This window comes from Betaproteobacteria bacterium (assembly GCA_016720925.1).
Lineage (GTDB): Bacteria > Pseudomonadota > Gammaproteobacteria > Burkholderiales > Usitatibacteraceae > UKL13-2.
The window spans coordinates 57,672-173,014 of the sequence record JADKJR010000008.1; the positions used below are offsets into that span (position 1 = coordinate 57,672).

Annotated in this window: 106 protein-coding genes and 6 pseudogenes (2 of these 112 cut by a window edge); 54 read left to right on the forward strand and 58 right to left on the reverse strand. The window is 56.6% G+C overall.

Annotation, left to right across the window (positions count from 1 at the left end):
- A protein-coding gene (locus tag IPP88_13250) for a ThiF family adenylyltransferase (protein ID MBL0123643.1) crosses the window boundary here: on the forward strand, positions 1 to 710 show its 3' portion. Its footprint begins 925 nt before the window's first position; only the last 710 of its 1,635 coding nucleotides appear in the window; its start codon lies beyond the left edge, outside the window; it ends in the stop codon at positions 708 to 710.
- Positions 711 to 802: 92 nt separating this feature from the next.
- Positions 803 to 1,264 carry a Mov34/MPN/PAD-1 family protein gene (locus IPP88_13255; GenBank protein MBL0123644.1) on the forward strand — a complete coding sequence of 154 codons (462 nt, stop codon included), beginning with the start codon at positions 803 to 805 and terminating at the stop codon, positions 1,262 to 1,264.
- A gap of 46 nt (positions 1,265 to 1,310) precedes the next feature.
- On the opposite strand, the pseudogene IPP88_13260 reads toward IPP88_13255, so the two are convergent.
- From IPP88_13260 to IPP88_13295, 8 genes and pseudogenes are all read right to left on the reverse strand, one after another.
- Positions 1,311 to 4,030 (reverse strand): annotated as a pseudogene (locus tag IPP88_13260) (DEAD/DEAH box helicase family protein).
- Positions 4,031 to 4,044: 14 nt separating this feature from the next.
- Positions 4,045 to 5,765, reverse strand: a pseudogene (locus IPP88_13265) (site-specific DNA-methyltransferase).
- A 14-nt stretch (positions 5,766 to 5,779) separates the two neighbouring features.
- Positions 5,780 to 6,733, reverse strand: coding sequence for a S8 family serine peptidase (locus IPP88_13270; GenBank protein MBL0123645.1), 954 nt, complete (start codon positions 6,731 to 6,733; stop codon positions 5,780 to 5,782).
- Positions 6,682 to 8,091 carry a S8 family peptidase gene (locus IPP88_13275; protein MBL0123646.1) on the reverse strand — a complete coding sequence of 470 codons (1,410 nt, stop codon included), beginning with the start codon at positions 8,089 to 8,091 and terminating at the stop codon, positions 6,682 to 6,684. Before IPP88_13275 ends, IPP88_13270 begins: the two co-directional genes overlap by 52 nt.
- Before the next feature lie 6 nt (positions 8,092 to 8,097).
- Positions 8,098 to 9,099: an ATP-binding protein gene (locus tag IPP88_13280; protein MBL0123647.1), complete on the reverse strand. Its 1,002-nt coding sequence runs from the start codon at positions 9,097 to 9,099 to the stop codon at positions 8,098 to 8,100.
- Positions 9,100 to 9,183: 84 nt separating this feature from the next.
- A pseudogene (locus IPP88_13285) lies at positions 9,184 to 10,463 on the reverse strand (DUF2130 domain-containing protein).
- 63 nt (positions 10,464 to 10,526) lie between these two features.
- Complete coding sequence (dinD, locus tag IPP88_13290) at positions 10,527 to 11,330, reverse strand: DNA damage-inducible protein D (protein MBL0123648.1); 804 nt, start codon at positions 11,328 to 11,330, stop codon at positions 10,527 to 10,529.
- 23 nt (positions 11,331 to 11,353) lie between these two features.
- Positions 11,354 to 14,221, reverse strand: a pseudogene (locus IPP88_13295) (DEAD/DEAH box helicase family protein).
- Positions 14,222 to 14,614: 393 nt separating this feature from the next.
- Here IPP88_13295 and IPP88_13300 point away from each other — a divergent pair.
- On the forward strand, positions 14,615 to 15,517 hold the full coding sequence (locus IPP88_13300) for a restriction endonuclease (GenBank protein ID MBL0123649.1): 903 nt from the start codon (positions 14,615 to 14,617) through the stop codon (positions 15,515 to 15,517).
- A gap of 230 nt (positions 15,518 to 15,747) precedes the next feature.
- A complete protein-coding gene (locus tag IPP88_13305; GenBank protein MBL0123650.1) occupies positions 15,748 to 16,395 on the forward strand; it encodes a type IV toxin-antitoxin system AbiEi family antitoxin domain-containing protein in 648 nt (215 codons plus the stop codon).
- A 44-nt stretch (positions 16,396 to 16,439) separates the two neighbouring features.
- On the opposite strand, the gene IPP88_13310 is transcribed toward IPP88_13305, so the two are convergent.
- From IPP88_13310 to IPP88_13320, 3 genes are read right to left on the reverse strand one after another with little or no spacing between them, the layout of a single operon-like run.
- Positions 16,440 to 16,628, reverse strand: coding sequence for a hypothetical protein (locus tag IPP88_13310; protein MBL0123651.1), 189 nt, complete (start codon positions 16,626 to 16,628; stop codon positions 16,440 to 16,442).
- 25 nt (positions 16,629 to 16,653) lie between these two features.
- Positions 16,654 to 17,607, reverse strand: coding sequence for a hypothetical protein (locus IPP88_13315; GenBank protein ID MBL0123652.1), 954 nt, complete (start codon positions 17,605 to 17,607; stop codon positions 16,654 to 16,656).
- Positions 17,604 to 17,864 carry a hypothetical protein gene (locus IPP88_13320; protein ID MBL0123653.1) on the reverse strand — a complete coding sequence of 87 codons (261 nt, stop codon included), beginning with the start codon at positions 17,862 to 17,864 and terminating at the stop codon, positions 17,604 to 17,606. Before IPP88_13320 ends, IPP88_13315 begins: the two co-directional genes overlap by 4 nt.
- Before the next feature lie 825 nt (positions 17,865 to 18,689).
- Between IPP88_13320 and IPP88_13325 the strand changes: the two genes are divergently transcribed.
- Positions 18,690 to 19,310, forward strand: coding sequence for a hypothetical protein (locus tag IPP88_13325; protein MBL0123654.1), 621 nt, complete (start codon positions 18,690 to 18,692; stop codon positions 19,308 to 19,310).
- Positions 19,311 to 20,360 (forward strand): nucleotidyl transferase AbiEii/AbiGii toxin family protein, encoded by a 1,050-nt coding sequence (locus tag IPP88_13330; protein ID MBL0123655.1) that lies wholly within the window; start codon positions 19,311 to 19,313, stop codon positions 20,358 to 20,360.
- A gap of 11 nt (positions 20,361 to 20,371) precedes the next feature.
- On the opposite strand, the gene IPP88_13335 is transcribed toward IPP88_13330, so the two are convergent.
- The 8 genes from IPP88_13335 to IPP88_13370 form a co-directional block, all read right to left on the reverse strand.
- Positions 20,372 to 20,719, reverse strand: a complete 348-nt coding sequence (locus tag IPP88_13335; GenBank protein ID MBL0123656.1) for a hypothetical protein — start codon at positions 20,717 to 20,719, stop codon at positions 20,372 to 20,374.
- A 643-nt stretch (positions 20,720 to 21,362) separates the two neighbouring features.
- Complete coding sequence (locus tag IPP88_13340; GenBank protein MBL0123657.1) at positions 21,363 to 22,289, reverse strand: replication initiator protein A; 927 nt, start codon at positions 22,287 to 22,289, stop codon at positions 21,363 to 21,365.
- A 95-nt stretch (positions 22,290 to 22,384) separates the two neighbouring features.
- A complete protein-coding gene (locus IPP88_13345; protein ID MBL0123658.1) occupies positions 22,385 to 22,624 on the reverse strand; it encodes a DUF3717 domain-containing protein in 240 nt (79 codons plus the stop codon).
- A gap of 27 nt (positions 22,625 to 22,651) precedes the next feature.
- Positions 22,652 to 22,891 (reverse strand): hypothetical protein, encoded by a 240-nt coding sequence (locus tag IPP88_13350; GenBank protein ID MBL0123659.1) that lies wholly within the window; start codon positions 22,889 to 22,891, stop codon positions 22,652 to 22,654.
- Between the two features lie 78 nt (positions 22,892 to 22,969).
- Positions 22,970 to 23,362, reverse strand: a complete 393-nt coding sequence (ssb, locus tag IPP88_13355) for a single-stranded DNA-binding protein (protein ID MBL0123660.1) — start codon at positions 23,360 to 23,362, stop codon at positions 22,970 to 22,972.
- A 2-nt stretch (positions 23,363 to 23,364) separates the two neighbouring features.
- Complete coding sequence (locus IPP88_13360) at positions 23,365 to 23,853, reverse strand: hypothetical protein (protein MBL0123661.1); 489 nt, start codon at positions 23,851 to 23,853, stop codon at positions 23,365 to 23,367.
- An 8-nt stretch (positions 23,854 to 23,861) separates the two neighbouring features.
- Positions 23,862 to 24,692: a DUF1738 domain-containing protein gene (locus IPP88_13365; protein ID MBL0123662.1), complete on the reverse strand. Its 831-nt coding sequence runs from the start codon at positions 24,690 to 24,692 to the stop codon at positions 23,862 to 23,864.
- A 156-nt stretch (positions 24,693 to 24,848) separates the two neighbouring features.
- Positions 24,849 to 25,136 carry a hypothetical protein gene (locus tag IPP88_13370; protein MBL0123663.1) on the reverse strand — a complete coding sequence of 96 codons (288 nt, stop codon included), beginning with the start codon at positions 25,134 to 25,136 and terminating at the stop codon, positions 24,849 to 24,851.
- Positions 25,137 to 26,545: 1,409 nt separating this feature from the next.
- Here IPP88_13370 and IPP88_13375 point away from each other — a divergent pair.
- From IPP88_13375 to IPP88_13385, 3 genes are all read left to right on the forward strand, one after another.
- Complete coding sequence (locus tag IPP88_13375; protein MBL0123664.1) at positions 26,546 to 26,704, forward strand: hypothetical protein; 159 nt, start codon at positions 26,546 to 26,548, stop codon at positions 26,702 to 26,704.
- Between the two features lie 114 nt (positions 26,705 to 26,818).
- Positions 26,819 to 27,307, forward strand: coding sequence for a hypothetical protein (locus IPP88_13380; GenBank protein MBL0123665.1), 489 nt, complete (start codon positions 26,819 to 26,821; stop codon positions 27,305 to 27,307).
- A gap of 225 nt (positions 27,308 to 27,532) precedes the next feature.
- Entirely contained in the window at positions 27,533 to 27,739 is a 207-nt protein-coding gene (locus IPP88_13385) for a hypothetical protein (protein MBL0123666.1), read from the forward strand.
- A gap of 252 nt (positions 27,740 to 27,991) precedes the next feature.
- On the opposite strand, the gene IPP88_13390 is transcribed toward IPP88_13385, so the two are convergent.
- From IPP88_13390 to IPP88_13435, 10 genes are all read right to left on the reverse strand, one after another.
- Positions 27,992 to 28,687 carry a hypothetical protein gene (locus tag IPP88_13390; GenBank protein MBL0123667.1) on the reverse strand — a complete coding sequence of 232 codons (696 nt, stop codon included), beginning with the start codon at positions 28,685 to 28,687 and terminating at the stop codon, positions 27,992 to 27,994.
- Positions 28,688 to 29,048: 361 nt separating this feature from the next.
- On the reverse strand, positions 29,049 to 29,360 hold the full coding sequence (locus IPP88_13395) for a hypothetical protein (protein ID MBL0123668.1): 312 nt from the start codon (positions 29,358 to 29,360) through the stop codon (positions 29,049 to 29,051).
- 864 nt (positions 29,361 to 30,224) lie between these two features.
- Entirely contained in the window at positions 30,225 to 30,881 is a 657-nt protein-coding gene (locus tag IPP88_13400) for a glutathione S-transferase family protein (protein MBL0123669.1), read from the reverse strand.
- Between the two features lie 49 nt (positions 30,882 to 30,930).
- Positions 30,931 to 31,593 carry a hypothetical protein gene (locus tag IPP88_13405; protein ID MBL0123670.1) on the reverse strand — a complete coding sequence of 221 codons (663 nt, stop codon included), beginning with the start codon at positions 31,591 to 31,593 and terminating at the stop codon, positions 30,931 to 30,933.
- A gap of 228 nt (positions 31,594 to 31,821) precedes the next feature.
- Complete coding sequence (locus IPP88_13410; protein ID MBL0123671.1) at positions 31,822 to 33,333, reverse strand: FAD-binding protein; 1,512 nt, start codon at positions 33,331 to 33,333, stop codon at positions 31,822 to 31,824.
- A gap of 441 nt (positions 33,334 to 33,774) precedes the next feature.
- On the reverse strand, positions 33,775 to 34,767 hold the full coding sequence (locus IPP88_13415; protein MBL0123672.1) for a hydroxymethylglutaryl-CoA lyase: 993 nt from the start codon (positions 34,765 to 34,767) through the stop codon (positions 33,775 to 33,777).
- 307 nt (positions 34,768 to 35,074) lie between these two features.
- Positions 35,075 to 36,079 (reverse strand): NADP-dependent oxidoreductase, encoded by a 1,005-nt coding sequence (locus tag IPP88_13420; GenBank protein MBL0123673.1) that lies wholly within the window; start codon positions 36,077 to 36,079, stop codon positions 35,075 to 35,077.
- Between the two features lie 63 nt (positions 36,080 to 36,142).
- Positions 36,143 to 37,039, reverse strand: coding sequence for a hypothetical protein (locus IPP88_13425; protein MBL0123674.1), 897 nt, complete (start codon positions 37,037 to 37,039; stop codon positions 36,143 to 36,145).
- Positions 37,036 to 38,604 carry an FAD-binding oxidoreductase gene (locus IPP88_13430; protein MBL0123675.1) on the reverse strand — a complete coding sequence of 523 codons (1,569 nt, stop codon included), beginning with the start codon at positions 38,602 to 38,604 and terminating at the stop codon, positions 37,036 to 37,038. Before IPP88_13430 ends, IPP88_13425 begins: the two co-directional genes overlap by 4 nt.
- Positions 38,592 to 40,232 (reverse strand): alpha/beta hydrolase, encoded by a 1,641-nt coding sequence (locus IPP88_13435; GenBank protein ID MBL0123676.1) that lies wholly within the window; start codon positions 40,230 to 40,232, stop codon positions 38,592 to 38,594. Before IPP88_13435 ends, IPP88_13430 begins: the two co-directional genes overlap by 13 nt.
- A 1,046-nt stretch (positions 40,233 to 41,278) precedes the next feature.
- Here IPP88_13435 and IPP88_13440 point away from each other — a divergent pair.
- From IPP88_13440 to IPP88_13455, 4 genes are all read left to right on the forward strand, one after another.
- On the forward strand, positions 41,279 to 41,776 hold the full coding sequence (locus tag IPP88_13440; protein MBL0123677.1) for a VOC family protein: 498 nt from the start codon (positions 41,279 to 41,281) through the stop codon (positions 41,774 to 41,776).
- A complete protein-coding gene (locus IPP88_13445) occupies positions 41,772 to 42,509 on the forward strand; it encodes a hypothetical protein (protein MBL0123678.1) in 738 nt (245 codons plus the stop codon). Before IPP88_13440 ends, IPP88_13445 begins: the two co-directional genes overlap by 5 nt.
- Positions 42,506 to 43,180, forward strand: a complete 675-nt coding sequence (locus tag IPP88_13450; protein ID MBL0123679.1) for a hypothetical protein — start codon at positions 42,506 to 42,508, stop codon at positions 43,178 to 43,180. Before IPP88_13445 ends, IPP88_13450 begins: the two co-directional genes overlap by 4 nt.
- A 260-nt stretch (positions 43,181 to 43,440) precedes the next feature.
- Positions 43,441 to 44,829: an MFS transporter gene (locus IPP88_13455; protein MBL0123680.1), complete on the forward strand. Its 1,389-nt coding sequence runs from the start codon at positions 43,441 to 43,443 to the stop codon at positions 44,827 to 44,829.
- Between the two features lie 501 nt (positions 44,830 to 45,330).
- Here IPP88_13455 and IPP88_13460 read toward each other — a convergent pair.
- From IPP88_13460 to prpR, 9 genes are all read right to left on the reverse strand, one after another.
- On the reverse strand, positions 45,331 to 46,368 hold the full coding sequence (locus tag IPP88_13460; protein ID MBL0123681.1) for a TonB-dependent receptor: 1,038 nt from the start codon (positions 46,366 to 46,368) through the stop codon (positions 45,331 to 45,333).
- Complete coding sequence (locus IPP88_13465; GenBank protein MBL0123682.1) at positions 46,325 to 47,497, reverse strand: TonB-dependent receptor; 1,173 nt, start codon at positions 47,495 to 47,497, stop codon at positions 46,325 to 46,327. Before IPP88_13465 ends, IPP88_13460 begins: the two co-directional genes overlap by 44 nt.
- A gap of 371 nt (positions 47,498 to 47,868) precedes the next feature.
- Positions 47,869 to 48,042 carry a hypothetical protein gene (locus IPP88_13470; protein MBL0123683.1) on the reverse strand — a complete coding sequence of 58 codons (174 nt, stop codon included), beginning with the start codon at positions 48,040 to 48,042 and terminating at the stop codon, positions 47,869 to 47,871.
- Positions 48,043 to 48,156: 114 nt separating this feature from the next.
- Positions 48,157 to 49,359: a hypothetical protein gene (locus IPP88_13475; GenBank protein ID MBL0123684.1), complete on the reverse strand. Its 1,203-nt coding sequence runs from the start codon at positions 49,357 to 49,359 to the stop codon at positions 48,157 to 48,159.
- A gap of 354 nt (positions 49,360 to 49,713) precedes the next feature.
- Positions 49,714 to 52,170, reverse strand: coding sequence for a TonB-dependent receptor plug domain-containing protein (locus tag IPP88_13480; GenBank protein MBL0123685.1), 2,457 nt, complete (start codon positions 52,168 to 52,170; stop codon positions 49,714 to 49,716).
- Between the two features lie 336 nt (positions 52,171 to 52,506).
- Positions 52,507 to 52,800, reverse strand: a complete 294-nt coding sequence (locus IPP88_13485) for an IS110 family transposase (protein ID MBL0123686.1) — start codon at positions 52,798 to 52,800, stop codon at positions 52,507 to 52,509.
- A gap of 260 nt (positions 52,801 to 53,060) precedes the next feature.
- Positions 53,061 to 53,237, reverse strand: a complete 177-nt coding sequence (locus IPP88_13490; GenBank protein MBL0123687.1) for a transposase — start codon at positions 53,235 to 53,237, stop codon at positions 53,061 to 53,063.
- Positions 53,227 to 53,475: a hypothetical protein gene (locus IPP88_13495; GenBank protein ID MBL0123688.1), complete on the reverse strand. Its 249-nt coding sequence runs from the start codon at positions 53,473 to 53,475 to the stop codon at positions 53,227 to 53,229. The genes IPP88_13490 and IPP88_13495 overlap by 11 nt, the downstream gene beginning before the upstream one ends.
- 206 nt (positions 53,476 to 53,681) lie before the next feature.
- A complete protein-coding gene (gene prpR, locus IPP88_13500; protein MBL0123689.1) occupies positions 53,682 to 55,622 on the reverse strand; it encodes a propionate catabolism operon regulatory protein PrpR in 1,941 nt (646 codons plus the stop codon).
- Positions 55,623 to 56,626: 1,004 nt separating this feature from the next.
- Here prpR and IPP88_13505 point away from each other — a divergent pair.
- From IPP88_13505 to IPP88_13640, 28 genes and pseudogenes are all read left to right on the forward strand, one after another.
- Positions 56,627 to 57,553, forward strand: a complete 927-nt coding sequence (locus tag IPP88_13505) for a hydroxymethylglutaryl-CoA lyase (protein MBL0123690.1) — start codon at positions 56,627 to 56,629, stop codon at positions 57,551 to 57,553.
- An 18-nt stretch (positions 57,554 to 57,571) separates the two neighbouring features.
- Complete coding sequence (locus tag IPP88_13510; protein MBL0123691.1) at positions 57,572 to 58,183, forward strand: isochorismatase family protein; 612 nt, start codon at positions 57,572 to 57,574, stop codon at positions 58,181 to 58,183.
- A gap of 487 nt (positions 58,184 to 58,670) precedes the next feature.
- Positions 58,671 to 59,738 (forward strand): HlyD family secretion protein, encoded by a 1,068-nt coding sequence (locus IPP88_13515; protein MBL0123692.1) that lies wholly within the window; start codon positions 58,671 to 58,673, stop codon positions 59,736 to 59,738.
- Positions 59,739 to 59,812: 74 nt separating this feature from the next.
- Entirely contained in the window at positions 59,813 to 61,324 is a 1,512-nt protein-coding gene (locus IPP88_13520; GenBank protein ID MBL0123693.1) for a DHA2 family efflux MFS transporter permease subunit, read from the forward strand.
- 486 nt (positions 61,325 to 61,810) lie between these two features.
- Complete coding sequence (locus tag IPP88_13525) at positions 61,811 to 63,394, forward strand: FAD-binding oxidoreductase (protein ID MBL0123694.1); 1,584 nt, start codon at positions 61,811 to 61,813, stop codon at positions 63,392 to 63,394.
- The gene (locus IPP88_13530) at positions 63,391 to 64,035 is read left to right on the forward strand and encodes an SDR family oxidoreductase (GenBank protein MBL0123695.1); all 645 of its coding nucleotides are present in this window, start codon (positions 63,391 to 63,393) and stop codon (positions 64,033 to 64,035) included. Before IPP88_13525 ends, IPP88_13530 begins: the two co-directional genes overlap by 4 nt.
- Positions 63,984 to 64,187: an SDR family oxidoreductase gene (locus IPP88_13535; protein MBL0123696.1), complete on the forward strand. Its 204-nt coding sequence runs from the start codon at positions 63,984 to 63,986 to the stop codon at positions 64,185 to 64,187. Before IPP88_13530 ends, IPP88_13535 begins: the two co-directional genes overlap by 52 nt.
- Before the next feature lie 36 nt (positions 64,188 to 64,223).
- Positions 64,224 to 65,651 carry an FAD-dependent oxidoreductase gene (locus tag IPP88_13540; protein MBL0123697.1) on the forward strand — a complete coding sequence of 476 codons (1,428 nt, stop codon included), beginning with the start codon at positions 64,224 to 64,226 and terminating at the stop codon, positions 65,649 to 65,651.
- Positions 65,648 to 66,055: a c-type cytochrome gene (locus IPP88_13545; protein ID MBL0123698.1), complete on the forward strand. Its 408-nt coding sequence runs from the start codon at positions 65,648 to 65,650 to the stop codon at positions 66,053 to 66,055. Before IPP88_13540 ends, IPP88_13545 begins: the two co-directional genes overlap by 4 nt.
- Before the next feature lie 40 nt (positions 66,056 to 66,095).
- Complete coding sequence (locus IPP88_13550) at positions 66,096 to 67,067, forward strand: VOC family protein (GenBank protein ID MBL0123699.1); 972 nt, start codon at positions 66,096 to 66,098, stop codon at positions 67,065 to 67,067.
- A 255-nt stretch (positions 67,068 to 67,322) separates the two neighbouring features.
- Positions 67,323 to 68,201, forward strand: a complete 879-nt coding sequence (locus IPP88_13555) for a DUF1838 family protein (GenBank protein MBL0123700.1) — start codon at positions 67,323 to 67,325, stop codon at positions 68,199 to 68,201.
- A gap of 86 nt (positions 68,202 to 68,287) precedes the next feature.
- Complete coding sequence (locus tag IPP88_13560; GenBank protein MBL0123701.1) at positions 68,288 to 69,793, forward strand: FAD-binding protein; 1,506 nt, start codon at positions 68,288 to 68,290, stop codon at positions 69,791 to 69,793.
- A gap of 12 nt (positions 69,794 to 69,805) precedes the next feature.
- Positions 69,806 to 70,030, forward strand: a complete 225-nt coding sequence (locus tag IPP88_13565; GenBank protein MBL0123702.1) for a hypothetical protein — start codon at positions 69,806 to 69,808, stop codon at positions 70,028 to 70,030.
- Between the two features lie 290 nt (positions 70,031 to 70,320).
- Positions 70,321 to 71,520, forward strand: coding sequence for a CoA transferase (locus IPP88_13570; protein MBL0123703.1), 1,200 nt, complete (start codon positions 70,321 to 70,323; stop codon positions 71,518 to 71,520).
- 84 nt (positions 71,521 to 71,604) lie between these two features.
- A pseudogene (locus tag IPP88_13575) lies at positions 71,605 to 73,676 on the forward strand (hydantoinase/oxoprolinase family protein).
- Between the two features lie 23 nt (positions 73,677 to 73,699).
- Positions 73,700 to 75,586: a hydantoinase B/oxoprolinase family protein gene (locus tag IPP88_13580; GenBank protein ID MBL0123704.1), complete on the forward strand. Its 1,887-nt coding sequence runs from the start codon at positions 73,700 to 73,702 to the stop codon at positions 75,584 to 75,586.
- Between the two features lie 30 nt (positions 75,587 to 75,616).
- Entirely contained in the window at positions 75,617 to 77,215 is a 1,599-nt protein-coding gene (locus IPP88_13585) for an AMP-binding protein (protein MBL0123705.1), read from the forward strand.
- 57 nt (positions 77,216 to 77,272) lie between these two features.
- Complete coding sequence (locus tag IPP88_13590; GenBank protein ID MBL0123706.1) at positions 77,273 to 77,539, forward strand: hypothetical protein; 267 nt, start codon at positions 77,273 to 77,275, stop codon at positions 77,537 to 77,539.
- Positions 77,540 to 77,580: 41 nt separating this feature from the next.
- A complete protein-coding gene (locus IPP88_13595) occupies positions 77,581 to 78,576 on the forward strand; it encodes a DUF4437 domain-containing protein (GenBank protein MBL0123707.1) in 996 nt (331 codons plus the stop codon).
- A 108-nt stretch (positions 78,577 to 78,684) separates the two neighbouring features.
- The gene (locus tag IPP88_13600) at positions 78,685 to 79,356 is read left to right on the forward strand and encodes a hypothetical protein (GenBank protein ID MBL0123708.1); all 672 of its coding nucleotides are present in this window, start codon (positions 78,685 to 78,687) and stop codon (positions 79,354 to 79,356) included.
- 459 nt (positions 79,357 to 79,815) lie between these two features.
- Positions 79,816 to 80,535 (forward strand): hypothetical protein, encoded by a 720-nt coding sequence (locus IPP88_13605; protein MBL0123709.1) that lies wholly within the window; start codon positions 79,816 to 79,818, stop codon positions 80,533 to 80,535.
- 9 nt (positions 80,536 to 80,544) lie between these two features.
- The gene (locus tag IPP88_13610) at positions 80,545 to 80,703 is read left to right on the forward strand and encodes a hypothetical protein (protein MBL0123710.1); all 159 of its coding nucleotides are present in this window, start codon (positions 80,545 to 80,547) and stop codon (positions 80,701 to 80,703) included.
- Positions 80,704 to 80,716: 13 nt separating this feature from the next.
- Positions 80,717 to 81,802: a nitrilase gene (locus IPP88_13615; GenBank protein MBL0123711.1), complete on the forward strand. Its 1,086-nt coding sequence runs from the start codon at positions 80,717 to 80,719 to the stop codon at positions 81,800 to 81,802.
- A complete protein-coding gene (locus IPP88_13620) occupies positions 81,795 to 83,240 on the forward strand; it encodes an aldehyde dehydrogenase family protein (GenBank protein ID MBL0123712.1) in 1,446 nt (481 codons plus the stop codon). The genes IPP88_13615 and IPP88_13620 overlap by 8 nt, the downstream gene beginning before the upstream one ends.
- Positions 83,241 to 83,278: 38 nt before the next feature.
- The gene (locus IPP88_13625) at positions 83,279 to 83,959 is read left to right on the forward strand and encodes an isochorismatase family protein (GenBank protein MBL0123713.1); all 681 of its coding nucleotides are present in this window, start codon (positions 83,279 to 83,281) and stop codon (positions 83,957 to 83,959) included.
- Between the two features lie 19 nt (positions 83,960 to 83,978).
- Entirely contained in the window at positions 83,979 to 84,908 is a 930-nt protein-coding gene (locus IPP88_13630; GenBank protein MBL0123714.1) for a polysaccharide deacetylase family protein, read from the forward strand.
- A 2-nt stretch (positions 84,909 to 84,910) separates the two neighbouring features.
- A complete protein-coding gene (locus IPP88_13635) occupies positions 84,911 to 85,834 on the forward strand; it encodes a polysaccharide deacetylase family protein (GenBank protein ID MBL0123715.1) in 924 nt (307 codons plus the stop codon).
- 176 nt (positions 85,835 to 86,010) lie between these two features.
- Positions 86,011 to 86,148 (forward strand): hypothetical protein, encoded by a 138-nt coding sequence (locus IPP88_13640; protein ID MBL0123716.1) that lies wholly within the window; start codon positions 86,011 to 86,013, stop codon positions 86,146 to 86,148.
- A gap of 9 nt (positions 86,149 to 86,157) precedes the next feature.
- Here the strand turns inward: IPP88_13640 and IPP88_13645 are convergent, their stop codons facing one another.
- The 8 genes from IPP88_13645 to IPP88_13680 form a co-directional block, all read right to left on the reverse strand.
- On the reverse strand, positions 86,158 to 86,757 hold the full coding sequence (locus IPP88_13645) for a plasmid pRiA4b ORF-3 family protein (GenBank protein ID MBL0123717.1): 600 nt from the start codon (positions 86,755 to 86,757) through the stop codon (positions 86,158 to 86,160).
- Between the two features lie 53 nt (positions 86,758 to 86,810).
- Positions 86,811 to 87,149 carry a hypothetical protein gene (locus IPP88_13650; protein ID MBL0123718.1) on the reverse strand — a complete coding sequence of 113 codons (339 nt, stop codon included), beginning with the start codon at positions 87,147 to 87,149 and terminating at the stop codon, positions 86,811 to 86,813.
- Positions 87,101 to 88,681: an IS66 family transposase gene (locus tag IPP88_13655; GenBank protein MBL0123719.1), complete on the reverse strand. Its 1,581-nt coding sequence runs from the start codon at positions 88,679 to 88,681 to the stop codon at positions 87,101 to 87,103. The genes IPP88_13650 and IPP88_13655 overlap by 49 nt, the downstream gene beginning before the upstream one ends.
- 65 nt (positions 88,682 to 88,746) lie before the next feature.
- Complete coding sequence (gene tnpB / locus IPP88_13660) at positions 88,747 to 89,094, reverse strand: IS66 family insertion sequence element accessory protein TnpB (protein ID MBL0123720.1); 348 nt, start codon at positions 89,092 to 89,094, stop codon at positions 88,747 to 88,749.
- On the reverse strand, positions 89,091 to 89,489 hold the full coding sequence (locus tag IPP88_13665; GenBank protein MBL0123721.1) for a transposase: 399 nt from the start codon (positions 89,487 to 89,489) through the stop codon (positions 89,091 to 89,093). Before IPP88_13665 ends, tnpB begins: the two co-directional genes overlap by 4 nt.
- A 357-nt stretch (positions 89,490 to 89,846) precedes the next feature.
- The gene (locus tag IPP88_13670) at positions 89,847 to 90,725 is read right to left on the reverse strand and encodes an oxidoreductase (GenBank protein ID MBL0123722.1); all 879 of its coding nucleotides are present in this window, start codon (positions 90,723 to 90,725) and stop codon (positions 89,847 to 89,849) included.
- Positions 90,725 to 93,682 (reverse strand): molybdopterin-dependent oxidoreductase, encoded by a 2,958-nt coding sequence (locus IPP88_13675; GenBank protein MBL0123723.1) that lies wholly within the window; start codon positions 93,680 to 93,682, stop codon positions 90,725 to 90,727. Before IPP88_13675 ends, IPP88_13670 begins: the two co-directional genes overlap by 1 nt.
- Before the next feature lie 681 nt (positions 93,683 to 94,363).
- Positions 94,364 to 95,047 carry a hypothetical protein gene (locus IPP88_13680; protein ID MBL0123724.1) on the reverse strand — a complete coding sequence of 228 codons (684 nt, stop codon included), beginning with the start codon at positions 95,045 to 95,047 and terminating at the stop codon, positions 94,364 to 94,366.
- Positions 95,048 to 95,600: 553 nt separating this feature from the next.
- On the opposite strand from IPP88_13680, the gene IPP88_13685 reads away from it, so the two are divergent.
- Complete coding sequence (locus tag IPP88_13685; GenBank protein MBL0123725.1) at positions 95,601 to 95,957, forward strand: PaaI family thioesterase; 357 nt, start codon at positions 95,601 to 95,603, stop codon at positions 95,955 to 95,957.
- Between the two features lie 66 nt (positions 95,958 to 96,023).
- Here IPP88_13685 and IPP88_13690 read toward each other — a convergent pair whose 3' ends face one another.
- The 7 genes from IPP88_13690 to IPP88_13720 form a co-directional block, all read right to left on the reverse strand.
- Positions 96,024 to 96,617, reverse strand: coding sequence for a VOC family protein (locus IPP88_13690; protein ID MBL0123726.1), 594 nt, complete (start codon positions 96,615 to 96,617; stop codon positions 96,024 to 96,026).
- Between the two features lie 184 nt (positions 96,618 to 96,801).
- Positions 96,802 to 98,076: an MFS transporter gene (locus IPP88_13695; GenBank protein ID MBL0123727.1), complete on the reverse strand. Its 1,275-nt coding sequence runs from the start codon at positions 98,074 to 98,076 to the stop codon at positions 96,802 to 96,804.
- A gap of 41 nt (positions 98,077 to 98,117) precedes the next feature.
- The gene (locus tag IPP88_13700; GenBank protein MBL0123728.1) at positions 98,118 to 98,525 is read right to left on the reverse strand and encodes a VOC family protein; all 408 of its coding nucleotides are present in this window, start codon (positions 98,523 to 98,525) and stop codon (positions 98,118 to 98,120) included.
- Positions 98,526 to 98,557: 32 nt separating this feature from the next.
- Complete coding sequence (locus tag IPP88_13705) at positions 98,558 to 99,640, reverse strand: NADP-dependent oxidoreductase (GenBank protein ID MBL0123729.1); 1,083 nt, start codon at positions 99,638 to 99,640, stop codon at positions 98,558 to 98,560.
- Complete coding sequence (locus IPP88_13710; GenBank protein MBL0123730.1) at positions 99,637 to 99,906, reverse strand: hypothetical protein; 270 nt, start codon at positions 99,904 to 99,906, stop codon at positions 99,637 to 99,639. The genes IPP88_13705 and IPP88_13710 overlap by 4 nt, the downstream gene beginning before the upstream one ends.
- Positions 99,907 to 99,963: 57 nt before the next feature.
- Positions 99,964 to 100,101 (reverse strand): VOC family protein, encoded by a 138-nt coding sequence (locus IPP88_13715; GenBank protein ID MBL0123731.1) that lies wholly within the window; start codon positions 100,099 to 100,101, stop codon positions 99,964 to 99,966.
- The gene (locus IPP88_13720) at positions 100,094 to 100,399 is read right to left on the reverse strand and encodes a DUF1330 domain-containing protein (GenBank protein ID MBL0123732.1); all 306 of its coding nucleotides are present in this window, start codon (positions 100,397 to 100,399) and stop codon (positions 100,094 to 100,096) included. Before IPP88_13720 ends, IPP88_13715 begins: the two co-directional genes overlap by 8 nt.
- A 152-nt stretch (positions 100,400 to 100,551) precedes the next feature.
- Between IPP88_13720 and IPP88_13725 the strand changes: the two genes are divergently transcribed.
- The 3 genes and pseudogenes from IPP88_13725 to IPP88_13735 all read left to right on the forward strand — a co-directional run bounded on the left by IPP88_13725 (position 100,552) and on the right by IPP88_13735 (position 102,442).
- The gene (locus IPP88_13725; GenBank protein MBL0123733.1) at positions 100,552 to 100,794 is read left to right on the forward strand and encodes a hypothetical protein; all 243 of its coding nucleotides are present in this window, start codon (positions 100,552 to 100,554) and stop codon (positions 100,792 to 100,794) included.
- A 4-nt stretch (positions 100,795 to 100,798) separates the two neighbouring features.
- Positions 100,799 to 101,677: pseudogene (locus IPP88_13730) on the forward strand (IS630 family transposase).
- Between the two features lie 183 nt (positions 101,678 to 101,860).
- A complete protein-coding gene (locus IPP88_13735; GenBank protein MBL0123734.1) occupies positions 101,861 to 102,442 on the forward strand; it encodes a pyridoxamine 5'-phosphate oxidase family protein in 582 nt (193 codons plus the stop codon).
- A gap of 127 nt (positions 102,443 to 102,569) precedes the next feature.
- Here the strand turns inward: IPP88_13735 and IPP88_13740 are convergent, their stop codons facing one another.
- From IPP88_13740 to IPP88_13750, 3 genes are all read right to left on the reverse strand, one after another.
- Positions 102,570 to 103,427 (reverse strand): amidohydrolase, encoded by an 858-nt coding sequence (locus IPP88_13740; GenBank protein MBL0123735.1) that lies wholly within the window; start codon positions 103,425 to 103,427, stop codon positions 102,570 to 102,572.
- Positions 103,428 to 103,652: 225 nt separating this feature from the next.
- On the reverse strand, positions 103,653 to 104,132 hold the full coding sequence (locus tag IPP88_13745) for a hypothetical protein (GenBank protein MBL0123736.1): 480 nt from the start codon (positions 104,130 to 104,132) through the stop codon (positions 103,653 to 103,655).
- The gene (locus tag IPP88_13750; protein ID MBL0123737.1) at positions 104,126 to 104,419 is read right to left on the reverse strand and encodes a hypothetical protein; all 294 of its coding nucleotides are present in this window, start codon (positions 104,417 to 104,419) and stop codon (positions 104,126 to 104,128) included. The genes IPP88_13745 and IPP88_13750 overlap by 7 nt, the downstream gene beginning before the upstream one ends.
- 281 nt (positions 104,420 to 104,700) lie before the next feature.
- On the opposite strand from IPP88_13750, the gene IPP88_13755 reads away from it, so the two are divergent.
- Genes IPP88_13755 through IPP88_13795 form a run of 9 tightly spaced genes read left to right on the forward strand, consistent with a single transcriptional unit; the run spans position 104,701 to position 113,044 of the window.
- Positions 104,701 to 105,897, forward strand: coding sequence for a CoA transferase (locus tag IPP88_13755; protein ID MBL0123738.1), 1,197 nt, complete (start codon positions 104,701 to 104,703; stop codon positions 105,895 to 105,897).
- The gene (leuC, locus tag IPP88_13760; GenBank protein ID MBL0123739.1) at positions 105,894 to 107,318 is read left to right on the forward strand and encodes a 3-isopropylmalate dehydratase large subunit; all 1,425 of its coding nucleotides are present in this window, start codon (positions 105,894 to 105,896) and stop codon (positions 107,316 to 107,318) included. Before IPP88_13755 ends, leuC (IPP88_13760) begins: the two co-directional genes overlap by 4 nt.
- A complete protein-coding gene (gene leuD, locus IPP88_13765; GenBank protein MBL0123740.1) occupies positions 107,311 to 107,955 on the forward strand; it encodes a 3-isopropylmalate dehydratase small subunit in 645 nt (214 codons plus the stop codon). The genes leuC (IPP88_13760) and leuD (IPP88_13765) overlap by 8 nt, the downstream gene beginning before the upstream one ends.
- A complete protein-coding gene (gene leuC / locus IPP88_13770; protein MBL0123741.1) occupies positions 107,952 to 109,364 on the forward strand; it encodes a 3-isopropylmalate dehydratase large subunit in 1,413 nt (470 codons plus the stop codon). Before leuD (IPP88_13765) ends, leuC (IPP88_13770) begins: the two co-directional genes overlap by 4 nt.
- Entirely contained in the window at positions 109,361 to 110,002 is a 642-nt protein-coding gene (leuD, locus tag IPP88_13775; GenBank protein MBL0123742.1) for a 3-isopropylmalate dehydratase small subunit, read from the forward strand. Before leuC (IPP88_13770) ends, leuD (IPP88_13775) begins: the two co-directional genes overlap by 4 nt.
- Positions 110,003 to 110,060: 58 nt before the next feature.
- Complete coding sequence (locus tag IPP88_13780; protein ID MBL0123743.1) at positions 110,061 to 110,885, forward strand: nickel transporter; 825 nt, start codon at positions 110,061 to 110,063, stop codon at positions 110,883 to 110,885.
- 54 nt (positions 110,886 to 110,939) lie between these two features.
- A complete protein-coding gene (locus IPP88_13785) occupies positions 110,940 to 111,140 on the forward strand; it encodes a hypothetical protein (protein ID MBL0123744.1) in 201 nt (66 codons plus the stop codon).
- On the forward strand, positions 111,137 to 112,756 hold the full coding sequence (locus tag IPP88_13790) for an FAD-binding oxidoreductase (protein MBL0123745.1): 1,620 nt from the start codon (positions 111,137 to 111,139) through the stop codon (positions 112,754 to 112,756). Before IPP88_13785 ends, IPP88_13790 begins: the two co-directional genes overlap by 4 nt.
- Positions 112,757 to 112,759: 3 nt before the next feature.
- Positions 112,760 to 113,044 carry a hypothetical protein gene (locus tag IPP88_13795; protein ID MBL0123746.1) on the forward strand — a complete coding sequence of 95 codons (285 nt, stop codon included), beginning with the start codon at positions 112,760 to 112,762 and terminating at the stop codon, positions 113,042 to 113,044.
- A gap of 6 nt (positions 113,045 to 113,050) precedes the next feature.
- On the opposite strand, the gene IPP88_13800 is transcribed toward IPP88_13795, so the two are convergent.
- Positions 113,051 to 113,248: a hypothetical protein gene (locus tag IPP88_13800; GenBank protein MBL0123747.1), complete on the reverse strand. Its 198-nt coding sequence runs from the start codon at positions 113,246 to 113,248 to the stop codon at positions 113,051 to 113,053.
- A 54-nt stretch (positions 113,249 to 113,302) separates the two neighbouring features.
- Positions 113,303 to 115,343: the 3' portion of a conjugal transfer protein TraG N-terminal domain-containing protein gene (locus IPP88_13805; GenBank protein ID MBL0123748.1), read on the reverse strand. Its footprint extends 884 nt past the window's final position; the window shows 2,041 of its 2,925 coding nt (coding positions 885-2,925); its start codon lies beyond the right edge, outside the window; the stop codon is at positions 113,303 to 113,305.

A 115,343-nucleotide genomic window follows, 5' to 3' on the forward strand; every position in this document is an offset into this window, starting at 1 on the left:
GCCTCGGGGCGCTTGGCGCACTCAGCGCTATAGAACTCGCTCGGTCTGGCGTGCGCGAGCTCCGCATGGTGGACCATGATTTCGTTGAAGCAGGCACCACATGCCGGTGGCCGCTAGGGCTAACTGCTGCAGGCAAAATAAAGTCAGATGTTGTACAGAAATTTGTTTCCGCGAACTATCCTTACACTCAGGTTATCGCCTTCAATGGGTTAGTGGGTGGAGCGTTGCCTGGTTTTAAATATACCGATCGGGCCAACCTTGAAACGCTTCTTGACGTAGACCTGGTGTATGACGCAACAGCGGAAACTGGGTTGCAGTACTTCCTGAGTCGCTGCGCCTTCGAAAGTAAAATTCCATATCTTTCGGTATCAACCACCTCCGGCGCATGGGGCGGACTGCTTACGCGTATCCGGCCGGGAAAAACGGCAGGGTGCTGGACTTGTCTGCAGCATGCCTTCAACTTGAGTCAGATTCCAACACCGGCGGATGACCTAACGGGAAGTGTTCAAGTTCAAGGATGCAAGCCCCACTTTCACCGGCTCTGGTGTGGACGTCGCATCGATTGCCCTTGCGGGCGTGCGATTCGCGATATCCACACTGCTGGACGGCAAAGGGGCTTATCCATCGGTTCCATGGGACGTGCAAGTCTTGAATTTCCGGGACAACAGCGGCCAAATGATCGCGCCTCAGACGTTGACCTTTCCACTTGAGCGCCACCCCGATTGCAAGAATGATATCGCGCACGCCTAAAGTCTGGCTTCACGGCCAGGCGCATGAATCGCTACAAAAGGAAGCTACGAGCATGCTGCCACTGGAAACTGGCGGCAGCGTGTTGGGTTATTGGGCGCCACGGACGCGTGAGGTTGTGATCGTGTCTATAACAGGACCGGGGCCTGGCGCGCGGCATGAAAAAAATAGCTTTGCACCTGACTATGCGTTTCAGGATTATGAGATTGCGCAAGCGTATGAAAATTCCGGGCGAACGATAACGTATCTCGGGGACTGGCACACTCATCCTGGTGGGGGCACGGGTATGAGTGAACTAGACAGAAGAACGTTAACGCGAATTGCAAAGTCCAAAGCGGCACGAGCCACCACACCAATTATGGCCATTCTTGCTGGACCTCCCTGGGCGGTAGCCGTTTGGCATTACGAGCCGCCAGATATTCTGGCAGGCCGGTTTTGCGCCTCCATTTACCGACTTGAACTTGTCGAGAGCGATATGAATTTGGCGCATATCAAAGATGATTTCCAGAAGCATTAGGCTACGTATTGTGTGCATCCCGCCACGCTGCCGCAACAATCGCGCTTTATCTTTTTACCTCAAACCGCAAATAGTCCATCAGCCGCTTCGACTCAGCAATCTCATCATGCGGCAGAAGCAAGTATTTCCACCGCTTCGTGCCAACCTCCGCTGCGTAGTCCGAGGCGTGTTTGCACCAGCGCGCTGCGGCATCCGCCTTGGCCAGGACCTCTTGCGAGTTGACGTCGGTGCGCGCCTTGGTTTCCACCATGAAGACGATCGAATCCGTTTCCGCAACAAAGTCCGGCACGTATTCCGGCTGTTCGCTGCCGAGTTTGTAATAAATCTGAAACTGCGCCTTCGCCGGCTTGAACCACTTCAACGAATCGCGCTCCAGGATGATGCAAAAACGGCGTTCGGTATCTGAATCGAACTTCTGTAGCGGATAGAGACATCGCTCGAATCCGCCAAACAGCATCTGCTTGATGCGGCTGGTCTCGACGACTGTTTCCCGGAAGTGATGTGCCGTCTGGCCTGCTGTGGCGGTGTAGTTGCAAGGTTTCAGTTCGGTAAAACCACGACTGACCCGCACATCATACGAGGTCGCCTTATCCCAGAAATGCACCATCATCTGCGCGCGGATTTCTCGCGCAGTCACTTTCCGTTCCCGATCGAGCACGTTGCGCGCTTCGTCTTCCGACAGGTAGCTGAGCAGATGCCGCACCATCTGCCCCGCAAGGTCATAGAGTAGGTTGGCGTGTACGAAATAATCGATGTCATCGAAGTCCACCAGGGCATGGACTATGTAGTCCTCAAGCCGCGCTTCTTTCGAACCGCCTTCCGAGGCCAGGGTGAATTGCTCGTTGGTACGCAGCATTTGGCCGACGATCTCGCGCTCGCCCGGCTGCAGATGCAATTGGCTAACGTCCAGATCAAACGGATGAAAACCCGTGGTGACATCGCCTGTCGGTACCACCGCGATACGGGGAATATCGATGGTCTGCTGCACGACGATCTCGGTGGTTTTCGCGACCACAGCGGCCAGATCGATCTTGACCTCGTCCGCGATCAAGGTGCCCTGCAATGGTTTCAGCCGCTCTGTGACCTCGGCAAGAATCTGTCGCTGCACCTCCGGACTGAGCAGCGCGCTACTGGTTGGCACGAGATCGCGCTTGACCTCGTACGTGCTGATAACGTCCATTACGACACGCGCTGCATTGCGTTCCGAATCGGTCGTAAACACTGGCGCGATTGACTCTCCTCGCCCGCCTGCGGGAGAGGGGCCGGGGAGAGGGCGGTGTTCGCATCACTCAACCCCAACCGCGTCATCGCCCCCGAGCCCACTTGCACACTGACCTTATTGTCATCTGCGCTCGGCGCATCCAGGATGACCTGCTTCAACCGAATCGGCGAATCGGAGCGGTTCGCTTCGTCGATGATCTCCTGAAACTTGTCGTGCGCGACGATGTTCAACCGATCCACGGCCGCCACACCCGTACGCTTTCCATACGGCAACCGCAAACCACGCCCGATCGATTGCTCGATCAGCGTGCGCGCATTGGCGGCACGCAGCGGCACGATGGTGTAGAGGTTGGTCACGTCCCAGCCTTCTTTCAGCATGTTGACATGAATGACGATCTCGGTCGGCTCATCCACACTTTCCACGGCCAGCAAACGCGTGATCATTTCCTCTTCTTCCGCGCCGGTACGACTCGAATCCACCTGGATCGCCTTGCCGCCGTAGCGGCCTTCGAAAAGTTTTTCTTCCAACAACTCCTTCAACGCCGCCGCGTGCGTGGTATCGCGGGCAATCACAAGCATGAACGGTTTGACCACATTGACCCCGTTCTCGCGAGCGTAAGTCACCAGCTCCACTTTCGTGGTCTCGTGCAAGCGAATACCATCCTCCAGCTTGGTCTTCTCAATCTCCTCGGGCGTGTGGGCCTTGGCGTCGAAGTTGCGCTGTGTGACCACGGCAGGCTCCTTGACGAAGCCATCCTCCATCGCCCGCGCCAGCGGGTAGTCGATCACCACGTTCTTGAAAGGTACGGTCTTGCCGCTGCCCGCTTCCACAAACGGCGTGGCGGTGAGTTCCAGACCAAACAGCGGTTTCAAATCATTGATCGACCGCACGCCGGCACTGGCGCGATAACGGTGCGACTCATCCATGAGCAGCACGAGGTCGGGCAGATTCGCCAGATGATTGAAGTAGCTATCGCCCAGCACCTCCTTCATCCGTTTGATGCGCGGTTCCTTGCCGCCGCGCACCTCGGAGTTGATCTTCGAGATGTTGAAGATGTTGATGCGCACGTCGTGCGCAAAGCCCCTCGGTTGATTGTCGACTGCAGCACCGGACTGGTCGTAGTTGTCGCCGGTGATGATCAGCGGCGGCTGCTGGGCAAACTCGGCAATGCCTTTGAACACGTACTTCGGCGTATTGGGCGTGAAGTCGGCGATCAGCTTGTTGTAGATCGTCAGATTAGGCGCAAGAACGAAAAAGTTGTTTATGCCGTGCGCCAAATGCAGGTAGGAGATGAACGCCCCCATCAGGCGGGTCTTTCCCACACCGGTCGCCAGGGCAAATCACAGCGATGGAAACTCCCGCTCGAAGTCCTCCAGCATCGGAAAGTCCGCCTTCAGGCTGGCCAAGACGGCAGACACATCGCGCTCGTGACCCAGCAGTTCAGGCGCCGCGTCGAGCGCCCGCACCAGACGAGAGAGAGATTCCGCCTGTGGCGGACGAAGAGACAATCGCCCGCTGACGTGATTGAAGACTCGTGCGTTCAGGACGGGTGTATCCACTATTCGTCCTCCCCAAACAGCCCGCCCTGTCCGGGAACCACTTTCTTGCCCTTCATCTTTCTAGCTCCCTCGCCCGCTTGCGGGAGAGGGTTGGGGTGAGGGCCAGGTGAAGAGGGCGCTGCCATCGGCAAATTCGCCACATTCAAGCTGTAATCGTCATGCCCCCATTCGCACCGCGCCAACACCATCTTCGGTATTTTCTTCAACGTCAGATTCGGCCAGCGCTCCGATGCTTTTGCAGCTGCCACCGTGGAAGGCCGCACAACAAACCAGCAGACTTTGCTCACCACCCACCTCGTCCGACAACGCCTGCAACTGTTCGGCTGAAGATTCTGCGTGGTGACATAAATAAAATCGCGCTCACTGGAATGCCCGTGCTGCCACCATTGCGTTTCCGACGGTGCGTAGGTGAAGCCTTCGAGCTTGCACAGCGCCTCGGTGAGGTGCGCGGCGTTGTACTCGGGGTTGATAACCGGGTTCCCCCAGCGGTCATTGACGATCAGGCTGGGCGCGAGCTTGTAGTACCGGAAGCCGCCGCCGCCTTGCCAGTTCACTGCTTTCGTTATGCCGCCCTTGTCCTCGCCGTCGATGACTTTTTTTAGACGAGGAATGATATGCGTGTGGCAATGCTCACCTAGCTCCACCATGATCCACCGTCGGCCCATTTTGTGACCGACTGCGCCAGTGGTGCCGGATCCGCCGAAGGAATCGAGCACGAGGTCGTTGCGGTTAGTACCGATTTCAAGGACACGCTGGATCAAGCCCTCTGGTTTGGGCGTTACGAAATCATCAGCCAGCGATGAGCTACCCAGCACGGCTCGTACCTCTTTTCTTGCCGCATCGGTATGGCTCGCGTATTCATGGGACCAGAGCGTTTGCGGAACCACGCCTTGATTACGTAGCAAATGTTTATATCGCTTGAACGACGGCGTTTTGCCGAGACCGTCCCCAAACCAAATGGAAACCTTCACCCGTGCCGAAGGTGTTCATCTTTGGAATACGCCCAAACGCGCGTTTTACTTGGCAAAATCTCGTCGCCAGTATTGGGCTGGCTAATTGCGTAATACAGGTTGGGACGTTCTTCAAACGATTTGCTACAGGTGTAATCACTGTTACGGAAAACTCCCTTTTCGTCCTCGAACTTGTATTGACGATCCTTTTCTTCAGTCCTGGGGATCAAATTTCTCTGCCACTTCTCGCTCTTACGGTAAACCAGCAGATGGTCGTGCATCGGCGCAATAGATTTATGGTCGTTAGCGACGGCATATTTTTTCTGCCAAACCACGTTTGCGACAAAGTGCACACGCCCAAATACCTCATCACACAACACCTTGAGGTAATGCGCCTCGTTGTCATCAATCGTGATCCAGAGAGAACCATCATCCGACAGCAAGTGCCGGATAATTTCCAGCCGATCCCGCATCAATCCCAACCAAATCGAATGCTCCAGCCCGTCGTCGTAATGGGTGAAGGCGCTGCCTGTGTTGTAAGGCGGGTCAATGAAAGCGCATTTCACCTTGCCTGAAAACTCCGCCTCCAGCGCCTTGAGCGCTAACAGGTTGTCGCCGAAGATGAGTCGGTTGTCGAAGATGTCGGCATCCGAAACCCGATGCTTGGCGTGATAGGACTTCTCTGGGTCTTCCAGCAAAATGCGCGGCTCCAGCCGCGGGCGTTTTTCCTTGCCGATCCACGTAAGCTCGAGCTTTTGTTTGTTGGTCATCAATTACACGCTACTTAGACCCGGACACGCGCGCGTTCGCGCGCCTGCAACTGTGCACGTATCTGTGTATAGAGTCGCGCCTCTTCGTTTTCGCGGTCGCTCATACGGATCACCAACGCATAAGGTTCTTCTTCCAGCACAAACGGCGGGACGCCCCATGCAAAATCGTTTCGGGTCACCGCAATGAACAATCTATCCTTGCGGGTCCGCTTAATCGCCCAGGTAGATGCCTGCACTGTTCCGTAGGCGCGCTTCTGGGCACCGTAGGTAGTTTTGTTGCAGTTAATTTCCTTGATGCTTTCCACTTCTTCAACTGTTGCCTTGTCGAATGCGGACACGGCATCTTCAAGAGTCCCAGCTTCCACCAGTCGGAACTGGAAACGGGTGGCCTTGTAGTCGAGGCGCGTTGTCCGGACCGGCGGGCAGTGTGCGAATGCGACGGTGATTTCACGTCTCCGACTTTTTCTGGGGCCGCTGTAGAAACTCTCTGGAATCGGCACTTCGTAGAAGTGATGATGCTTGTCGATGCCCGCCGATTCAGCAATCAAAATTACCTCCTCCTCGGTGGATCGGTACAAATTTGAAACATCGACCATACCGTAGCCGACAACCTGTGCAAGTTGCTCCTCTTTCCCACCAAAAAGATCGTGGCTTGCTGCTGGAATCTTTCCGCTCGCGATCAACAGAGCGCGGAGAAGATTCATACTTGCATTGGGTACTTCAGTCAACAATCGAGCAGCAGCATGAGCGACATGAGGGGCCGCGAAACTTGCCTGCTCTTTCGAGAGCAATCGTCCCTCAGCAAAACCCTTTTCGGTGGACAATTCACCCATCCACCGATTTGACACCTGATCGGTACGGGGATCGATGGCTTGGTTTCCGCCGTATGCGACAAGTTCCGGCTTTATGGCACCCTTTACAGAGAAACCACACCGCGTGAATGATGATGGCTGGTCTCTTTGTGCAATCGGGTTTCTGCCAAGTCATTTGGCCAGCGCCATGCCTTGTGGCCCCGATCCCAGCGTGCAAGACTTCCAACTGTAAGCGCGTTTAAGGCTGGCGCTGGATCGATCAGCCTGGCTTCGTCTCTGAAAAGGTAATGCGGATATTCGTTTTTCAACCAATCGATCGGTATATCCACGAAGTTTCCCGTCGGTACGACAAAGAGCACATCCAATTCACGCGCCAGCCGGTCCAGCGTGTACGCAAGACCACCAACTCGCCCTCCAAGGTATGGTTTATTTAGGTTCCCGTAGGAAAGGTTAAAGACACGGCAGCCATAGTTCTCGTGAAAATACCTTACTGCTTCATCGACGATATTTTCAATGAATCGCGCGTCGGATTCGGCATTGTGATCGAGCACGCGCCCGCACAATAGACGCAACTGGGGAATGAACTCCTTGGCCTGGGCACATGCTTCGACATCCCCATAAAGCGCGATGCCGGCCACCAAGGTCCCATGACCGTCCTGGTCATGGGAAGCTTTGTCAGGAAGCAAGAAGCCCTGTGCATCGCCCAACGACGGTGCGAGCAATGGGTGTCCTTCGGCAATGCCGCTATCAAGTACCGCGACCAATGGGGCATCACCCGGTGGCGCGGCTTGCCTCACTTCCTGAATATCGAGCGTCATGATATCCAGTTCCAATCCCAGTCGTGGCGGCAGGTCGGCCGTGCGGACGTCGCGATGTGTCAACACAGATTCAGCTTGTGCCCGGTGGAGTCGTAGCCGATAGGCGACAACGTCTTCTACGTCGATACGATCCAGTATTGCGACCCCCTCTTTCCGCAGCCACGCATTGAAGGCTATTGTCATTACCTCGCGCTTGTCGCGTCGCCCAAGGGGCCACAACTCCACATCAAGGATGAAAGGCTCCTGAATCGGTAACCCTTCGCGCCTCAACGCCCAGCCCATGCGATCTTCGGGCGTCCAGTGATCGAATGCTTCTAATGCATAGAGGATGTTGGCGTACTTGGGCTTCTTACCATCAACAAGTTGGCTAAGTCTCGCCTCAAATTCATCAAGTGCATTCCTGTCAGCAAATGCAAGCGCGTAGCCACCATCTTCTTGGCTCACAACCTCAACGCCGGGGAACGCTGTTTCAATTTGCTCGGGTGGCATCACTCCAACTTTGAGTTTGAAAAGCGGCCTGTCGTCAAAACCGCCAACGTCGCGTTCTGATTCCTTAATCGCGGTGGTCAGACTCTCTTGAAGCCTGCGCGCATGGGCAGGCACATCCGAAGGCGGCGGTGCAGGGCGAAAAGTACCCGGACGCTTTTGCTTGACTGGTTGCTCGCGCTCAATCCTTAGGTGCGGATAGGCCTCCATCACTTGTTACAAGGCGCCTGACAATTGACGCTTTCTGTTCAACTCACGCTGCTGAGCTTTTTCAATATGGCGAAGTTGGAGGAACTCCTGCCCTTTCAGAATCATGTCCTTGATCGCATGCCGTAACACGCGCTCCACGTCGGCGTGGGACATTTCCGCGAAATATGGAAGAACCCGAGTGTCTTCCAATTCAAAGTCTCGCCGTACACCGCGCAATTTGATAGTCAGAAGCTGCGCAAGCTGCGCTCGCGTAGGTAGGTCGAATATAAGCACTTCCTCAAAGCGTCGCCAGATCGCAGAATCGAGCATGCCTTCGTGGTTAGTCGCTGCAATGATGAGGCTCTTGCCCTGATAGGCGTCAAGCATTTGCAGCACAGCGTTGACCACGCGCTTGAGTTCGCCGTGTTCGCTGGTATCCGACCTCTCCTTACCTAAAGCGTCAAATTCGTCGAAAAGCGCCACCATCGGAGTCGAATCGATAAAGTCGAAGACCTTGCGCAGATTACTGGCCGTTTCGCCCAAGTATGAAGACACCACACTGTCAATCCGAATGAGCGCGAGCGGAAGGTTCAGTTCCGTGGCCACGACCTCTGCCGTCAGAGTCTTGCCGCAACCGGGCGGGCCGCAAAATAGCATTTTGTCTGCGGGACGTAAGCCGTAACTTCTGAGCACATCAGCGCGGTGGTGTTGTTCGAGTATGTCTTCGATGACCTGCTGGTTTTCTTCGGAGAGAACGACTTCTTCCATACCGCGCGCAGGATCGCGAAGACTGAGGAGCGGCAGGCCCCGCTCTTGATCCACAGGGATGCGTTCCGCGAGTCCGCGAGTAGCGGTTGATATAGTGCGAAGGCTACCGCCATAAAGGATCTGCTCCAGGTCGTTGGCGAGCAAATGATGTTGCTTTTGGCGCTCCTCGCGGATAATGGCTTCGGATGCTTGACGGAAAGCAGATGTGTCTCCGGTCGCTCCCGCTTTTACCAATTGCCTCAATATCTTGCCGCTGGCCATGACGCTCCTCCTTCACTGAATCGAATCTGTTTAGTAGTCTACTATCTGCGCTGACTCATTGGACAAGTAACGCACGTTACGCAGCTAAACAGTTGTACCGTCTTCAAGTGCGGGAAAACTTAAGCCCTCAATCTCCTGCAGCGACTTCCCCGCAATCCCTTGTAAATCCCCATACATCCCCACCGTCGCCCCCATCACCCGCTCAATCTGCTCTTCGCGTTTCGCCCATTGCTTCGTGATGGCTTTCTTTTCCTTATCGAGGTCCTCCTGCATGGTGGAAAACGCTTCTACGATGGCCTCCACGCGCTGGCGGAAACGCGGGCCAGTAAGGTATTGGTAGACCATTTCCGTTTTGGTCTGCTGACCTTCGGTGACCTGCCGCGCAAGGGCAAGCTCAAGCAATGACTGGCGCAAGATCATCGCCACCGGCAACGCGGCGCGCGGGTGCGTAACCCAGACGCCCTCTACCATTTCGAAGGTTTCAACGCCCTTCGGCAGTACCTGGCTCACGATCACGGCAATTTCCGCCTTCGCGGTTCGCTGATCATCGCGAAGTTTTACCAGCCAGGCATCGCTCCAGTTCTTGGTGCGCTTGAACTCCCACAAGATGGTGCCGCCCGACTGGCCGCTCGTGCCTACGACACGGTGCAGCACATCCCCGCCATATTCGCCTTTGGGTACCGGCTCGATAGTGTCGAAGGGGAATTTCGCACGCAACAGGTTTTCAAGTTCCAGTTCCTGCACTTCGCCCTGCAGTTGTTGTGAGCCCTGTTCGGCCCGCCGCTTGAGGTCCTCGATCTGTTTCTGCATCGCGGCAATAGTGTTCTCCTTTCTCCATCACCTTGAGCTTCTGTTCGTCCTCGGCTTCTTTCCTGGCTTGCTGGCGGGTGGCGTCGAGCCTTCCTGCACCCGCTTTTGAACGGTGAGTTCCAGTTCACGTTTGGCGTCGTCGAGTTCGCGCTGTTTTACAATCAGCTCGGCCTGCGCCTTCTGTGCCTCGGCCAATTTTTCTTCACGGCTTTTTAGCACTTCTTGCAAGTCGGCCACTTCACGGGTTTTCTGGTCGAGGTCGGTTGCGGCGGCTTGCTTGGCTTTCTTGGTCTCCTCCGCCGCGATTCGGGTTCGATCCTCTTTCAGTTGCGCTTCAACCTGATCGGCCACTTGTTCATCAAGTGTGCTTTTGGCATCGGCCAGCAATTTTCCTTCTCGCGCATGGCCTGCTCGCGCGTGGCAATGTCGCTGTCTTTCTGCGCCAGTTGTTGCTCGAATTGCCGGCGAGTGGATTCGATCAGCGGCGCGGCCAGCGATTCGGTGAGCTTGATTTCCGTCTTGCAGTGCGGGCAGGTGATGGTGGGTTCGGTCACGGCTCGCCTCACTTATCCTTGGGCTTTTCGCTGGCGTCACCCAGTAAGCCACCTGCTTCACGCTCATCCAGCGTGAGCTTCGGGGTCGCGGTCTTGACCCGCTTTCACTTCTGATGTGTTCGCAGGCGGAATCTGTTCCGGCAAAGTGCCGCCAATGCGCTTGATGGCATCGCGCACTTCCTTGCCGACGTTTTCATGGGTCTGAATTGCGTGAGACTGGTTGCGAATATTGTCGCGCGCCAACTTGTCGCGGGTCTGGGTCATGCGGAACTGGTTGGCCGCCAGTTCGGTCGCGTTCATGCGGTCGAGCAGGTTGTCCTTTTCGGGAATGGACTTGCGCTGTTTGATGGACTCGCGCCCCAGGCCGCCATAGAGACCCTTGTAGCCGGCGTCGTGGAATACGCCGAACATTTTGCTTTGCACGCCGGCATCTTGCGCGGCGCCGGATAATGCCTTGAATTCTTCGGAGGTTTGCTTTCGCAATTCCAGCCGTTCCACATCGGCCGCAAGTTGATCGGAAAGCTCCTGGCGGCGGGTCTGGATGGCAAAGTATTGCTGTGCCCGCGCGATTTCCGGCTTGCGAGGGTCGCCATTCTGGGCGATGAGGTAACAGGCGAAGCGGGAGAGCTGGTAATCATCCACCATCTGGACGGCACCTTTACCCCCGGTGATCGGTTTGCCGGCGCCGGCAAAGTGATGCTCAGGCGGATTTCCCGATTCTTTACAAGAGGTTTTGGCGCGCTCAATGGCCTGCTCGAAACGCCGCCACTGGCTATAGCCCAACATGGGCTGCAGGGCGCGGGCGCTCCAGTATTCCGCGCCATGTTCGTTGACCTGTTTCAGTTCTTCAAACGACTTGCCCGCGATCGTCACTTCATTTTTCTTCGGCATTATTTCAACTCCCATTCGATCGTGAACAATACTCGTTCTTCGACCTGTTGTTGCAGTTGCTTTTCCAACTGGGCGATCAGGTCATTGCGCTGGGCCTCGACTTCGTCCTGGCGGTTGAACAGTTCGCGCCGCAGCTTGGTGCGCTTGCCTTCGAGTTCGCGCTGGTGCTTCTGGTGCGCGAGCTTTTCTTCCAGTGACGGTGAGACGGCCGCGGTGCGGCGCACTTCCTTGATCTCGACATCGATCGCTCTGATTTCCTGCTCGAGGCCGAGCTTCAGGTCGTCGGCCCAGGCATCGAGTTTCTCGACCTCCTGCTGGAAGTAGCCGAGGTTACGCTGGTTGATCTCACGCAGCAGGCGCTGCTTGCGCGCTTCCCCCTCCGCGGCCAGCGTGCTATCGCCGGCGGTGAAGAGGCAGGCAGTTTGTTGTTGTGCCGGAAAGCGGAGCAACCTCTCCGGATCGTCCTCGGCCAACGCGACACCGCCGGCCGTGGTGGCGGCCACGATCAGGTGCTGTTCCTGCTGGCCGAGTGCTGCAACGGAAAGCAGGCTCACGGAGAGCCAGCCGGTCTGCCCACGATAGGCCTTAAGCGTGGTGACCTGGCTACCGTAGCGGTCGTAGTCGAACACAAGGCGCGTCGGTAGTGTCGCAGGCCTTGGCCTGTTCGATGATCCACACGGCAAGCGGGTGTCCAACACGGTAGAGGTGTGCTTCACCGCTACGGCGCGGCAGTTCATAGCGACCGAGATCGACGCTGTCGAGTTCGGCGCCGGGAGAGCGAGTCAACGTAAATCCGTCTTGATCGAACTTAGCAACTCGCCCAGTTCGGCCTCGGTCAGGTCCATCAACATCCGCTCATAACGGTTCAATGCGGAGCGGCTGTCCGCGGCGCTCACCCGGAGTTTGTCCTGGACGTCTTCGTCGAAATTCTCCAGCAGCAGTTGCCGGGTCTTTACCATGGCCTCGGATATTTCACCCGACAAGTCGAGCTGCAACTGCTCGAAGCTGGCCTTGATCGCTTGGGGATCGCGGCAGTTCTGGTAGATGTCGGCGATGCGGCGCTCGAAATCCACGCCCGAGCCGATGGCGCCCAGTACCTCGTCGCTGGCGCCAAAGACGCCCTCAAACAATTGGAATTTTTCCGCCAGCAATTGATAGACACGGGCGTCGGCCTCGTTGCTGCGGTCGACGAAGTTCACCACCACCACGTCGTGCTTCTGGCCGTAGCGATGGCAGCGACCGATGCGCTGTTCGATGCGCTGCGGATTCCAGGGCAGGTCGTAGTTGATGACCAGCGAGCAGAACTGCAGGTTGATGCCCTCGGCCCCGGCCTCGGTGGCGATCATGACCGTGCCGCGTTCCTTGAAATGCTCGACCAGGGCAGCACGGGTATCGGCGGTTTTGGAGCCGCTGATCTTGTCCGTGCCTTTGTGGCGCTCTATCCATTCTTTGTACACGGCTTGTGCGCGCGGGTCGCTATTCGTGCCGTTAAAGAGCACGATGCCTTCGCCATAGGAAGTATCTGCCAGCAGGGACAGCAAGTATTCCTGCGTTCGGCGGGACTCAGTGAAGATGATGGCTTTCTTGGCCGCACCGAGTCGATCCAATTCGGCGAACGCTCGGGCAAGCGCCGTCAGTAACGCCTTGCCTTTGGTGTTGTCGCGGATATTGGTGGCGAGCGTCTTGAAGTGTCGAAGTTCTTCGATTTCCTGGACGACCGCAGCGCGTTCATTCCTCACTGCCGACTCGTCATTGGCGGCGAGTTCATTCAACTCGTCGGCGGTTTCGTCGAGCGACTCGTAGTCTTCATCCAACTCATTGGCGAGATCGGGAACATCCGGCGCGTCATCGAGCAACGCCTGCAACCGCTTGGCCATCGTTTCAAGCGCACCCGCGATGGCGTGGCTTGATGAGGCGAGTAGTTTCCACAGCACCAGGGAGATCAGTTGACGCTGGCTGTTCGGCAGCGCCTTCAGGTTTGGCCGACGGAGGTATTCCGCCACGAGATGGGAGAGTTCCCTTTCTTCTCTCGATGGCGTGAACTCTTCAACGATGGCGCGCCGCGCGGTGAAGGGTACGTATTGCTGCACTTGCCGGCGTAGCGTGCGCTTGCAGATCGGCGCGATGCGGGCGCGCAATGCTGCGTGCGTCTGGTCTCGATTTGACTGGCTGAATTGAACGCGAAAACTTTCCAGATCGCCAAAGACACGATCATCGATCATGCTCACCAGGCCGTAGAGTTCCAGCAGCGAATTCTGCAACGGCGTGGCGGTCAGCAATACTTTTGAGTGAACACGCGCCAGCGCTTCTTTCAGCGTCTTGGCAATGACATTGCTGGTCTTATAAACGTTGCGCATGCGATGCGCTTCATCCATGACCACCAGATCCCAGTTGATAGCCTTAATATCTTCGGCCTTGGACTTTGCGAACTGGTAAGAGCAGATCACCGGGCCCGTCGATATCAGGAACGGATTCTGGCTCTCTTGTTTGCGGAAGGTGTTGTAGTTTTTGGATTCCAGAATCAGAGATTGCAGAACAAACTTGTCTTGCAATTCCTGATGCCACTGCTTGCGCAGGTTGGCCGGAACGATGATCAGGATGCGGCGGCGACGTTCAGCCCAGCGCTGAGAAATAACGAGGCCAGCCTCGATGGTCTTTCCTAGGCCAACTTCGTCGGCGAGGATGACACCACGCGATAGCGGATTTCGGCAGGCAAACAATGCGGCCTCAACCTGATGCGGATTAAGGTCAACCTGTGAATCCACCAGCGTGGATGCCAGCGATTCCATTGAGTCACTCGCGGCACGACGCGTCAGCAACCACGCGTAGTACTGGCTTTGGTATGGCGTGAGTGGCTGGCGCGTCATGACTTGGTCAGGCAAGAGTCAACGATTTCAAACGGTTGATAGAAATGTGGCAGCTGGCGAAATTGCCAACCAATTTCAAACGCCATGAATGCGTTCCCGGCGCCATTGTCATGTGGCTAATGACGGGAAAAACATTCGGTTTGTGTTTTTTGGCATACTCATGTGGGAAGAACGCGCATTTTCCGGAGACACAACCCTAACTATAAGGCGGCTGGCCTCCTACGTTAAGGATCGGCTGCCGGTGGCGTCATAAGAAGTCATTCCCGACGTCAGCCAGAGGTCTCTCGTCAACTTCATTGACCTGGACTTTACCGGCGCAAGAAATTCACCTTGAAGCAGGTGCACAGTCGCCGTGGGTTCGAACTCAGGCAGAGACGGGGCGGTGATATAAGAATGAGCCGCAAGAAAGAGAATCTACTCGAATTGCTGATAGAAGCACCATGGTGGATCAATATTGTTTTGGCGATTCTCAGTTTCGTTTTTCTTCGGTGGATAGTTCCCGCCATGCTCGGCAGCGAAGGCGCCGGAAAGATATTGGGTAACTTGTCTTCCCAGTTCTCGACATGGATTTCACTGCTTTTCGCCCTAATGGCGGCTGCATCATGGCTGCGCGAAATTTTCATGCGCCGCGGAAGATCAGTCCAGTCCGCTAGCGGTGGTACAGAATCGACGTTCGGCCAGCAATACGACAAGCCGGGCAAGGAAACACGAAGAGTCAATTCTTTGCTGGCAGTTGCGCCGGTTGATGCGAAACCGCTATCTTGGAGTGTCGAACTGCTGCGCGAGCTTGAGTGGAAGCGATTTGAGGCGGTTGGCGCGGAGTTATTTCGGGAGTTGGGATTCCGCGCTGAAATGCTGTCAAAGGGGCCTGACGGCGGGATTGATGTGAAGCTATATAAGGATAGTGATGTTGCCCCGGCCGCCATCGTGCAGTGTAAGTCATGGAAAGCACGACAAGTAGGCATCAAGCCGCTGCGGGAGTTTTTGGGCGTGATGACACATGAAGGGGTGACTGAGGGCATCTTTCTCGCGGCGTTTGATTTCACGCAGGAAGCGGTGGAATTTGCCAAGGCCAATAGAATTGATGCCGTCGATGGCAAACGCTTCTTTCAAATGATCGACACATTGAGTATCGAGGCGCAACAAAAACTGCTTGGGGTAGCGACCGAAGGCGACTATAAGACACCGAGTTGTCCAAGCTGTGCTATCAAGCTCGTACACAGATCAAGTAGCCATGGAAATTTCTGGGGCTGCGCGAATTATCCGCGTTGCAAATACAAAATGAACATCGCGTAACTGTGTATGTACCAAGCAGAATGCGCGTTGATCCGTTTGCGCGTGTTTTCGTCGCCGATCGGCATTCGAAAAGTTTTGAACTACTCTGGTCGTTTGAAGGTTATGACAGCGGGCGCACACCATTGCCGGAGATCGCAACAGTTCAAGTGCTGACACTGCAGTCGGTCAGTCCGCCAAGAATTCGAGGGTTGAGAAACGCGATGCAGTGTGATGTAAAACCTCGGACGCCAATGATTTTTCACGAGGATTTGTATCAATATTACTGTCAACCGCCCCCTCAACGGGACAAGGCGCTGTCCCCACTGCAGCGGCGAGGAATGGTGCGCCTGTCCGAGTTCCTTACGCTGGGCATAACCGCAGCCACCGTTTCACGTCTTGAACGCGAAGGCATGGTTGTGCGCCTTGCGCGAGGGCTCTATCAACGCCCGGACGCGTCTGTTGACGCAAACCATACACTCGCTGAAGCCTCCAAACTTGTCCCCAAAGGGGTCATCTGTCTTGCGTCGGCGCTTGCTTTCCACGAACTGACCGATCAACTGCCCCCGAAAGTATGGATGGCGATCGGTTCGAAGGACTGGCGTCCGCGATTTCAGTATCCGCCGGTTCGGTTTGCCCGCTTCCCCGAAACGCACCTGACCAGGGATGTCGAACACCATCGGATCGATGGCGTTCGGGTGCCTATCTTCGGAATTGCCAAGACGATCACCGATCTGTTCCGCTACCGACGGACCGTCGGCATCAACCTCGCGCTAGAAGGGCTACGCGAAGCGCTGCGCAAACGAAAGACAACGCCGGCAGCAATCGCCAAGCGTGCCGTCGAGGCGGGCGTGTGGAAGACAATGGAGCCGTATTTGACCGCCCTAGCGTCTGATGCCTAAGCCGGCGCGCAACATCGGCTCGTCGGTGCCGGCGCGGCGCGCGCTCACCCAATAAACACCTCCAGGGTGGACAGCACCTCGTCCATCACGTCTATCCCCTCATGCAACGTTTCGCCTTGGCTGCCGTTTTGGAAATTCTCGGGCAAATTGTCGAAAGCATCCTGCTCTTCGTCCCGAATCGCGGACAACTCCTCGATAAGCTTGCTAAGTCTTGCGAATCGCGCCTTGTTCATGATGGGCCTCGGTCACAAAGCGCCGTCAGGCGCTCAGTGACTTGGCCAGCTCCATCGACCAGTGATTGCGGTACGCCTGCCATGCGCCGATGGTGGGCGACCAGCGGAAGCCCTGGGCCTTTAGCTTGCTGCGGGTCTGTTCGTCTGGTTTAGCCGGAAAAAACAGGCGCACGCGGTTCGCGGGCGGATCATCTTCCAGGCGGACGCCCGATTCACTCTCGCGCTCGATCACCGGCGCGGCCTTGTCGCGAGCCAGTTTCTCCATGCGCTGGCGAATGCGCCGGACGTTCGCGCTGTTGTTCGTCAATTCGTAGTCGGCAAAACCGATGCGCCCGGCGAAGTCAGGCTTGAGTAACTGTTGCGCGATCGATTCGGGGAAACCCAAAAACGTCAGCGCCGCCACCTGGGCTTCGGGTCCAGCTTTCTTGTGCTTGCGAATGCCGGCGTTGGCGGCCTTCATGCGCTCTTGCATTGCCTCAGCTTTGTCCAGGTCAGATTGCAAACGCTGCAGCGCGTCGGCATCGCCTGCCATGATGGGGCGAAGATCGGGACGCAGCGCGCGGATGATTGCTTTGCGTGCGCGTTCGCGGAACTCGATCATCTGGGTGAGACGCTGGTGCGCAACGTTGTTGCGCTTCTCGGCCCGCCTTACCGGGAAGTTTGACGGCCCGGTGATGAATGATGAAATGCAACGGCTGCTGGAAGCCAGGTAAGCGCGGCAGTGCTGCGCGTAACCGGCGCGGTAACGCGCAAATTCGTCATCGAGTAGATGCAACGTACCGCCCTTGAAGGCCTGCGCCTTGAAGCTTGCGTAATCGGCCGCCAGGGTGCTGGAATACTCGGCGCGGAACGTATCTCCGCGACGCTCGGGCGACATGCTCACGCCATGAAAAGCGGCGTGCGCGGAACCTACGGAAATATCGGAAACGTACGACACATCGAGCTTAGATTCTGAGCCGGCTTGTGGGGTTGTTTTCATGATTGGCATTCCTCTCTGGTGGTGGTTGAATCGATCTTGAGTTCTTTCGCCGTGGAGAGAGTCTTGCCCGGTGATGAAGCCAGGAAAGCAAGGGACAAACCGGAAGCCGCACGCGGAGCAGAGCCGCAGGCGAGCACCGAACGGGTGAGGATTTGAGCGGCACCGGCCCTTGCATTACTGGCGCACCGGGCAAACTTCTCGTAAGGGCGACAAGAACGAAAGTCGGCCGGCACCAGCGTGAAGAATGAAAACGTCACGGCGCGCAGCGCCGCAATCCGCGGGGCTGGGCGGTGGCGAGCGTCATCCGCGACCGCCAGGACACGCACACGAAAACGCAGTGAGGATTGTTTTGGCGAGATCCACCCGCGAGAACAATCCGCTTGATCCCCCGCCGGCAGCCGAAGCGGAAGGCGCACGCCTTTATCTGCGTTCGTTGTTTCGCGCGTCGGCAATGCCGCAGCGCGACATGCAGCGGGAGCGTGCTGCCGCTGCTAGAAGAAGCAAAAGGGATCGTTACCGATTGGACGAGACAGCAGGTTTACCGCTGGCTCGGTGAGGATGCGTTGCGCATCCGAGTAGAGCCCGGCCTGACGGCGGCAAGCGGGCAGGATTGCCAAGTGCTCTTTTGAGTGCCCTGGTGAGTTTCTACAACGGGCCGTGGAAACTTTCAGAGTGGCGACAGAGAGCGGAGAATTCTGTCCATGCGTTACGCAGAGTTGTGGATATTGCGATTCCAGGTGCGATGGTGACCGGCACTTCCCGCTTTGCCAGCACGTTGGCGTGTTTTGGCAGCTAATGAGCGTGGTTTATCTCAAATGAAGCCCATTTTCCTGCGCGGCTATTCAGACGACTATGCCAAGGACTGCCAGCGGTTGCTTGTGACCCTGCTGCACGGCTTTGGGCCGCTCGCCCAATCGGTGTAACCCATCGGCAGGCTCACCCTACTGCCTCACCAGTCAACCCGCGAATCCAGGCGCATTGCCCAACCCCGCAATTGTCGGAAATATCGATGATATTATCGACATCCATGCCATTCAGCGCTACACTTGGCGTACCAATCACCGTTGATTGCCTTGATACCCATGAAAACCAGCGCCGCTGAAATCGTCCGACATGCCGTGGCCAATACGCCCGAAGGCGGGCTGTTGCTCGGTCGAACGCTGATGTCGCAGGCTCGCCCTGCGGCGGTTCAGAAGCAGCTGGAGCGGTTGACCCGGACCGGCGCGATTCGCCGTGTCGCGCAGGGCATCTTCATGCGACCCGAACGTAGCCCCTATGTCTTGGGCGAGATTCCGCCGGACATGAATGAACTCGCGCGGGCGGTGGCCTCCCGGTCCGGTGCCACCATCCAGGTGCATGGCGCCGAGGCGGCCCGTCGCCTGGGGCTATCCACACAGGTGCCGATGCGTCCCGTCTTCTTGACGTCCGGCAGTAGCCAGAAACTGAACGTCGGCAGCATGTCGATCGAGCTCAAACACGCCGCCCCCCGTAAGCTCATGTTGGCGGGGCGCCCTGCCGGCATCGCCTGGACGGCACTTTGGTACCTGGGTAAGGAAGAAGTCTCCGCGGAGACCTTCACCAAGATCGAGAAGAAGCTGGCGGCGGAAGAGTTTCAAACCCTGCTCGCCGCGCGAACGCAGATGCCGGCGTGGATGCTGACCGCCCTGCAGCAATTCGAAGCGAAGTCATCGCATGGCCGATGAATTTCTGGAACTCGGCCCCAAAGCGCGCGCAGCGGTACTGCGACGCGTCGGTCAGGACATCGGCCGCGCGGCGACCGTATTGGAAAAAGACGTTTTCCTCTGCTGGACGCTGCGGGCACTTTTTACCATGCCCGACGCCCCCACGATGGCGTTCAAGGGGAACCTCTCGTCAAAAGTCACAAGGCCATCGATCGATTCTCCGAGGATGTCGACATCACCATCGACCATCAATGGCTCTCGCCGGAATTCGATCCGTTTTCGCCAGAGCTCTCCAACAACCAGCGACGTGAAGGATGCGAAGCGCTACGCGACAAGGCTCGCGCTCTCGCGCGGGAACGCATCGTGCCCTACCTTCGAGCCCGTCTCGCGCAAGAAGTCGAAGGTGAGAGCTCGATTGAATGGGATGACGACGCCGAAGCGCTCAGGATCAATTACCCGTCCGCCTTACCCGATGTCGACCACAATCGGTATATGGCCAGCAACATCCTGGTGGAATTCGGTGGCCGCAACACCACCCAGCCGATGGAGTCCCATATTGTTCAACCCTATATGGTCGGTCACACAATAGACTTGTTTTTCCCATCTGCCACGGTTGCCGTGCTGGCCGGCGAAAGAACGTTCTGGGAAAAAGCCACGCTGATCCACGTCGAATGCCATCGATCAGATTTTGCGGCGCGGGTGGACCGGAAATCGCGCCACTGGTATGACCTAGCCAGATTGGCCGACCATGAAATTGGCATCAGGGCCATGGGCGACACGGCGCTGTTAAGTGACGTGGTGAAGCATAAGAAAGTTTTCTTCGCCAGTGCGCAGGCCAACTACGATCTCTGTACTTCGGGCGCGCTACGCCTGTTGCCGCAATCCCCCGAGGCGACCCGGGCCTTGGCGGCAGACTACCGCGCCATGATCGACGGGCAGATGTTCGATGGCGAACCCATGGCATTGGATACACTCTTGGCTAGGCTTCAGACGCTGCAGGACGCGGTGAATTCTGCTCACTCCACGCCGACATTGCGGAACGATCCGGGAAGCACCATTAGTCTCGGGTAGCGCGCATGCGGTCAGGTACCTCGTCCGGTTGCCTCGGCATTCCAGCTGGACGCAAGGCGCTCGAACAATTCCGAACCGTTGGCGAAATACTGGTGCACTTCAATCTCCGGCTGATAGTCCAGCGCCAAAACGGACAAGCAGTCTTGAAAAAGCGCGTAATCGAGGCCTCTAAAATCGGTGAGGTCAAATGGGAAACGGACGCCGTTATACAACCCCAACAGAAAAAAAGCGATACGCCGTGATTGGCCGGTGTCTGATTGAGCGACCACCAACAGCCGTTTCAATGCCTCAACACCTTGCCGCCGAACACGCGGCCGGTCCTCTTGAAGTGTGGCTAACTGGACATGGTGGGCGGTCATCTGCGCGCGAAGATTATCGACCACAACGGGATCGGGTGGGCGAAGGTGCGGTGGGTACGAATTGGTTTTGTCACTCATAGGTCACCCGTTTAAATATCGACAGTCTTGATTCCCGAGGCCCAACGTTCAAAGCATCGCCGAATGATCAACCATGCGACCGGCAATGAGAAGTATTGTAGTGCCATCACGCTCATGCGCATACATTGCCCTGCACGCCGACGCTTTGACGCGTTGCGCATTCCACAACAAAACTATTTGAGCGACTAGGGTAGCGCGTTAAAGCGTTAGAAAAAGAGTTAAAGACGCGCGCGCGTGTTACACGCCTGAATAACAGCATTTTGCACCGACAAAACAGGCACATGGAGAAGGCTGGTGTGGGCGAAAACACGAAAGACGCGTGGGCAAAAACACGAGGAAGACGTGGGTGAAAACACGCGTAAGTGTGGGTAATAACACGACGCTATGCACACGTGATCCACAAAAAGCAAGAAGTTACCCACCGCCGGCGGGGCGTGGGTAAAAACACGATACCTGCTCGTGACGCACGAAGCCCCGGGCAATCGTGGCCGGAGAGTGTGGGTAATAACACGATAGAAGGGGCGCCTTTCGTGACAGGGGCCGGCCCCTGGCCCACTTACACTCGTCACGAGTACTCTGGACTACCCTCCATAACAAGTACCAACTGAGCAGTACTCGCGTGGGCAAGCGCTTTGGCATCTTTGGAGGTGAACAAAATCTTGTCGGCGTCTCGTTGATAGACCATGCGGTAATCGGGTAGCGCATCGTCCGCGATAATCTCCTTCGTCATGCGGCGGAACTCGCGCAAGGTGCCGGTCGAGCCGCTCTTTTTGTGCAGGACGGCCAGGCTCACCGGCCACCGCGCCTGATTGCCGCAATGCTTGCGGGCAAGCTCGTACAGCCGGCGCTCCAGCCCCCCGGTGAGCCGGAAATAGGCGCGGTTCATGGTCAGCACTTCAAGTGCCTGCACCGCGTTGTAAAGCCACTTGGATAGCGTGATCTCAATTGCCTCCATGCGGCCATCGCGAGCACGCTGGACCACTTCCCATTCATCGATGAAACCGAATCCGCGGCGAATGCGTTTGCCGCCGGTTTCGATATTGGTGATGATCGTCGTGCCGCGCAGCCGCTCAAGCGCTTCCTGTAGGCGCTCGTACTCGCGGCCATCAGTGGCGCGGTTGGTAGCCACCATATAGGAATAGGCGGAAAAACGGATCGTGCGATTTTCGGTGTCGGCGCGTTCCCGGTTCAAGCCCTCGACGAGTTGACTGATCGCGAAGATCAGAATGTCCTTGTCCCATATCGTCGCCAGTCCCTTGCCGCTGGGTTTGATCTTGATAAAGTGCGCGCCGTGTTCATAACTGCGTTCAACGAAGTCGGGCTTTTTCGAGATGCTGAAGAGCGGATGTTCCATCGAGTGGCGATCATCCTTGCTGGCGACATCGGTGATATCGGCCATAAAGAAATCGGCTTGCGAGTAACGGTCTGGCGCAAGAACAGCTCTAAGCCGTTTTTTGCCGGTCGAATATTTCGGTACCGGTGCGGGATCCATCGTATGGGGAATCGCTTGAATAGCGTGGGTCGTGGTCATCTTGACGCTTCAAATGTGGTGAGTGACAAGGCCCCGAATGGCGCTGTCAGGCTTTGTCACGGGGACGGTTGATCAAAAAGTGGGGCTTGCTGGTGTCTCTCAAGCGCAACGCGTACCAAGTCCGCCTGTTCATCGCTTAAGCGTCGCCACGCAACAGCGCGCTGCCGAAAAAAGATCATCGAGCCGTACACCTCGGCAAGCGTGCTGGCACTCGCCGGCAGCGGATCGCCGCGTTTGTGGTGGCGCATGTGAAAGCAAAGGGCGATTTCAAGGTCTTCAATGGTGAGCAGGGTCATGAGCAAAGCCTCGCGGGGTTCGTGAGGTCAATCGATCCGCGGCGGCTTGACAAGCCTCACGCCGAGCCCACCCAACGGGTTTTGCTCAAGCTCCACCAGCCCGCGTTGGTGAAGGGCGAGCGCGGCGCTCTTGCAAGCATCGGTCACGACGGTCCACGTCTCGTGATCCCCGGACATCGCCACGTCGGCCTTCAGCTCGGCGAGTAACTCGTCCGCTGTTTCAGCACTTACCCCGCCCCTTTGTTTTGCGATGGAATGGATTTTCATGGTTAAGCTCCGTGCGTGCCGGCCGTGACAAGATGAGCGGACCGGGCCGCCCACCGCGTCACGACCGGCACGGCTCCATTACAGCGGTGGCGGGCTATCGTCCGGGTGGTCGCCGGCAGGCGGCTCGACAACCTTGCCATTGGTGCCCAGGAACTGGACCTTGTTGGCGACGATCTCGGTGGTGTAGCGCTTCAACCCGCCGAGCTTTTTGTCTTCCCATTCGCGGGTGCGGTTCTCGCCTTCCACCAGCGCCCCGCTGCCCTTCTTGAGGTATTCGCCGCAGCTCTCCGCAATCTTGCCGAACGCCACCACGCGGTGCCATTCGGTCGCTTCCTGGCGCTCGCCGGCTTTGTCCTTCCAAAAGCGCGACGTGGCCACACTCATGGTCGCAACCGCGGTGCCGTCGGGCAGATGGCGCACCTCAGGATCGCGCCCAAGGTGGCCCTGCAAAATCGTAATGCTGTAAGACATGGTTATTCCCTTCCCTTCTTGATAGCCCGTTCCCCGGCTTCGGTCCTGCTGTTTACATTTGTCTGCGCGGGCGCCGGCGCCGGCGGCCGGAGCCGCGCCCGGTCGATTTTCTTTTCCGGGCACAGCGTCAATCGGCGCAAATCACCCATCACCGCGTCAATCGTTTGTTCAACCTGCTGTAACTCGTGATCCAGTTCCTTCACGACCTGTTCCAGCATCAAGCACGCTTGATAGCGGTTGACCCGGGCGTAAGCCTCCGCGACGCGCTCACGATCATTGCCCACGTAGGTGCGTACGCGTTTGGGTCCGGCGCTGCGGTGATTGAGATAGAGGAAGCGCCCTTGTTGCCAAAACAGCGTCGCGTTTACCGTCCCGGCTTGTCTGAGGCGGGCGATTTCCCGGACAAGCGCCTCGCGGCGTTTGTCGATCGCGCCGATCGCGGGCGGCACCGCGCGAATGACCGCGACCATTTTCTGAATTTTCTTTTTCATCGCTGCCTCTACGCCGCTTGTTCGCGCTCAGCGAATGCCGGCAGACCCTTGATGTACTGGTAAGCCTGGCCTGCCTGCTTTGCCGCTGAAAAGATGCAGCGCTTGTCATCGTTTAGCGCGCTAATCCAGCTCTCGACGTAATTGGCGTGAAATTCAAGCGTGGCCTCATGCAGCCCCAAGTCGGCCATGAGAAAGGCGCTCCCCAGCTCGGCCACCAATTCTTCGAAGGCGTAAGCCTCATCACCAAAACGCTTGCCCTTGACGCGGTCGAGACGGCTCTCCGCACCCGTCCAGTGGGTTAGCTCGTGCAGACCGACGGCGTAAAAGTTTTCCGGCTTGGCGAAGCGCTCGCGGTCGGGCAACGTGATGGCATCGTCTTGGCGGTGGTAAAAAGCGCGCGTCCCGCCGATGTGAATAACCGCCCCGCTGCCCTGCAGAACGCGCTCGGCCTGCTCTATCGCCTCGAACGGCGTCGGAACGTAGGTAGCCGCCCTCTCAATGCCGTCGATCTGGTCGAGGTTGAACAGCCAAAACAGCTTCATCAATGACGCGCTGGTTTGCTTCGTTTCGCCGGTCGCCTCGTTTATGATCTCTCTGGCGACCTTGGAATAAAAAACGCCCATCGTGCCGCATGCGTTTTTCTTCACTTGTCCGCCCAACTCTTGCGCCTGCTTGTAGGTCAGATACGCGGCGGTGCTATAGCCCGCCTGTCGCGCCGCTATCCATAACAGCAAGACGTTGACGCCGGAATATTGCTGTTTGGTCTTGAAGTTGTAAGGCATGCCCAAACGCCCGGCGCCCGACCACAAGGCTGCGCCGTTGGTCTTGCCTGCTTCCATTGCCGCCACAATCTGTCTAGTGATTGCTTGCTGAATGTCCATGATGCGAACCTCTCCCAAGTTAAAAATGTGCTGCGCGATACCCTATTGCGCGGTCAATACTTACGGGCCGGTTGAATCCTTGATGGGCTGTTGAATGTCCGTGCCCGGTCTTTTCTAATAATCGCCAGGCAACAAAACACAGGTGCTGCTGCGGTCGGCCTCGGTGATGACCCACAGTTTTGTTTCGCGGGTTAGCTGGTAGCTGCTAAACACGCGTTCGCCAGCCTCTATGGCCCACAGGTTCGACGCTTGATCCTCCGCACTCATCTCGTCCCAATCGCCCTCTACATGGCGTTCCAGGAAGCTCTGGGCGTCTCTTCCCGCGCCTGCGAGCGCGGCCAATGCTGCAGGTGTTGCAACAATTCGCCCCAAAGGAAACCGGCCGCTTTTCGTATCTCGCATGAAGTCCTCGCCTATTCGCCGTTCAAAATTGATCCTTTCGCTTGGACTCTGCTCGCCCCGCCCTCACGGGCGGCGGGGGTGGGTGGGGTTTTAAGACGCAGCACGAAACAAGCCTTTCGGCCCGTTTCGATTTGGTATCCCCCCACAAGTCCCCGCTCAACTACGGCTGGCGGGGTTGTGGGGGGATCAGGAACGGGCTGCCAGGCGTGCAGCGGACCCCGGGCGCGCGGATGCGCGCGCATGACGGAGTAGTGACGGCAATTTGCATGCGGTGTGCCACGTAAGGAGCGTAGCGACGTAAGACAGGGACGTGCCACAGCGTTACCGTGGCGCGGCGCTGGCCGTGGCGCGCAGCATGCGCCGCGTCGGATGCGGGGAACCCGCACGGTTCGACAATGCGCAATGCGCAACGATGAAGTCGCGGCCGGAAGCCCTGGCGGCGTAGGGAAGGAGCGCAGCGCTCCCGCAGCAGCGTGGGCGTGGACGCGCTCGCATCGCGTAAACCAGAAATTGGATGAGATCGTGGCCGCGTAGCGGCGTCGTCGAAGACCAGCACGCCCTGGCAACGCCGGTTGGATCGGCGGCAATGGAGTTAAGGCGCGTAGCAAGCAAAGCGCCGCGCAGCGCCGTACTCGAATGCCGGCGCGAACAGATTTGCTGTTTCAAAACAATTGCCGGTTGCAACGATGCTCGCTTAACCGCGCGTCTGGTTTTGTACGTCGACGGTTCTGTGCTTCAACACGCGGCGGCCTCTGATTCAGTGCGCGGCGACCAAAACGGAAGCGCAAGTGTCGGCATCGATCCAGGATCTTGGCCAGTGACCTGGAGCGGTATGAGTGAGTGACGTATTGCATTCATTCGCGCTGCTCTGAAGCAGAGCCGTTTTTAATTTTGACAATGACCGGTGTCAATAGAACCACTGTCTGACGGCGTCTTCAACACATCTTTAGTGGCGCCACTAAAGTGTGCATCTGCCCGTCCCATCACAAACCCGTTCCTCTCTGAGGCTGCCTAGCCGGCCGATGTGTTGCACACGCTTGTGGGCAGCCCTGACAGGGGATTTACAATGATGACTAGTGACGCGCGGCGCGCGCCGCTGGTCACCTGGTGACACGAATGGAATGGAGCGAGCGTTCGCGCCGCTAGGCTCGCTCGTGAAAAGCCGGCGAGACACGAGGCTGAAGCATCGCTAAAGATGCCTTCCTCGGCAGCGGAATAAAAAGGGGAAATGAATCGAAAGGCAGCCCTACGTCAGATTACCGCCGGACCAGTTGCTCGGAAGGGGCTTTGATGTCCCGAAAAAGAGATACTTATCCTGCTAAGTTAGCTTCCAGTTTAAGATTACATGCTTGTCGACACCTTGCAAATTGACAACCTGAATGCGTTCCCTTCCACCTTTGTCACGTGAAATGGCTTTACTCTTAGCCATGCGCTATGCGGAGCAGCGACGGCTGCCCGAGTCGCGCGTCAAGGCGGCATCGGAAACTTGGTTTGATGGCGGTGGAAATCCGCGACGGCTTACCGAGAATGCGCTCATCGGCTATCTGGACAGTCGCTTTCCGTCATGACTTGGAGTTTGCGCAAGAAGGACGCGTTGCATCCCCAGAAAAGCGTTCCTGGAACCGAAACACCGTTATGAGAATGCATGGCTCTTGCTCAACTAACTCTGCATCGCCATTGAATTGAACGCACGCACAGTGGCCCGGCCAAAGGGAGCGAAGAGTAAAGACCCGCTCAACATTCGGCGATTCGAAGACGCAGGCAAGCGAACCTTTGGTTGGTTCGTTCTGCTCTCGCGGATGAACGTCAGGCACAAGAAATTCTTTGCCGATGCACCGCATGGTGGAAATGCCAAGGCGCTGCGTGCCGCGAAAGCGTATCGCGACGCATTGAAACTGGTAACCGATAACGACCAAAAGTCCTGGCGACGTACACAGCGGCGCAGTAACAATATATCCGACATACCTGGGGTCGGACGATACGTGGCCCGTGATAGCAATGGGAATCCGACGAAACCGTATTGGCAGGCCTTTTGGAACGACGAGTTCGGTGTTCGCCGTTCCCGGAAGTTCTCAGTTTCAGTCAACGGCGAGAAACGCGCCCGCGATTTAGCCATTGCGGAGCGACGGCGCCAACTTGCTCGGTTGGCGTTGCTTCTCAACCAACAATAGTCAGTCTCGGAAGGCCCGGTTCGATACTTCCAAGATTAATGAGTCCATAGCAGTTTCGGCAAGGACCCGACCAGTACCATCACGCTCGTGCATAAGTGAGGAGCCCGATAAAGACAGTTGCCGGCTTATACGTGAACCTGTATATTTATACAGTTTATGAAAGCCTTCAATATGACTTGGGAAATTGACCTTCAAGCGCGCACTGCCGAGACAGGCGGATTCGCGGTGAAGTTTTCACCTATGCCCGCGGGCAGTAAATTCGGCGCAGATTGTTTTCGCGATCCAGACGGGCACATCTGGCGCGGTAAAGTCGTGCCAGGCGGCGCAGCAATAAGAGATGAAACCCTGCGCCTGCACATGCTGCACGAGGCTGCGGACGCGTATGGCAAGGCTGTGCGCAAGGCAATCAATCCGTTCCCTGCCGATGCCTGACTCAGTCAATGCGTGCGTCTAATCCATTACCCCGCATTGGGGAGATCAGATCGTCGCCGCGACAAGCCAGTTTCCAGCTGCTGAAACCGCTACGGTTGAATTCATGGAAGGGAAAGCGGTTACGGTCGATGGTGACGTGGTCATCGTGAAATTTCGGCGCCAGGTGGTAAGTCATCCGCGAAAGACCTATTACCTGTGGTCGATGGAGTCGGCGCGATACTTGGAAGATACCGATCGTTGATCGAAGCGTGCTTATGGTTTCCCGGGGAGGATTTCTAACGAAGTAATTGGATGAATTTCCCAGGCCGTCCCGCGCCAGTTTGATTGATTGCCGGGCTTGGTATTTTCCGACTGGTTTATATGTTCAAAATCAAGAAACAGCCAGCCCTTGACTCTAATCCATTTGTTTTTGATGGATGCCCGAAGCGAAGCGGTGCTCCAATCGACTCCTCGGGAACGCATTGTGTCTCGCCAACGGGGAGTAACTTCCACGACAACTCGTCTCGTTGGCCCATTGTCATCCACGGCCAAAACGAGCTCAATGTGCGTATCGCGGTCTAGCTGATCGGGGGCCTTACAGTTTGTTGTTTCGAGACCACCCGGCTTGACTTCGTGAACGAATCCAACTATGTCTGCGGCCCGTGATTCATCCCAACGCTCTTCGTCATCGCCTGGTGCCAACAACTGCTCCAACGTGACAGAAACATCCGTGTCGCTTGGTTTTGGCTCATCTGCACGATTTTTCAGAACATTCAACGTCTTTACGACGTCCGCTTTTGCATTGCCTTCTGGCGGACAGCCCGCGCGTATGTTTGTGGCGCGGAAAGTCTTGAACGCGATCAAGCTCTCCAGCCCAGCGATCTGTTGCTGGGTTTGAACCGGCTCTTGACGAACGGCTGTACAACCGGCCAGCAGCAGTAGCAGGATCGAAGTCGACACAATCTTCATGATCTAGTCTCCAGAAAGAATCGACCGGCAACTATGAGACGTAGCCTGCGAATGATTTCGCACAACAGCGGAAGAAATACTACACCGTAGCGTGAGTGCGTTGCTCGAAACACCACCACTACGTGCAATAATTTGCGACGGCCACGTGGAAGCCCGTTGAGTATCAGCGGTGTGTTTGGTATGTTTAAGCATTCAGATGGATACTTCGAAACTTTTCCAAGTAGTCTGCGGCAGTTGTAGATTCGGCGCCCCTTGACCATACAAATATTCAAATGGCAGAGATGCAAAAGCCGGTAGTAACAAGACGAAAAAAGCAAAGGCATGAAGGGGGACACCCTTCATGCCTTGCTGATGTGCTCGCCTAAGCAGGTTCGCACACTGCATCCAGAACAGCCGGAAACATAAGCAGATCACCACGGAAAAGTAATTCCCAGATGATGCGGTCTCCGTGCTTTGCGTGAGAGTTCAAAGAAACCTCGCGCTCGGCTGCTTCATACGACATGCCTTCATCATTCATGTACAAGGCGATTAGTTCGGCGGCATCCAAAGGACGCGCGCGCGGGTAATCGCCTTCGCCGTACCACCGATGGTACTCAGCGGTGATCCACATAAATGATGCTTGATCAGGACGTACAAAGCGCTGCACTTGTTCTGTAACTTCAGTAGCAAACATGGCAATCTCCTCGGTTAGAGGGGACGCCGCATTACGCGCCCAGGGGGACAACGCAATGCGTTGTCCCGGTGGGGTTAAAGTTACAGAACGAAATTTAGCACCGGCGCGAAACCGGCGCAACCAAGAAAAAAGTGCGGTGAGCTACACGAAAACCAATGCGTATTGAGCCTGATGGATTTGTGGACAGTTCGCCGACAAAGCCCGGCGAACCGGGGCGCTTGCCGTGGACAACGTCGCATACACCGCGCGACGTTGCCCACCGCGCACCCCTCTGCCCACAAGTCCACAGGCCCCTAGCCAGGTTGCATAATATCCAACGCAAAAGTCCTCGGCTAGACACGGCGAGGCTGCCAATTGTTCTGAGGAATAACGCGCCATTCACACCAAAAACAACGGACATCGACATGATGAGAACATGTAGTGGCACCAGGCGAAGGCGGGCATGGGGAGCTGTCGCAAAAGAGGAATAGCGAGACAAGGATCTCGCCGGCGAGCGGGGCGCGTCACGAATCGCGTAAGCGCCGTATTGGGAAACATCGGCCCGCAATTAAGGTATGGCCTAAAACACAATTGCCGCCACTCAGCCTCGTCGTTTGATGGCTATGACCGGACATATTGGCGGCTCCCTGAAACTGCTTCCTACCAGCAGTGTTTCAAACGCCGATCAAACTATCGTATCTTTGCAGGCGCAAACGATTTGGACATCGCGAGTCGTAGCAATTGGGAGTTGAATCCGCGTTAAGAATCGCCTGAATGGACGCAGGCAGCAGTCCAGGGTGGGATCCGTAACTGGAATCCTTCGAAGTTACCCTAACTTGAAGCGGAGAGCGCAGTGATCAGTGAAATGGTTCATTCTGCTTCCTTTCAGGTCCGTCCGATTTGTTTTAAAAAACCGCGAAAGCCGTCGTCGATTTCTGCCATGGTCAGACTAATTGCCGGCACTTGTCTAACGCTATCCCACCAGCGTGCGACGGCGGGACTCTGCGAGACCGGGCTCGCGGCGCTCCAGATAGGCGGAATCGTGTCGACGAAGTACATCGTCGTCGCGAGCGCAATGTCGCCGAGGTCGAGCGCTCGCTCGTCGAGCGTCTGCATGCCGTCTAGGATGCGGCCCAGTTTCAGTATTTCGATGCGAGTTGCTTCGACGTGGCGCGGTATTTTTGCGGCGTCGACGCTCGTTTCAAGCAGCTCACTGAACAACGGACGAAACGCGGGACTGAGGTGAAGATCGGCGATTCGGCCCAGCAGACGCATCTGCGCGCAAGCGAGTGGGTCCATTGGGCGCAATGGCGTTTCGGGAAATAGATCTTCCAGGTACTCCATGATCACCCATGATTCCGCCAGGCAGGTGCCGTCATCGAGTTCCAGCACCGGTATCTTGCCAAGCGGAAATCTCGCCTTGAATTCGTCGCTTTTCAGCGCAAATGGTGGGGGCGCGATCTCGACGGGAAGTTTCTTGGCACGGATCATTATCCGTACGCGCGAGGAATAGGGTGAAAAACTGAAGTCGTAGAGTTTCATGCTTTCACTCCTTGGCGAAAAGTGGCGTGCTGATGTCCATCTGAGCGCCTCAGAGCAAGTGCATTCCCAGCGCTGCGCATATAAGCAGCCCGGCCCAGATCAAGTAGACGAAGGGCCGGCACCGAGCTATGGAATCCGCAATGACACGATTGGTTTGTTCATCGGGACCCTGGCCCATCAGCCGGCCAAACGCGGGACCGAATGGCTTGAGCTGTACGCGAATCATCAGGCCACAAACTACGGCACCGGCGAAGATCAGCAGCTTTAGCGCTAACCACGGGGCCGTAATAATGTTCCCCGTCGATAGTGCGAAGAGTGCCAGGCCGCCCAAGCCGATGATGACTGCAACACGAAACCAGAAATCGACCCGCCCGATCGTGGCTCCCAGCGGCTTGCCGGCGTAGTGGTGAACGGCAATCACCATCGCGAGCCAGGCAACGCACAAGAGCCACATGGCCGCCAGTACGATCGTCGATACCGGCATCACGGTTTGCATCGACGCCATTTGCACACCAAATGGCAATATGAGCGGCATGCACAGGCGCGGTGCCATATCAACGCCCATCATGATCTTCACGGCGGTTGCACGCGCCACAGGAGTGAGTGAAGCATTGGCCACGAAGCGACTGGCATAAAAAGTGCCCAGATCTCCACCGAGCCAATAGACGAACAAAAGAAGATGGGCAAACTTGACAAGCAGATACTCGTTCATTTGGCACACTCGGAAAGTCGGTTTTTGAGAACAAATGCCCTGATCCAAAGCTTGATGTTCGCCAGCTTCAATGCCAGTCCCATCACTTGCAGCGCACCACAGGCGTCAGCAACGTCTCGCAGGGTGCGGCGTCTGCAACCGCCGGTCATACGGTATTTCCATTTCTGACGTCCGCGTTGTCGATCCTGACAGCAATCGTCAAAAAAACTGTATTAACCCTCATCGCAGCTAGTCCTCAGCCCACGGGGTACGCAAAACGGCATTCCGCCCTGCGGTCCGACCGGAGATCATCGCTTCGGTTAGGTAGCAGCCGTTTTGGTATAGGTCCGAAAACATCGATCCCAGCTCTCCGGCTTCGTACAGTCGGGGAATCGCCTTTCCGGCGGGATCAAGAACCTCGGACTCGATGTTGCGCTTGCCGCCGCCGCTCGTACAAACGATGGCGGGGTCGATTTTCACGGCATAGAACGGACCTTGCGTAATTGGTTGCAAGGTCAGGGGGTTGCGCCCGAATTCATCGTCCTTTCCGGCGGCGCAGCTGGCGTTGTATTGTTGGATCGTTTCTTCGACTGCCGCCGGATCACGACCCATTTTTTTGGCCAGTTCGCCAATGCTGTCGGCCTTAATAATCCACCCCTTCTCGACTTCGACGCTGTTGTCATCGCTCCATTCAAGGTTCTCTGCCGCGATGTTCCAGGTGAATGCCTTGAAGACGAGACAATTGTTGGCACGCGTGATTTCATCGAAGATCATGTGCACCGGGCCGGCATTGATGTGTGGCGTATCGACCCAGTGATCGTGTTTCTTCTCCTTGTAATGCGTCAGCTGAAGTTCCGCGGTCTCGTTATAAAAACGCCGATTGTCGGAGGCAATTTCGAGCCAGCTGAAGGTCTGCATGAAGAATGTACGCAGGAAAACGGTCTGGTATCCGGGGATGCGGATGCCAGGCCAGATGCCGCCTGACTGCCCGCTATTGCGCATGTGCCAGAGTTCAGCGCCGGCCTTCTGAAGGATACGGACCCCGTCACCCGTGTTGCCTGGCGTCCCGAGTGGAAAGGCTTCCGCGTAGCCGCAATAGTTGCGCTGCATTTCAAGGTTGGCTTCGTAGCCGCCCACCGCCATCACCACACCGCGTCGGGCCTTAATCGTGGACCGTTGCCCCTGGTGCTCGACGATCGCGCCGAATACTTCAAGCGTGTCAGGATTCTGCACCAAGTCAACGATCGGTGTCTCATACATCACGCGCACGGGACGCTTATCGACATTGGCTTTGAACGCAAGCCATACGCCCGCCGGAATCGGCAGAATGGTCGCGGTATGATCCACCGCTTCCCTTGCGCCGAATTCGGGAAATTCAAGCACCGCCTCACGGTCGCTGAAACCGGCACCACGGATGAATTGTGCACCGACCTCATCAGCACGCGCCTGGATCCACGGCTCGAGTTCGGACATGCGCGTGGCCCACCCATCGAGCATGTCTTCGGGAATGGGGTTGCATACGCTCATGGCACGCTGGTAGGTCTTCAAGGCCTCCGGATTCTTCGTGATCATGAGCGACTGTCCGGATGCACGCGCATTGCCGCCCGCATACTTTTCAGGCATTTTTTCGCAGATAAGCACGTCTGCTTTGGGATCGTGCGCCAAGGCTTCGATACTGGTACAGGCGCCGGCCATGCCGAAGCCGAAGATCAGTACGTCAGTCTCAAAGTCCCATTTCTTTATTGATCCGATACTTGCCATCTTGTCTCCCCGTTTTCGCGCAACCATGCGCATTAAGTTGTCCCGTTAGTCGAGGCATTGCCATTCGAGCTAATCTGCGTGCATTCAAATCAGAAACGATTGCCCACCGCGCGATGCGGTTCGTACACAATCAGCAACACGGTCGAACCGGCAGGCACGGCAACTTTGATTTTGGAGGTCAGGCGGCGGCCTGCTTTGATGCCTTACGGCCTCCGCAAAGTGAGCGCATTGTTTTGTCTTGTTGTGAATGAACCTCGCAAAAAATTGCCCGCTCGAATCGAGCGGCGTACGGATGCTGTCACGGCTAATCGGCGCAATCTTGATAGCGTCAGCCCCATGATCGTCCAGCGTCATACCGCCTAGCACCCATCACCGAATCGGCAAATTCGACCGCGCGAATGCCGATGAGCGCCAATGGTGGCGCTGGTGCCAGTTGACTAATCATTGCTGTACCCCGCTCTTGTTTACCTTTTTCGGTTCACCATCGGCAATTGCGGTAGTGGCCCCAAGTTGATGCGCTTGGTGAAAGCCCTTCGGCAGGCCAGCCTCAGAAGTCATACCGTAAATCGGTTCGCCCGGCAGGCCGGCCTTGAGGGCCTCACGCGCGGCAATCAAGCTATTGAGATTGACGCCAGTGGAGACGCCCATTGCCTCGAACATGAACACGAGGTCTTCCGTGACGACGTTTCCGGAAGCGCCAGGCGCGTAGGGACATCCGCCCAATCCTCCTAACGAGGAGTCAAACGTACGCACGCCCGCATCATATGCTGCAAGGCAGTTGGCGAGCCCGAGACCTCGCGTGTTGTGCATGTGTGCTGCGCCGGTTTTGTCGCCGATTTCCGCACGCACCCTGCGAAACAAGCGCCGCACTTGTGCGGGGTTTGCATAGCCGGTTGTATCCGACAAGCCGGATTCATCGGCGCCCGCGGCGGTAACACTCACAGCCATATGGATAACGTCGTCTTCGGGAACCTCGCCTTGTATCGTGCAACCAAATGCGGTGGCAATGCCGGCTTCGATCCTGACATCCGGGGCGATCTCGTTCCGAAGGGCAACGATTGCGCGCAGTTCGTCAATCATTTGTTCACGTGACTTGCGGACGTTGGCCAGCGAATGGGCAGCACTTGCCGACACGGGAATTGTGAGTTTATGCACGCCCGCCGTCAGCGCTGCCTGCGCGCCGCGCAGATTTGGTACCAGCGCCATCACTGTCAGGCCGGGCAGCGTGAGCGCATGCGCCACAACTGCGGCGGCATCCGCCATTTGTGGCAACAACTTTGCAGGGACAAACGAGCACACTTCAATTTCGCGCAATCCGGCGCGATGCAGCGCAGTGAGCCACCGACATTTGTCCGCGGTTGGCATGGTGCGGCTCACACTCTGCAAGCCGTCGCGCGGCCCGACTTCACTGATGAGCACGTCTGGCATTTCAATCATTGCTTGCACTGCTTACTTGTTTGGTGCCGGGCGAACCGGAGCCGGATTTGGGGGAAGTTCACGAGTCTGCGGTTGGCATGTAGGGTCCCATTCATTTGTCCGCCTGCTGCGGCGCATGCCGGCTTGTCCAAACGCGGATCCATCTTCAAATGGAATGACTCTCGTACAGTTACCATGGCCCGCTTCCGTAAAGATTCCTTTCGGCTCAAGTTGTCCGGACAATAGGCGGAGTGCTCGAACATCCGGGTCAAACACTGGTGAATTGTCATGTTCCGCTTGCGGAGCTGTCACGCTTCAGGGCTGCTCACGTATCCGACACGCGAATAAGTGCCTTGCCAAAATTCTGTCCCCGCATGAGGCGGCAAAACGCCTCCGGCGCCGAGCGCAAGCCCTCTGTGACGTCTTCCCGATAATGAAACTTGCCTTCACGGATCAAGCGCCCAACCCGCTGTTGCATTTCTGTCATATGGTCCAGATAGTCGTAGACCACCAGCCCTTTCATGGTCGCACGCGCGCCGACTACAGGGCCCAGGAAAGGGCCGGCCGGGGGCTTGTCAAGACTGTAGGCCTCAATCATGCCGCACAGAACAATGACCGCGTGGCGGGCAAGGTTGCCAAGTACGGCGGCAAGCGTATCCCCGCCAACATTGTCAAAATAGGCATTAACGCCGTCAGGGCAGACACGATTGAGTTCACCGGAAAGATCGCCATTTTTGTAGTTGATGCACGCCGCAAAGTCGAGTTGGCGCACAGCAAACTCACACTTTTCGTCGGAGCCAGCGATGCCGATCACGCGCGCGCCTGCCATGTGCGCGACCTGGCCAGCAGTGCTGCCGACGGGCCCGGTCGCCGCGGAAACTACAAACGTCTCACCCGACTTGGGCTCCGCCAGAAAGACTGTGCCGGCATAGCCGGTAAGTCCGGGCATACCCAGCACCCCCAGTGCAGTGGACAGCGGAGCAACAGCAGTATCGAGCCTGCGCACACCGGTGCCGTCTGAAAGCGCAAACGTCTGCCATCCATTGCGGACCGAGACAAAGTCTCCTGCCTGATAGCCATCGTGCCGCGATTCGATCACCTGTGCCACGGTCTCGCCGATCATCACGTCACCCGGCGCCAGCCGATCTGAATAGACCGGGCTGTTTTTCATGACGTTCCGGTAATAGGGGTCGAGCGACAGAAAGATCGTGCGCGACAGGAACTGCCCGGCTGACGGCTTGACGACCTCGATTTCATCATGTGCAAAGTCCGCCGGCACCGGCAACCCCCGTGGCACACGGGCCAGTAGGATACGGCGATTGAGCGTCATACCGCGTCAGTCCGCACCACGATGTCGCGACCGTGGTTACGGAAAAACAGCAACGCCAATGCGCTATGCCTGCCATATCAGTTCAGTCAGTTCACCGTCCGGCCCGCGAACCACACCGACCGTTGCGCCAAAGTATGGGGCGTTGGCGCGCACCGCCGGCGGCACCAGCCAATTGGCACCAGCCGGTGGCGATTCAACCCGGATACCGATATTGCAAATGCCTGGCACCAATGCACCCCTATCCTGTGGCCGCGCCATGGCTGCCTTGGGATACTGGTCAATTTCAAACAGCACGGTCCGGTCGTCCGATACCGTCGAAAGCACGTGCGTTGTTCCGCTTGGCAGGTCAAACGCCTGATTGAGCACGCTGTATTCGATATCCCAGGTACCTCCAGTTCCAGTACCGAGCAGGGCATTGTAAAAGGTCAGCGTATCCTCCCGGCGTCGACAGCCCATTACCGCGATGAACAGCTGGTCCACCCAGCACTTGGCCATGGGCAGATCGCTGGTCGGCAGATTGCCGCGCACTTCATTGAGGTAAATCGCTTCGCCGCCCGTGCCACGCGCCTGCATGGGATACAGCTTGTCGGTGAAGGACAATTCTTTGGGCGGGGCAATGATAGGTGTTCCCGCCTTGACCAAGCGCGCATGCGCCTTGTCCGCGCTTGCGACCGTAAGTTCCAGCGCCGACCAGCCGAAATGCCTGCCGGGATGGTATCCCGCTGGTGTTGCCTGCTCGACCAAACGCAGATAGATTTTCGCCCCGCTGGGAGGCTGTAGTACGGCTGATCGCGCACCGAGGACCGCGGGCGCCTGCCAAGCGAGCGCTTCTTCCCCACTGACGACGGCCTGCTCGACCACGTTTTGCTCAAGCAGATCGACATAAAGCGCGAGCGCCGCATCCAGCGAGGGCACGCAAACGGTGCCACAAAACAGGCGCGCCCGGGTTGAATTGGTCATCGCAATACTCCGGGATTCATGAGGTTGTTGGGATCGAGGTGCTGCTTGATGGCATCAAACAGGGCCAGGCCCGTCGGTTCGCGCCCCTGGCGATAGGAATAGAACTTGCCCAGTTGGAAATGAGTCGCGCCAAGCCCGCGCAAGGTATCCGCAACGTCGCGCCTCAATTTGGCGACTACGGTGCGCGCGGCGGGGTTTTCAGCGGGTTCGCCTGTCTTTTCAAGGTAAGCTGCCTCAACCACGCGTTTGTGATATTCGGTGTGCGAATCCGGCCAGAAGAAGACAGGTTCGATCAATGTACCCTGCTGGGAGATCGTGCTCATCAAATAACCAGTCTTGATGTGATGTGTTTCCATAGCCTCTCGATGGGCGGCGAATACCTGTTCACACGCGCGGTACGCGGCTGCCGCTTTCGAATGCGGCACGATGCCGTGGACCGGCACCCAGCGTTCACCCGCTGGTCCCAGCATGTTGTTCGGCACCACAAAGGGTGTGCTGCGCAGCGCTTTCGGAATCGAGTTTTCGGTTTCCTTGCCGGCGATCGACATGATGTCACGGGCCGCCTTCAACCTTGGTGCCAGTGCGGCCTCGCTGTCGGCTTCAACAATCACATGCGCCGAATAGCATCCTGCCCGCAGAAAATTGCGTCCGGCCACCACCATTTTTGCGCCCGCAATTAGGCCCGATTGCTTGACCACATTGGCTAGTACCTTGGCATCGGCAAACAGACTGGCGCGCTTCATCCTTACCTCCGCAAGGGAGGGGTCGAAGGCGAAGCATTCGCTGGCGAGGTTTTGGCGGGAAATGTCCGCCATGGCCTTCAGTGTCGATTCAATATCGGCAAACTCGAAGGACAGGAAACCCAGCGCCTGTGGGCGCGGAATGAGCCGCAAGGTGGCGCGCACCTTGATGCCAAGCGCGCCGGAGTCGCCGACAAACAACCCGGTGAGATCGGGACCGAAATAGCGCATGAAGGCGGGCGCGTTGCCTGCGGCCGCACTCCCGGTGCGCAGCAACTCGCCGTTTGCCGTCACCGATTCCAAGCCGAGTACCGTATCCCCCACCGAACCATGCAGCCCGGAGCCGAGAAACACGCTGCCCTGCGATAACGCACCACCGACCGTCGAGCGCAAACCGGACAGCGGACCCCAGTACGGGGTACGCAGTCCTAGCGGCGCCAGGGCGGCATCGAGATCCGCCCAGTTAACGCCGGATTCGACAACAACGTAGCGATCCGGCTGGTTGATTTCGACAATGCGATTCAGTGCCGATAAGTCGATAAGCACGGACGGCTTGACCGTCAGATAGCCGTCCGTATAACTCAGACCGCCACCACGGGCGACGACAGGACAACCTGCCTCCACAGCAACGCGGACGACAGCCTGTACCTGTTCCACTGAATCCGGACGCGCGATAGCCAGTGGCTTTACGCCTGCGCCATACACATCCTGGCTGTGAAACAGCAATTCTGCTGTGTCGGTAATCACTCGGTCATGACCGATTCGTCCCGCCAAGGCCTCGACGACCTTCGCTTGCGGCGATTGCACTGACGCTACTTGTGCCATGATTTCCATCCGTCGCTGGGCCCCGTAGTATCAGCGGCCAGCAGTCCAGCCGATGCGGCCAGCCGCGTCGCCAGTCGCACGTACTCGTGTTCCGGCGCTGCCAGCACGTCGACGGGTATCGCCAACTGTGAAAGCAGCCGTGCCATATCAGGAGTCAGCACGTCCCGCCAGAGCGCGTGGAAGCACGCGCCGGCCCGGAAAATCTCGACCACATCCGAATGGACGCGTCGTGGCGACGGTGCCATCACCTGCCGGGCGGCCTGCCCATCCTGCGGCAGCCACGGCCAGAACAAATACTTCAGTCGCGCAAAGTTCCACGCGGCCATCAGGTGCGAGCCAGCGGATGTCGGCGTCAGGTCGGGCAACAGTTCCAGGAATTGGCCACGCTCCGCCGCGTTGAGCGGCAGGGGATTCTGCAAAGTCAATCGTGCCGCGCGCGCGCCCAGCAGCTTGGCAAGTTCGGCGCCGATCGCGCCGCTGCCACCTACGGCGAAGATGGATACGCGGTCCAGTCCGAGGGAATCGAGTAATGCCAGCAACGCTATTGCCACTCGATCGGGGGAACAGTGCTCATGCGGCCAGTCGCGGCTCGCACCGTGTCCTGGCAGGTCGGGCAGAACGGTTATTGCCGCCAACTCGCGCGTCACCGGGACGCATACGGGGGAACCAATATCGTGCAAGTGGAGGACCACTTCGCTGCCGCAGCCCGCAACCAGCCTGTAGCCCAGGTCGCCCTCAGGTGTTGCCAATATGGAGCGCCCGGCCGCTTTCGCCGCTTCCACACACTTGCCCGCATCGAGCGCCGTCGCACCGGCTGCATGCGCGGCAAACACCGCATCGGCTTTGGCCACCAGCGCAGACGGACCGCCCCTAACCGTCTCTGCCATCACATGCGACGGCAGCAAGGGCAAGCGCTGCAGGTGGGGTGCCAGCACGTCTTCTGCGCGGTAGTAAATGTGAGCTGGCACCTTGAGCCGCGCCGCTGCTGTCGCATCGTCATACAGGAACGGGGCGCGATAGCCGGTTCGATAGCTATCGCCCGCATCCAGCAGATGCATCACATCATCGTGCAGATGCGCCGGAGCAGGTGACGGGTATGAAAGACGTGCAGGCTGGGAGTGATCATGCCACGGGAAGAACAGATGCTGCTCGCGCATTCTCGCCAGCAACCAAATCAGATGTGAACCATCCCACGTCGGCTCAAACGGCGGCAGGTAGTGCGCAAGCAGCGCCTCGCGTTCCGTCGTGGAAAAGCGGGCATAACCATCACACACCAGTGCAACGACTTTCTCCGGAAAATCAAGAGCCGTGCGTAAGGCGATGACGGCACCTGTATGGACTCCGAACAGGATCGCCCGTTCAATCCCCAGCCGATCCAGCAGTTTTGCAACAGCCGCCGCATAATCAGGTATTTCCGGTTGACTTAGAGGTAATGGATCAGACTCGCCAAAGGCGGGCGTGTCGGGGGCGAAAACCGCATAGTTCGCGGCGAGTCGTTCAATCCACGGGATCATTGCGCGCGAATTCTGCGGCGACTGATGTAGCAACACGAGTGCTGGGCCATGACCAGCATGGCGCACCAGCACACGGCGATCGCCAACGGTAACAAACTGCTTACTGATTTTCATTTGATTTTTTTCAGTGCGTAATTCGATGAGTGCAGAGCCAACGTGATGCTACGCAAATCAAGCATTCCACTATCGATGGAAGCTGAGCACGCTGAGTTGTCTTACCAAACCGATGCTGTGATATGAGCCTTGCCCGAACTAGGTAAGGCAATATGTATGCCATGAGGAAAGAACAAGCAATTTCGCCGGAAGCAACGAGTTAAAAACGCAACGATTACTAAGCATTGAGTTGTGATCAGATTTACGCCACCAGCGCAGGTGATCTGGACTCGAAGCAAATTTGTAGAAAACGCTGTCAACTAGCTAAACGACGGAAACTCGATTAAACCCCAGTTTGAAACTGTTGCAGTTTCGAGTTGAAACACGTCTTGTTTCAGCCCGCCTCCAAATACACATAGACGCTAACGTACTTCCGAGTCAGCCATATGTGTAAAGACGCATATTGGCAAAATTAAGTCAGCAACCCAAGACGGCCCACTACTTGCTTATAGGGTCTGAGGTTTATGTTGGAAACAACATGGGCCCGCGGAAAAGCCGAGAGATTGATTTGAACCCGGAAACCCCGATCAATTCAATAGCACGCCGTATTCCTGAGGATGCGAACAGAACATGATGACGACACAAGGCGCGCCGTTCATCGCCGATGGGTTAAACGACAATGGCGCGCAGGCAATACGATCATTGTGCCTAGACCGATCCTAATATTTGCTGGGTGTTCCAGCCAGGAAAAAAATGCTTAAGTGCTTACCGAAACGTGGCCCGGCAACATAGAAATACGCGATGGAAAACCGTTCCAATTACTTGACCAAGCTGGTGAAGTTGTCCTGCCTGGAAAAAACAGTTGGCTGCGGCATTGAAAGTCAGACGATCATCAAATGTAAAAAAATAACAGCCTATCCACCCACCATTAATCTGCCCGTCCGGCCTGCGTTTTTTTGCGGCACACATTGTCCGCACAGTGGATGAGAAAAGCGCACTATTTTCTGCATATTGAAGAATTCCTAGGGATTCACACAGGTAATTCAGGTTGACCTGGAGAATCATTAATGGCCCTCGTTTTCGAACGCGTCACAATTTTTTGTAGAAATCTCGATCGCTCGTTAGACTTTTACTGCGGCGTCCTTGGGCTCGTTCCGGTCGAAAAAAAAACCATTTTTGGCCCGGCGGCTGGCGGCTTATTACAGCTTGCCAACTGCACCATGCGCATCGCGCTACTCGCGCCCGCCGCTGAGGCCGGTGCGGTGTTAGGGCTATTCGAGATATCAAAGGTGGATGGCGCTGCGCTAGATGAAATTTGCACGGCGCCCGGGAGACCGCACTACGGCCAGACGGCGGTAGTGGTGTCTACCGATGATTTCGATGGCCTGCATAAAAGGCTGAAAGAAGCGGATACGCTTTTTCTTACGCCACCGCTTACCTATCCAAAACGACAGGCAAGTGAACGTTCGCCTGCCGGTCTGTATCACGAAATGATTTTTTACGACCCAGACGGCATACTCGTGAGCGTGATGCAGGTTAAACCCCTTCCCATCGAGACTAATTGAGCATTTCATGCGGGCAATTACCGGCACTATTTCATATACCAGCAATAAGCCAGAACGCAAGGGCGAGGTACGGGGCATCGAGCACTTTCGCATCGACATTTACGATGACGGCGAGCGCACCACCGCCTCGCACTGCGAGATTGACGACAAGCCTCGGGTAGTTCGCGACGTAAACCTGCGCATCAATTCAGCGCGTCGACCTGTTGAATGTTTTGTGCGCATCGCAGTGGGCGGCAAGTTGCGCGGAGCCGGGTTTTTTCGTTTCGGCGAATCGTTTGCCAAATGTGACACGCAATCGAACATTGAAGGAAGCGTGTTCCAACAGTTGGAACTGGACGCGTGGGTGCCTGCATTTGGCAACCACGCTATGATCAACGATGGATTCCTGATGAGCCTGTATGACCGAAACAGTGGCCCGGGTGTGCAGGTGATCCCGCGAATGCTGCTGTCCTCGCCTGATCATCGTGGCGCCACCGGACCCATGCTGTTCTGTACTGATGTCGCGATTGAGTATGTGGGAGACGAAACAATTGATGTCAAGGCTGGGGCGTTCGATGCGTCGCACTATCGAATCGTCGGCGTACCGGGGCTGCCCGTCGAACATCCGTCATATGATTTGTGGTGCACTGCTGACTCCGACCATGTATTGCTCAAAGCGCATGTAGACGGCTATATGCAGACCTACTACGAATTGGTTGCCCTCAGCGTCATCGATCGCATACCACTCAGATGATTTTCCATGCCCTGTTGGTGTTGCACATTGCCGTCCTTGGTTACTGGCTCGGCTCTGAACTGGTGATCAACAGCACCTATCGCTATGTTTCGTGGTCGGATTCGATGTCGTTCGCCGAACGTAGCCGCCTGATGAATCAGGTTATGCATGCGGACCAGCATGTCCGCTACGCCCTATTGTTGCAGGCTGGCGTGGGAATGGCACTGGCGGCGGACGTCGGATATTTCCCCGGCGGAGAGACGCTCGCCTGGATTGCACTTGCCGCAATGGTGGCGTGGCTGTCTCTGGTTGAAGTTACCCATCGACGACGTAACACTTTGGTAGGCGAGCAACTTGCAGCAGTTGATCGCGCATTGCGCTATATCGGGATGCTGGCGCTCGTTGTGGCGGCACTTGGGGCATGGAAACATTGGCCAATGTTCCAGTCTGTGCCGACATGGCTAGCGTGGAAACTGCTCTGTTTCGCCTTTGTCATGTCCTGTGGTATTGGTATTCGCTTTGCGTTGATGGGGTTTTTCCGCGTATGGAGCGAAATTGCCATCACCGGCTCCACACCGGCACGCGAAAAGGAAATCCGCGCGATATATGTGCGCGCGACGGGCGTTCTTGTGTTGTTGTGGATCGGGATCAGCGTAATCGTCGTGCTGAGCTTGTACAAACCGGCGTGGTAATCGTAGTCCGCGGCAGGCCCAGCGCGATTCATAACATGATTAATCGTTTCGAATCGAACCTGTCGCGCAATCAATCCCATTTTTGTTGAGGGCACACACCGGACCTTGAAAGTAGGTTCAAATTAAACCACCTCCCGCAAAAGCCAAGGCGCATTTGGCGGCCCCTCCCAGGATTCTGGAAATCACTGGCTGTCGCGCGGTATCGGGCTTCTGTAGATTGGGGGCATAGCGGTTATTCAAGTCAATCACCTCGTTGTGAGGTGCATCCCGCATATATTCTTAATTGTCAAAATAAATTTCGACTGCTGTTTAGGGCAGACCATTTTAAGGCCCCTGTTAGGGTACGCATTTGCCCAGTTGAATTACCAAGGAATGTTATGACAGCGAACATTAAGGAAAACGCCATGCACGTTGAGGCAATCATATCGAGCAAGAACCCAGTACGACTCTACCCATGGCTGATGGCTTTGCTGGTCCTTTTTATGTTGATGGTCACCAACGGTTTCACCACAACAAGTATCACCGGCTATGATGAATCGCTGTTAAAAGAGTTCGGCTGGTCCCGCGGACAGCTCAAATTTCGCGATTTGATCACGCTGTTTGTCGCGGGCTTAGCCGCGCCGTTTGCGGGAGCGCTTATCGATAGGGTAGGCGTGCGCAAGTTGATGCTGATCGGCAGTCTGCTGATGGCTGCGGCCTATTTTTCCTATGGGCACATTACCAGTCTGGCACAGATGTACTTGATCCATGCAGTATTCGGTGTCGCGCTGGTATGCGCAGGGATCCTGGTCGCGGTGATCCATGTATCGCAGTGGTTCGTGAGCCATCGAGGCACCGCAATCGGAATTGCCTTAGTTGGTAGCAGTCTGGGCGGCGTGGTGTTCACGCCCGTTGTTGTTGCGCTGATCACTAGCATAGGCTGGCGCGCGACGTTTGAGTGGATGTCTCTCTTCAATGTGGGGCTGTTCTTCCTTTGTTTCTGGCTGGCGCGAAGCCCCGAGGAAATGGGCCAGAAGCCTTTGGGTTTTGGCGAGGTTTCAAGTAGCAGTTCGTTGCCGGCATCACCGGGTGATGTGACATACACCCAAGCTTTGCGAACCGTCAGTTTTTGGGCACTGGCTACGGTCGCGATGACGACCTTTTATTCGCTGCTTGCGCTGGCGGGCCATCTTTTCCTGCACCTGCGCGGCTTGGGCTGGACACCGCAGGCAGCCGGAATGGGCATCAGCATTCTGTTCACAATGGGACTCATCAGCAAGTTTCTGTTCGGCCTGCTGGTGGATTACTTCAATATGCGAACAGTGTTCTTCCTCAATATCCTTGTGATGCTAATCGGGCTGATATTGCTGGCGACGCAACGCGCGGATTTGATCTGGCCAGCAATTGTCGTCACCGGTTTTGGTTGGGGTGGCCTGTACACCTTGCTGCAATTGCAGACCGTCAACAATTTTGGTCTCACGCATTCGGGGAAGATCCTAGGGACCATCACATTGATGGATGCGATCGCCGGCGGATTGGGAATCTGGCTGACCGGGGTATTGTTCGATCGATTCAATAGCTACGAAGTAGCGTTTTATCTACTCGTCGGCTTGCTGAGCCTGGCGCTGATTGCGTCAACGAAAATTAAACGTGAAATCAAATTGCCTTAACCAGGGCCATGGTCTATAGGAGACCGGGGGGGACAGGGTCTTCTACCGATTTCATCAATTGCCATCTTGTTTGACGAAATGAGCCGATAAACCTGTGGCACGAAAACCTCGCTGCGGAATTGGCAAATTCGCGGCTAACGCGATTATCAAAGTCAACTGTGCCGACAAGGAGTGACCTTAGCCGAAATGCGCCATTGCGCACCACACTCGCCATCGGGCACGGCAATGGTTTCCGGCAACAAGACGACATGGGGGCCGTGCCTAAATTGGGCGGATAATGCGCCCTGATGCCTTGACGATGCCGACGACAAGGACCCTCAGCTACCGCAATCAACACTTGCGCTTCACAATTCCCCTACGAAGTTTTCGCACCTCCACGTATTCGGTTGATTGCCTTTATGTGATCGAGTCTTCGCGTGAATGCCTGCCGCAAAAACAGCAAGGCCCGGCAAATCGCCGGGCCTTGCTGCAACCGCCGCCTATATGTGGCCGAATTCGGTATCAGTAAAAACGATACCGGAAGTCGACACCGTATGTGCGCGGAACATTAATATAGGCGCTCGCAATGCCAATGCCGGCAATATCGAATCCGCCGGTGTAATACTGTTTGTCGCTCAGATTCTTGCCCCACAATGCCAACGCCCACTTGCCGCCGTTGGCTTCATAGCCAACTCGTGCATCGACCAATGTATAGGCGCTCGTCTTGATGAGTTCCGAGGCTGCGAGGTTCTGATAGTGATCTCCGACATGCTTGGCACTCGCGTTGAATATAATGGCGTCCTTGCCAACGCGGAGGCGATAACTGGTACCAAGCCCCCATTGCTGTTTCGGCGCCTGCTTTAGCGGCTTTCCGGCGAACGTCGCGGCGTTCGCTGCCGTGTAGTCCTTGTACTTGCCATCGATCGTCCCAAGGTTGCCGCTCAGTTGCCATGCGCTGGTAATTTGCGCCGTCGCTTCCACTTCAACGCCCTTCAGTGTCGCGCTGGCGGCGTTGGTCAGTACAGCCAACCCGTTTGTGTCGAACGCAGTGAGTTGCAGATCTTTGTAGTCGTTGAGATAGTAGTCGAGATTGAAGCGCACGCGCCCGTCGGCAATGGTCGTTTTCATCCCGATTTCATAGGACGTCACGATTTCCGGCTTGAGCGTGGTAAAGGCCGCGACCGACGCGGCGCGGCCGTTGAAGCCGCCGCTCTTGAAACCTGTTGCGGCCGTGGCATATGCGAGTACGTCCTGATTAAGTTGTGCATCCAAGCCCACTTTCCAGTCGGCGCGTGTCCACGTTTCCTTTTTTGCCAACTGGAAGGCTTGCGTGCCATTGGTGCGGATCGACACAATCGACATGTCCTTTGTCTCGCTGCTGTAGCGCAGACCGCCCGTGGCTTTCCATACCGCGTCAAATTTGTAGTCGGCCTGACCATAAACTGCGGCGGCACTGGTTTTTTGGCTGATGGTATTGGTGGAACCGGTAGCTAAAATATCCTGGCGTGTTGGCTGGTCATTCTTCTCGTTGAAGAAAAATACCCCGCCGGTCCACTGCAATGGGCCTGTGCCAGTGGAAATAAGTTGCGACTCGTAACTGTTCTGGCTCTGCTTCTGGTCCTGATAAAGGTGAAAGCGGGGTTTGCGCGGTGCCGTCGACATCGATATATAACAGATTGCTCATCCTGCGGTACGCAAGGATGTTTCGCCAATCCATGCCGTCGAAGCTGGTGGAAGTGACCAACGAGACGCCGCTCTGGTCAAGATCGTTGAGACCATTTGGCAGATCCGTTTGAATCGTTAGAAGATCGCCATCCGCATTGTTGACAGGGCGTCCCACGCGCAATGCCGTGGCTGGATCGATGATGCCAGACGCATAGGTTGGCCCGCTGCGTTGCTTCACACTGTCCAAAGCGAGCGTCGCGCGGCTCGATGCTCCGAAATTCATGCCAAAGCTTGCGCGGGCGCCATACACCTGCTCGTCATTGACTTTGCCCCCGTTGGTGATGTCCTTGAGATAGCCATCGCGATTCTTGGACATGACGGCGAATGTTGCGTCAACGTTTTCGCCCAATTTCGTGCTGAGACCAGCGCGAATATCCTGCCGCGCGAGATTGCCGATTCGCCCATCAATTTCGAACTTTTCCTGGCCATTCGGCTTGGCGGTCACGTATCGGATTGCGCCACCTGTCGCGTTACGTCCGTATAGCGTGCCTTGCGGACCGCGCAGCACCTCAATACGTTGCACGTCAAACAAATCGAAAAGTGCGCCGGTTTGACGGGGAATATAAACATCATCGATATATATTGCCACCGAAGGATCGGCAGAAAATAGCGACTCGTCCGTGCCGACACCCCGCATGAATACCTTGGCGCCACTCGACGTGCCCGTATTGGGTTCGACGACTATATTGGGCACCTCAAATTTGATGTCATCAAGGCGGCGAATCTGTTTTTGTTCAATGTCCTTGACATTGATGGTGGTGATCGAAATCGGCACCTTTTGCATTTCCTCATCGCGTCTTTGCGCGCTGACGACGACCGTTTCCAGTTTGTTTAAATCCGCGACCGCATCACCTTTCGCGGCTGTCTGCGCGTATGACCACGGAGATGCCACAGCAGCAACCGCAAGACCAATAGCGACGGAAAGTACTTTCTTTCTTGACTGGTGCTTGAACTGCTTCTTCATGGAAATTCTCCGTTAAGTCTAATTAGTTGAGACTACTACCATGCGACGCGACGGAAGCGTATTGCAGGTCATAGCGAAGAAAACGCTTGGCAGGTTTGGTACATAGTCCGGGATGGACAACCTACAAAACGATGACCCCACCTGCGTATGCGTGTGAACGCGAGTAAAAGTAGCTACATGCGCAACCTTGAAACTCACTGGACAATTTGTTGCGGCAATTCAAAACTGGCCAATGCGCAAGACACAATGAGCAAAATGCATGCCACTAGGAATTCAAGTGAATGGGCCGCGTTCAACCCCAACGGGGCGTAATTCCGCTCAAATATTCTGTTTGGAACAGTTGCAGTTCAAGTATGAAACAAAGTCTTGTTTCACAGATTGAGAGACATCGGCGTTCCGTTTTCAACCAAACCGCACAATGCATCGTTTCGCTTAATGAACGCGAAGCGCGCCGCTATCCCCGCAACGTGGTTCGGCTTATATGGAATGCCGGCACCGAACGCAAAATTACTGGCGGCGATTGACCATCCGCCGTTGGTGAGCAAGGGTGATAAATTGCCACGCTGCATTTGAACGGTCCCGACAACCGCACCATGCTTAGCGACAAGACGGAAGCCAAAATCGGGATCGGCTGAACACCACGCCTGGCGGACCCCGCGCTACTTCCAGTTCCGGTCGTACCGCAGGTACTTCCCCGCCTCTTGAAGAGTTGCCGGCAGGGCTTTTGTGAACTTGCTGGCCGGGTATTGCTGTACGTACTGGTCGTAGATCGGCTTATACAGCGGCCAGCAAAGGTCCGGGATGCGGTGCTGCGCACGGAAGGCCGCAATGGGGATGATCGCCGTCACCGCTTGCTCGTGAGCGGATCGCGCCTCCGCCAGTACCTCGCCCCGAGGGCCATAGACGCTGCTGCCGCCGCTACCGGCATCCTCGAACACGCGCGAAATGTCCGGGCTCACCGCATTGTTGCACACTGCGCAAAATACCTTGTTGTAGTAGGCAGTAGCCCACATGTCGTTCTGCATGAAACCGCCAGTGGCGGTGCGCAGGAATATCTCGCCGCCTTTCAGCGCCATTGCACGGAAAAGCTCGAATTCGCCCTGAGTGGAGGATAGGCACAGGTTGCCGAGCGGTGTGCGCGTAACCGGGATGACGTGGTCAAGGCCATACATCTCCACGTAACGGTCATAGCAGTTGAACACGGTGCTGGTCATTAACTCGATGGGGGTGGTGCCAATCTGAAAAACTCCCATCAGGCTGCGCGCCTTCCAGTGCTTGTCAACGATGCGGCCGTCTGGTCCGATTATGGTGGTAATCGAGAGCAAGTGTCCTGGCCAATCTGCGTCGCGGACATACGAACCGAAGACGATGTAGCATTTGTACTTGCGCGCAGCCTTGGAAATCTCTTCCGTCTCCGGACCGGGGATTTCGATGGCCACGCGCAGCGCTTCCTCGCGCGTCCACTCAAAGCGGAAACCAGTGATGGGGAATTCGTGAAAGAACAGGAGGTCTTTCGGGACACTCCAGGTCTGCACGCCATCGATCAGGTCGAGCATGTGTGCAAGATTTTCTCTGCGCCCCTTCTCGGGGTTGGCGGCATCCACCGGGCGCACACGGGTCTGCATCACTGCGAGACTCACGGTGTCCTTCGCCAGCGGCACGATATCGTACGAACCGTCGGCGTGGACCAAGGGCACCGTGGCCTGCGCGCCGCCCGCCATGGTCTTGGCACCAGCGCCTGATGAGGCGGCCACCGCTCCCGGCAGTGCCAACCCGGCGAAACCAGTCGCCGCAACACCGAGAAAGCCGCGCCGCGTCGCGTGAGCTGCCGTCATTTCAGGGTCGGTAAGCTTCCTTTTCATTTTTGGCTACTCCTAAGGCGAGCTGTTCTCAGTCGTGTCATGGTTTAATTTCCTGTTTGAAGCGTATTGCGAAGTACGTTTCTGGTGCCACAAAGAATTGACCGTTGCACGTCTTATAACTTCAGTCGAGAAAACGCTTGCATGGTTCGTAGTCGCGCCGGCAAAAAGAGATGTGCCTCATGCCTGCCGTATTGTCTGAACCCGCTCCTGGTATCGCTTATTAATGCAAACTTTCCGTTCCGGTTCGGTACACAGTACGATTTTGACGATCAACTTGGCTCAGATACGTTACAAATCGATCGTCAAATCTGCCCACGCGTGCAAATGAAAGCGATAGCAATTGCATGTGTCAGCTCAAAACTCGTACAAAAGCGTGATGCCATACTGGCGAAGCCTTGGAAGGAAATCAACGGCGGTCCGGCGGAATGTTGCTGGGTCCAGATAGCGAAATCCATTGAGTGCGGTGTCGTCATCGGCGGCGTTCTTGACAAAGATCGTCGCGCGCCAGTCGTTGCCGTGAACGCCCGCGCTAGCATTGATATGGGTGAAAGGGTCCGCCCAAATGAGATTCTGGATCTCTGCGTAGCGCCGCGACTGATAGACCATATCGGCGCGTGCAAACACGCGCAGGTCAGCCGAACCAGCCGGGACATCGATTGCGGCAGACCCCGCCGCCGAATGCCTTGGGCTGCGCGGCAGTGTGAATCCCGCCACCGACCTATTCCCTCCAAAGACCGTACCGTTCGTTATCTCGGTGCCTTCGAGCGCCTTGGCGTCGGTAAAGGCGTAATTGCCACTGAGCGTTAGCCAGCGATTCGCCTTCACAACAAGTTCTGCTTCCAAGCCGCGTGTCCGTGCTTTACCGACGTTGTTCACGACGGTCGTCGACGTAATCGCACCTGTGAATGGATTCTGCACCGACGAGACATTTGATAGTTGCAGTCCCGAGATATTATTCTGGAACAGTGCAAAGTTGAACCGGATACTACGGTCGGCAAATTCGCTTTTGGCACCGAGTTCCCCAGACGTGACCTTCTCGCCATCGTACGCGAAGTCACTTGCCGCCAAACCAGGGGTCGTATTGAAGCCACCACTTTTGCTACCCTTTGCCAGCTGAGCGTAGAACAGGACGTCTTTGTACGGCTTATAGTCAAATGTGAAACGCGGCGCGAAGTCCCTGAAGGTCTTGCTACCACTCACGTAGCAGAGTTGACCCGCCGTACAAGTGCCGACACTTACAATTGCCGTGCCGAGCGCTGGACCGCCGATCTGAACCCGCTCGTTTCCAAAGCGCCCTTCGGCCGAAAGTTTTATCGTTTCACTCATTGTATATTGCACACGACCGAAGGGTGAGAGGCTGCGCACACTCGACTCTGGCTTTGGCCGCAGGGGATCAGCAATGGTCTGTAGCGTCGCATTTTGCGCAATCACGCCGGAAGTTTCGCCGTGCCCGTTTTCCTTGTAGTAGAAAGCGCCGATCAACCAAGTCAACGCGGCATCTTGAGGCGACATCAGGCGCAATTCCTGCGAAAGGTAGTTGAGTCGGTCACGGTCGTAAGTCAGCCATGAAGATGCCGGGAAGCCAAAGCCAGGCGCAAAGCGTGTTCCGTTATAGGATTGGTCCGCCCCCAAATTGGACTTCTGGCGTGTGTAAGCACTCTGCGAAGTTAGCGTGTACCCGCCGCCAAAGTGGTAATTCAACGTTGCTGATCCACGCAACACATTGCGATCAAGTCCTGCAATGTTGCCGTAGTTGATGCCGGTCTTCGGGTCGGTGTAATTGACGAAGTCGGTCTCATTGAGCCGCACAGTCCTGCCAGAAAACGTCGATGCGCCACAGGGCCAGCCATTGGTACGCGTTGTAAGCGAGGCCGGGAATGCCGGATCAGGGAGACCGGTAGCTGGGTTATTTCCAACAATATTGATTACATGACCGTCGCAGCTAGTACCATTCGCAGCGTTAGAGGATCCGTTCTGGTTCGTCACCACGCCGCCTGCCTGAGTCGGAATCGTGCGAACTGCCGCTGCAAATAGGCCATCGCGATCGACGGAATAATCTAATGAAAATAGCGCATCGAAGGTCTTTGACGGTGTGAAAGATAACTCTCCGCCGCCTGACTTGGTACGCTCATTACCTATTTTGTTGCCGGTTTGACTATTGGTGTATTGGCCACCGTACTCATAGTTCCTCGCTCTAAGGCGCGCCGAAAGCACGCTCGGCAAAATTGGCAGGGTTATGGCTCCAAAGAGTGATTTCTCTCCCCCCTGACCGGCGACCGTCGCGGATACTTTTCCGGTTAGTTCGTTTTCCGGCTTCACGGTGATGTAATTAATCGCGCCGGCATAGGTTGAACGCCCATAAAGTGCAGATTGCGGCCCCTTTATAACCTCGACACGCTGCACGTCATCGAGCACAAGGCCAAGTGCCGCGTCGCGCACGTATACGCCATTGACGAACACCGACACCGGCTGTGGCGCGTCGTTACGATTCGTTGAAATGCCTCGAATGACGGGTCGCTCCCCCGTGCGACCAAAATCCGGAGAATAACTAAGACCAGGGGTAAATTGCGAAAGCTCACTAAGCGAAGTGACCCCGAGCTCCTGAAGATCTTTGCCGGTAAGGGCACGGATGGAAAGCGGCACATCCTGCAAGCGTTCCCCAATTTTGCGTGCCGTCACCACGATTTCTTCAAGGGACGCGCTCTCTTCGACGGCAGTACTAACTGGCGCGGCACTGGCTGGAGCAGTTTGCGCGCCGACGTGGCTGCTTGCGACGCTCATGGCAGTTATGAGAAGTAATTTCAATTGCATGCGAGCCTCCTTGTTATATTCACTGGACAATTCAATTGGTTTCTGCGATTCGAAACTTGCCAATGCGTATCAAAAGCAAGTTGCATGCCATAGATAATTTGTCAGAAAAGACTTTGCCAAGTGCCAAATGGGACGTTTTTCCAATCTCGAATTAGGTTTGGAACAGCCGCACGCTATATATGAAACAACTATTCGTTTCATTTATATTGGGACCTTGGGTGTCCGGCTTGTAACCAATACCTGAAACTCAAGAATTCGCTTCACAAACGCGAAACTCCAACTTTGGTCTCACGGCAAGCTGCATGAACCGATCCGGTCTTCAAGGCGGGGCATGGTTCATTCGCGCTGAAATATCGCTTGGCCAAAACAATCAGATGTCGTGATAATTCGGGACCATCCGGCTCGTTGAGCGACAGTCGTCGCCCGCATGACCGAGCGCGCGGCATGCGCAGATAGCAATCGCCGCTTGCTGATCCGGCCCATGTGCCGGATATGGCCGGATGAAGTCTCCGTGGACGTGAGCACGAGCAAGGAGACAAAGTGTCGGGCAGACTGGAAGTGCCGCACGTTACCGCTAGTCGACGCCATTACGGCGGTTGCGATCACTTGGCCGACGCTGGGAATCGACATCAAGGTCTTGCAAGCCGCGCTGTGTTTGCGCCACGGCCGACAATTCGCGTTCGAACTGGCCGAGGTGCCGCTTCGAGAAGGTGAATCTCCTCGACCAGCAGTTCCATCAGGCAGCGAACCATCTCCGGCACCGCCGAGTGCGGATCCGCCAGTACCCGTCTGATATGTTCGATTCCGACGCGGGACCCCTGAGGAAAGCTGATTCCGAATTCATGGCAGAAGCTGCGCCGCGCATTGATGCGTCTGGTGCGGATACCCATCTACCGCGAGCGAGCGCGATGCAATCCCTGCAGGTCTTGTTGCTCGACCGACTTGACCTTGACCGGCTGGATATCCGATAACCGTGCCGTTTCCAGGAGCGCGGTGGCATTGGTCTTGTTGCAATTCACGTAGGCGCGCACATAAACCGGCGGCAGCAACTTGACTTCAAACCACAATCCATTCAGCCAGCGCGCTCAGTGGTGTGCCGATCCGCAGGCTTCCCATCACGACCAAGCCCACCGCGCGTTTGAGGAACCAGCGTTCGAGCTGTGATCGCGTGAGACGCCTGCGTTCGACAATTTTCCATTGCGAGTCGGCAACGTCCAGTTGAAAGACGCTCTCTGGCAGATCGACGGCGATCGCAATGGCATTTATCTCGGACTCCTTCCGTTCATTGCTGGCAACCCATACCATAAGAGCGCCAGCTGGCACGATAATGCCGTTCAAAATGGGAGGAGCATCCCATTAGGCGACAATGCCTGAATCGCTGACCGGCGCACAGGCTCCCAGCCAAGACGTCTCTATGCCGTATTGATCAATCCGGCGACGCTTGCGGCGACCTCAGGTACCCACGGCGCCGCATCGGTCACGCGGCGTGCTAAAAAGAAACTCGATAACACCTATTCCAGAAGGCGTTCTCCGCGCAGCTTCCTCCATAACGTGGTTCGGCTAATACCCAATAGTGACGCCGCAACCTGCTTGTTGCCACCAGCCCGCGACAACGCATCGACGATCGTCGCTGTGCCAATTCTTACAGGCATCTCGGGTATAGGAATAATGTCGTCTTGCGGCAACGGCGCCAGGGTCGGATTCAGCTCTTGCACGTCGAGCATGAAAGCAAAATAGTCGATTTCTTTAGCGTTTCTCAATGCGCCGACATAAGCTGCAAAGCGCTCCATGATGTTTTCCAATTCCCGTACATTACCTGGCCATGCGTATTTGATCAGGCTAGGCAGTAATGGTGCCAGTATCTGATCCGCAGGCAAACTGCAACCCTGTCGGCGCAATATTGTGAACAACAACTGAAGTGCCAAGCTTCCGATGTCTTCGGGCCGCTCTCTGAGCGCGGGAAGTGCCATTCGCAAAATATTGATGCGATAGTACAGGTCCGCACGGAATGTTCCGCGCGCGATCCGTTCCGGCAAATGACAATGCGTCGCGGCGATCACGCGAACATCTATTGGAATCGGTTGCAAGCTACCGAGTCGGACCACTTCTCGCTCCTGCAGTACTCGCAACAAGCGCGTCTGCATGGACAAAGGCATGTCGCCGATCTCGTCGAGAAAAATGGTACCTGTGTGCGCAGTCTCGAAAAGACCAGGTTTCCCGCCCTTACGCGAACCTGTGAACGCGCCCTCGTCGTAGCCGAACAACTCACTTTCCAGCAAGGACTCAGGAAACGCCGCGCAGTTTAACGCGATGAAGGGTTTGTTGCCGCGCTCGCTAGCATTGTGGATGGCCTGTGCGAACAGTTCTTTGCCAGTGCCGCTCTCACCAGTAATGAGCACCGTCGAACCAGTCTTGGCACAACGCTCGGCGACGGCACGCGCATGTCGAACTGCCGGACTGGTGCCGAGAATCTGGCTGAAATCGTATCGTGCGGACAAACTGCGGGTCTTGCGTTGCGATCGTACGACAGTGTCGGCACGCTTAATGTCATGGGTGTCGGAAAGGGTCAGCAGTGCGCCGGTAATAATGCCCGACTCGCGTATCGCGGTACGGGACATGAGGTACAGCTTGTCGGCGCACTGCACCACTGAATCGATGCCTGCGTCATTTTCGGCAAGCACATCGGCCAACGAAAACTGTGGAGCCAGTTCCGAAAGGGTACGCCCGATCGAGTTTCGGTCCACGGCGTTGATGATCCGTTCCATCAGCGGATTAATGGCGGTAATCCGGTTGTCGGTATCGACCGCCAGTACTGCTTCGTGCAGATTGCGCAATACACCGTTGAGGTTGTCATAGCGTGCTGCTTCAAGGATTGTCAGTTCCGAAATCTGTATGGCATCCTCGAACGCTTGTCGGACGGATTCAAGGCTGTAGATAAGTATCCCTGTGAGGCCGCTGCTCTCAGCCAATTCGACTACCAAGCTCGATCCGACGATCACTTGGTAGCCGTCCTCGCGCAGTCGTCGAAAGCTTTCTCGTGCATCCTCCCTGGTTTCGTACGGCTGCTGCGAGATGTGAACTTGGAGCATGTCCTTTACATTCTCAAGCACGTCGAACTTCTCGCGAAAGATACCCACTCCGATACGATCGGAAACCTTGCGCGCTCGCTGCAGTGCCTGTAGAAAGTCGAAGCCGGTGATTTTTATTGTGACGACCGGCAGGGACAGAGCGGCGCGTAAAAGTACGGCATTTGCGCCGGCCGTGATGATTACGTCAGCCTGGCGGTCTTTTTCGATCACTTTACCCAAGGCAAGCGCATGATCGAGCACGACTTCTGTCACGTCAATTTCGGCGCGGTCGGAAAACTCGGACGCGACCGTGTGCACCAGCCGACTAAGCGTGCCATAGCCGAGTACGGAAATACGCGCCCGACGATGCTTACTAGATAACAATGTTTTCTCCTTGTGGAACAGCGTCGAGACTTATTCCATTGGCCGATACGACAGCTAGGTGGCGTTTCAATCGTCGTTCAACATATTACACGATTGTTTCATGTGCGTTGCGAGGCGCAATGCCGGATTTGTCCGCGTGCATCTTGTTCATGAAATGCATATTTCATTCGCGAATACCGTGGTAACTCTCTGTTTTTACGGCAGATATATGCCGACCAAGCCATTGAGAACCAACAGCCAAATTGACGAATTAACTAGCCTGACACGCACCTTGAAATTTTACTATTGTAACGGTAATGACGATTTTGTTGCACTTCTGTTCCAAAATTTTCTGTCGCACACAATCCCGTGTAACGATGATCGTGATGATGTAGCGTCGTGCTGCAAGGGGGATGCATGTATCGTCTTCGAAAAGAGTCCAGCGGTTCCAGAAGGGAAATTGAAGTTGGACGATTTGCTACGAATTAACGAGGTGGGCTGCGAGATGGATTGCAAGATCAAACCATCGCGGTCGCGTGCGCCGATAAGCTGCGGTTGGTCGTTGCATTGGTCGATGCTGGTATCCAATCAATCGAGGCAACCAACTTCGTGTCTTCCAAGGCAGTCCCGCAAATGGCGGACGCCGATAAGCTCTACCCCTCGCTGCCTCGTACCGACGAAGTCGGCATACTCGGCGTTAGTGCCCAATGCGCGCGTCCTTGAACGTGCCCTTGCGAGGGGCGTTAGAAAAATCGCCGTGGTTTTGTCCGCAACAGAGACAACAAGCGACGAATTCATCGGCAAGAGGCGATGTTCAATTTGACAACGGAATTCATCTGGCAAGCATCTTGCTACATACTAATTAATTGGAACAATTTCAGAAAAATTGTTTCATTCCCGTTTCAGGCGATTGAGACAGGTATGTTTCAGCGCCGGTATGTTCGCGGCGGCAAAATGAACTGCCACAAGTTTCATAGACGGATGGCCGTCAAAATGACTTAAGCAGTTGCATAAAGGAATCGAGCATGAGCGATTTGCTACGCATCAACGAGGTTGGGCCACGAGATGGTTTGCAGAATCAGGCCGTTGCGGTCGTATGCGCGGATAAGCTGCGCCTGATTTCTTCGCTGGTTGATGCGGGCATTCGATCAATCGAGGTAACCAGTTTCGTTTCGCCCAAAGCGGTCCCACAAATGGCCGACGCCGATAGCCTCTACCCCATGTTGCCCCGCACCGACGAAGTGGCGTACTCGGCATTGGTGCCCAATGCGCGCGGTCTTGCGCGTGCACGCGCGAGCGGAGTCAAGGAGATCGCCGTGGTTTTGTCCGCCACAGAGACGATGAACCAACGAAATATTAATATGACCCTTGCTGAGGCAGCTGCGGTATGCGCCGACACTATCCGAGCGGCGCTCGATGCAGGCATACGTGCGAAGGCCTATGTCGCTGTTGCGTATGAGTGTCCATTCGAGGGGGCAGTCCCGACTCACCACGTGTTAGCTTTGGCGCAAGCCATGTTCAGTGCTGGCGCACAGGAGGTTGTGATCGCCGACACTATCGGCGCGGCCAGTCCTAGAGCGGTTACGCAGCTTATGTCCCAGTGTGTCAGCGAGTTTGGCGCTAATCTCCTGTCTGTGCACTTTCACGACACACGTGGCTTTGCGCTCGCCAATGCATGGGCCTCGATCGAAGCAGGCATACGCAAGTTCGACACAAGCATCGGCGGGCTTGGCGGTTGCCCGTTCGCGCCTGGCGCCGCCGGTAACTTGGCGACGGAAGACCTGGTATTGATGGCCGAGCAATGCGGACTCACTACCGGTATTGACATTGCGCCGCTGCGCCTCGCGATCTCCTTGGCAGAAACACTCACCCTTCGCAAGCTGGGTGGCCGCACCAGTGAGTGGATGCGTACACAAGATCAACGCAAGGCCGCTGCCGCGACCTGCGGCTGAAAGAGAGGAGTTCTGAGCATGGCCATCTTGTCGAATAATCCCATTGGCCTAGGACGCCGCCCGGCATTGCTGGTTATCGACGCCACATTCGGCTTTGCAGACCCATCTTCACCTGTCGGCACAGATGGTGCCGCTCCCATTGCGATGATCGCGCGTCTGCTTGCGGCCTTCCGGGCACTTAAGTTAGCTGTCGTCTTCACATCCAATGCCTATGCATCACCAGATGAGGCACCAGTGTTTCGCGAGAAGCTCCCCGGTCTGAATGAATTGGTCGCGGGGGGTCGCTGGGCCGAAATTGACCCAAGAGTGGCGCCGACCACGGATGATTTGGTATTGCGTAAAACTGTACCAAGCGCTTTTTCGCCAGCCGCTCGCCGCGTGGTTAAAAGAGCGGGAGTGGATTCTGTTGTGGTTTGCGGCTTTTCCACCAGTGGCCGCGTGCTCGCAAGTACCGTCGACGCGCTTCAGCACAACCTTCGCGTTGTGGTGGCCGCTGATGCATGTGGTGATCGCGATATCGAGGCTCACCTCTACAATCTGCGCGACCTCGGACTAAAAACGGGCGATGTAGTCAGCACGCAGCAGGCACTGGCCCTGCTTGATCGAGTTGGTGCAACTGCAATCGATTGATTGCAAACCAGCCGCGATGAAAATCTGGAGGCCCCTGATTTTTTGGTCCATGTCCGTTGGTTGACGCGGCCCCACGAACAACAATAAGGGAATGTTATGACAACGACGAAGCTCCTCACCGCTTTGATCGCAGTGTCTGCAATCACGCTGGTTGCACCCACTCGGACGGAAGTGATTCTAGCCATCGCCGGAAATCACTTCGGCGCTGGTAAATTTTTCATTTCTTAAGCGAGCACAAATGATAAACAAGAAGATCGTCCTCGCTTGCCGCCCACAAGGAATCGTCAAGCTAACCGATGTGGCATTGCACACTGCGCCCGTCGCCGAACTACAGGACGATGCTCGCTCGATTCAACGCGGTCAAGCGTCTTGAAAGTAAAACGTCGGATTTCAAACTACCGAAATTGTCCCAAGAACAATAGCCGATGCACTGCGCGCATGCGGTCATTTGTCCCGCCCTCGGGACTATTGACTTGAAGACCTCGCGATGATCGAAATCACGCCATCAATCGACCAAAGTTCAGCCATTTTGCCCCGCGTCATAGTGGCTGCTGTGCTCGCCGCGTTGCTCGGTTGGGCGCTGTGGAAAGTGTGGTGGGGCCTTCGTCATGTCTCGACTGACAGTGCGCAAATTGAGGGGCGTGTAGTGCCTATTCTCGCCAAGATCAGCGGAGTCATTGCGGATGTTCGCGTGGACGATTATCAGCATGTCAATGAAGGCGACCGCCTGTTGAGCTTAGATGACGCCGACCAACGCGCGCTATTGCGTAAAGCGGAAGCCGAACTTGAAATGGCGCAGGCAACAGCCGGGCGGGCGGGGAAGCCGGGACAGATAGTGGCGCAGAAGAGCGCAGCGCTCGCGACGGCGGCGGCGGCGCATGCCAGCGTCGAACGGGCGATGGCCGCCGCCGAACAAGCAATGAGTAATATGGATCGCGTGCGCTTGCTGCGCGAGCGCGGTATGTCATCGCAGCAGGCGATGGATGCCGCGGTCGCCGAAATGCGTAGTACCAGCGCACAGGTACAAGAGTATCGCGACCACGCGCGGGCCGCAGACGAACAAGCAAAGGTCTATCACGCCGGGCTGAGCGCGGCAAACGCGCAAGTGGCCGTGGCCTTGGCGCAACGCGACCTCGCTCGTCTTCGCGTGGACGAGACGCGCATTGAGGCGCCGTTGGGAGGCGTGGTCAGTCATCGCAGCGTTGTCGCCGGACAATCCGTCAAAGCCGGCCAGCCATTGATGCACATTGTTGCCGTTGACGACATCTGGATCATTGCCAACTTCAAGGAAACTGACTTGCAGTATATAGGACTAGGTTCGCTCGCCGTGGTCGCGGTCGACGCTTATCCAAGCCTTGAGTTGCGGGGCGTAGTCGAGACGTTCAGCCCGGCAACTGGCGCACGTTTTTCGCTATTACCGCCTGACAACGCAACTGGCAATTTCACCAAGGTGGTCCAGAGAGTCCCGGTCAAGATCCGCCTCAATCAAAGCCCCCACTCGCAGCGCCAATTGCGGCCCGGGATGAGTGTGACGGTCACCATCGAGCACTTGTAGTGGAAGCGTTGCTACCCAGTCTGCAGCGGGTTCATACGCCTAAGCAGACCAAAACTTATAGATGGTTGATCGCCGTGACGGTTAGCCTGGCGTCGATGCTGGAGGTACTAGATGCCTCAATTGTCAACGTGGCAATGCCGCACATGATGGGAACATTCGGTGCAACACTGGAGGAAATCGCGTGGGTTTCGAACGCCTATGTCATTGCCAACATCATTGTGCTACCTGTATCTGGTTGGCTTTCGAATTTCGTCGGTCGGCGCAACTACTTCGCAATGTCCATTCTAGTGTTCACCTTTGCATCGGTAATGTGCGGCAGCGCAAATAGCCTGGCAGAAATGGTGTCCTGGCGCATCGTGCAAGGACTTGCCGGCGGCGGGTTGTTGACCACCGCGCAAGCCACAATCTTCGAAATATTCTCGCAACGCGAGGTGGGCGGCGCGATGGGTCTTTTTGGTGTCGGTGTTATGACAGGGCCGACGTTTGGGCCAACTCTCGGCGGGTGGTTGACCGATGCATGGTCGTGGCCCTGGATTTTCTATATCAACCTGCCGCTAGGTATCATTGCGCTGGTGCTGGCGCTTACCGTCGTGCCGGACTCCATTTACCGCAGACGAGTCGAACAAATAGACGCGGCCGGACTGCTTCTGCTGGCGCTGGCGGTCGGCTGCCTTCAGGTCATGATCGAGCGCGGTCAGAAGCTCGGCTGGTTCGATTCGACAGAGGTACTCGCGTATTTTGTGGTTACGAGCGTGGCTGCGGTCCTGTTTGTATGGCAGGAACTACGCCATCCACACCCTATCGTCGGGTTACGCATCCTGCGCGATCTGCAATTCTCATCGGCAATGTGTTTTTCGCTGGCCACTGGTGCGGCGGTCTATAGCACGGTGTTCGTATTTCCATTCTATGCACAGCGCCTTCTCGGCCTTTCTGCCTGGGACACAGGCACCATAATTTTCACCGGTGCGGTTGCCAACGCCTGCACCCACTTTACAATGGGTCGCGCGGCCCGCAATACACAGTTTGATACGCGTTGGTACGTGCTAATCGGTTTCATCGTCTTTGGCGTTTCAATGTGGATGCATACGCGCTTCACCCTGCAATCGGGCTGGGCAGACTTCTGGCCCCCACGGGTACTGCTCGGAGTTGGGCTGGGCATGACATTCATTCCGCTCAATCAACTGGCGATGAGCCATCTTCCGGGCAAAGATATCGCCAACGCGAGTGGTATTTATCACTTGACGCGACAACTCGGCGGTAGCCTTGGTATTGCATTATCTTCGGTATTGCTATTGCACTTCGAGGCGTTGAACCGGGTGGAGCTATTGCAACATGTCACGGCAACTTCCCCATTCGCAACAAATTGGCTAGAGCAAATTCAGCAGATGCTGACCACACAGGGTAGCCCTGACAATGTGGCAGCAACCCAAGCCTTGATATTGCTTGATGCGCAGGTGTCGGCGCAGGCGTCGATGTTGGCCTTCACGCGAGTGTTCGGGCTTGCGGGGCTAGTGGTGCTGCCGCTGCTGCCGTTGCTGCTTGTCATGCGCCATCGGATTGACCAGCCGCTTAGCTCGCGATCATGAGTGGCCCTCTGGGTGTTTCAAACCAGTTGTATTGCGGCTGCGTAATGTTTTGTTGCCCGGCAGTTCGCCGCAACGTCCCGACGGTGCCAAGAATGCATCGGGTCGCTGTGGCATTGCGCGAGGCACGAGCTGGCAGGAATCTTGCATGGTAGCTGTCAGCGAAATGACTTGAAACACCCGCGCAGCGGCCTTCTACGGAATCCTGTGTTAATGACGTCGCCATTGGTCACAACTACCTCCATGCACTTCGGCCCCTCGCTGTCCGGCACAATCGTGACAAAGAATGCCGCTCCCGCCCGGCGTCAACTGGCACGAACATCGTGACCCAAGATGGCCCAGGGCGGCGGTTGCGCTATTGCAAGGCTCGGCCGGCGAGTGGGTCGAGTTCCTGACACCGTCAGACGGGGTTCCCACGAATTGCGCGGCGCATCCATCATGAACCGATCGCCACGGCGAATATCGAACTAACAATACCGGAGAACGAACATGACCACACCGAATATCGTCACCGTGCTGCGCCAGGTTGTCGGAGACAAAAACGTTATAGACGATGACGCAACGCGCGAGTATTTTTCTCACGACCTGTTCTGGTATGGCAAACGTCCAGTGTGCATTGTCACGCCCACCAATCCAGAACAAGTACAGGCAGCCGTCCTGGCGGCGACCGCCGCCGGCCACATTGTGGTACCGCGTGGCGGCGGCATGTCATATACAGGCGGCTACGTTGCTGACAACGAAGGTGCGGTGCTCTTTGACCTGCGCGCTATGGACCGCGTGCTGCACATCGATGAGGAGAACCGATACGTTACCGTCGAAGCCGGCTGCACTTGGGCCACGCTGCACGAAGCATTGGATGCCAAAGGTCTGCGCACGCCGTTCTGGGGCCCGCTATCTGGCCAGCGAGCGAGCGTCGGCGGCACCGTATCCCAAAACAGCGTGTTCTACGGATCGGTGTGCCACGGTAGTGCTGCGGAATCAGTGCTGGCCGTGGACGTAATCCTTGCCGATGGCGCGCGCTTGGTCACGGGTAGTGCAGGACGTGAAAACAGCATTCCGTTTTCGCGCTGGGGCGGACCGGATCTTACCGGTTTGTTCATTGGCGATGTCGGTGCCTTCGGCATCAAGGTGGCAGTCAGTCTGCGACTCATTTCGCAGCCGGCATCAATCGGCTACGCATCGTTTGCTTTTCCCGACTTTGCCTCCATGATCGGCGCCCAGACTGACCTGGCGCGCTCAGGACTCGGTGCTGAGGCCTTTGGTATCGATGCCTATAAGGCCAAAAATTCGGCGCAGACGGGCAAGCAACTTGGCGAAGCAGCGAAGACTGCAATGGGTGTAATCAAAGGTGGCAAGAGCCTGCTTGCGGGACTCAAGGACGTCGCAGGCATGGCGCTCGCCGGCACCAGCGCGCTCGAGGACGCGCCCTACTCGCTGCACTTAACCGTGGAGGGAGACGAAGACGCCGATACCGAACGCCAACTGAAGAAAATCGAGGCTCTTGCCACAAAAAACGGTGGCAAACCCCTGCCGCCGGTTGTGCCAAAGGGCCTGCGAGGGCGACCGTTCCCACCACTTCGCTCGGCGCTAGGCGTTGATGGTCAGCGCTGGGTGCCAATACATGGCATCGTGCCATTGGGACACATTGCTGCCACAGTGGCTGAGGTCGAAGCTATGATCCAGTCGCGCCAAGGCGAAATGGATAAGTTCGGCGTGTTGTATTCGCCATTGACCACCAATGTACCCAATGGCGTGCTCTATGAGCCTTGCTTCTACTGGTATGACGAAGTCACTGCGCTACACATTGAGGCTACCGAACTGAGCGACCCACCCAAAGTCTGGTCCGAGCGTCAGAACCGGCCGGACATCCGCGTCTTCGTCCATGAGCTGTGGCTAGCCAGCGCGAAAATCCTTGAAGCTCATGGTGCGATTAACTTCCAGATCGGTCGCGCGTATCCGTATTTGAGTAATGTTTCTGCGCCATACGCTGCGCTCATTCGCAATATCAAGCAGGCCTTGGACCCGGACTGTCTCATGAACCCGGGGGCGCTAGGCTTGGCACGCATTTCATGAACTCCTCTCTGCCACCGATAGACTTCCGCCGTCTCGCACCGATGCCGGGATCACGGCTGCTGGTGGTCGGCGGGTGTGGAGGCATCGGACGGCGCTTGGTCGCTGCAGCAGTGTCCTGTGAATTGCGGGTGGCCGTGTTGGACCGCAGCTTGGCATTGTCCCAGTTCCCGCCTATGGATGGCGCCCTTGTCCTCGAAGCCGATGCCGTTGATCCCGTGCAGGTCGACGCCGCACTTAGGCAGCTAGACAATTGCTGGGGTGGCTTAGATGGACTCGTTAACCTGGCAGGTTACATGGGTAACAAACACTCCGTCACAGACTTTCCAACGGCGGATTGGGCGGCCATCTTTGACGCGAGTTATCGCACCACAGTCAACGTTTGCCGTGCGGCGGCTTCGCTGCTAGTAGCAAGCGAACATGAACCGGCGATCGTCAATATGTCCTCGGGAATTGCCGATCTGGGTCAAGCAGGATACGGTCCTTATGCCACCGCCAAGGCGGGTGTTGTGACCCTTACCAAGATTTTGGCTCGCGAACTGGCGCCGCGGGTACGTTGCAACGTCGTTTCGCCGGGCGCAATCGACACTGAATTCCTGCGCGGCGGCACGGGCGGCACCTTCATACATCGGCGCTGCGGGTAGACATCGACGCCTATGCGCGCCTGGTTCCGCTCGCTCGAATTGGCGTTGCGGAAGATGTGGTCGGCCCAATCCTTTTCCTACTTTCTAGCGCAGCCCGCTATATCACTGGCCAGGTATTGCATATTGACGGTGGGGCGTTGATGACTGGTTGAAAGAAGCGAAATAACTATCCAATTGAGGTTTAGAAAATGCCGGATTTAGAACGTAGAAGTTTCCTTAAACTTGTGCCCGCCGCGATTGCCGTCGGCGCTTCGTCACGACCGTTGTGGGCTGGCTCACAGCCTGATGTCATCGTACTGGGCGCCGGCCTCGCGGGGTTGAATGCTGCGCTGTTACTTGAAAAATTTGGTCTGCGCGTTCAGGTGCTAGAAGCGAGCCGGCGTATCGGCGGGCGCCTGCACACACTCGACGACGTGCCCGGACGACCCGAGGCGGGGGGTAGCCAAATTAGCGCCGCCTATGCGCGCACAGTCGATACCGCCAGGGAGTTGGGTGTGCCGCTCGAGACTAGCGCACGCTCCCCGCTGCTCAAGGAGGAGGGTCTGGTGTATTTCATCAATGGTCGACGCTGGTCGCGCGGAGACTGGGCACACGCGCCGGAAAATCCCCTCCCCGAGGCCTTGCGCGAAATCTCGCCCGACCGTGCGCTTGGTCGCTTGATCGGCGCCAGTCCTCTGAAATCGATCGCTGCGTGGCGCGATCCGGCCTTTGCGCGTTACGACATACCGGTACTCGCAGAACTGCGCGCGAAGGGATTGAGCGACGCCGCATTGCGGTTGCTGGATGTAAACAATGGCTATGGTGACACGCTGGGCGATACCTCTCTGCTAAATCTTTTCTACGTTCAAACCAATATGCTTGAGGTTGTGAAAATCAAGGGGCCTGTACAAAATGTCGTTGGCGGTAACCAGCGTCTGCCAGAAGCGATGGCCAAGACGCTCAAAGGGGAGGTACAACTTGGGCGGCAGGCGACCGAAGTGGATGTTGGGTCGACTGGCGTTACCGTGCGTTGCGCAGACCGCTCGCGCCATCGAGCACGGTTTGTGATTTGCGCATTGCCACTGCCGGCGATGCGTCATATTCGTTTCGTTCCCGGTTTGCCCAATCGTCTTGACGAGGCGGTTAAGAAGTTGGCCTACGGACGAATAACGCAGATCCATCTCGAGGTACTCAAGCCCTTTTGGGAGTCCGAGGGCCTGCTGCCTTACTTATGGTCCGATGGGCCGCTCGAGCGCGTGTTTCCGCAGGACGAAAAAGGCACAGGCCAAGCCGAAAGTCTTACCGTGTGGATTAACGGCGCAGGTACAGCGCGTTGGGACGCGATGAATGATACCGACGCAGCTCGTCTCGTGGCCGATGAGCTGGCCAAGGTCTATCCCTCGTCACTCGGCGCCGTGCGCATGGTTCGACGCATCGCTTGGCAGCAATCGCCTCTGGCCGGCGGATCGTGGGCAAATTGGCACCCGGGACAGATCACGCGATACGCATCGGCTTTGGGTGTTCCGCATGGGTGCCTGCATTTCGCGGGCGAGCACACGGGTCACACTCTGCGCGGTATGGAGGCGGCGATGGAATCGGGCGAGCGCGCCGCCACAGAGATTCTGGCAAAGCTATGAGACCCATTGAAATGTTGAAAATATGCAAAATCATTCTAGTTTTGCTGGCGTTTGGCACGGCTTCATTGCCGCTTTTCGCCGTCGACGGCAAAACGCTACAGCGCGGACGCATCGCCTTCCTACGCTGCGCACCCTGCCATGGGATCAAGCCAGGAGAGCCGCAAAAGGTGGGGCCCAACTTGAGTCAGACTATCGGGACGGCGGCAGCAGGTGTCCCGGGCTTCACTTACACCGAGGCGCTGCGCAAGGCAAATTTGACTTGGGACGACACCACCTATAAGCGCTTTATAGCGAACCCCAGCGCGCTCGTGCCGGGCACGTCAATGGCTTATGCAAACTCGCTTAGCGATGCCGAGATTGCTGCTCTACTGACGTTTATCAAATCTGAAACAGCTGCCCAATGAACTGCGTGTCAGCGCCCCCAAATTCCAAATTGATCATGAGATGACCATTGGTAGCACTTTCGAGATTGGCGGCTTCACCGAGGCCGTGCTGATCGTACGTTCGGCCGCACCCCATCTGGCCTGCTGGGTCGGTACGGGCGGCTGGGAACTTCGGCACCACGATGCAGTGGACTTACGTCTTCTGCGCGGCTGGGGCATACCGATGGCCTCCGGCGAGGAGTGGCTGCTTGGGCGCCCTGGATACAGCACAGGACTCGTGCGTCTGATGCGACTTGACAATGTTGGAGCCCAGAGTGACATGCGGCCAGACGATCAATGCTGGGACAGTGGCGGCATCTTTGATCTCGATCTGCGTGTAGCCAATATTGACCAGCAGTCGAGCGCACTGCGCGCGCAGCAATGGCATGGAGCATCACCGCCGGTCCGTTGGGACTTCGGGGGGCTAACCGTCAAGGAATGGCTGGTGCGAGGGCCGGACAACGTGCGGCTGGCGTTGATCGAGCGTATCGATCCACCACTTGTGGGCATGGGACATTTTTCCGGGCTGGGCCCAGTATTTAATTCAAGCCAGATTGTGCGCGACTTGGGTGCCGCGCTGGCATTCTACGGCGATATACTTGGTTTCAAGAAATCGGTGTCGTATCAGTCCGACGCCTTCGCGCCTGGTGCCAGTGTTTTCGGTATCCCGCCAGGTGTTGCGTCACGTGTCGGGCTGAGCCTCCACATTCTGCATCCGCAGGGCAAAATCGATGGCTCGGTCGAAATCGTTACCGTGCCAGGCACCGATGGTTTGGATTGGTCTCAATCCTGTGCGCCACCCAATTTTGGTATGGCGGCGTTGCGCTTTCCCGTCAAGGACATTGTCTCGCTTGGCAGGCATTTGATGCGCTGCGGCTGCGTGCTCGCGATGCCCATAACGACAACCGAGCTGGCCCCGCACGGCGAAGTGGGGCTACTTGCGGTTCGATCTCCGGACGGCGCGTGGCTCGAGTTCTACGAGTCGACGGTGTAAGTCGAAACAAAGTTACATGGCTCGTTGCGTACGTCAATCAGCCCCGCATCGGGTTCTGCGTGCGCAATGCCGATAACCTGTTGAACAAAGGTGCCTTGCGGAGGCCGACAGGTTGTTTGGTGTGTACGGAACGCATTGGCAAGGTTTTTGCTTCTTGCCTCTCATGTTTCATACATGGCGCATTGGCAAGAATGCTGATCGTCTATTGAACGACGGCACTTATTCCATTCAACCTGATCCACTTGGAGCTTTCAGATGCAACTGACCAAACACGTGATTTGTCGCTTGACAGCCGCTGCCGTCACGCTGTGCCTGATGTCAGCGTCCGCATGCGCACTCGACCTGTCCAAGCCTGAGGACGCGTACAAAGCCTTGCTGCGCGTCGTTGGCAACATCGACGGCAAGCCGGTCTTCAAAGACTGGGAGGCCACAATTTTTGTCGTCCTGCCGGGTGAGAAGGCCAAACCGATCATGCGTATGCAGGGCTACAACGCCGGCCGAATGATTGCCAAGGTCGACGGCAGCTACGAATGGGTGACTCGCGAAGTGTCTTACTATCAGGACCTGAAAACCGGTGAAATTATCGAACGCTGGGCCAACCCCTTCAATAGCAAGAAGGTCTGCGTCGTCCAGGTGGCCAACGACCCCGTCAGCAACAAGTTTCCGCCACCATCCAAAGACAGCCCAAGTCCGTTCAACGTGACCGGCGAGATCGCGTCGTTGCGCTGGGATGTGCCACTAGCCTACCCGAACGCACTGCCGCCAGCGGATCACCCCGATGAATCGACCGGACCGACCTATCTGGCGTCCGAGCATTTCATCTTCTTTGCCAACACCGCGGACCTGACCTCGGATACACAACGGTCGACACCCACCCACTTCTCCTGGTTTCGCACTGGTCCTTGGTTGCCTTGGATGAAATTGGGCCAAGCGCCTGGCTACCTGATCTACAGTGGTCAAGGCCGCAAATACGATAACTTCAATCAACTACCGGCGAAGGTCAAGGACTACACGCTAAAGAACTTTCCGGCCTACGTTACTGCGCCGGACAGCTTCTACCAGCCCAACGAAACGAGCTGGACTTATTACGCCAAGCTGAAGAAGGCCGGTAAGCTACCGAATCATTGCGAGTGAACGCACCGCAGCGGCAATTGCTGTTTTGAATTGACCAACGCGGCCGGTGGATTCACCGATTTTTTTCATTTGGAAGGAATGAGGCTATGGCCAGCATTACATCTATAAAGCAATGGGACGTCGAGGTCGATGTCCTGATCCTTGGCTTCGGTCTCGCCGGCGCTAGTGCCGCGATTGAGGCACTCGATACCGACCCCAAAGCGAAAGTTTTGATCTGTGAAAAAATGCCCGAGAAGTTCGCTGGTGGAAATACCCGCGCTTCGGGGCAATCACTCTTGATCAACAAGAACCCCGAGGCGCTGAAAATCTACCAGCGCGCGATGAGCACCACGAATCCGATTCCGGAAGACATGCTTGACACTTGGGCCACGCGCATGTCGCAGTTGGAGCCGTGGATCAAGGCGCGCGCGGACGAAGTTGGCGCGCAATTTATTCATGGGGTTGGCTTCACCGACCGCGAAGCTGTGCTTGAATTCCCAGAGTTCGGTGCTGCCGAAGCGGTAGCGCATACGGCAACAATCCTGCCCATTCCCGCTGGGGTATGGCTGGCGTTTAAGGCAAATATAGACAAGCGTCCGGTAGAGGTAATGTACGAGACGCCAATTGTTGATCTCATTCAGGACCCCGATACGCTGGAAGTTTTTGGCGCGGTCGTGTTGCATAAGGGCAAGTCCGCAGCCATCAAGGCCAAGCGTGGCGTCGTTCTGGCAACGGGTGGCTATGCCGCCAACCTGGAAATGCAACGCAATTTTTGCGGGTACGATGAGCTTCATCCACTCGGCACACCAGCCAATACCGGCGATGGCATTCCTATCTTGCAGAAGGCTGGCGCGCAACTTTGGCACATGCGTAACAAGGGTCAATCAGGTGGTATTTGGCCGGGATTGCGTATTCCTGGCTACCAGACCGTATTCTTACGTAACTTGTTCTGGCAGAGCTATAGCTGGATCGAAATAGCTGCCGATAACGTGCGCTTTTATGACGAAACCGCCGAATTGCAACTCACGCACTACAAGGAAAAAATTCACAAACACTGGGTTGATACGCCGCACATGAACGCCGGCCCGGTGCACATGATCTTCGACGAAACGACGCGAGCATATAACTGCTTGGCACTTAAGGCATTTACCTGGAACATAGCCGCTGAGAATCTCGACTGGAGCGACGACAACACTGCAGAGATCAAGCAGGGATGGGTCCTCAAGGCCGACACCATCGCGGAACTCGCGCTCCTGATCAACCGCGACCCATCAGCGGTTGAAGCCACCGTCAAACAATATAACACTGCGTGCGAACTTGGGCAGGATGACGCCTTTGGGCGCAATCCGGTAACCTTGCAGCCGATTACACAGGGGCCATTTTACGCAGTACAAATTGTCCCGGCTGTGGTGTGCACCAGTGGTGGCGGCAAACGAAATATGGAGTCGCAGGTACTGGACCACTCAAGCAAGCCGATTCCGCGTTTGTACGAGGCGGGCGAGTTAGGCTCCATGTTCTCCAATTTGTACCAGAATGGCTGCTACCTTACCGAAGCCATGATCTCGGGTCGCGCCGCTGGCAAGAACGCGGCGCATGCAGCACCTTGGAAATGAGGGCGATTTTCCATGCGAGTTAATACGGTATCGCTCAAGCTTGGCGTGCGTATAGACAGTGCTAACGTCAAAGACGGCAACATTGTCATGAACGGATTTGCAGGCATGGTGCCATGTGAAACCATTGTGACTCCGAATGAGGCGATACAGATGGCCAAACTCTGCCTCAAGCCGTCGATCATCAAACTCTGTATCGGTGCGCTGTTTGTACGCACGCCCACCGAAAGCAAAAGTTGATCAACGCGCATGACATGCGGCCCACGGCGGGTGTAAATCCGTGCGATTGCGGATCGATTATTAAACTCGAACACACCTTGTACTCGGTTGCTCTTGATCCATTCGCGTTGCAGATCGATGTTGCAGGCGTTCCAAGCCTGTTCCACTCCGGTGAAGTACGGGGTTCGAAATTCGACAGTGGCAATCATCTCCCCCAGTAATTTATGGGCTTGGCGGGAGAAAGGTGACGGCACGAAAATTGCGTATCGATATGGAAACGAGTACGGGTCAATACTTCACTACCGAGGATTATGAAACCACTTGACGGAATCTTGATGCTGGATCTGACGCACATGCTGTCCGGTCCGTACGGGGCCATGATCCTCACCGATCTAGGCGCGCGTACGATCAAGGTCGAACCACCGGGCAGAGGTGAGGGAACACGCGCGCTACTAGCTGCCAGTCACGACTATTCACGTCACGGCATGGGCGCTTACTTTCTGACTCTCAACCGTGGCAAGGAGAGCGTCTGCATCGATTTGAAGAGCGATCTTGGCCTCGAGGTTTTCTACGACCTGGTACGCAGGGCTGACGTTGTTTTCGACAACTTTAGCGTTGGTGTCACCAAGCGTTTGAAGATTGATCATGAAACGCTTTCGCGCATCAACCCAAAAATAATAACGTGCTCGGTGTCGGGTTTCGGCGAAACCGGGCCTGACACGAACCGGCCCGCGTTCGACCAAGTCGTGCAGGGCATGGGAGGCGGCATGTCGATGAGCGGCTTCCCCGATCGCGACCCCGTGCGATCGGGCATACCGATTGGCGACCTTGGCGGAGGTGTGTTCGGTGCAATCGGCGTGCTGGCAGCACTGAATGCACGCACCTCCACCGGTCGCGGTCAGCATGTGGATGTCTCCATGCTCGATGTGCAGATTTCTATGCTCAACTACATGGCGACGATGTATCTGATGTCGGGGAACGTGCCAGACCGTATTGGGAACAGCCATTTCGTCCATGTGCCTTACAACACCTACCGCACGCAGACTGGACACATCATTATCGCTTGCATCGGGGACGCGTTCTTCGAGAGGTTCCGCGATGTGATTGGACACGAGGAGCTGCAAGAGCCGCGCTACTTGAAGCAACCGGCTCGTTTCGCCAACCGCGAACGTATCGATATGATCATCCAGGAGGAGTTGATCGGCAACACCGCCGAGTACTGGCTAGCGAAACTGCGAAAGGCGCGAATCCCGTGTGCGCCGGTAAATGACTTCGCGGAAGCGCTGAATGACTCACAGATACGCTCGCGGAATATGGTGATCGACGTAAAACTTCAAAACGGTGAAATTGTTCAAATGCCGGGAAACCCGATCAAGCTGACAGACACACATGAAGGCACCGTCAGTCCACCGCCTACGTTGGGGGAACACACCGAATCCGTGCTGAGCGATTTGCTCGGTTACGACAAGCTGCGTGTCGCGTCACTGCGCCGAAATTCGGTGATCCAGTAGGTCAAACAAGGAACCGCGCGAATATCATGAACTTGCTGGCTGGCATCCGCTCGGCGGCACAATTGGGGCAATGAGGAGTAACTTATGTCATCCGGTACAACGCGAAGCTACCGACTCGGGGTCGATGTTGGTGGCACCTTCACTGACTTGCTGCTTATCGACGAGGGCAACGGGTTAACCTATTCGGCCAAGGTGCCCTCTACGCCAGCCGACTCGTCGATTGGCGTGCTCAACGGCATTGACAAACTGTGCGCGCAAAATGACATCAACCCCGGCACATCACTCACGTGATGCACGGCACCACGGTGGCCACCAATACCGTGTTGGAAGGAAAGGGCGCGCGCGTCGGCCTAGTCACTACTAAGGGCTACCGCCAGGTCTTACAGATCGCGCGCTCTTTCGTGCCTGGTGGTCTGGGCGGGTGGGTAATCTACAACAAAAGACCGTTACTGGCGCCGCTAGAGTTGACGATCGAGGCTGACGAACGTATTGACGCCCGCGGAAATCAGGTAAGTCCGTTGGACGAACTTGCGTTACGTGCAAGCCTCAGCACTTTACAGAACCAGGGAATAGAAGCAATGACTGTTTCCCTGATCAACGCATATGCCAATGGCGCTCACGAACAGCGCGTACGCGAGATCGTCGAAGAAGCAATGCCCGGAATCCCTGTGTCGATCTCGTCCGAGGTTATTCCCGAGATGTACGAATATGAGCGTACTGAGACAACCGTGGTCAACTCCTACGTTCGACCGAAGGTCTCTCGCTATATTCAAAACTTGCACACCGAAGTTGATCGCAAGATGCCCGGCGTGAAACTGCACGTACTGCGCTCGGATGGTGGATTGGCCGCAGTGGACGCGGCTCGCAACAATCCAGTCACCCTACTTATGAGTGGGCCTGCCGGCGGTGTCGCCGGCGCCCAGTGGATTGCAAGGCAATCCGGATTCAAGAACCTGTTGACGTTTGACATGGGTGGCACCTCAACCGACGTGGCGCTAATACAGAACGATACGGCGCAGACGCGACGTGAGACCCGAGTCGCCGATGTGACGGTGCGCGCGCCTTCGATCGACGTGCGCACCGTGGGGGCGGGCGGCGGCTCGATCGCATATGTTCCGGAGCTCACCAAGGCACTACGGGTCGGCCCGCAAAGCGCCGGCGCCGACCCGGGGCCTGCCGCCTATGGCATGGGCGGTGACAAGCCCACGGTGACCGATGCAAACGTTGTACTTGGATACCTGCCAGCATCATCACGGCTCGGCGGCGACATGAAGATTGACCACAAGATGGCCGTGAAGGCAGTCAAGACGATCGCCGACGCACTTGGCAAAACAGTCCAAGAGGCTGCCGAGGGGATTGTCAACATCGTCAATGAAAATATGTTTGGCGCGCTACGCCTTGTGTCGATTGAGCAAGGATACGACCCGCGAGACTTCGCGCTGATAGGCTTCGGAGGCGCAGGCCCACTGCATGCCAATGCACTAGGAAAACTCAGTGGCTCGTGGCCGGTCATTATTCCCCCCGGGCCCGGGGTATTGTGCGCCTACGGTGATGCCACCACGCGTCTGCGTGACGAAGCCTCACGTACTTTCATCCGCCGCTTCAGCGAAACTTCGAATGCCGAGGTGCTGGCAATTCTGGATGATCTAACGTCGACCGCTAAGAAATCACTGGTCGCCGAGAACGTGTCCGACGCGCAGCAGACCGTGGACTACCAGCTAGACGTGCGCTACCAAGGCCAGGGTATGCGGCTCAGCGTCGACGTGACACGCAGCTTTCTCGATACCGAAGGCCTGGTGGGCGTCGCAAAACGCTTTGATGAAATGCACTCCCAGCTCTACACCTTCGCGCTTGACGCCGAACAGGAGCTGGTCAGCCTGCGTGCGATCGTGCAGGGACCGGAAACCAATGTGCGCGCCGAAAAGATGGTGCTGGGCAGTGCCGACGCATCCAAGGCAATCATCGAAGAATCAACTATCTACGTCTATGGTGCGGAGCATAAGACTCGGATCTACGACCGCAACAAGCTCACGGCAGGCAACTGCATTGTCGGCCCGGCCATCGTTTGCCAGATGGACACAACGACCTTGATCCTGCCCGGCCACACCGGTCAGGTTGATGCCGTGGGCAACATCCTGATTCGCCCGAACGTCTGATTCGAATATCTAAGGAAACCATCATGCCAGCCAAGATCATTCAGACGGATAGCGCGCCATTCAAATCGGTGGCGCTCGACTCAATCACGCTCGACATTATTGAGAACGCCTTGCGCAACGCGCGCACGGAGATGGACGCAGTCCTCTTCCGTACGGCAATGTCGCCCGGTATCCGCGAGCAGCACGACGCCTTCCCGATGATTGCCAACAACGACGGCAAGATGGTCGTTGGACAGTTTGGTTCTTTCATTCACGGTTTTGTCGACGGCTACGAGGGAACTATCGAGGAAGGCGACATCTTCCTCACCAATGATCCTTACTCTTGCAATGGGGCGGTCAGCCACCTCAATGACTGGTTGACGATGATGCCGATTTATCATCAGGGACGCGTAGTCAGCTGGGCCGCAATGTTTGGACACATGACCGACAATGGCGGAAAGGTACCAGGCAGTTTACCGACTGACGCAGCGCAGATCTTCGAGGAAGGCTTGCAGATCCCGCCAGTCAAGATTTACCGCAAGGGCGAGCTCAACACCGAGATGCATGCGCTGCTGCTGCGCAACTGTCGTATGCCACACTGGAACCGTGCCGACTTCGATGCCATCGTTGCCGCGCTTCGCATCGCTGAACGGCGTGTGACAGAAATTGTCTCGCGCTTTGGCGTGGACGAGTACATTGCCGCGATGCACGAGATGCTCGATCGCAATCGCCGTGCCATGAGTTCCATTATCCAGATGGTGATCCCGGAGAAGCCGCAGTCTTTTGAGGACTACATTGATGATGACGGCGTCGGCATGGGTCCGTACAAGATCGCATGCAAGATGTGGAGGGAGGGCGACAAGGCAATCTTTGATTTTGGAGGAACCGACCCGCAATCGATCAGTTCGGTAAACTTTCTCCTCAATGAAGAGATGTTCAAGATGTTCCTCGGGTCGTTCTTCATAAATCTTTTCGACCCACAGATACTGTTCAATGACGGCTTTTACGAACTTGTTGATGTTCGAATCCCCGAGGCCAGCATACTCAAGCCCCGCCGTCCGGCGGCGCTGTCCTGCCGTACGCACCTACTTGGTCGCATCTTCGACATTATGGGCGGCGTACTTGGTCAGGGCGCGCCCGAGGCACTCAATGCGGCCGGCTTCTCCGACAGCCCCCACCTGATGTTTTCAGGCTATGACAAGAATGGTGAGTGGTATCAACTTTTCCAGATCGGATTTGGGGGCATTCCCGGGCGGCCGGCGGGCGACGGCCCTGATGGCCATTCGTTGTGGCCTTCGTTTACTAACGTTCCCAACGAATTTCTCGAGAGCTACTTTCCGCTGCGCATTATCGAGTACAGCTCCATTCCGGATTCGGGGGGAGCAGGCAAGCACCGCGGCGGCAATGGTGTGTGCACAGCCTACGAATTTCTAGCGGACGGTGAAATCTCGATCCACGATGATCGCTGGTTGACCTACCCTTGGGGCGTCAACGGCGGAAAGCCCGGCGCGCGCAGTAACAAACTGCTCAAGCACCAGGACGGGACGCAACAGTGGCTGCCCTCCAAATGCGACCGCGTCAAGGTGGGTGATGGGGACATACTGTATTTCAATACTTGGGGTGGCGGCGGTTGGGGCGACCCACTCGAACGACCAGCAGACCTCGTCGCTCTCGACTGTCGGCGCGGCTTGGTTACGCGGGAAGGTGCGCGCCGCTATGGCGTTGTTGTCCTTGAGGACTTTACTGTTGACCTGAAAGCGACGAACGCGCGCCGCGCGAAGATATCCGCAGAGCGACCCAAAATTGAGCTGTTCGACCGCGGCGGCACGATCGAGGAGTTGCGAGCAAGATGCAAGGAAGAGACCTTTCTCGATCCTCCGAAGACTCCGACATTCGCTAAATGGATCAGGAAGCCGGGCGTGTTCGCATAAGATGGAGCGAAGGATGATGATGAGGCGACTTTGAACAAAAGTACGCCAATTTTCGGTGGCCTGATGGGCGTCGGCGATTTGCTTGCGCGAAACGCGCGAGTCTCAGGTAACAAGCTCGGCCTCGTGTTCGGGAATACGCGCCTGACTTGGTTCGATGTAAACGCGCGTTGTTGCCGATTTGCCAATGAATTGCGCAAGCTAGGCGTGAAGCGTGGCGATTGCGTGGGGATCTACGCGCGCAATAGTCATCAATGGGTCGAGGCGTCTTTCGCGTTGGCCAAGCTTGGCGCTATCACGGTGACGGTGAACAACCGCCTGTCGCCACCTGAGGTCGCCTACATTCTCGAAAACTCCGGCGCAACCGGACTCATCGTCGCCAAGTCCGAACTGGCGAACGCGAAACTTGCGCTGGCCAGTGTGCCATCGTGCTCCTTGCTGATCGGAATCGAGACCGGCGGCGCAGCCGAACTCGACTATGAAACGCTGGTGGCTCAAGGCGACGCAGATGAACCGATACTTGATGCACCACTCGTCTACGACGATCCATCATTGCTTCTCTACACTAGCGGTACCACCGGCTTCCCAAAAGGAGCCACGTACACGCACGGAAGCACGCTGGTTGGCATGTTCATTCACGTACACGCTATTGGCAGTCGCGGAACACACCGTGTAATGCTCCCGTCGCCACTTTATTCTGCCGCAGGCACTGCAGGTATCTATTGTGCGGTTTATGTGGGCTCGACGAGCGTGATTGTCAACTTCGACGCTGAGCATGCGCTCGAGACGCTCGCTCGTGAACGAATCACGTTTACCAACCTTGTTCCTACGACGATACAGCGACTTCTTGCACGCGAGGACTTTGATCATTTCGACCTTAGTGCGCTCGATACAATGCTCTACGGAGGCTCACCTATTCCAGTGCAGGTACTGCGCGACGCCAAGCGCCGGCTGCCGCAGTGCCGCTTTCGTCAGACATTCGCGTCGACTGAAACTGGTACCGCAGGCACAGTGCTAGAACCGGCCGACCACGAACTGGCACTCAATGATCCCGCCTTTGAACATCGTTTGCTCTCCTGTGGCAAACCACAGGTCAACGTCGAAGTATCAATTTTCGATGGACTGGGCCGGCCTGTGCCACCCGGCACGGTGGGCGAGATTGGCGTGCGTACAGAGGCCAATATCGCTGGTTTCTGGAACAACCCGGAGGCCACGGCCGAATCCATCCGCAATGGCTGGGTGCTCACAGGCGATTTGGCTCGCATGGATCAGGACGGGTACGTCTACCTGGTCGACCGCAAGAAGGATCTGATTGTTACCGGCGCGTTTAACGTCTATCCGTCCGAGGTCGAACGCGTACTGCAAGACCATCCTGCGGTTTATGAGATCGCTGTGATCAGTGTGCCCTCTGCCGAATGGGGAGAGGCCATCAAGGCGGTAATAGTGCTCAAACCGGGGCAGAACACCTCGGCAGAGGAAATTATCAACTGGTGCGATGGGCGCATCGCAGGCTACAAGAAACCGAAGTCAGTCGATTTTGCCTCCACGCTGCCGCGCAATGCCACGGGAAAGGTACTGCATCGCCAGTTGCGCGAGCCGTATTGGAAAGACCAGGCCCGCAAAATTGGATGATTGCGCCAGGTATCACTACCGATTCGTCCAACGTCAACTTTTAACAGGAGATCAGATATGACATTTCAAAACCTCTTCATTGAACATGACCGCTCCGCCGCGGAACGGCTTTGGGTTGAGCAGGAAATCGCGGAGCAAAGCGCGCGTTATAAGGGGATTGTCAAAGCGATGGAAGACCTCGCTCCGACACGTGACCGTTGGTACGCGGAGTTCCTGGACCGCATCCAGACGCGCGGCTTCAACACCGACGGCGATTCCCGCACGAAGATAAAGCTGTCTGACATTCCGGTTAAGCCAAGTGGGCCTCACAAAGTCGTTTACTGATACGCAGCGAGCACCTCGAAATTTTCTAAGGAGAGCAATATATGGCACGTCCTCACATTGAACCGTTCTGCGACCGCGACGTTCCGTTCAAGAAAATGACAATGAAAGGATTCGGGAGCGGCATGCAATACAAGATGCTGAGCCTGGATACCGACACTGGGGCTTGCAGCATGACCGTCCAACTAGACGGCGGCTACAAGCAATTGCCAGGCTTCAGTTGGTCCGAGCTTGAACTTCTGGTCGTTGAAGGTGAATTACAGTTGGGAAACAAAAAGGTGGGCAAGGGTCACTATGTCTTCTTCCCGGCCGGTTACGCGCAGCCTGCAATATCGACGGAGAAAGGCTGTCTTTTGCTGATGATGTATAACACGGGCGAGCCGAGCCTTGTCGAGTCAGATACAAATCATCCCCTTTGCCGCACCGACCGATTCCACCAGACGGACTCGTACAACGACATTCCTTGGGCGATGGGCAACATCGCCAAGCCCAGTGTTGCGACGGGTTGCTTGGTCAAGCTACTGAACTTCAACGACCGCACCCATGCACTGACCTTCTTGTACTGCATGACGCCTCACTTTTGGCAGGACAACATTTCTTACCACGACTGCGCCGAGGAGTCGTATCACCTTTGGGGTGATTCTTGGATGATGCAGTTTGGCACCGTTCCCACGGGTGGCTACTTCTGGCGTCCAGCCTACATAAACCATGGCGCGTTCGCCAGCGAACAGGGTTGCATTGCGCTTGGCCGGGTGGACTCCAAATTATTCAACTACTTCCACTACAACCCATGGAGCACAGTTGAAGAGAACCAGATTCGTGCCGCTGCAAAACTCGCGCAGCGCGACCCCGAGCTGTACAAGTGGATCATTCAGTTCGGCCACAATCATCCGCATGGGCCGGAAGATTTCGAGCAGACAATGCCACGCGTTGGAGGCTCGCACGAGTCATTGGAACCTGATCCACGCAAAGGGTACACGCACAGTCATGGCGACAGCGGCCATCACCACCATAGTGACGGTCACAGCCATGAACACTGAAACCAGAGGCCTCGGGTAAGTACGCATCAGAACGATGCGGCCTACCAATATCGAGAACATGCCGCCATTCTGCGACGTGCCAACACCTGAAAATTAGAGCGCGATAATATGGAAATTCATGAAATAAACGTCTTAAAGTGGCTCCACATCATTGCCATGGTGTACTGGCTAGGCGGGGAATGGGGGGTTTTTCAGACCTCTTACAACGTAATAAATCGAAAGTTGTCGATGGACGAGCGCCGCCGCCATATGGAGGCGGCATACCGCATCGACATCCTGGCGCGCACCGGCATCATCATGCTGCTGCCGCTGGGGCTACATATGGGGTTTCTTTGGGGCCTCCAGCCGCTCGGCGGCGTCTGGCTAACGGGCATGTGGGTGCTATTTGCCGGCTGGGTGTTCTTGTGCTGGGCGGCGTTCTACTATCGCGAAACAAATACGGGCTTGCGCCTCACCAAGATCGATGAGGCAATCCGATTCGTGGTAATACCGGTGCTGCTCATCAGTGCGATCACGTCGCTGCTGGGCTACGGCCCGTTTGGCGCAGCAAAGTGGTATTCGGCGAAGATATTGACTTATTCGTTGACACTGGTCATCGGCCTGAAATTGCGCTTCATCATGCGCGAATGGACAGTGATGTTCCGCGTACTGGCGCAAGGCCCGTCGCCCGAGGTTGAAGCTTCGCTGGAGCGCTCCATCCAGTTTGGCCGCAGCATTGCCTACCTGTACTGGATCCTCATTTTGACAACCGCGTTCTTTGGTGCGACCAAGCCGTTCTAGGGAAATGAGCTTACATATGAACCCGGCGGCGACGCCAACCCGCAGTCCAGGGCGAGCAGCTGATACCAGCCGCATTGCCATCGAGGAATTGATTCCGTTGACGCTTATGCGAAAGGTCATGAATCTGCTGGTCTTCAAGAGCTCGCTTCAAGGTCGCCGCGCCACCGCAAAGGCAGTCGGATTGTTCTACCGACTGGCTTACGTTTTGCGACCTGCGCGGCCCGCGAAACGACTCGAGTTGAGTAGCCCTGTTTTTGGATTCCATGCAGACCACAAACGGCAAGATAAGCCACTCGTCGACCGAGAAGGTAGCGATTAGCGACCGAATATTTCGTCTGGGCGATATTACTCTCGTAACAAGGATTTTCTTCGAGAGATCGTGTCGCAATTCCGTCAGCGTGTCCCAATCACGTCACCCGCGTTTTTCCCCAATAGATCGGCAGTTAATAGAGGCTAACCATGAAGCACAAAACAATCAGCGGCGCGATCCGCTACACCAGCACCAAGCCCGAAAGGCTGGGCCAGGAACGTGGGCGAGAATACTTTTATATCACCGACCAGGCTGACGGCGTACGTGTAATTCATGCCCATTGTGAAATTGACGACGAGCCAAACGTAATCCGCGATGTAGTCCTTGCACTTGATCCCGAGTGGAATCCCATCGACTGCTCGGTGCGCCTGACCGTGGGCGACAAGTACGAAGGCACGGGCCTGATGCACTTCACGTCTGAGTACGCAGAATGTCAAACTGTCAACCGGCGCAACGGTCGCATCTCACAGCGCATCGAAGTGCCTGACCGCGTGCGCTGGCTGGGGGCGCATCCCATTTGCGGCGACTCACTGTGTCTGCGAATGTACGATCTCACCCAAGGCCCCGGAAAGCAATATTATCCGAATCTGATGCTCACCTCACCCGATCATCGCGGGGCCACGGGGCCAATGCTGTTCAGCTTGGGATTCGGACTGGAGTTCGTCGGCAAGGAGCAAATTACCGTGGCGGCAGGAACATTTGATGCGCTGCATTTTCGCTACGTGGATACCGCAGGTCAGATGCCCGAGGAGCATCCGCCTTACGATGTCTGGTGTACAGCTGATGCCGACTACCTCTTTCTCAAGGGCGGCGTCGGAGGCTACATGCAAACCTACTACGAATTAACCGAGTTAGTGCACCGCAGCTAGAGCAGAGCCATGCCCGCCGACTTGATTTTTGAAAGACCTGTCACTGACCCAGTGACGGCTCACGCCTTCGCCGAATTTGGCGCACAGCAATTCTGGGAGTCGCCACAACAGGCTGGGATAGTGGAACAGCGCGAAAACGCCGAGATATTTAACATGAAGGTGGTTTAAGCGTGGGGGCTCCATGACGGAAGAGAAGACCGCGAACGTTTCGCTCCATCCAGTACCCGCGCCGTATCTGGCGCTCGCACTGCAGTCGGCGTGTTACGCAGTTAACCTTTGTCCGGACAGCGACTCGGCGCGCGTAGCCATGCAGCGCAACATAGACCGTGTGTATCGTCAAATCGTTGCGAGCCGTGCGTTCATTGGTCCGGGTCTACGGCTGGTGGTAGCACCCGAGTATTTTCTGACGGGCTACCCACTTGGCGATACCCTGCCCGGCTGGGCCGAAAAAGCCGCGCTCGCGCCCGACGGTCCCGAGTACCGCATCCTAGGCGAGATGTGCAAGAACCTCGGTCTGTACTTTTCAGGCAATGCCTATGAGACCGACGCGCATTTCCCCGGCCTGTACTTCCAGACTAGCTTCATCATCGACGATGCGGGTCGGCTTGTGCTGCGCTATCGGCGGCTGGTTTCGATGTACGCGCCGACACCGCACGATGTGTGGGACCGCTACCTCGATATCTATGGTCTCGACGGTGTCTTCCCGGTTGCAGACACGCCGCTCGGTCGTTTGGCCTGCATCGCCTCGGAGGAGATTCTCTATCCAGAGATCGCCCGCACACTGGCGCTACGGGGGGCGGAGGTGTTTCTGCATTCGTCAAGTGAAGTCTGCAGCCCTCGCCTGACACCCAAAGACATAGCCAAGCGCGCCCGCGCCTACGAGAACTGTGCTTATGTGGTGTCTGCCAATACTGGTGGCATGCGTGATGTCGATTTTCCCGAAAGCTCTGCCGACGGGCTATCGAAAATCATCGACTGCAAGGGCGAGGTATTAGCTGAAGCCGGCACTGGTGAGTCAATGGTCGCCAACGCCTATATAGATATAACTACGTTGCGACGCCATCGGCGCACGCCCGGCATGGCCAACATGCTCGCACGCCAGCGGCTTGAGCTATTTGCGGCTACCTATGCTGAATCGGTGCATCCGCCCAACACCATGCTTGACGAAAATGGGAGGCCTTTTGTGCCAGAGCGAGCTCAATTTGCGGCCACTCAACTTCGCACCATCGAGAAACTTATCGCCAACGGAGTGCTCGGATATGAGTGAAAAAACGACGCTGCCGACTCGCAACCCACGTACCGGGCAAATTGACTATCAGATGCCGGTTTTCAGTGCGGCTCATGTTGCCGCGGTCGCCAATGCGATGCGTCTGGCACAGCCCAAATGGCAAGCCCTTTCCGTTGAACAACGGTTAACCGCATTGGCACGATTGGCCGATGCATTCGCGGTCGAGAGCGACGCGTTAGTGGAGGCCCTTACGGCCGATACTGGACGCCGGCACGAGTCGGTGCTCGAGGTACAGGGTATGCTCGGCACCATTCGGCGCTGGCAGGCCGACGCTCCCGCGCTTCTGGCAGTCGAGACACCTAGGCGCGCGGCGGCCCCCAATGTCATTATCGAGCAACACAAAAGACCGTTCCCGTTGGCTGGCATCATCAGCCCCTGGAATTTTCCACTGATATTGTCGCTGATTGACGCGATCCCGGCGCTGGCCGTGGGCTGCGCGGTCCTAATCAAGCCGTCTGAGGCGACGCCGCGATTCGTTCCGGTGGTCGAACGAGCGATCGCCCAAGTACCCGAACTCGTGGCGGTGTTGCGGTTCGTGACCGGTGCTGGACCCACTGGCGAGGCGCTGGTTCGCAACAGTGATCTGATCTGCTTCACGGGAAGCGTGCGCACTGGCCGGCGCGTCGGTCAGCTCGCGGCAGAGGTCTTTGTTCCGGTGCACCTGGAACTCGGTGGTAAGGATGCAGCCATCGTTTGCGCTGACGCTGACATCGCCCACGCGGCACGCGCTTTGGCATGGGGAAGCATGGTCAATGCTGGACAGACTTGTATGTCGATCGAACGATGCTATGTGCATCACAGCATTCACGAACGATTCGTCCAAGCCTTGACGGCTGAAGTGGGAGCGCTGCGACACTGCTATCCGAATATCGATCAAGGGCAGATCGGTCCAATCATTGCCGCCGTGCAGGTGCCCATCGTCAAGCGTCATCTCGAAGATGCCTTTGCCAAGGGCGCCATCGCCGTCACCGGCGGCAAATTGCTCGAACTCGGTGGCGGTGTCTGGTGCGAACCGACTGTGCTCATAAATGTCACGCACGAGATGGCAATCCTCAACGAGGAAACCTTCGCTGCCATCCTTCCCGTGATGCCATTCGACGACGAAGAGGATGCCATTCGCCAAGCCAATGCGACTGTTTATGGCTTGTCGGCTTGCGTGTTCTCGCGCGACATCGAACGCGCGAAGCGTATCGCCTCACGCATTGATGCCGGCGCAATTTCGATCAACGACGCCGCGTTAACGGGTATGGTGCACGATGCTGCCAAGCAGTCATTCAAATTTTCGGGCCTGGGCGGTTCGCGCATGGGAAAGCCAAGCATGCAACGTTTTTATCGCCAGCAGGCTTATTTGATCAACGATGGGACGGCCTCACCTTGGTGGTTCCCGCCCCGCCCAATTCGGCCCATCGATGGCTGATGTCGGCACGCCAAACCTTGACCACAAGAGGAAACGAAATGGAACTATCAAATAGAACCGCGCGCGAAATCTGGACGGAGGTTAAGGCCAACCCGAATCGCGCACGCTTCGGATATGGCAAAAAAGCGGTGTTGGTCAATATCGACTTTCAATACGCCTACACCCGTCCTGAGGAGTTCAAGACCGCATACGAGACGGATCCGCGCCAAATTGAGTACGTGAACGAACTCGCGAAGCGATTCCGGGAGCTGGGCTGGCCGGTGGTATGGACTCATGTTGCCTACGCCGAATCGGCTGAAGACGCCGGTGTCTGGGGCACGCGCACCAACACAGTCGACTCGCTCCAAAATATCAAGCATGGTTCGCGTCGTGCTGAACTGGATGAACGCTGTGACGTTAAACGCGGGAGTGATCTCGTCTATTGCAAGCGCATGCCTTCTCCATTCTTCGAAACTCCACTGCCGTCCCTGTTGGTTTGGCACCAGTGCGATACGGTCGTGATTACCGGTGGCTCGACCTCTGGCTGCGTGCGCGCAGCGGCGGTCGATTCGCTCTCTCGCGGATATCGTACGATCATTCCGGAGCAATGCGTCGCAGATAAGCACGAGAGCTACCACTTCGCTAACCTGACCGACTTGATGCTTAAATACGCTGACGTGGTGAGCGTAACCGACACCTTCAATTGGCTTGATACGAACATCAATGCCCGCACAAAGTGAACCTGTCGGGAGCAATAGCATGAGAGAAGACACGGGCTACTACGAGTATTGGCCATACTGCGACAGGCCGAAGATCCGCTGGCCCAACGATGCGCGCGTCGCCTTTTGGGTGGCCCCAAATATCGAGTTCTACGAAATTGACCCGCCAAAGAACCCACAACGCGCACCATGGCCGCATCCCACCCCTTCGGTGCCCGGTTATTCGATCCGCGACTGGGGAAACCGCGTCGGTCACGTAAGGCAAATGAAACTACTCGACAAGTATAAAATCCGCGGCTCGATCTCGCTTTCCACGGCGCTGTGCACGCATCACCCCGAAATTATCGCCCTGTGCAGGGAGCGTGATTGGGAGTTCTTCACTCACGGAATCTACAACACGCGCTACACCTACGGCATGTCCGAAGCACAGGAGCGCGCGATGATCCTTGAGTCGATGGAGGTGATCGAGAGGCACACCGGTCGTAAACCGGCGGGATATCTGGCGCCCGCTTTGTCGCACAGCGAAGTCACGCTTGACCTGTTCGCCGAGCTAGGCGGCCTCTACACCTGTGACCTGTTCCATGACGACCAGCCGACGCCCGTGCACGTGCGCGGCGGACAGCGATTCGTCTCGGTGCCATATTCGCTCGAGCTCAACGACACCATCGCTTACGTAGTCAATAAGATCGAGCCGCGCCGCTATGGGCAGATGATCAAAGACAGTTTTGACCGGTTGTACGCGGAAGGCGCTGAGTCGGGCACCGTGATGTGCGTCCCAACACATAACTACCAGGTCAGCTGCCCGCACCGGCTTAAGGCATTTGAAGATGCGCTGGAATATATCACTGGCCACTCCGACGTGTGGCTCGCTACTGGTCGCGAAATTGCCGAACACTATGTGGCTAACGGGTACGACCAAAGTGAAGTTGCCATCGCGGTCGCAAACTCTTCGAAGAACAAGCGAGGCTGAACATGGTACTCGATCAAACCTTCATGGAGTATCCGATGCGTCGCTATGGCATGGACCACGACCGCTACGAATGGTCTATGCTCACCACCCGCAAGCCAGTTGTCTGGCCGGACGAAAAGAAGCTCGCGCTATGGGTCAACGTGAGCCTTCAGCACTTTCCAATGAATCCAACGAGCAAGCTGGTCAAGCTGCCGGGCTCGATGACGATGCCCTATCCGGATCTGCGGCACTATACGCTGCGCGACTATGGTAATCGAGTCGGCATCTACCGCTTCCTGAATGCTTTCGATCGCTACGGCATCAAACCGACGTTTGCGATCAATGCGCACCTCGCCGAGCGCTATCCGGCGCTTCTGGGCGCGGTGGTCGAACGAGGCGACGAAATCATCGGCCATTCTTGGAGCATGGATACCCCTCATGTGGGCGGCCTGGCCAAAACGGACGAAGCCGAATTGGTTCAGCGCGCGCTTGATCGACTGCGCGCGCTGACCGGTAGTGATATCCGTGGCTGGCTGAGTCCGGGCAAGCTCGAAAGTGAACACACTCCGGATCTACTCAAGGCCAACGGTATCGAGTACTTTTGCGACTGGGTCAACGACGACATGCCGTATCGCTTCCATACAAAGCATGGGGACTTGTGGGCAATGCCGCTTTCCACGGAGATCGAAGATCGCTTCGTTATCATGGAGAACCTGCATTCGGAGGCCGACTGGGCCATACAGGCGATGGATGCCTGCGACATGCTCTTGGCTGAGGCGCGCGAGCAGGGTGGACGAATCCTTTCTCTGTCGATCCACCCGTGGGTGCTCGGGCAGCCTCATCGCATTCGACATTTGGAGTCGGTCCTCGAGTATGTGATGTCGAAGTCCGAGGTGTGGAGTGTCGGCGCCGGTGAATTGCTCGATTCGTTCATCAACCAGCCGTGAGCACGTGTCTGTGCTAAATTCAATTGTCGACCGCGAATTCCGCCGCATGTCGGGCCACGATTCCGCCGCATGCGGGTCCACGACTCCGGCTGATGCCGGGCCATTGAGGAGTGGGATAACCCTGCTACCGTCCCACCCATTTCGGGGAGGCGACGGTGGAGCAAGAAAGGTTATCCATGCGTAAGATTTCGGAAGTCCTGAGGCTCAAGTACGAGCTTCATCTCGCGGAACGCGCGATTGCCGCCGCGTGCGACAGTTCCCGGTCCACGGCGCAAGACATTCTCAAAGTAAGCGTCATGTCGTGGCCGTCTTGACGACGGGCACTATTTTAAGCCCCATTGATTCCACGCCATGCGCAGCAGTGCGGCGTTGGCAGCGTGGCGGTCGAAGCGATTCGGATCGAAGTCTTCCCCGGCCCAACGCATGAACGAGATCACTTCCTCATCGCGCGGATGTGTTTTTTGCAGGTTCAGGAATTCCTGATACTGATAGCTGCCGCCTGAATCTTCTGGCGGACAGGCACCTGCACCGTCTTCCACGCCGGCCGCGCCATAGGGCTTATCCAGTTTTTTTACCTGATCCACGATGATCCGATGGACCCAACTGTCGCCAAAGTCGTAGAGATATTCGAATTGGAGGTTGAGCGTCAGAAGGCTCTTGAGCGGAACGCCACGTTCATCGATCGAAGGCATGCCCGGGTCGTCGTCGGGATGCGGCACGGAATAGGTCACGCCCTGGATATCGAACTGATGCAAATGCGAATCCGTCCAGCCCATTGCAGCCTGCAGGATATGGTGCAATTGCCCCAGCGACATTTGGCTTTCAACCCAGATCGTGCGCCTGACCACCGGCTCAATGTCGGCCAGTTGCACGTGCAGTCGATACCGGTAATGCGCGCTTTTTGATTGACGGCGTGTCGCCATTTGCGTTCCTGATCGTCTGGGGACCCAGAGTCTACCGATGGCCGCAGAATTTGTCAGTACTCGTAAGTGCGATCGGCGCCAGGTCGATTGATCTCGTCGACCCGTTGTCCGCTGGCCCTGGCGGTAGCGATGGCCGTCTCGAGCCGCAACAGGATAGCGGCCAGCGATTCGTTGGCCTTGCAGCGGAGCATCGCCAGGGTCTTGTTGCCATCATGGGCCACGGCGGCACGCCGGATCGGCTGCATCGTGCCGATCATGATCTGCCCGCCACCGTGGATCAGTGCCTCGATATGCGTGTGGCCGGCAATCGTCACCGCGTGCGCCGAGGCCGTCGGCAGGCCGGCTACGCTGCCTCGCGCAGATTTTCGCTTCGAACCAGGTCCAGACGCCATGGCAGCAACTCATCAATCCGGTTGATCGGGTGATCAGCGATGCGTTCGAACACCGCACGCAGATAGGCAAAGGGCTCGATATCGTTCAGGCGCGCGGTGCCGATCAGCGTATAGATCGCCGCCGCACTCTCACCGCCCCGGTCGGAGCCTTGAAACAGATAATTCTTCCGGCCCATCACCAGCGGACGGATCGCCCGCTCGGCGGTGTTGTTGTCGATCTCAATGGCACCATCGTCGCAGAAGCGCGTCAGCGCGACCCAGCGCACCAGCGCGTAATGGATCGCCTTGGCCAATCCGGACTTGGCCGACAGTTGCAGCAGTACGCCCTCGAGCCAAGTCCGCAGGTCGGCGGCAAGCGGCACCGAGCGTTCCTGGCGCACCGCACGCCGCTCGGCCGGCAACTGGCCGCGGAGGGCGCGCTCGATGGCGTACAGTTGCCCGATTCGGCGAATCGCCTCAGTCGCAATCGGCGATGGCGCCAACTGCAGAAGGTCGTAGAACTTCCGGCGAACGTGCGCCCAGCAAGCCGCCTCAATGATCCGGCCATCCGCATACAACGCCTCGTAGCCGCTATAACCATCGGCCTGCAGAATTCCCGCATACCCTTGCAAATGCAGTCGAGGTCGCTCGCCTTTGCGGTCCGGCGAGTAGCAATACCAGACCGCCGGCGGCTCCCGGTTGCCGGCCGGCCGGTCATCGCGGACGTAAGTCCAGAGCCGCGCGGTCCGGGTCTTGCCGCGCCCCGGCTCGAGCACCGGGACTGGGGTGTCATCGGTGTGGATCTTGCCGGCTTGCAACACATACCGGCGGATGGCGTTGGCCAGAGGATGAAGCAGAGTGGCCGCCTCGCCCACCCAGGCCGCCAGGGTGGCGCGGTCGAGTTCCACCCCCGAGCGGCGATAGATGCCTGCCTGGCGATAGAGCGGACAGTGGTCGGCATACTTGGCGACCACCACTTGGGCCAGCAGGCCGGGGCCCGCCATGCCGCGCGCAATCGGCCGCGACGGGGCGGGTTGCTGAACCACCTTAGCGCAGTGTCCACAGGCGAGCTTCGGACGTACATGTCGGATCACCTTGAAGAAGCTCGGCAGGAAGTCGAGTACTTCGGAGACGTCTTCGCCCAACGGGCGCATTGGCTTGCCGCAGTCCGGGCAGTCACAGCTTGACGGCGCATGCACCACGGTTTCGCGCGGCAGGTGGGCCGGAAACTGGCGGGCTTTGCGGCGAAACGCAAGAACCTTCTGCTCGTCCACGGGAGCGTCTTCGGTCGAATCGTTCAGCGGGACGGTCGCGGCTTGCTCGTCCGGTGCCGGCGCCGCGGCCGGCAACGGCAGATCGCCCAGCGCCAGTTGCAACTGCCCCATCAGTTCGCTCATGCGTTCCGACTTGCGTCCGTATTGCCAGCGTTTGAGTCGGGCAATTTCAGCCATCAATCGGGCGATCATCTCGTCGCGCGAGGCCAGCAGCTGTTTGAGGGTCGCGACGTCGTCGGGGAGTGTGCCGTTTGTTGTTGTTGGTTGACTGGCGTCCATTAGCGCCAAGTATATCACACTCATGCACATGGGTATGCCTTTTTGCGCATTTCCCGGCGAAAAAGTTACGCCGCTCGACTCGGTTGCCAGGTCCGTTCCGGTCGTCGCCAATCGATGCCTTCGAGCAACATCGAGAGCTGTGCGGCGGACAGGCAGACGCTACCCGATGTGGCCTGTGGCCAGATAAAGCGGCCGCGCTCGAGCCGCTTGGCGTAGAGGTTCATGCCGTCGCCGCTCCACCACAGCAGCTTGACCAGGTCGCCGCGCTTGCCGCGGAAGATGAAGACGTGACCGGAGAACGGATTGTCTGCAAGCGCGCTTTGCACCAGGGCCGCCAGGCCGTCCATGCCGCGCCGCAAGTCGGTCACCCCCGCCGCGAGCCAGATGCGGGTGCTGGTTGGCAGGCCGATCATCGGGCTTTGCCCAGGCAATCGAGGACCAGGCGTAGTTGCGCCGCATCGACGGCGCCGCGCAGTCGTATGGTCGCACCGGCAATGTCGATTTCGATGTGCGCCGAGGCCGCGTCAATCACCGCGCGTTTGTTTGAATGCGCTTCCCGGCGCGGCCGGACTTCGCCTGGGGCGTGGATCGTCACCGGCAGCAGCACTGGATGATCCGGGCTGGTGCCACCCAACTGGCCGGCGCGATAGTGACGACGCCATTTGAACAGCAAGTTGGTATTGATGCCGTGTTCTTGCGCAAGCTTGGCGACCGAAATATCCGGCGAGCATGCCGCCGCCGCCAACTTCCGCTTGAACTCGCGCGGGTAGTTAGGCCGGCCCTTCCGGCTTGATACCCTGCCTCTCATTGACGCCACTTTGGTCCCCACCACTATTTGGTGGGGACCACTTTGGACAATTATCTACTCAGTGTCCATGCGGCCTTGGCATGACGCTTACTTCTCAAACGCTGCCGGGGCGCCCAAGTCACCTGGCCGCTACCGGGAGAACTCGACAAAGGCAATCAATGCCACTTGCCTTGCGGTTACGCAGGTTGAATTCGTCACCCAGACCACCTACGCCGGGGTCGAACTTACGCACTCCCGCTCTCATGGCAGCCGACACATTGCCAATGCAACCCGCGGGCATCATGAAAGTGGGCCGATAGCCATCGCGCACCAAACTCCCTAATACGCTCAATCATCAGATGCTTACTTGAGCAGGTGTTAACGGTGGGCGGCGTGTAGTCCTACATCCTGCCCGAGTTTAATTTGGCCAAGATAGAGACTTTCTTCGCTGAGATCAAACTGTACCGGAGTGCTATCGGCTAAACCCAAGCTCACTGCCAGTTCATACCCACCGCTTTGCTTTTCCAGCTTATCGATCTTGAATTCGCCGAATATATCCGTGGTGGCTCGCGAGATCTCACTGCCATTGTGGCTCAGCACCACGTCGGCGCCTTCGGCACACTCCTCGACGCCATCGACATCGATCGTCACCGAACCGGCCACGAAACATTTGGTAACCAGGTGCAAGCTCTTGTAATACACGCGTGGTTTCGTACCAAGGTCCGGTTGCAATACCTCCAGGCCCTGTTCCTCTGCTAGGCGCCGCATTTCTGCGTCTTCGACCTTGATCGATTCAAACACGTCAAGTGGGCAAACTTGCTCTATCCGGGTCTTTTCCCACCCCTGATCCAGCAGGTGTGCATCGAAAATCCAGGCCTGAGGAATGTGCTTCTCCTCGTTCCAGTAAATTGCACCATAGGGACAGGCGTCAACAATCTGTTTCTGCCCTTTGGATTTTACCGGATCGATAATGACGATCCCGTCATCACGTTTCCTGACGGCATCGTCTCTGGCACTTTGGATACAGGGTGCGTTATCGCAATGATTGCACATCACCGGAAAAAAATTCGCTTCGACGATTGGCCAGCTACCGCGCTCCTGTTTCTGAACATCTACCCAGCGATGCCCTGTCAGAGGTTGCGGCGCAGCATAATCTGGAAATTCGTTCCCAATGTGCTCGTCTTTTGTAGCCAGAAAACAGTTACGGCAGTTATCACAGCGAGAAACATCGACGATCATGTTCCATTTCTTGGCCATCACTTCACCTCCGAACGATGCCAGGTATCGACACCGGACCATTTTTCAAACTGAATCAGTGTTGTATTTGGCGCCATACCGCTGGTCTGCTTCGTCAAAGGCTTGCTGGGACATAGCATATTGATGCACCCCCCCAGATCAGTTGAGTTGCCCGGCTCACCCGCTGGCCTGTATTGGGCAGAAGATGCAGGTGCACTAACAACTCCCGGTCTCAGGCGAGCCGTTACTTGCGCTGCACATACCACCGAGCCCCGGTTATTCCAAAGGCGAATCAGGTCATCATTCTCAATTCCTCGCTGCTCTGCATCCTGCCGGCTAACTCTGGCTACCAGATAATAGTGGCCGTCGAACAAGACACGGTGGTCTTTGATGTCCATTACGGTGCTGCCTCGATCGTCACCCATTAGATGAAATGTGTATCGTGAATGTGGCGACAGCAACTGCAAAGGATATTCTTTCAGTCGTTCATCTGTACTCGAATCCTCATAGGTCGGCATGTACTTGTTTAATGGAGGCCGCTCCGGGTCATCAATTCTGCCAAGCGTCTCAGGAATAAACTCGTATTTACCCGAAGGAGTTTGCAGGCCGCAACCAAAATTATTCACATATTCCGACGGAAGTGGATAGGGTTCCGGTACATCCTTGGGCCGGCCTTCGTAGAACCACCGGAGGGCAGTGGGGGTTCGTGCGGATTCCGCAGGAGCAGGAACGACAAAATAACCTTTTCTCAGGAATTTTTTCCAGGAAATATGTTTGGACAAATCGGACGAATCAAAGACGCGCTTACACCAGTCAAGCTCCGAGTTGCCGCCTTCCGAATAGAGTGCCCCCATACCCATGCGTTGCATCAATGCAAGAAAGATTTCGTAATCGGATTTGGACTCGCCCAAGGGTTCAATGCATTTATGCTGCATTGAAATGACGCGGTGGTTTACCATCTGATACATATGATGCACATAACCGGCGCCTACGTTGTAATACTCACCTATATCCCAGCGTTCAAATGTGGTGCACGCGGGCAAAATAATATCCGCAAAACGCGTCTCCCCTTCGTTCCAGATCGACTGGTTTACCACGAATGGCAAATTCTCCGATTGATACATTTTTACCCAGCGATTTGAGTCCATCGTCGTTCCCAATGAGGAACTCCCGTATCGATATATCATCTCGATTTTTGCGTGTCCGGGTGATGGATAACCGAACTTGAAGAATTGCCCTTGTACCGAGGTGATATCCGTTAGGTAGCCTAGCGCTTTCCCATTTAAGATCGCCTCGGGCAATTGCATGCGGTGAATGCTCTGTCTGACGGAATTCATTGTCACGATATGCGGCATGCGCTGATAGTTATTGGCCGCATTTGCACTGTACTGGAGTTCTCCAGACATGCTGCCTTCAGCATATCCAGGGAAATAGAAAGTAAAGTCCAGGGGCGCCCCGAACTGCAGATTGCCGAAATTGACGCCCGGCTGCCCGAATCCCTGCATTGCGCCAAGGATAGTCATCATCCTTGCCCACTGTGCACCCATTGGCGAGCGACAGGCACCGCCCACTCCGCAACCCCAGCCGCCTACGCCGAGATAGGTTTTCTTGCGCCCCCACTCCCTGGCCAGCGCCCTGACCTCCCGCGCGGGGACACCGGTTTCTGCTTCTTGCCACTCAGGTGTCCTCGGGGTTCCGTCCGTCTTCCCAAGAACATAATCCTTCCATTCATCGAATCCGGTTGTTCGGCTTTCTACAAATTTTTTGTCATACAGATTCTCCGTTATCCAGATGTAGCAAAGTGCCTGAGCAAGTGCCGCATCAGTGCCTGGCTTGGGCGCTATCCATTTTCCTCCAAGCAGCGCAGCAGTATGGTTGAGGTATGGATCAATATGAACCATCTTGATGCCAAGCTGTTTGGCCCATTCACGTCTTCTGGTCCCTTCGTAGCCATAGGTCGCGTCGGGATCGCTGGACCAAAAAACCATCATTTCCGCTTCTTTCAAGCAGTCTTCAACCGTGCCGTAGGACTCTGGCACGCCGAGACGCATGCTGTTGCCCCAGTGATGCATCGCGCCCCAGTACCAACCCTCCCAACTGTCGGGGTTATTGTGAACCCGGCTACATCCAATGAGATTGAAGAATCGGTTAAAGGCGCTCAGATAATGACCGAGGTTTCCCCACTGATGATGCCCACCGTGGTAAACCAGAACTGCTCCAGGGCCTTTGCGCTTGGCGCGTTGTATTTCTTTGGCAACGATATCCAGTGCTTCATCCCATGAGATACGCTCAAATTCGGAAACTCCGCGATTCTGAATATTTCGCTCGCCATTCGGATCAAAATCTACCCTCTTCATCGGATACAAAAGACGGTCTTTTGAATAGACCATGGATTTTTGCGCCATCCCGTGGGCGGCCAACGTCGTGTGACGAGGAGGCGTAAATGTCCTACCCCTCGCTTTTATGGACCATGAAGGTGCATCTTCCTCGTCAAACTCGACAGGGGTGATTCTCAAAATCTTGCCGTCCTTGACATAGACAAACAATGGCCCTCCGTTCGTGCCGCTTGTATATCGCACGACACCATCGCCAATGTCGGTCCCGCTCTTCCATCCAAGCGTTTGCATGCGGTTAAGCGTGGCCATAAACCATACTGCCAATTCATCCGAACCTTCTAAGCAGACTTTGAAATTTTTCGCCGCGTCAATCCGCACCAATTGGTTGAAAGGCGGCGTCAAAAACTCTTCCGCGACGGCCCTGTTCTGAAAAATGATGGACAAATCCGGATTTTCGCAAATACCCCCGTTCGATTTTACTTTTCCATTTTCAAATCTTACCCAGCGACCGTCCGAGTTATCCTTTAATTTGAATTGCGCGGTGATATTTTTTTGCTTCAGACGCTCCGCGAATTCGGGGTAAAAGCGTGCAGCAACTTTTAGCGCTTGCACCATCCCAAAAAGTATGATTGAAGATTTCATACAAACCTCTCAGTTCATTTGTCGGCGTCTGTCGTGAATGCCGTTGCATACGTATGTTGCTTGGTTTAGGCTTTATCTATTGTTTATCTCTTGTGCGCGGCGCGCCGCAACGGCCACGATGGGCATCAAACACCGTGCGGATGTCAGCGTGCAGGCGATCACTTTCGCGGTCGCGCGTTGAAGGTTTTGTGATTCGTCAGGTGTGGAAACCCAATTGGGTGGCGTATAGCACCCGGCAAACGATCGACAATGTGTAGGTCACGAGTTCAACTGGCATAAACGCGTACTTCACGAACTCTCTTTGGCAAAGTACACTGCCGCTTTTTCGGCTGTTCACGTCCATCTTGACACGGGAAAGCTCGGCCCGTAGACGAGTGATTTCGGCCTGTTCCGGACGGACCGCGCGTCGACCTGCCGCCTCCGTCAAACGCCCCCTTTGTATTGCTTCTCCCACTTCTGAATTGGCCTGGGCAACACATCGAATTTGCGTCCGCATGCAGCTCGTGAAAGACTCTCTGCTTTCTTGTTCCGCGCGACCTCGTGCCTTGAATTCCAGCGTAAGCACGCGCCGCTTCAACTGCTCTTTCTTGATGCCTTCCAGTGGGTTTTTGCTTCTTGCCTGCTCTCATGATTTCGCTTTCGTTAAGTACTCAACGAAAGGCCCATTGGGTCATTACTAACCTACCCACGGAACATGTTGTACATATTAAGTCCGATAGCTGCATTGACGATCAACCCTAACCAAATCAGGTACACCCAGGGCAGGCATTTTCGTAGCGAGGCTGTGATTGCGTGATTGATAGCGTCCGATGGCCCGTTTCTTACCAATTCTGAAAACGCTGGTGAAAAAGGCGCCAGCTTGACTCTTATCATTAATCCGGAAGCGACAAGCGCCGCCATAATCAGGAGCTTCAACCCTATCCAACTGAATCTTACGATCTCACCGGTAGCAAAACCATATAGCGCCACCGCGACCATGCCGACGATTAGTACGACGCGAAAGCCCATGTCGAACTGTGCCAGTTTGTTGGCGGATGACATGCCAGCCTGCCGATGCACCGCAAACACCAGCCAAAGCCAGAACAAACTTACCAGATAGACGAGAGTTACAGTCCATTTTGGAATCGACAGACTTGTATCCAGATATCCCAGATGTATTCCCAAAGCAAATATTATCGGCATACAAATTCGCGGCGCCATATCAACGCCCGCCATTATTTTTAGCGCTGTTACTCGTGCGTCCACAGTGAGAGTTGGATTTCGCACAAACCGTGACGCGTAGTATGTTCCGAGGTCACCCCCAAGCCAGTAGACGAAGAACAGTAAATGCAGAAAATTTAGAGAATCATAAAATATCATCGTCATAACCTGTTCATTTGGTTTCAATGATCGCCAAATAGATACGCAGGCGCTCTACCAACTCTTACAAGGGTTTTGAAACTTTGTGCATCAAGGTTGCCAAGAAAGGAATATCGGCAAGCAGCACACGGACCCTGTCGGCTCCCTCTTCCCATGAGGATCTCTGGCTTGGTCTCGCGATGCACTGCACGTCTCTTGCATAGATAGTGGCCCGACTTGGACCTTACTCAAATGGAAATAAATTCGGTGCTAACTTTTCTCGGGACGAATAGTTTCAATAAGTTGAAATTACCTCCAGCGGTAACAGCAAATTACATGCCACGATCAATTGAGCTTGCTGGAACTCAAGTGGGGCAATATTCCATCCTATGCACGTACTTTGGAACAGTTGGAACGTCAAACTGGAACAACTGGTGTTTCAGATGGCCGCTGGCGAAGCATGGATTTCTTGGCTTTACCGCACTGGCAATCCCTGTCGGACTCACTATTGCCCCAGCGGCACAATGGGCCTGCTTCTTGCTGCTGGGTTGTCTAGACGCGTGAAGCACTCGGTGGCGTGGTGCTGGCTGTCGATGACGAGACTGGTGCCGCGCGCTTACGCTTTGTTCCCGGCGCACGGCTCAACAATCTCGCTGGAACCGTGTTCGGCGGCTACGTCGCCGCCATGATCGACGACGCCGCCGGCATCGCGACCTGGTTCGGCGGCGGAAAGCGGCACTTCGCCACCGCGCAGATGTCCGTCAGTTTCCTGCGCGCCGCCAAGGCGGATGAGGCATTGATCGCTGACGTGCGCGTCAACTACATTGGCACGCGCCATGCATTCGTTGAGGTCAGGATCAGTCGCGAACGCGACGGGGACGCGCTCGCAATCGACACGGTTGTTCAGACTTTCATTGGGGTTCCAAAGTCCGATTGACCGCGGCTCGTGGATACAACTATTGCGCGGGCAGACCAGTCACTTTCTGAAATCTATATTTGACCTCTATTTTGGTTGTGCGGTGGCCGTACCAGCGGGCACACCAAGAATCTGATTGAGTTCGATTTTGTTGCCGTCGGCGTCCCGCACGGCGCTAAACATCACGGGAATCACGACGCCATCGGGCGACGGGTATTCGACTCGCTTGGGCTGAGTCTCCACGCGAATATTCGGTGTGGCTTCAATCTTGGCCCATCGAGTGCTAAGGTCCGCGACATTGAAAACCATGATCATCTGCCCTACTCCTCCGTTGGAGAGGATTGGCGCGGGTGCGGATGGCTGGTCCAGACGCTGCATCAGTCCGAGGGCGCCGATGAAAGTGTCGTTGGCCCGTAGCAACACCAGCCGGATTGTCGGCGGTCGCGCCTTGCCATCGCTCTCGGTACCACCACCGATCAATTGGTCGTAGATCATCTTCAGGCCCAACGCGTCGCGATATAGCGGCAGCGACTTGTCTATGTCGCGCACCACAAGCGTGGTTCGCCGGATGTCCACCGGAATCTGTTCCACCAGCGGGACCGGTTCGGCGCTGGCCACACGATTGAAGAGCGCAACAACGATCAGCGCGACACAGCTTGAGGCCTTCGAAAGGGCATTCATCATCATGAGTCCTTAAAGAAAAAACAGATCAGTGAGCGAAATATCTGCGACGGCAGCCAAGCCAATAGCCAATTGAGTTTGCGATCCCGTCGATCGTCGCGACTGACGGGGTGGCGGCACGTGAACCTGTTCGTGCAACCGTATCTCAATTGTTACCGGCTATCGAAATGCACACCTGAATTCATCATGTGGTTTCCTGCATTCGCTCCAGTTGTATCAAATACTGTCGACGAATCGCCGGGATTAGCAAAAGCGGAACAATGCCGTGACAACTGGAATGGCTGATACCGCAAGGTGCAACTGAGCCTCTCCGAATACGCGAGTTGATAGCCAACCAACGGATGTGGGCCCGAGGCCAAGGCCCGCGGTACTGATGACCCATGTAGTAAAGCGCCACCACCTGTCCGCGAATCGACGAGGGCGTGATATCAAGAAGTGAAATGATCCCCGTCGCGGATACCGTGGCGATGCCGACGGTACTGAGACCTAGCAGGATGAATGCGGTCAAGGGTGAAGGCATCTGAAGTGCAAGGCCCGAGCTAGCCAGCATCAGTACAAAGCCAATTGAGAGCAAGCGAAATGGTGCGTCACTCTGACCAGCCTTCCGCCAACGGTCACACGCGACGCCAATACCGACTACCGTCGCCGGGCCGATGGCAAGGGTCATAAAGCCATTGACGAGCGCATAATCTTTCGCCTCCCACGCAAACTTACGGGCAAACGCGCTTGGCAGAAATCCATGGCTATAGGCGATGATAGTCATAACGCAGATCATCGCGATCAAACCAATAAACGCGCCGGCGTTGCGCTTAACATAGCCGAGACTATCCGCGAAACCTGAACGGGCGAGTACAGCATCAGCACTGGGGCCCTGGCGAGGGGGTTCAGTGACGAACAAGAACCCGAGCGAGATCACAAGACCCGGCAGACCCACGACAATGAAAGCGAACTGCCAAGGCTTGACTGCGCCGATCAGCGGCAGGACGATGCCTTCTGAAGTCTTGGCCCATGTGAGCACCACTGCCCCTATCAATGAGGCAATTCCCGCGCCCAAAGAAAGAGCAGTCGAATAAACCGCAACTGGCTTGCCGCGCCGTTCTGGGGGAAAACTGTCACCGATCATCGACATAGCACATGGGTTCAGCGTTGCCTCCCCAATGCCAACGCTCATACGCGCGGCAAACAGATGCCAGAAGCCACGCGCCAACCCCGACGCAGCAGTTGCCAGCGACCAGAGGGCCACACCTGCCGCGACAATCCACGTCCGCCGCTTGCGGTCGGCAAGCCATCCCAAGGGTAATCCCATGGTGGCGTAGAACAATGCAAAGGCGGGACCAATCAGGTATCCGATCTGCTCATCGGTCAAGTGAATGTCCGCCTTGATCGGCTCGATTAGCAGACCGAGAATATAGCGATCAACGAACGAAAAAACATAGGCAATAGTGAGAAGCGTCACCATCGTCCACGCGGCGCGAGGCGCGGGCCATTGGTTTGTTTTCACTATACAATCCCGGTGATCTTGTAAATGACAACCAAATTGTCGTCGAAATCGACAATCCCGATCTCGCGACCCTTGCGGCCATCCTTGGTAATCAGGACTTCCTCGTCATAGATCTGAAGCCCGAGCGCGCGGGCACCCGCTATCACACTATCCACATCTTTAATCTCAAGCACAATCGCGGAACGTCGCGGGTGTGGCAGGGCAACGAGCTCGACACCGGTGATCTCGGTTAGCGCCATGACCCGCTCTTGGCTTGCAGTGGAAAGCACGCAAAACCTCATCGCCGCGTCGCGTGGAATGTCGAACACAGGATAGGAATAGCTCGCGGGATTGTGCGGCAGGACAAACGTCACGTCAAAGCCCAACACATCGCGGTAAAACGTCAATGCACGATCAAGACTGGCCACAATGTAATTGCCTCGCTGAAACCGAACACCGCTCATAACCATGCCCCTGGCTCGCCACGGACGTCACAGATGGCCGCGCCGCGGTTGAGTCCCGCGTAAAGCCGAGCGAGTGCTTTGGGCATGTTTTCGAACCCGATTGTCACATCATGCTTGGGCTTAAGAGCCCCATCGTGAATCCAGCCAGCGAGTTCTGCCATCACGGCCTCCCATCTGTGAACATGGTTGTAGACAAAAAATCCCTGCATACGCGCCTCTTTGCTTCGCAACCGCGTGTAGTTGGTGACACCGAATGGTATTTCGCGAGCGTATTCGGAGATTGAGCCGCACAGTACGATCCTCGCGTGCATCGCAAGGCGGTCGAGGACGGTCGCGAGGGTCTCGCCGCCAACATTGTCAAAATAACAATCTATGCCATTGGGACACAACGCGTCGAGCCGCTTGGCCAGATCATCGGCCTTGTAATCAATTGCCGCAGTACAACCCTGCCGTTGTATCAACGCGCATTTTTCAGGGCCACCCGCGATACCGATTACTTGGCACCCAGCGATATTCGCAGCAAGTTGGCTGACGATGGACCCGACCCCGCCCGCCGCACCAGACAACACCAGTGTCTCACCGCGCTGCGGTTCGCCACATGCAAAAAGCCCCGCATGGGCAGAAAGGCCAGTCATCCCCAGCGTCTTACATGAAAACATCGCCGGCAGACCCACATTGGGTACCCGAAACATTTTTTCTGCGGGTGTCATCGCGGACGCTTTGAATGACTGCCAACCGATTTGCCCCTGTACCACTTCTCCTTCTCGCCACTCGGGATGCCGCGACTTCACAATTTGCGCAACTCCGCGCCCGTGGATCACATCACCCGGCTTCAAAACGGTTTCTCCCGCTGCGCCTGTTCCCTGCATGTACATGCGCATCACGGGCGCTAGACCGAGATAGCGTGTCTTAAGTAGCACTTCACCTGGCGCAGGTTCGGGTATGGCTCCCTCGACCCACGCGAAGTCATCAGGACTGAGTGCGCCACCAGGCTGTCGCGAAACTCGCCACTGAAAATTACTGTCGTCATTGATCACCTTGCCGCGAGCCAAGGCATCAAAACCGTTGAGGTAACTCACGCGACGATCTGATTCACTTCGAAAAAATAGCCGTCAAGATCGAAGAAACTAGCCCCAACCAGCGCCTTGGGCTTCCCGTTCTCTCCCGTGACCATCCAATCATGCGGCTCACAATGGACGTAGGATCCTGCGGCCCGCGCCCGTTCGGTCGTCAAGCGGCAGTCTTGTGCTGCGACCACGAAGATTGGCGCGCCAAACGCGACTCGCGTTGGGATTTCGGCAGGCATATCTTGTTTGGGATCAATCCATTCAAGCAGGCCGATCATTCCGATTACGTCATCCGCTGCCTTCATGATAACGAGGCGCGTTTTATCACCTTTTTTTCAGGCTGCAAGCTGAGTACCCGAAAGTGTGAATGGAACATACATCCAGCGGGTCATCCCAAACACGGTCTCATACCAACGCGCCGCAGCATCGGCGTCGCGGACCATCAGCGTCGTACGTTTAACGATATCAACCATTGATCTTTGGTGCCTCAATCACCAATACCTGACAATCAGCGACGCTCGCGCGCAGCTTTTTTGCCTCTTGATATTCAGTCGAATTCCAGAAAGCGAGAATTGTCGCCTTATCGGGCCATTCGGAAATGACCATTGATGCGCCATCACCAAACGAGCCCTCGAGCAGTTCAGCGCCCGGCCCTCTAAGCACATATCTTCCACCAAACTTTTCTACGAGAGCACCGGCAACGACGCCATATCCAGCAATAAAGGCGTCGCGATCCTTTATTTTGGCGGTAACGATCATGTAGGCAGGCACTTGTTGATCTCCTTCAATGCAATGTTTTCGTATGACGGAACATGTCTGGATGAAATTCACAGTGACCAACAAGTTGGGGCGGGAAAGGGCAGATCATCCACTCGGCACCTCCAATACGCGCAAGAGAACTTTGATCCTGAAACCTTTTCGTTGTGCACCCAACGAAAGCGAAACTGATCAAATCAGACAAGAAGAATAGCGTACTCGAAGACGTCATGAAAGAGCAAATGAAGCGGCACGTATTTACCCTCGAATTCAAGGCCGCCGTGGTTCGTCACAAGAAAGCCGAGAACATCAGCTCTTCCGAATGCGGATACCGGTTTGATGTGTTGCCGATCTGGATGTGCGTCAGGAAGAGCGTCTTGAAGGCTGCGCGCTGCGCTAGCTCAAGGTGAGGACGGGCGTGTCGAGGCCATCGAGCAAGACTTGCCGCGCGGCGGGCGCAAGCCCAAAGCCGATCCGGCCGAGATCGTGCGCTTGACCACGCAGACCAGCCCTGAAGTGGCGACGCAGTGGAGCACGCGCACGCTGGCGGCGGTGGCCGGGGTGAGCGACACCACCATTCAGCGCATTTGGAAGTCGCTCGGTTTGAAGCCGCACCGCACAAAGCAATTCAAGGTGTCGCGCGATCCGAAGTTCGCCGAGAAGCTCGAAGACATCGTAGGCCTGTACATGGCCCCGCCCGAGCACGCGCTGGTGCTGTGCTGCGACGAGAAGAGCCAGATACAAGCGCTCGACCGCACCCAGCCCGGCCTGCCGATGAAGCCCGGACGCGCCGCCACCATGACGCACGACTACAAGCGCAACGGCACCACCACGCTGTTTGCCGCCATGAGCATGCTCGACGGCGCGGTCATCTCCCGTTGCGCGCAGCGCCACCGCCATATCGAATGGCTCGACTTCCTGCGCCAAATCGACCGTGAAACGCCGCAACACCTGGCGCTTCATCTGATCTGCGATAACTACGCGACCCACAAGCATCCGAAGGTCAAGGAGTGGATCGCCAAGCACCCTCGATTCCAAGTTCATTTCACCCCCACCTCGGCGTCTTGGCTCAACATGGTCGAGCGGTTCTTTCGCGACATAACGACCACGCGCCTGCGCAACGGCGTATTCCGCAGCGTCCCCGAACTGATCAAAGCCATCAAAGAGTACATCGCGGTGCATAACAAAAATCCCAAGCCCTTCGTATGGACCGCCAAGGCCAATGACATCCTCGCCAAGGTCATCCGCGCCAATCGCAACTTAAGTTCCAAACAGAATGAAGCACTACACTAGCGACAGCCGTTGTGCACCGCGATAAAATGGGTAGAGTGTTTTGAGAACCATCAGAAGTGGATTCTTTGGTGGTCAGGCAAGTTCGACCGCACTGAATAGTGCTGGCTGATAGGTGAGAGCGCTTGCAAAAGGAAACACTTCTACCAAGGCATTTGAATTGACCAGTCGTGGCGCGGAGAGTAAATGGGCAAAACATATACAGAAATTGACGCTGAACTTGCGGCTTGGATTCGCCGGCAGAAAATGTTCTTTGTCGCAACCGCCCCGCTTAAGGGTGAACTAATCAACTGCTCTCCAAAGGGCCTGGATACGCTCCAGATTCTCGGCTCGCGCGAACTTGCCTATGTCGACATAGGCGGAAGCGGAATCGAGACAGTAGCGCACATAAAAGAAAATGGCAGGATCGTGCTGATGATGTGCGCCTTTGAAGGTCCTCCAAAGATATACCGGTTCTATGGTCGGGGAACAGTCGTGGCGGCACATGAGAACCAATTCCTTGAGCTGCTTCAGCATTTTCCAGAGCCACCGGTCTGTCGCGCTATCGTGCGCATTGCCATCACGCGAATCCAGGACGCGTGCGGATTCGGCGTCCCACTATACGATTTCAAGAAACAACGTGACACGCTTCCCCGCTACGTTGCCGCCAAAACCTCCAACGAATTGAATGCGTCTATTGCAAAGTACAGCGCCGCGAGTATTGAGGGCTTGCCTGGATTGACGATCACAGACGGTGTGTTTGCGGGACGAGGACACGCAGGCGATTAGGGTCTCCCCGACCACGGATAATTTCGCGACAAGCCGCGAGTTATCTGCACCAAGTACAAGAAAACTGCTTTTTTGCAATCTGCATAACGCCACAGGTTTCAGCGCTTACGTTGGTAATGCAGCGCACTCATAGCCGGTAAACACGCGTCGCGTTATCGCGCAGCAGTTTGCGTAGCACGGTCGGCTTCAGGCCTAGGGCTTCGATGTCGATGCGCGTTTGCTCGAACGGCAGTACCGGGAAGTCAGTTCCAAAGAGGACCTTGTCTTGTCCGAAGCTGTTGATGTATTTGACGAATGATTCCGGCCAATAAGTGGGCCGGTGTGCATCGCAGCCAATATAAACGTTCGCGTGTTTCCAAGACATCGCGATCATCTCGTCGGCCCATGGAATGCCTACGTGGATACCGATCAGCGTGAGATCCGGGAAATCGCATGCGACTGAATCCAGGCAGATAGGCCGCCCGACGCTGCGGCGCGGATAACTCGCGTCATACACCATCGACTGACCAACCTGCAGTTGGATTGGAATGTTCAGCTCGACACACTTTGCGTAGAACGGGTAGTACCTCGCGTGGTCGGGTGCAAGCTCGAACCAGTGAGGATAGCTATGCGCACCGATGAATCCATATTCACGCACCGCCCTTTCCAATTCGCGCACGCCGGCCATACCTTCTGTCGGGTCGATGCCGGCAAGTCCGGAAAAACGCTTTGGGTACTTCTGCAGGGCGTCGGCCACCATCGAGTAAGGCACCTGATAGCAGGCCGGGTGGTGTTTAACACCGACCTTCGCTGCGATTAGCAGCGAGCGCTCAATGCCCGCAGCATCCATGCGGGCAATCATCTCCTCAAGGCTTACCCCGTCAAAGGTGCCCTGACCGACATGCATCTTGTCCACATAGAATTTTTTGCGTGATGGCCGATTGGCTAGCGCTTCAGCGGTCCAGATATTGACAACCGCATCGATCGCCAGAATGTCATATTTCATGATTTCTTAGTCCCAAATGATGCCAGCCCTCTTCTTGATCTGCCTCCTACTTTCGTATTGCGAAAGCATGAAGGTCCCAATTTGCTCCAGCGATGTCAACGCAGGCTCAACTTTGATGGCACATAGTAGCAGCCGAAATCCCGGCGCATTGAGCGCGTGAACGACCTCGCGGATCAAGCGCTTAAATGTCTCATCGGGTACGCCAGATCCATCGCACAATGTGAATCACACGCGGATATCGATGTACTTGAATTCCTCCACGTCCGGTATGTACACCTCGGGCAACAGCACTGCACGTTGTGCGGTTGTCGCAGCAATCGGCCTTAGTTCGCCCATAGGCACGTGCGGCAGCATCACTGAAAGACTACGCGTTCTCACATGAACCTGGCTGCCAATTACATCTGGCAAGACTCGGATGTCGCCCTTGCGGCGCGCGGTCATTGTAATACCGACGCCGGCTTTGGGGGCATCGCCTCTCAGGGGCGATATGGTGCCAGGATCCGGTGGCGATATGGCAGGCGGTTTCCTCCGGTTTCGTTCGACCACTTCGGCGATGCGGTGGGCTAGAAGGTAGGCGTGAACGACGATGAAGTTTGGCACAAAGCCGGTCATCGAGACTTGTGTCAGCCCCCTGAAAGGGTCTTCCGGCAAACGCTCGTTCAGGTGGTGGTTGATGGTGAAACTAATGATGGCATTGCCTAGCATATCGCCGCGATCAGGCGAGATATTACCAACGCCAAGCAGGTGTTATCGCCTGCGCCCGGGCGCTTCTCGACCGTCACCGGTTGCTTAGGCACGTCCAATGGATTTCGCGACATCATTTCCGTCTTACTGACCGCAGGGTACAGCACGACGATACGTAAACGACTTGAAGGGAGTCCCTGATTGAAGGCCAGCGTTTTGACAAACAAACAAGGCAGATTGAGGAAGAAGCGCAACATATCAACAACAGAATGAGCAGAAATCGTGCCACGAGCGCCAAACGACTTCAAATCGCCCTTGGCACGGATTATGTTGGAACGTCTGGCGGGAACACGAAGGAGTAATCTCGCGACGCAGATGTGTTTCGAATGTGTTTCATCAGCATCAATTCCGTTTCATGCATGTTGCGTACGACGAAATGTGTTGGTCAATATGACCCTTCGTCCAAGTGCTGCACATCAGCATCGAGGATGATCCAGATGTGCTGGCACGCTTCTTGCGCCACTATTTTCATAATACAAGCCTCAAGTGCTTGGACAAGTCACTTGCGTACTTTCGGGAGTAGTTGGTAATGGCAACGATCACGCGGCCACTGGACGGAATCAAGGTGGTGGAGCACCCACACATGGTAATGGGGCCCACCGTAGGCCTAATATTGGCCGATCTCGGGGCTGATGTTATAAAAGTCGAACCACTCAATGGTGACAACACTCGCCGATTGTTAGGCTCCGGTGCGGGGTACTTTCCGATGTACAACCGCAACAAGCGTAGTCTTTGCGTTGATACCCAGGCGCTAGCTGGCAGGGACGTAGTAAATCGCCTGATTGCCAAAGCCGACGTATTCGTTGAGAATTTCCGACCGGGCGCAATGAACGAGAGGGGATGGGACTACGCAACGCTTTCTAGTAGCAACCCTCGTCTGATTTACTGTTCTGCCAAAGGCTTTTTGAAGGGCCCGTACGAGCATCGTACCGCGCTCGATGAGGTAGCGCAGATGATGGGCGGCTTGGCCTACATGACCGGTCTACCCGGCAAACCGATGCGCGCCGGTGCCTCGGTGATCGATGTGACCGGCGGCATGTTCGGCGTGATCGGCATTCTTGCCGCGCTCGAACAGCGCCACCGAACCGGGCAAGGCCAAGAGGTAAAGACTTCGCTATACGAAACCACCGCTTTTCTGGTCGGCCAGCACATGGCACAGTATGCGGCCACAGGCACGCCGGCCCCACCTATGTCTCAACGCCTGTCGGCGTGGGCCGTGTACGACATCTTCGATACCGCCGACAACGACCAGGTGTTTATCGGTGTGGTCAGCGACACGCAGTGGCGCAAGTTCTGCGAGGCGTTCGGCTTCCAGGATTTCCGCGCTGACAGATCGCTCGACCAGAACGGCGAGCGCGTCAAGCAGCGTGACCGCATCATGGGTGTGCTCCGCGAGCACTTGCGTGGCTTCACCAAGAGCGAGTTAATGGCACGACTCGAAGCCACCGGCCTGCCCTTCGCGCCGATCGCAAAACCGCAGGATCTGCTCGACGATCCGCATTTGAACGCGGAGCACGGGCTGATTGACCTTACCCTGCCCGACGGCAGCAAAACCAGGCTGCCAGCACTGCCGATCGAGATGCACGGCCGACGCTTCGATGCCTACCGCGACCTGCCGCGCGAAGGTCAGCATTCACGCGACGTATTGCATGACGCTGGATTCAGCGATGCCGAGGTTGAACGTCTGGCCAGTGACGGCATCATCCGACTGCAGGACGCGGCGTGACCACACCGATCTCACTCTTCGACAAGCTGTGGGAGCAGCATGTCGTCGCCGACCTCGACGGCGAAGCCAGCCTTCTACACATTGACCGTATATTCCTGCATGAGCGCACCGGTAGCGTCGCATTGCAAACGCTTGAAGCTGATGGCCACCGCGTGCGCCACCCCGAATTGGCGTTCTGCACGATGGACCACATCGTCGACACCCTCCCCAACCGCAGTGACGAAACCCGCGTTCCCGGCGGAAAAGCATTCATCCAGACGACGCGCGACACCACGCGACGCGCGGGTATACGCCTGTACGACGTCAACGACCCGCAGCAAGGCATCGTTCACGTAATCTCGCCAGAGCAGGGCATCGTATTACCCGGTGCTACTGTAGTTTGCCCCGACAGCCATACCTGCACGCAAGGAGCACTCGGTGCACTTGCGTGGGGTATAGGATCATCGGACGCCGAGCACGCACTTGCCACGCAGACACTTCGCGTGCTAAAGCCACGTTCAATGCGCGTTAGCTTTGACGGCGCGCTGGCGCCGGCTGTAACGGCCAAGGACATGATTCTGTGGCTGATCGGTCGTTACACGACAAGCGGGGCGGCGGGACATGTGGTGGAGTTCGCTGGCTCAACGGTGCGCAACCTGACAGTTGAAGCGCGGCTGACACTGTGTAATATGGCGGTGGAGTTTTCTGCTTTCACCGGCATCATCGCGCCCGACAATGCCGTGTTTGAATACCTGCTTGGCCGCCCGTTCGCGCCGAAGGGCGCGCTGTGGGAGCGCGCCGTTGAGAGCTGGCGCACGTTGCGCACCGACGACGGCGCGACTTTTGATCGCGAGATTCTGGTCGAAAGCGGCATGATCGCCCCGATGGTGACTTGGGGCACAAGCCCGCAGCACACCACAGCAATCGACACGGCGGTGCCAGACCCGCAACTCGAAACTGACACTCATACGCGCTTGGCAATGGAACGCGCACTGGCCTATATGGACCTGAAGCCAGGCCAGCGGCTCGACACGGTGACGATCGACGCGGCCTTTATCGGTTCGTGTACCAACAGTCGCCTGTCAGACCTACGTGCAGCCGCACAACTGCTGCGCGGCCGCAGAGTTGCTGCGGGCGTCAAGGCGATCTGTGTGCCCGGTTCTACCCAAATTAAGCGTGATGCCGAGGCCGAGGGATTGGACCGTGTCTTCCAGGAGGCCGGCTTCGAATGGCGCGAGTCGGGCTGCTCGATGTGCTTCTTTGCGGGCGGCGAAAGCTTTGGCTTTCGCCAACGGGTGGCCAGTACCACCAACCGCAATTTCGAGAGTCGTCAGGGGCCGGAAACCCGCACGCATCTGGCCAGTCCGATCACGGTAGCAGCAAGCGCGGTGGCTGGCCGTCTAGCCGATCCGCGAAAACTGCTCGGCGGTTCGCATGGATAAATTCACCGTACATCGCGGCGTGGCGGTGCCACTGCTTCGCATCAATATCGACACCGATGCGATAATCCCTTCGCGGGAAATGAAGCACGTGTCCAAGACCGGCTTGGGCGACGGGCTGTTCGCCGGTTGGCGTTATTTAGAGCCCAATGGCCGCACGCCAAACCCCGAATTCGTACTCAACCAACCGCCATACGCGGGTGCATCAATCCTGCTTGCCGGCGCTAATTTCGGCTGCGGCTCGTCACGCGAGCATGCGGTATGGGCACTCAAGGAATACGGCTTTCGCGCCATCGTCGCGCCAACTTTTGGTGCGATCTTCTACAACAACTGCATCCGCAACGACCTGCTGCCCGTTGTGCTGCCTGAAGCTGCGATTCAACACCTATCCTGTGAGCCCGTTACGGGTTCGTTGACGATTGATCTCGAGCGCTGTGTGTTGGTGTCGCCCGGCGGCACCGAGTATCTCTTCGAAATCCAGGCTGCGCATCGCGAAATGTTGCTCGAAGGACTCGACCCGGTGGCACTGACATTGAAGCTGGAGGACCGCATCGCCGCCTTCCAGCAACGCGACCGCACGCAACGGCCGTGGATCTACCTCGATCAACCCAATACAGCCTCCCAAAACCCACTTGCATGATCAAAGCCAGCCAAACCTTGTTCGAGAAACTCTGGCTCGATCATCTAATCCGCACCGATGCCAACGGTAACGGATTGATTTACATTGACCGCCACCTGCTACATGAAGTCACCTCGCCGCAGGCATTCGAGGGACTGCGGCTGGCAGGACGTAAGGTATGGCGGATCGACGCCAACCTCGCCGTGCCAGATCATAACGTGCCAACAATCGATCGTCACCGCATCGTTGACCCTTTATCGCGCTTGCAGTTGGAGACGCTGGACGCCAACTGCGATACACTGGGGATCACGGAATTCAAGCTTGACGATCCACGCCAAGGCATCGTGCATGTTGTTGGCCCCGAGCAGGGCGCGACGCTGCCGGGCATGACGGTTGTCTGCGGCGACTCGCACACTAGCACTCACGGCGCCCTGGGCTGCCTGGCATTTGGCATTGGGACATCCGAGGTCGAACAGACGCTGGCGACGCAGACGCTGCTGCTAAAGAAGGCAAAGGCCATGCGCGTGCGTTTCGACGGCGCGCTCGGCGCGGACGTTTGCGCGAAGGACATGGCGCTAGCGCTGATCGGTCGTATAGGCACCGCGGGCGCGACTGGCCATGCGCTGGAGTTTGCCGGCAGCGCCGTACGTGCGCTATCGGTGGAGGGCCGCATGACCCTGTGCAACATGAGCATCGAGGCAGGTGGCCGCTCCGGCATGGTAGCGGTAGACGACTTGACACTGGCCTATGTCCAGGGCCGGCCATTCGCACCCCAAGGCGCCATGTGGGACGCGGCCTGTGCGTATTGGCGCACACTACATTCCGATGCCGATGCTGTCTTTGATGCCGACTTGGCTATTGACGCGAGTACCATCCGACCGCAGGTGACCTGGGGCACGTCACCGGAGATGGTAGTCGCGATCGACGGCCAAGTGCCCGATCCGGATGCCGAACCCAATCTGGTACGCCGGGCTGCGATGTGGCGCGCGCTCGACTACATGGGCCTGCAACCGGGCACCCGCATGACCGACATTGCAATAGACCGTGTTTTCATCGGCTCGTGCACCAACTCGCGCATCGAGGATCTGCGCGCTGCAGCCGCAGTCATCGCAGGACGCAGACGCGCGTCCCATGTACGCCAGGTACTAGTAGTGCCCGGTTCGGGGCTCGTCAAGCGCCAGGCAGAGGCCGAGGGGTTACATCGCATTTTCATTGACGCTGGTTTCGAGTGGCGCGAGCCCGGATGCTCAATGTGCGTGGGCATGAATGCCGATCAGCTCGAACCTGGCGAACGCTGCGCGTCGACCTCAAACCGCAACTTTGAAGGACGCCAGGGCCAAGGTGGACGTACCCATTTGTTAAGCCCGGCGCTGGCTGCCGCTGCGGCAGTCAGCGGTTGCCTGAGCGACATCAGGGGCTACGGGCGATGAAGAAGTTCGAGATCGAAGAAGGCATCGTGGCCCCGTTGGACCGGGCCAATGTGGATACCGACGCGATCCTTCCCAAGCAATTTCTGAAGTCGGTGCACCGTACTGGCTTCGGCCCAAACTTGTTCGACGAGTGGCGCTACCTTGACTCGTGGCGTGAAGAAGGCGATAACGCCGCGCGACGACCAAATCCGGAGTTTGTGCTCAACCGCCCCGAGTTCACAAATGCTCGCTTCTTACTGGCGCGCGAGAACTTCGGGTGCGGATCGAGCCGCGAGCACGCACCATGGGCATTGGTCGACTTCGGTCTGCGTGCGATTATTGCGCCGAGTTTCGCCGATATCTTTTTCTCTAATAGTTTCAAGAACGGCTTGCTCGCGATCTGTCTGACCAACGAGCACGTTGACTTACTGTTTGCGGTCGTGGCAGCGGCGCCTGGACTGCGGCTGGCTGTCGACCTGCCCGCGCAATGCGTGCGCACGCCAGACGGCCAAACTCTGCCATTCGAAATCGATGCGTTCCACAAAAATTGTCTGCTTAACGGGCTCGACGAGATCGGCCTTACCCTGGCGCACGCCGACAGCGTGCGCGCGTTCGAAGCACAGCGTCGGCGCGAGCGACCTTGGCTATTCCGCGACTGAGCTGCAGCCGCACCTGCCCAATTACGCGAAAACAATTCTCAACCCTGGATCACAAGCCGTGGAATCCCTGAATCAAGACTGGAACACGATCATCGTGCTGGTTTTTCTCCTCGGCCTTAAACACGGGTTCGATGCCGATCACCTGGCCACCATCGACGGCCTGACGCGCCGAAGCCTGCAACACAACGCGCGTCTGGCGGGTTGGTGTGGTACGTTGTTCTCGGTCGGACACGGAGCGGTGGTCATCGCCATCGCGGTCGGCACTTGCTTGCTCGCCCGCCACTGGGCTCCGCCGCAGTGGCTGCTGCTTTCGGGCGCGTGGATTTCGATCGGTTTCCTGTTGGCACTTGGGCTGCTCAACCTGCATGCTGTACTGAATACGCCCGCCGATCAGCCCGTGCAACTACAGAGCCTCAAAGGACGCGGGATGGGCCGGCTCACGCGAACCAGTCATCCGCTGGCCGTCCTGATCATTGGCGCATTGTTCGCGCTGTCATTCGACACAGTCAGCCTCGCGGCGCTTTTCGCATTGACCGCAGGCCGCTTCGATGGCGTGGCCGACGCGCTACTGCTCGCACTACTATTCATGCTAGGCATGCTGATTGCTGATGGTGCTAACGGGATGTGGATCGCGCGGCTTATCCGTCGCGCCAACGACACTGCCCGGATTGCATCGCGCGTGCTCGGCCTCGCGCTGGGCGGCATGAGTCTGCTGGTTGCGGCTTTCGGTATCGCCAAGCTGGTACTACCGAGCGTTGACGACTGGAGCGATGGAAAAGAACTCGCTTTGGGTTTGACATTTGTCGTGCTAATTGCGGGGAGCTATGTTGTGGCGATGCGCCTGGCGCGGATACGCGCAATATTGTCCCCGCGCAGCCGCTGATAATTCCATCACATTTAGTGTACCAACCCGCAATAACTTACAGGGAAACTGACAATGCGCATCACCAAAACTATCCTGGTAACTTCGATCGCGTCCATCGCGATGCCCTTCGAGTCCACCTCTGCGCAAACCGCGCCCGGGGCCGACAAGGTTGACGAGATCGTCGTTACGGCGCGCAGGGTGAGTGAAACGCTCTCCAGCGTTCCTGCTTCGATCACTGGCGATGGACTATCCAAGCGAGGCGACCCGACATGATCATAAATGAGAACCACCCATCTGATATCAAGTCATTGTTATTGGAGCTGTCGGCAATCCTGGGCGCGGATCAGGTGATGACCGACGAGGCGACTCGACGCCTATGCTCGACTGATCTTTACGTCGAGGGCAAATTATGTTGTGCGGTTATCCGCCCGTCGGATGCCACGAGACTTGCACAATCCGTTGGCTTAATTGCAGGCGCTGGAATAGCGGTCATCCCGCGTGGTGGCGGACTGACCTATGTATCGGGCTACACTCCGCCTGCGGAGCAATCTGTCATCATTGACGTGTCGGGACTGGATCGGATCATTGAGATCAACGAGACCGACATGTACGTGACTGTCGAGGCAGGCGTAACCTGGAAGACAATTTACGAAGCGCTTGCGCCGCGCGGCCTGCGTCTACCTTTCTTCGGCACCTTTTCGGGCGCGGGGGCGACAATAGGCGGTGGGTTGTCGAACGGCGCGATGTTTCTTGGCAGTGCACGCTATGGTTCGGCAGCGGAGATTGTGCTGGGACTTGAAGTCGCACTTTCCGATGGCACGCTGGTTCGTACGGGACAGGCGGGAATCGTTAATTCTGCCAAGCCTGCTTATCGTACCTATGGTCCTGACCTGACAGGATTGTTTGTGCACGACGCGGGCGCATTTGGGGTCAAAACGCGCGCTACGCTACGAGTTATTCGCACACCCCGCGAAATCGACTATCTTTCCTTCCTGCTGCCAACGGTGGAGGGTGCCGTCGAAACTCTCTCCGAGATTGGGCGAAATGATCTTACTGAGGAGATTTACGTCGTCGATCCCATTGTCACACGCCAGCGACTGGAAGAAGGGAATCTGCTCGCCGATGCCTCCTTGCTCCGGAAAGTGGTGACACAGGAGCGCGGCCTTCTACGCGGTCTGAAGTCAGGCTTTCAACTGGTCGCTGCAGGGCGCCACTTCCTCGATCAGGATCACTACTCAGTTCACCTAGTGTGTGCCGGACGCAGTCGCGCGGCGGTTGAAGCGGATGTCGCCGAATGCCGGCGCATTGCACTGGCGGCCGGTGGCTGGGCGATACCCAATTCGATCCCGAAGGCGACGCGGGCAATGGCATTTGCCGATCTCTCAGCAATACTGGGAACGCGCGGTGATCGGTGGATCGCATTGAACTGCAAAGTTGCTCATTCCGATGCCATCACTTTGATTCGAGGCACCGAAACTATTTTTGCGCAGCATCGCCCCGCAATGGATGCGGCGGGAGTGACAGTGACTTTGCTCCTATCCGCAATATCAAATCATGTATTCAGTTACGAATGCGTCTTCCGATGGCTCGACTCCTGGCTACCGCTCCACAAGGCAGCTCATCCAGCGCTTAATAGATTCATCGAACCGCAACCAAACCCAGCTGCTAGAGCTGTCATTGCCCAGGTAAGAAGTGCAGTCGTGAAGTATTTTTTTGATATTGGCGCGGCGTCCGCGCAGATCGGGCGAACCTACCCCTATTTCGAGGCGCTGGCACCTTCGACCCGGACACTCGTCGAAAGCCTCAAGCGTATTGTCGATCCGTTTAACAAGATGAATCCCGGTGCGTTGGGAATAAGCTGGCGACATGACAGTGACCAACAATGCTGATCAGTGGATCGCTATCCCATCACAGGGAATTTCTCATCAAATAAGAAACATGATGCAAAAAAAGCGAACACGCAATCATCAATTCTAATCAGCCAAGTAGAGAACCTGGCTGTTCTTGCAGTTCCCGTGTATGTCGTTGACCAGCGCTTTTACCACCTCACTGTTATCCCACTCTGCACCTTTGATTCGCTTGAAAACGGCGTGTATTTTCCAGGCAGCGGAGCCGGCTTGCCCACGCGGTCGTCTGCGGCGGCAGGCAGCGCAATCAAGCCCACGAGTATTGAATAAACCTTTTTATTCATTTTGTGTGCCACCACGGTGAGAAGGGTTGTGGCTATCAAATTCATAATAGTCGTCGCCCTGGTGGTGCTTATTTCTATTCAGATCAACGGGCGTGCGCTCGAAATTAGCGAAGTAAGAGCCGTGCTCGGCCTTGTAGGCATCAGCTCGTACCTTGAAATCGCGGAACGCCTTTATAAAAAACGTGAACATGGTGGCACCTCATCGGTAAGCTCAATAAAACGCATTCGTCGCAACAATGTTGACCTAATTATCCGCGGGCGCGAGACGCTTCACGTCGTCAATCAATTTATTCACGCCTGTACCATCTGCGATGGTATTGACAACACCTTTACTGTTCAACTCCACACGCTTGGTTTCCGGGTTGTATTCGAACTTCGAGGGTTGGGAGGCGCTTTGCCGCGTCATACCCTTCTCCACGCCGATACCGATATTACTATTGTCGTTCTTTATGCGCCCGCCTTCATCACCGATTGCCTGGCGCGCATTCGCAATCTCGGAAGCAGCGTTGGGCACAGAATTGCTCACTTTGGAACCAGGTGCAAACCCTGCCGCGCGCTGCCGGCCGCGCACCTCGGACATGAATCCACCAGCAGCCTCCGCCGGCGTCGAAATGTCGCCGGGGACGGTGGTTCCTTGGTAATCGGCTGCGGTAGTGCCTTGGTTGGAAACGTAAGAGCCGGGCGTCGGAAGTGGTTTACTTAGCCCGTCGCCAGGCGCAAGCCGGCCATTCACAAATCCGCCGTTTTGCAAAACGATGCCGGCGGCCTCGACAGCGTACTGGCGCATTTTGAGAGGGTCGCGTTCTTCGAGCTGTCCCCGATCCGCGAGGATCGGGACAATCGCGTTCGCCAAGTCGGTCTTGGCGATAGTGGACATCTCGCGCATCACCGAGGCCACTTGTTCCTGCTGGCGCGCGTCGGAATGTGACTTGGAAGCGGTACGTTCAGATTTGACGCCGCGTGCATAACTGGCATCGTAGCTCTTCGCAGCGTCCGTGGCATTGCCCTGTGCCCAGCGATAGGCATCGCTGGTGCTGAAATTCTTTATGTACGACATCCCTTCGCTAAGTTGTTTAGATTCGCGGGCTTTATTGGCGACCTGGTCAAGCGCGGACAGGGTCTCTTTGGATAAGTTGCTATTCTCGAATCTGAGGCTCCCATCGGCTCCAACCTTCATGCCAACACTGCCCATCGCGCCGACCTGTGCAGAAAATAGTGGGTTGTCGCCACCTGCTGCCGCTTTAACCCACCCCTCGCCTTTCCCATAGGCCTCGGCACTGACGCCGATAGCAGCCGCCATTTTTTGTGCCACTTCGGCGGAGACATTCTTCCCAAGTACATTTTGAATCTCGCGCGCGGTGTCGTTCACAAAACTCACTGCACTCGATTGTCCGCCCGTCGCCATGGAATTGCTGCCACCGCTCTGCTCTCCGCTCTTGCTGTGCTTATCGATGATGCTGATGGCCTGCAACGCAGAAGCAACACTCGATTCCGCGGCGGTTTGAGATTGCTGGGTCGCTACCGCTTGCGTGGCTTTTGCCGTTTCACCCATTGCTTCCGCATCTTTGGACGTGATGTCAATCGCGGTGCTGAGATTGCTCAGGTTCGACTTGTAGGCGACCAGCGAGGAGCCGGACGGTGTTATCTGAGAGGTAGAAGCACCGAACGCATTGCTGTCGGTCCTCATGCTGGGATCGGTCATGCCCGGATCAATTTTTGTTTGATCCATCGTCTGATTGCCCATGGAGATATTGCCGCTACCGGCGGCTTCCGTGGCGCGCGTCGCGGCGCCAAGGAAGGTGGCCGCGCCCAAACTTCCCAGCTTATTCATCCCGAAGACCAGTGCGGAGGCGAATAGCGGGATCGAGATGGCCATGTATCCAATGACCGCTTGATCGGAGATCGCGCCGCTATAAATGGAATTGGCGGTATCAAGCGTCAGCCCGGCTCCCCCGCCGAAATTAGCAGCCGCCTCCAATGTCCGCGCGCTGCTCATGGTCCCCATATAGTTCAGCACCGCATACAGCGGGGGCCACAGTTGCACCCAGATGAGCGCCAGGAAAAAGCTCTTGATCGCCGTAATCAGTGCGGGACCTTGCAAGGTCAAAAAGAAAATAAACATGATCGGGAAGACGGCATAAATGATTGCCTCGATCACGTTACGCAACATCGGCAGCGCCTGCTCGGCGAGTTTGCCCTGGCTCACAAAATTGGCATTGGTGCTGGCGACGGCTTGGGCCTGTGCGTTGGCGAGCATGACGGTCGCCGGATCGTTCATCTTCTGC

Bases quoted from the DNA above. Each gene is read 5' to 3' on its own strand.
- IPP88_13255 (MBL0123644.1), top strand. From the start codon at position 803: ATGCTGCCACTGGAAACTGGCGGCAGCGTGTTGGGTTATTGGGCGCCA.
- IPP88_13275 (MBL0123646.1), bottom strand. From the start codon at position 8,091: ATGGAGGCCTATCCGCACCTAAGGATTGAGCGCGAGCAACCAGTCAAG.
- IPP88_13280 (MBL0123647.1), bottom strand. From the start codon at position 9,099: ATGGCCAGCGGCAAGATATTGAGGCAATTGGTAAAAGCGGGAGCGACC.
- IPP88_13300 (MBL0123649.1), top strand. From the start codon at position 14,615: ATGAGCCGCAAGAAAGAGAATCTACTCGAATTGCTGATAGAAGCACCA.
- IPP88_13305 (MBL0123650.1), top strand. From the start codon at position 15,748: ATGATTTTTCACGAGGATTTGTATCAATATTACTGTCAACCGCCCCCT.
- IPP88_13310 (MBL0123651.1), bottom strand. From the start codon at position 16,628: ATGAACAAGGCGCGATTCGCAAGACTTAGCAAGCTTATCGAGGAGTTG.
- IPP88_13315 (MBL0123652.1), bottom strand. From the start codon at position 17,607: ATGAAAACAACCCCACAAGCCGGCTCAGAATCTAAGCTCGATGTGTCG.
- IPP88_13325 (MBL0123654.1), top strand. From the start codon at position 18,690: ATGAAAACCAGCGCCGCTGAAATCGTCCGACATGCCGTGGCCAATACG.
- IPP88_13335 (MBL0123656.1), bottom strand. From the start codon at position 20,719: ATGACCGCCCACCATGTCCAGTTAGCCACACTTCAAGAGGACCGGCCG.
- IPP88_13340 (MBL0123657.1), bottom strand. From the start codon at position 22,289: ATGGATCCCGCACCGGTACCGAAATATTCGACCGGCAAAAAACGGCTT.
- IPP88_13345 (MBL0123658.1), bottom strand. From the start codon at position 22,624: ATGACCCTGCTCACCATTGAAGACCTTGAAATCGCCCTTTGCTTTCAC.
- IPP88_13350 (MBL0123659.1), bottom strand. From the start codon at position 22,891: ATGAAAATCCATTCCATCGCAAAACAAAGGGGCGGGGTAAGTGCTGAA.
- ssb (MBL0123660.1), bottom strand. From the start codon at position 23,362: ATGTCTTACAGCATTACGATTTTGCAGGGCCACCTTGGGCGCGATCCT.
- IPP88_13360 (MBL0123661.1), bottom strand. From the start codon at position 23,853: ATGAAAAAGAAAATTCAGAAAATGGTCGCGGTCATTCGCGCGGTGCCG.
- IPP88_13365 (MBL0123662.1), bottom strand. From the start codon at position 24,692: ATGGAAGCAGGCAAGACCAACGGCGCAGCCTTGTGGTCGGGCGCCGGG.
- IPP88_13370 (MBL0123663.1), bottom strand. From the start codon at position 25,136: ATGCGAGATACGAAAAGCGGCCGGTTTCCTTTGGGGCGAATTGTTGCA.
- IPP88_13375 (MBL0123664.1), top strand. From the start codon at position 26,546: ATGGCTTTACTCTTAGCCATGCGCTATGCGGAGCAGCGACGGCTGCCC.
- IPP88_13390 (MBL0123667.1), bottom strand. From the start codon at position 28,687: ATGAAGATTGTGTCGACTTCGATCCTGCTACTGCTGCTGGCCGGTTGT.
- IPP88_13395 (MBL0123668.1), bottom strand. From the start codon at position 29,360: ATGTTTGCTACTGAAGTTACAGAACAAGTGCAGCGCTTTGTACGTCCT.
- IPP88_13400 (MBL0123669.1), bottom strand. From the start codon at position 30,881: ATGAAACTCTACGACTTCAGTTTTTCACCCTATTCCTCGCGCGTACGG.
- IPP88_13405 (MBL0123670.1), bottom strand. From the start codon at position 31,593: ATGAACGAGTATCTGCTTGTCAAGTTTGCCCATCTTCTTTTGTTCGTC.
- IPP88_13410 (MBL0123671.1), bottom strand. From the start codon at position 33,333: ATGGCAAGTATCGGATCAATAAAGAAATGGGACTTTGAGACTGACGTA.
- IPP88_13420 (MBL0123673.1), bottom strand. From the start codon at position 36,079: ATGACGCTCAATCGCCGTATCCTACTGGCCCGTGTGCCACGGGGGTTG.
- IPP88_13425 (MBL0123674.1), bottom strand. From the start codon at position 37,039: ATGACCAATTCAACCCGGGCGCGCCTGTTTTGTGGCACCGTTTGCGTG.
- IPP88_13430 (MBL0123675.1), bottom strand. From the start codon at position 38,604: ATGGCACAAGTAGCGTCAGTGCAATCGCCGCAAGCGAAGGTCGTCGAG.
- IPP88_13435 (MBL0123676.1), bottom strand. From the start codon at position 40,232: ATGAAAATCAGTAAGCAGTTTGTTACCGTTGGCGATCGCCGTGTGCTG.
- IPP88_13440 (MBL0123677.1), top strand. From the start codon at position 41,279: ATGGCCCTCGTTTTCGAACGCGTCACAATTTTTTGTAGAAATCTCGAT.
- IPP88_13450 (MBL0123679.1), top strand. From the start codon at position 42,506: ATGATTTTCCATGCCCTGTTGGTGTTGCACATTGCCGTCCTTGGTTAC.
- IPP88_13465 (MBL0123682.1), bottom strand. From the start codon at position 47,497: ATGAAGAAGCAGTTCAAGCACCAGTCAAGAAAGAAAGTACTTTCCGTC.
- IPP88_13475 (MBL0123684.1), bottom strand. From the start codon at position 49,359: ATGAAAAGGAAGCTTACCGACCCTGAAATGACGGCAGCTCACGCGACG.
- IPP88_13480 (MBL0123685.1), bottom strand. From the start codon at position 52,170: ATGCAATTGAAATTACTTCTCATAACTGCCATGAGCGTCGCAAGCAGC.
- IPP88_13485 (MBL0123686.1), bottom strand. From the start codon at position 52,800: ATGTCGATTCCCAGCGTCGGCCAAGTGATCGCAACCGCCGTAATGGCG.
- IPP88_13495 (MBL0123688.1), bottom strand. From the start codon at position 53,475: ATGGTATGGGTTGCCAGCAATGAACGGAAGGAGTCCGAGATAAATGCC.
- IPP88_13505 (MBL0123690.1), top strand. From the start codon at position 56,627: ATGAGCGATTTGCTACGCATCAACGAGGTTGGGCCACGAGATGGTTTG.
- IPP88_13510 (MBL0123691.1), top strand. From the start codon at position 57,572: ATGGCCATCTTGTCGAATAATCCCATTGGCCTAGGACGCCGCCCGGCA.
- IPP88_13515 (MBL0123692.1), top strand. From the start codon at position 58,671: ATGATCGAAATCACGCCATCAATCGACCAAAGTTCAGCCATTTTGCCC.
- IPP88_13525 (MBL0123694.1), top strand. From the start codon at position 61,811: ATGACCACACCGAATATCGTCACCGTGCTGCGCCAGGTTGTCGGAGAC.
- IPP88_13530 (MBL0123695.1), top strand. From the start codon at position 63,391: ATGAACTCCTCTCTGCCACCGATAGACTTCCGCCGTCTCGCACCGATG.
- IPP88_13540 (MBL0123697.1), top strand. From the start codon at position 64,224: ATGCCGGATTTAGAACGTAGAAGTTTCCTTAAACTTGTGCCCGCCGCG.
- IPP88_13545 (MBL0123698.1), top strand. From the start codon at position 65,648: ATGAGACCCATTGAAATGTTGAAAATATGCAAAATCATTCTAGTTTTG.
- IPP88_13550 (MBL0123699.1), top strand. From the start codon at position 66,096: ATGACCATTGGTAGCACTTTCGAGATTGGCGGCTTCACCGAGGCCGTG.
- IPP88_13555 (MBL0123700.1), top strand. From the start codon at position 67,323: ATGCAACTGACCAAACACGTGATTTGTCGCTTGACAGCCGCTGCCGTC.
- IPP88_13560 (MBL0123701.1), top strand. From the start codon at position 68,288: ATGGCCAGCATTACATCTATAAAGCAATGGGACGTCGAGGTCGATGTC.
- IPP88_13565 (MBL0123702.1), top strand. From the start codon at position 69,806: ATGCGAGTTAATACGGTATCGCTCAAGCTTGGCGTGCGTATAGACAGT.
- IPP88_13570 (MBL0123703.1), top strand. From the start codon at position 70,321: ATGAAACCACTTGACGGAATCTTGATGCTGGATCTGACGCACATGCTG.
- IPP88_13580 (MBL0123704.1), top strand. From the start codon at position 73,700: ATGCCAGCCAAGATCATTCAGACGGATAGCGCGCCATTCAAATCGGTG.
- IPP88_13590 (MBL0123706.1), top strand. From the start codon at position 77,273: ATGACATTTCAAAACCTCTTCATTGAACATGACCGCTCCGCCGCGGAA.
- IPP88_13595 (MBL0123707.1), top strand. From the start codon at position 77,581: ATGGCACGTCCTCACATTGAACCGTTCTGCGACCGCGACGTTCCGTTC.
- IPP88_13600 (MBL0123708.1), top strand. From the start codon at position 78,685: ATGGAAATTCATGAAATAAACGTCTTAAAGTGGCTCCACATCATTGCC.
- IPP88_13605 (MBL0123709.1), top strand. From the start codon at position 79,816: ATGAAGCACAAAACAATCAGCGGCGCGATCCGCTACACCAGCACCAAG.
- IPP88_13610 (MBL0123710.1), top strand. From the start codon at position 80,545: ATGCCCGCCGACTTGATTTTTGAAAGACCTGTCACTGACCCAGTGACG.
- IPP88_13615 (MBL0123711.1), top strand. From the start codon at position 80,717: ATGACGGAAGAGAAGACCGCGAACGTTTCGCTCCATCCAGTACCCGCG.
- IPP88_13620 (MBL0123712.1), top strand. From the start codon at position 81,795: ATGAGTGAAAAAACGACGCTGCCGACTCGCAACCCACGTACCGGGCAA.
- IPP88_13625 (MBL0123713.1), top strand. From the start codon at position 83,279: ATGGAACTATCAAATAGAACCGCGCGCGAAATCTGGACGGAGGTTAAG.
- IPP88_13630 (MBL0123714.1), top strand. From the start codon at position 83,979: ATGAGAGAAGACACGGGCTACTACGAGTATTGGCCATACTGCGACAGG.
- IPP88_13635 (MBL0123715.1), top strand. From the start codon at position 84,911: ATGGTACTCGATCAAACCTTCATGGAGTATCCGATGCGTCGCTATGGC.
- IPP88_13640 (MBL0123716.1), top strand. From the start codon at position 86,011: ATGCGTAAGATTTCGGAAGTCCTGAGGCTCAAGTACGAGCTTCATCTC.
- IPP88_13645 (MBL0123717.1), bottom strand. From the start codon at position 86,757: ATGGCGACACGCCGTCAATCAAAAAGCGCGCATTACCGGTATCGACTG.
- IPP88_13650 (MBL0123718.1), bottom strand. From the start codon at position 87,149: ATGGCGTCTGGACCTGGTTCGAAGCGAAAATCTGCGCGAGGCAGCGTA.
- IPP88_13655 (MBL0123719.1), bottom strand. From the start codon at position 88,681: ATGGACGCCAGTCAACCAACAACAACAAACGGCACACTCCCCGACGAC.
- tnpB (MBL0123720.1), bottom strand. From the start codon at position 89,094: ATGATCGGCCTGCCAACCAGCACCCGCATCTGGCTCGCGGCGGGGGTG.
- IPP88_13665 (MBL0123721.1), bottom strand. From the start codon at position 89,489: ATGAGAGGCAGGGTATCAAGCCGGAAGGGCCGGCCTAACTACCCGCGC.
- IPP88_13670 (MBL0123722.1), bottom strand. From the start codon at position 90,725: ATGGCCAAGAAATGGAACATGATCGTCGATGTTTCTCGCTGTGATAAC.
- IPP88_13675 (MBL0123723.1), bottom strand. From the start codon at position 93,682: ATGAAATCTTCAATCATACTTTTTGGGATGGTGCAAGCGCTAAAAGTT.
- IPP88_13680 (MBL0123724.1), bottom strand. From the start codon at position 95,047: ATGACGATGATATTTTATGATTCTCTAAATTTTCTGCATTTACTGTTC.
- IPP88_13690 (MBL0123726.1), bottom strand. From the start codon at position 96,617: ATGAATGCCCTTTCGAAGGCCTCAAGCTGTGTCGCGCTGATCGTTGTT.
- IPP88_13695 (MBL0123727.1), bottom strand. From the start codon at position 98,076: ATGGTGACGCTTCTCACTATTGCCTATGTTTTTTCGTTCGTTGATCGC.
- IPP88_13710 (MBL0123730.1), bottom strand. From the start codon at position 99,906: ATGATCGGCCTGCTTGAATGGATTGATCCCAAACAAGATATGCCTGCC.
- IPP88_13715 (MBL0123731.1), bottom strand. From the start codon at position 100,101: ATGGTTGATATCGTTAAACGTACGACGCTGATGGTCCGCGACGCCGAT.
- IPP88_13735 (MBL0123734.1), top strand. From the start codon at position 101,861: ATGGGCAAAACATATACAGAAATTGACGCTGAACTTGCGGCTTGGATT.
- IPP88_13740 (MBL0123735.1), bottom strand. From the start codon at position 103,427: ATGAAATATGACATTCTGGCGATCGATGCGGTTGTCAATATCTGGACC.
- IPP88_13745 (MBL0123736.1), bottom strand. From the start codon at position 104,132: ATGCTAGGCAATGCCATCATTAGTTTCACCATCAACCACCACCTGAAC.
- IPP88_13755 (MBL0123738.1), top strand. From the start codon at position 104,701: ATGGCAACGATCACGCGGCCACTGGACGGAATCAAGGTGGTGGAGCAC.
- leuD (MBL0123740.1), top strand. From the start codon at position 107,311: ATGGATAAATTCACCGTACATCGCGGCGTGGCGGTGCCACTGCTTCGC.
- leuC (MBL0123741.1), top strand. From the start codon at position 107,952: ATGATCAAAGCCAGCCAAACCTTGTTCGAGAAACTCTGGCTCGATCAT.
- leuD (MBL0123742.1), top strand. From the start codon at position 109,361: ATGAAGAAGTTCGAGATCGAAGAAGGCATCGTGGCCCCGTTGGACCGG.
- IPP88_13785 (MBL0123744.1), top strand. From the start codon at position 110,940: ATGCGCATCACCAAAACTATCCTGGTAACTTCGATCGCGTCCATCGCG.
- IPP88_13790 (MBL0123745.1), top strand. From the start codon at position 111,137: ATGATCATAAATGAGAACCACCCATCTGATATCAAGTCATTGTTATTG.
- IPP88_13800 (MBL0123747.1), bottom strand. From the start codon at position 113,248: ATGTTCACGTTTTTTATAAAGGCGTTCCGCGATTTCAAGGTACGAGCT.